104 protein-coding genes, 3 tRNA genes and 5 pseudogenes (2 of these 112 cut by a window edge) are annotated in these 115,343 nt (G+C 52.7%); 61 read left to right on the top strand and 51 right to left on the bottom strand.

Annotated features, from left to right (window positions below):
• From HPY30_18590 to HPY30_18580, 3 genes are all read left to right on the top strand, one after another.
• Positions 1–627 carry the 3' portion of a TonB family protein gene (locus HPY30_18590; GenBank protein QYZ67814.1) on the top strand. Its footprint begins 18 nt before the window's first position, so the window shows 627 of its 645 coding nt (coding positions 19–645); its start codon lies off the left edge, out of view; it ends in the stop codon at positions 625–627.
• Complete coding sequence (locus HPY30_18585; GenBank protein QYZ67813.1) at positions 624–1,829, top strand: transposase; 1,206 nt, start codon at positions 624–626, stop codon at positions 1,827–1,829. The genes HPY30_18590 and HPY30_18585 overlap by 4 nt, the downstream gene beginning before the upstream one ends.
• Before the next feature lie 296 nt (positions 1,830–2,125).
• The gene (locus HPY30_18580; protein QYZ67812.1) at positions 2,126–4,213 is read left to right on the top strand and encodes a TonB-dependent copper receptor; all 2,088 of its coding nucleotides are present in this window, start codon (positions 2,126–2,128) and stop codon (positions 4,211–4,213) included.
• Positions 4,214–4,377: 164 nt separating this feature from the next.
• Here the strand turns inward: HPY30_18580 and HPY30_18575 are convergent, their stop codons facing one another.
• From HPY30_18575 to HPY30_18560, 4 genes are all read right to left on the bottom strand, one after another.
• Positions 4,378–4,695 (bottom strand): DUF2934 domain-containing protein, encoded by a 318-nt coding sequence (locus HPY30_18575; GenBank protein QYZ67811.1) that lies wholly within the window; start codon positions 4,693–4,695, stop codon positions 4,378–4,380.
• A gap of 77 nt (positions 4,696–4,772) precedes the next feature.
• A complete protein-coding gene (locus tag HPY30_18570; GenBank protein QYZ67810.1) occupies positions 4,773–6,341 on the bottom strand; it encodes a hypothetical protein in 1,569 nt (522 codons plus the stop codon).
• Positions 6,338–8,068, bottom strand: a complete 1,731-nt coding sequence (locus tag HPY30_18565) for a GTPase domain-containing protein (GenBank protein QYZ67809.1) — start codon at positions 8,066–8,068, stop codon at positions 6,338–6,340. Before HPY30_18565 ends, HPY30_18570 begins: the two co-directional genes overlap by 4 nt.
• Positions 8,069–8,243: 175 nt before the next feature.
• Entirely contained in the window at positions 8,244–9,878 is a 1,635-nt protein-coding gene (locus HPY30_18560) for an alpha-D-glucose phosphate-specific phosphoglucomutase (GenBank protein QYZ67808.1), read from the bottom strand.
• A 236-nt stretch (positions 9,879–10,114) separates the two neighbouring features.
• Here HPY30_18560 and htpG point away from each other — a divergent pair, with 236 nt between their 5' ends.
• From htpG to HPY30_18480, 16 genes are all read left to right on the top strand, one after another.
• Positions 10,115–12,022 (top strand): molecular chaperone HtpG, encoded by a 1,908-nt coding sequence (htpG, locus tag HPY30_18555; GenBank protein QYZ67807.1) that lies wholly within the window; start codon positions 10,115–10,117, stop codon positions 12,020–12,022.
• A 230-nt stretch (positions 12,023–12,252) separates the two neighbouring features.
• On the top strand, positions 12,253–12,885 hold the full coding sequence (gene adk / locus HPY30_18550) for an adenylate kinase (GenBank protein QYZ67806.1): 633 nt from the start codon (positions 12,253–12,255) through the stop codon (positions 12,883–12,885).
• 159 nt (positions 12,886–13,044) lie between these two features.
• Positions 13,045–13,422: a thioredoxin gene (gene trxA, locus HPY30_18545; GenBank protein QYZ67805.1), complete on the top strand. Its 378-nt coding sequence runs from the start codon at positions 13,045–13,047 to the stop codon at positions 13,420–13,422.
• A 106-nt stretch (positions 13,423–13,528) separates the two neighbouring features.
• On the top strand, positions 13,529–14,017 hold the full coding sequence (locus HPY30_18540; GenBank protein ID QYZ67804.1) for a DUF1249 domain-containing protein: 489 nt from the start codon (positions 13,529–13,531) through the stop codon (positions 14,015–14,017).
• A gap of 108 nt (positions 14,018–14,125) precedes the next feature.
• The gene (locus HPY30_18535) at positions 14,126–14,773 is read left to right on the top strand and encodes a response regulator (GenBank protein ID QYZ67803.1); all 648 of its coding nucleotides are present in this window, start codon (positions 14,126–14,128) and stop codon (positions 14,771–14,773) included.
• A complete protein-coding gene (locus tag HPY30_18530; protein ID QYZ67802.1) occupies positions 14,773–15,396 on the top strand; it encodes a uracil-DNA glycosylase in 624 nt (207 codons plus the stop codon). Before HPY30_18535 ends, HPY30_18530 begins: the two co-directional genes overlap by 1 nt.
• A gap of 18 nt (positions 15,397–15,414) precedes the next feature.
• Positions 15,415–17,247: an excinuclease ABC subunit UvrC gene (uvrC, locus tag HPY30_18525; protein QYZ67801.1), complete on the top strand. Its 1,833-nt coding sequence runs from the start codon at positions 15,415–15,417 to the stop codon at positions 17,245–17,247.
• 1 nt (position 17,248) lies between these two features.
• Entirely contained in the window at positions 17,249–17,833 is a 585-nt protein-coding gene (gene pgsA / locus HPY30_18520) for a CDP-diacylglycerol--glycerol-3-phosphate 3-phosphatidyltransferase (GenBank protein ID QYZ68130.1), read from the top strand.
• A 328-nt stretch (positions 17,834–18,161) separates the two neighbouring features.
• A complete protein-coding gene (locus tag HPY30_18515) occupies positions 18,162–21,800 on the top strand; it encodes a 4Fe-4S binding protein (protein QYZ67800.1) in 3,639 nt (1,212 codons plus the stop codon).
• A gap of 70 nt (positions 21,801–21,870) precedes the next feature.
• Positions 21,871–22,137, top strand: coding sequence for a hypothetical protein (locus tag HPY30_18510; GenBank protein QYZ67799.1), 267 nt, complete (start codon positions 21,871–21,873; stop codon positions 22,135–22,137).
• Entirely contained in the window at positions 22,134–23,111 is a 978-nt protein-coding gene (amrS, locus tag HPY30_18505; GenBank protein ID QYZ67798.1) for an AmmeMemoRadiSam system radical SAM enzyme, read from the top strand. Before HPY30_18510 ends, amrS (HPY30_18505) begins: the two co-directional genes overlap by 4 nt.
• A complete protein-coding gene (locus tag HPY30_18500; protein ID QYZ67797.1) occupies positions 23,111–23,287 on the top strand; it encodes a hypothetical protein in 177 nt (58 codons plus the stop codon). The genes amrS (HPY30_18505) and HPY30_18500 overlap by 1 nt, the downstream gene beginning before the upstream one ends.
• Before the next feature lie 11 nt (positions 23,288–23,298).
• Positions 23,299–24,849, top strand: coding sequence for an AmmeMemoRadiSam system protein B (gene amrB / locus HPY30_18495; GenBank protein ID QYZ67796.1), 1,551 nt, complete (start codon positions 23,299–23,301; stop codon positions 24,847–24,849).
• A gap of 3 nt (positions 24,850–24,852) precedes the next feature.
• Positions 24,853–25,290, top strand: coding sequence for an Hsp20 family protein (locus HPY30_18490; protein QYZ67795.1), 438 nt, complete (start codon positions 24,853–24,855; stop codon positions 25,288–25,290).
• A 113-nt stretch (positions 25,291–25,403) separates the two neighbouring features.
• Positions 25,404–25,479, top strand: a tRNA-Gly gene (locus HPY30_18485).
• 82 nt (positions 25,480–25,561) lie between these two features.
• Positions 25,562–25,635 (top strand) — tRNA-Cys (locus tag HPY30_18480).
• A gap of 285 nt (positions 25,636–25,920) precedes the next feature.
• Here the strand turns inward: HPY30_18480 and HPY30_18475 are convergent.
• The 8 genes and pseudogenes from HPY30_18475 to HPY30_18440 all read right to left on the bottom strand — a co-directional run bounded on the left by HPY30_18475 (position 25,921) and on the right by HPY30_18440 (position 37,009).
• Entirely contained in the window at positions 25,921–28,110 is a 2,190-nt protein-coding gene (locus tag HPY30_18475) for a DEAD/DEAH box helicase family protein (GenBank protein ID QYZ67794.1), read from the bottom strand.
• Positions 28,111–28,418: 308 nt separating this feature from the next.
• Entirely contained in the window at positions 28,419–29,342 is a 924-nt protein-coding gene (locus HPY30_18470; protein QYZ68129.1) for a nucleotidyl transferase AbiEii/AbiGii toxin family protein, read from the bottom strand.
• On the bottom strand, positions 29,342–29,950 hold the full coding sequence (locus tag HPY30_18465) for a transcriptional regulator (protein ID QYZ67793.1): 609 nt from the start codon (positions 29,948–29,950) through the stop codon (positions 29,342–29,344). Before HPY30_18465 ends, HPY30_18470 begins: the two co-directional genes overlap by 1 nt.
• Before the next feature lie 286 nt (positions 29,951–30,236).
• Positions 30,237–30,428, bottom strand: a pseudogene (locus HPY30_18460) (hypothetical protein).
• 43 nt (positions 30,429–30,471) lie between these two features.
• Positions 30,472–33,255, bottom strand: coding sequence for a DEAD/DEAH box helicase (locus tag HPY30_18455; protein ID QYZ67792.1), 2,784 nt, complete (start codon positions 33,253–33,255; stop codon positions 30,472–30,474).
• A 132-nt stretch (positions 33,256–33,387) separates the two neighbouring features.
• Entirely contained in the window at positions 33,388–33,720 is a 333-nt protein-coding gene (locus tag HPY30_18450) for a type II toxin-antitoxin system RelE/ParE family toxin (protein QYZ67791.1), read from the bottom strand.
• A 9-nt stretch (positions 33,721–33,729) separates the two neighbouring features.
• Entirely contained in the window at positions 33,730–33,987 is a 258-nt protein-coding gene (locus HPY30_18445) for a type II toxin-antitoxin system ParD family antitoxin (protein ID QYZ67790.1), read from the bottom strand.
• 1,018 nt (positions 33,988–35,005) lie between these two features.
• Positions 35,006–37,009, bottom strand: a pseudogene (locus HPY30_18440) (DEAD/DEAH box helicase family protein).
• Between the two features lie 376 nt (positions 37,010–37,385).
• On the opposite strand from HPY30_18440, the gene HPY30_18435 reads away from it, so the two are divergent.
• On the top strand, positions 37,386–38,459 hold the full coding sequence (locus HPY30_18435; GenBank protein ID QYZ67789.1) for an IS630 family transposase: 1,074 nt from the start codon (positions 37,386–37,388) through the stop codon (positions 38,457–38,459).
• A gap of 186 nt (positions 38,460–38,645) precedes the next feature.
• Here HPY30_18435 and HPY30_18430 read toward each other — a convergent pair whose 3' ends face one another.
• From HPY30_18430 to HPY30_18420, 3 genes and pseudogenes are all read right to left on the bottom strand, one after another.
• Positions 38,646–39,572 (bottom strand): nucleotidyl transferase AbiEii/AbiGii toxin family protein, encoded by a 927-nt coding sequence (locus tag HPY30_18430; protein QYZ67788.1) that lies wholly within the window; start codon positions 39,570–39,572, stop codon positions 38,646–38,648.
• A complete protein-coding gene (locus tag HPY30_18425) occupies positions 39,569–40,177 on the bottom strand; it encodes a transcriptional regulator (protein ID QYZ67787.1) in 609 nt (202 codons plus the stop codon). The genes HPY30_18430 and HPY30_18425 overlap by 4 nt, the downstream gene beginning before the upstream one ends.
• Before the next feature lie 520 nt (positions 40,178–40,697).
• Positions 40,698–40,902, bottom strand: a pseudogene (locus HPY30_18420) (hypothetical protein).
• A 197-nt stretch (positions 40,903–41,099) separates the two neighbouring features.
• Here HPY30_18420 and HPY30_18415 point away from each other — a divergent pair.
• Positions 41,100–41,453, top strand: coding sequence for a hypothetical protein (locus HPY30_18415; protein QYZ67786.1), 354 nt, complete (start codon positions 41,100–41,102; stop codon positions 41,451–41,453).
• On the opposite strand, the pseudogene HPY30_18410 reads toward HPY30_18415, so the two are convergent.
• Positions 41,422–41,616: pseudogene (locus HPY30_18410) on the bottom strand (carbonic anhydrase). The gene HPY30_18415 and the pseudogene HPY30_18410 sit on opposite strands and share 32 nt — an antisense overlap.
• Positions 41,617–41,681: 65 nt before the next feature.
• Here HPY30_18410 and HPY30_18405 point away from each other — a divergent pair.
• On the top strand, positions 41,682–42,758 hold the full coding sequence (locus HPY30_18405) for an IS630 family transposase (GenBank protein QYZ67785.1): 1,077 nt from the start codon (positions 41,682–41,684) through the stop codon (positions 42,756–42,758).
• 206 nt (positions 42,759–42,964) lie between these two features.
• Here HPY30_18405 and HPY30_18400 read toward each other — a convergent pair whose 3' ends face one another.
• Together HPY30_18400 and HPY30_18395 are read right to left on the bottom strand one after the other, a co-directional pair.
• The gene (locus HPY30_18400) at positions 42,965–44,164 is read right to left on the bottom strand and encodes an MBL fold metallo-hydrolase (protein QYZ67784.1); all 1,200 of its coding nucleotides are present in this window, start codon (positions 44,162–44,164) and stop codon (positions 42,965–42,967) included.
• A gap of 137 nt (positions 44,165–44,301) precedes the next feature.
• Positions 44,302–44,910: a hypothetical protein gene (locus HPY30_18395; GenBank protein ID QYZ67783.1), complete on the bottom strand. Its 609-nt coding sequence runs from the start codon at positions 44,908–44,910 to the stop codon at positions 44,302–44,304.
• Positions 44,911–45,121: 211 nt separating this feature from the next.
• On the opposite strand from HPY30_18395, the gene HPY30_18390 reads away from it, so the two are divergent.
• Positions 45,122–46,666 (top strand): IS21 family transposase, encoded by a 1,545-nt coding sequence (locus HPY30_18390; protein ID QYZ67782.1) that lies wholly within the window; start codon positions 45,122–45,124, stop codon positions 46,664–46,666.
• Between the two features lie 14 nt (positions 46,667–46,680).
• Complete coding sequence (locus HPY30_18385; GenBank protein ID QYZ68128.1) at positions 46,681–47,418, top strand: ATP-binding protein; 738 nt, start codon at positions 46,681–46,683, stop codon at positions 47,416–47,418.
• 75 nt (positions 47,419–47,493) lie between these two features.
• Here HPY30_18385 and HPY30_18380 read toward each other — a convergent pair whose 3' ends face one another.
• A complete protein-coding gene (locus tag HPY30_18380; protein QYZ67781.1) occupies positions 47,494–48,000 on the bottom strand; it encodes a hypothetical protein in 507 nt (168 codons plus the stop codon).
• A 174-nt stretch (positions 48,001–48,174) separates the two neighbouring features.
• Entirely contained in the window at positions 48,175–49,560 is a 1,386-nt protein-coding gene (fumC, locus tag HPY30_18375; GenBank protein QYZ67780.1) for a class II fumarate hydratase, read from the bottom strand.
• 141 nt (positions 49,561–49,701) lie between these two features.
• On the opposite strand from fumC, the gene acnA reads away from it, so the two are divergent.
• Complete coding sequence (acnA, locus tag HPY30_18370; protein QYZ67779.1) at positions 49,702–52,404, top strand: aconitate hydratase AcnA; 2,703 nt, start codon at positions 49,702–49,704, stop codon at positions 52,402–52,404.
• A gap of 9 nt (positions 52,405–52,413) precedes the next feature.
• Here the strand turns inward: acnA and HPY30_18365 are convergent, their stop codons facing one another.
• On the bottom strand, positions 52,414–53,301 hold the full coding sequence (locus tag HPY30_18365; protein ID QYZ67778.1) for an MBL fold metallo-hydrolase: 888 nt from the start codon (positions 53,299–53,301) through the stop codon (positions 52,414–52,416).
• Between the two features lie 505 nt (positions 53,302–53,806).
• On the opposite strand from HPY30_18365, the gene HPY30_18360 reads away from it, so the two are divergent.
• Positions 53,807–54,184: an iron-sulfur cluster assembly accessory protein gene (locus HPY30_18360; GenBank protein QYZ67777.1), complete on the top strand. Its 378-nt coding sequence runs from the start codon at positions 53,807–53,809 to the stop codon at positions 54,182–54,184.
• A 98-nt stretch (positions 54,185–54,282) separates the two neighbouring features.
• A complete protein-coding gene (locus HPY30_18355) occupies positions 54,283–55,437 on the top strand; it encodes an ATP-grasp domain-containing protein (GenBank protein QYZ67776.1) in 1,155 nt (384 codons plus the stop codon).
• A 14-nt stretch (positions 55,438–55,451) separates the two neighbouring features.
• Here the strand turns inward: HPY30_18355 and HPY30_18350 are convergent, their stop codons facing one another.
• From HPY30_18350 to HPY30_18340, 3 genes are all read right to left on the bottom strand, one after another.
• Positions 55,452–55,739 (bottom strand): oxidative damage protection protein, encoded by a 288-nt coding sequence (locus HPY30_18350; GenBank protein QYZ68127.1) that lies wholly within the window; start codon positions 55,737–55,739, stop codon positions 55,452–55,454.
• Between the two features lie 95 nt (positions 55,740–55,834).
• Positions 55,835–56,890, bottom strand: a complete 1,056-nt coding sequence (gene amrS, locus HPY30_18345; GenBank protein ID QYZ67775.1) for an AmmeMemoRadiSam system radical SAM enzyme — start codon at positions 56,888–56,890, stop codon at positions 55,835–55,837.
• Between the two features lie 57 nt (positions 56,891–56,947).
• Entirely contained in the window at positions 56,948–57,889 is a 942-nt protein-coding gene (locus tag HPY30_18340) for a hypothetical protein (GenBank protein ID QYZ67774.1), read from the bottom strand.
• A 201-nt stretch (positions 57,890–58,090) separates the two neighbouring features.
• On the opposite strand from HPY30_18340, the pseudogene HPY30_18335 reads away from it, so the two are divergent.
• From HPY30_18335 to HPY30_18325, 3 genes and pseudogenes are all read left to right on the top strand, one after another.
• A pseudogene (locus HPY30_18335) lies at positions 58,091–58,615 on the top strand (TetR/AcrR family transcriptional regulator).
• 127 nt (positions 58,616–58,742) lie between these two features.
• Positions 58,743–59,783: a metal-dependent hydrolase gene (locus HPY30_18330; protein ID QYZ67773.1), complete on the top strand. Its 1,041-nt coding sequence runs from the start codon at positions 58,743–58,745 to the stop codon at positions 59,781–59,783.
• 318 nt (positions 59,784–60,101) lie between these two features.
• Entirely contained in the window at positions 60,102–60,902 is an 801-nt protein-coding gene (locus HPY30_18325; protein QYZ67772.1) for an ISL3 family transposase, read from the top strand.
• Between the two features lie 141 nt (positions 60,903–61,043).
• Here the strand turns inward: HPY30_18325 and HPY30_18320 are convergent, their stop codons facing one another.
• A complete protein-coding gene (locus tag HPY30_18320) occupies positions 61,044–61,886 on the bottom strand; it encodes a hypothetical protein (GenBank protein ID QYZ67771.1) in 843 nt (280 codons plus the stop codon).
• A gap of 1,285 nt (positions 61,887–63,171) precedes the next feature.
• Here HPY30_18320 and HPY30_18315 point away from each other — a divergent pair.
• Positions 63,172–64,125, top strand: a complete 954-nt coding sequence (locus HPY30_18315) for a hypothetical protein (protein ID QYZ67770.1) — start codon at positions 63,172–63,174, stop codon at positions 64,123–64,125.
• 109 nt (positions 64,126–64,234) lie between these two features.
• Here HPY30_18315 and HPY30_18310 read toward each other — a convergent pair whose 3' ends face one another.
• Both HPY30_18310 and HPY30_18305 read right to left on the bottom strand, forming a co-directional pair.
• Entirely contained in the window at positions 64,235–64,525 is a 291-nt protein-coding gene (locus HPY30_18310; protein QYZ67769.1) for a hypothetical protein, read from the bottom strand.
• A complete protein-coding gene (locus HPY30_18305) occupies positions 64,518–64,817 on the bottom strand; it encodes an SWF/SNF helicase family protein (protein ID QYZ67768.1) in 300 nt (99 codons plus the stop codon). Before HPY30_18305 ends, HPY30_18310 begins: the two co-directional genes overlap by 8 nt.
• Before the next feature lie 406 nt (positions 64,818–65,223).
• Between HPY30_18305 and HPY30_18300 the strand changes: the two genes are divergently transcribed.
• The 9 genes from HPY30_18300 (at position 65,224) to HPY30_18260 (ending at position 70,524) form a co-directional block, all read left to right on the top strand.
• Positions 65,224–65,310, top strand: a tRNA-Leu gene (locus HPY30_18300).
• A 105-nt stretch (positions 65,311–65,415) separates the two neighbouring features.
• Positions 65,416–65,793: a succinate dehydrogenase, cytochrome b556 subunit gene (gene sdhC, locus HPY30_18295; GenBank protein ID QYZ67767.1), complete on the top strand. Its 378-nt coding sequence runs from the start codon at positions 65,416–65,418 to the stop codon at positions 65,791–65,793.
• Entirely contained in the window at positions 65,790–66,134 is a 345-nt protein-coding gene (gene sdhD, locus HPY30_18290) for a succinate dehydrogenase, hydrophobic membrane anchor protein (GenBank protein QYZ67766.1), read from the top strand. The genes sdhC and sdhD overlap by 4 nt, the downstream gene beginning before the upstream one ends.
• On the top strand, positions 66,131–67,894 hold the full coding sequence (gene sdhA, locus HPY30_18285) for a succinate dehydrogenase flavoprotein subunit (protein QYZ67765.1): 1,764 nt from the start codon (positions 66,131–66,133) through the stop codon (positions 67,892–67,894). Before sdhD ends, sdhA begins: the two co-directional genes overlap by 4 nt.
• A 30-nt stretch (positions 67,895–67,924) precedes the next feature.
• The gene (locus HPY30_18280) at positions 67,925–68,620 is read left to right on the top strand and encodes a succinate dehydrogenase iron-sulfur subunit (protein QYZ68126.1); all 696 of its coding nucleotides are present in this window, start codon (positions 67,925–67,927) and stop codon (positions 68,618–68,620) included.
• A gap of 261 nt (positions 68,621–68,881) precedes the next feature.
• On the top strand, positions 68,882–69,292 hold the full coding sequence (locus HPY30_18275) for a hypothetical protein (protein QYZ67764.1): 411 nt from the start codon (positions 68,882–68,884) through the stop codon (positions 69,290–69,292).
• Positions 69,293–69,339: 47 nt separating this feature from the next.
• On the top strand, positions 69,340–69,756 hold the full coding sequence (locus tag HPY30_18270; GenBank protein QYZ67763.1) for a cytochrome c: 417 nt from the start codon (positions 69,340–69,342) through the stop codon (positions 69,754–69,756).
• 16 nt (positions 69,757–69,772) lie between these two features.
• Positions 69,773–70,186, top strand: coding sequence for a hypothetical protein (locus tag HPY30_18265; protein ID QYZ67762.1), 414 nt, complete (start codon positions 69,773–69,775; stop codon positions 70,184–70,186).
• Between the two features lie 71 nt (positions 70,187–70,257).
• Complete coding sequence (locus HPY30_18260; GenBank protein ID QYZ67761.1) at positions 70,258–70,524, top strand: succinate dehydrogenase assembly factor 2; 267 nt, start codon at positions 70,258–70,260, stop codon at positions 70,522–70,524.
• A 57-nt stretch (positions 70,525–70,581) separates the two neighbouring features.
• Here HPY30_18260 and HPY30_18255 read toward each other — a convergent pair whose 3' ends face one another.
• On the bottom strand, positions 70,582–70,842 hold the full coding sequence (locus HPY30_18255; protein ID QYZ67760.1) for a hypothetical protein: 261 nt from the start codon (positions 70,840–70,842) through the stop codon (positions 70,582–70,584).
• 563 nt (positions 70,843–71,405) lie between these two features.
• Between HPY30_18255 and HPY30_18250 the strand changes: the two genes are divergently transcribed.
• The 4 genes from HPY30_18250 (at position 71,406) to HPY30_18235 (ending at position 77,864) form a co-directional block, all read left to right on the top strand.
• A complete protein-coding gene (locus HPY30_18250; protein QYZ67759.1) occupies positions 71,406–72,680 on the top strand; it encodes an aminotransferase class I/II-fold pyridoxal phosphate-dependent enzyme in 1,275 nt (424 codons plus the stop codon).
• An 8-nt stretch (positions 72,681–72,688) separates the two neighbouring features.
• Positions 72,689–73,291 (top strand): NUDIX domain-containing protein, encoded by a 603-nt coding sequence (locus HPY30_18245; GenBank protein ID QYZ68125.1) that lies wholly within the window; start codon positions 72,689–72,691, stop codon positions 73,289–73,291.
• A gap of 89 nt (positions 73,292–73,380) precedes the next feature.
• Entirely contained in the window at positions 73,381–74,739 is a 1,359-nt protein-coding gene (locus HPY30_18240; protein QYZ67758.1) for an HlyD family efflux transporter periplasmic adaptor subunit, read from the top strand.
• A complete protein-coding gene (locus HPY30_18235) occupies positions 74,736–77,864 on the top strand; it encodes an efflux RND transporter permease subunit (GenBank protein QYZ67757.1) in 3,129 nt (1,042 codons plus the stop codon). Before HPY30_18240 ends, HPY30_18235 begins: the two co-directional genes overlap by 4 nt.
• Here the strand turns inward: HPY30_18235 and HPY30_18230 are convergent.
• Genes HPY30_18230 through HPY30_18215 form a run of 4 tightly spaced genes read right to left on the bottom strand, consistent with a single transcriptional unit; the run spans position 77,850 to position 80,820 of the window.
• A complete protein-coding gene (locus tag HPY30_18230; protein QYZ67756.1) occupies positions 77,850–78,647 on the bottom strand; it encodes a hypothetical protein in 798 nt (265 codons plus the stop codon). The genes HPY30_18235 and HPY30_18230 overlap by 15 nt on opposite strands.
• Positions 78,648–78,691: 44 nt before the next feature.
• A complete protein-coding gene (locus tag HPY30_18225) occupies positions 78,692–79,216 on the bottom strand; it encodes an acyltransferase (GenBank protein ID QYZ67755.1) in 525 nt (174 codons plus the stop codon).
• On the bottom strand, positions 79,209–79,655 hold the full coding sequence (locus tag HPY30_18220) for a GNAT family N-acetyltransferase (GenBank protein QYZ67754.1): 447 nt from the start codon (positions 79,653–79,655) through the stop codon (positions 79,209–79,211). Before HPY30_18220 ends, HPY30_18225 begins: the two co-directional genes overlap by 8 nt.
• Positions 79,648–80,820 carry a cupin domain-containing protein gene (locus HPY30_18215; protein QYZ67753.1) on the bottom strand — a complete coding sequence of 391 codons (1,173 nt, stop codon included), beginning with the start codon at positions 80,818–80,820 and terminating at the stop codon, positions 79,648–79,650. The genes HPY30_18220 and HPY30_18215 overlap by 8 nt, the downstream gene beginning before the upstream one ends.
• A gap of 281 nt (positions 80,821–81,101) precedes the next feature.
• On the opposite strand from HPY30_18215, the gene HPY30_18210 reads away from it, so the two are divergent.
• Entirely contained in the window at positions 81,102–81,824 is a 723-nt protein-coding gene (locus HPY30_18210; protein QYZ67752.1) for a hypothetical protein, read from the top strand.
• Positions 81,825–82,054: 230 nt separating this feature from the next.
• Here the strand turns inward: HPY30_18210 and purB are convergent, their stop codons facing one another.
• The 6 genes from purB to cspD all read right to left on the bottom strand — a co-directional run bounded on the left by purB (position 82,055) and on the right by cspD (position 87,002).
• Positions 82,055–83,422, bottom strand: coding sequence for an adenylosuccinate lyase (purB, locus tag HPY30_18205; protein ID QYZ67751.1), 1,368 nt, complete (start codon positions 83,420–83,422; stop codon positions 82,055–82,057).
• 197 nt (positions 83,423–83,619) lie between these two features.
• Entirely contained in the window at positions 83,620–84,072 is a 453-nt protein-coding gene (locus tag HPY30_18200) for a hypothetical protein (GenBank protein QYZ67750.1), read from the bottom strand.
• 98 nt (positions 84,073–84,170) lie between these two features.
• The gene (gene hflD, locus HPY30_18195) at positions 84,171–84,794 is read right to left on the bottom strand and encodes a high frequency lysogenization protein HflD (protein ID QYZ67749.1); all 624 of its coding nucleotides are present in this window, start codon (positions 84,792–84,794) and stop codon (positions 84,171–84,173) included.
• The gene (mnmA, locus tag HPY30_18190; GenBank protein ID QYZ67748.1) at positions 84,791–85,909 is read right to left on the bottom strand and encodes a tRNA 2-thiouridine(34) synthase MnmA; all 1,119 of its coding nucleotides are present in this window, start codon (positions 85,907–85,909) and stop codon (positions 84,791–84,793) included. Before mnmA ends, hflD begins: the two co-directional genes overlap by 4 nt.
• On the bottom strand, positions 85,906–86,472 hold the full coding sequence (locus tag HPY30_18185; GenBank protein QYZ67747.1) for a pseudouridine synthase: 567 nt from the start codon (positions 86,470–86,472) through the stop codon (positions 85,906–85,908). The genes mnmA and HPY30_18185 overlap by 4 nt, the downstream gene beginning before the upstream one ends.
• A gap of 317 nt (positions 86,473–86,789) precedes the next feature.
• Entirely contained in the window at positions 86,790–87,002 is a 213-nt protein-coding gene (cspD, locus tag HPY30_18180) for a cold shock domain-containing protein CspD (protein ID QYZ67746.1), read from the bottom strand.
• A gap of 437 nt (positions 87,003–87,439) precedes the next feature.
• Between cspD and clpS the strand changes: the two genes are divergently transcribed.
• On the top strand, positions 87,440–87,760 hold the full coding sequence (clpS, locus tag HPY30_18175; protein ID QYZ67745.1) for an ATP-dependent Clp protease adapter ClpS: 321 nt from the start codon (positions 87,440–87,442) through the stop codon (positions 87,758–87,760).
• Positions 87,761–87,775: 15 nt separating this feature from the next.
• Entirely contained in the window at positions 87,776–90,031 is a 2,256-nt protein-coding gene (gene clpA, locus HPY30_18170) for an ATP-dependent Clp protease ATP-binding subunit ClpA (protein ID QYZ67744.1), read from the top strand.
• A 39-nt stretch (positions 90,032–90,070) separates the two neighbouring features.
• On the opposite strand, the gene infA is transcribed toward clpA, so the two are convergent.
• The 3 genes from infA to HPY30_18155 form a co-directional block, all read right to left on the bottom strand.
• The gene (infA, locus tag HPY30_18165; protein QYZ67743.1) at positions 90,071–90,289 is read right to left on the bottom strand and encodes a translation initiation factor IF-1; all 219 of its coding nucleotides are present in this window, start codon (positions 90,287–90,289) and stop codon (positions 90,071–90,073) included.
• A 155-nt stretch (positions 90,290–90,444) separates the two neighbouring features.
• Positions 90,445–91,197, bottom strand: a complete 753-nt coding sequence (locus HPY30_18160) for an arginyltransferase (GenBank protein QYZ67742.1) — start codon at positions 91,195–91,197, stop codon at positions 90,445–90,447.
• Complete coding sequence (locus HPY30_18155; GenBank protein QYZ67741.1) at positions 91,190–91,894, bottom strand: leucyl/phenylalanyl-tRNA--protein transferase; 705 nt, start codon at positions 91,892–91,894, stop codon at positions 91,190–91,192. Before HPY30_18155 ends, HPY30_18160 begins: the two co-directional genes overlap by 8 nt.
• Before the next feature lie 197 nt (positions 91,895–92,091).
• Between HPY30_18155 and HPY30_18150 the strand changes: the two genes are divergently transcribed.
• Complete coding sequence (locus HPY30_18150) at positions 92,092–92,763, top strand: flagellar brake protein (protein ID QYZ67740.1); 672 nt, start codon at positions 92,092–92,094, stop codon at positions 92,761–92,763.
• Between the two features lie 73 nt (positions 92,764–92,836).
• Here the strand turns inward: HPY30_18150 and trxB are convergent, their stop codons facing one another.
• Positions 92,837–93,793 (bottom strand): thioredoxin-disulfide reductase, encoded by a 957-nt coding sequence (gene trxB, locus HPY30_18145; protein ID QYZ67739.1) that lies wholly within the window; start codon positions 93,791–93,793, stop codon positions 92,837–92,839.
• A 239-nt stretch (positions 93,794–94,032) separates the two neighbouring features.
• On the opposite strand from trxB, the gene HPY30_18140 reads away from it, so the two are divergent.
• From HPY30_18140 to serS, 7 genes are all read left to right on the top strand, one after another.
• On the top strand, positions 94,033–95,097 hold the full coding sequence (locus HPY30_18140) for an alanine dehydrogenase (GenBank protein QYZ67738.1): 1,065 nt from the start codon (positions 94,033–94,035) through the stop codon (positions 95,095–95,097).
• A 59-nt stretch (positions 95,098–95,156) separates the two neighbouring features.
• Positions 95,157–97,463: a cell division protein FtsK gene (locus HPY30_18135; GenBank protein ID QYZ67737.1), complete on the top strand. Its 2,307-nt coding sequence runs from the start codon at positions 95,157–95,159 to the stop codon at positions 97,461–97,463.
• A 101-nt stretch (positions 97,464–97,564) separates the two neighbouring features.
• Positions 97,565–98,185, top strand: coding sequence for an outer membrane lipoprotein chaperone LolA (gene lolA, locus HPY30_18130; protein ID QYZ67736.1), 621 nt, complete (start codon positions 97,565–97,567; stop codon positions 98,183–98,185).
• Positions 98,182–99,504 carry a replication-associated recombination protein A gene (locus tag HPY30_18125; GenBank protein ID QYZ67735.1) on the top strand — a complete coding sequence of 441 codons (1,323 nt, stop codon included), beginning with the start codon at positions 98,182–98,184 and terminating at the stop codon, positions 99,502–99,504. Before lolA ends, HPY30_18125 begins: the two co-directional genes overlap by 4 nt.
• 141 nt (positions 99,505–99,645) lie before the next feature.
• Positions 99,646–100,020 carry a fluoride efflux transporter CrcB gene (gene crcB, locus HPY30_18120; GenBank protein ID QYZ67734.1) on the top strand — a complete coding sequence of 125 codons (375 nt, stop codon included), beginning with the start codon at positions 99,646–99,648 and terminating at the stop codon, positions 100,018–100,020.
• Positions 100,017–100,319 (top strand): DUF190 domain-containing protein, encoded by a 303-nt coding sequence (locus HPY30_18115; GenBank protein ID QYZ67733.1) that lies wholly within the window; start codon positions 100,017–100,019, stop codon positions 100,317–100,319. Before crcB ends, HPY30_18115 begins: the two co-directional genes overlap by 4 nt.
• 10 nt (positions 100,320–100,329) lie before the next feature.
• On the top strand, positions 100,330–101,601 hold the full coding sequence (serS, locus tag HPY30_18110) for a serine--tRNA ligase (protein QYZ67732.1): 1,272 nt from the start codon (positions 100,330–100,332) through the stop codon (positions 101,599–101,601).
• Positions 101,602–101,811: 210 nt separating this feature from the next.
• On the opposite strand, the gene ccmI is transcribed toward serS, so the two are convergent.
• Genes ccmI through ccmA form a run of 9 tightly spaced genes read right to left on the bottom strand, consistent with a single transcriptional unit; the run spans position 101,812 to position 108,816 of the window.
• Positions 101,812–103,089 carry a c-type cytochrome biogenesis protein CcmI gene (gene ccmI, locus HPY30_18105; protein QYZ67731.1) on the bottom strand — a complete coding sequence of 426 codons (1,278 nt, stop codon included), beginning with the start codon at positions 103,087–103,089 and terminating at the stop codon, positions 101,812–101,814.
• Positions 103,086–103,571, bottom strand: a complete 486-nt coding sequence (locus HPY30_18100; GenBank protein QYZ68124.1) for a cytochrome c-type biogenesis protein CcmH — start codon at positions 103,569–103,571, stop codon at positions 103,086–103,088. Before HPY30_18100 ends, ccmI begins: the two co-directional genes overlap by 4 nt.
• Positions 103,571–104,110, bottom strand: coding sequence for a DsbE family thiol:disulfide interchange protein (locus HPY30_18095; protein QYZ67730.1), 540 nt, complete (start codon positions 104,108–104,110; stop codon positions 103,571–103,573). Before HPY30_18095 ends, HPY30_18100 begins: the two co-directional genes overlap by 1 nt.
• A complete protein-coding gene (locus tag HPY30_18090) occupies positions 104,107–106,116 on the bottom strand; it encodes a heme lyase CcmF/NrfE family subunit (protein ID QYZ67729.1) in 2,010 nt (669 codons plus the stop codon). The genes HPY30_18095 and HPY30_18090 overlap by 4 nt, the downstream gene beginning before the upstream one ends.
• Positions 106,113–106,580 (bottom strand): cytochrome c maturation protein CcmE, encoded by a 468-nt coding sequence (ccmE, locus tag HPY30_18085; GenBank protein ID QYZ67728.1) that lies wholly within the window; start codon positions 106,578–106,580, stop codon positions 106,113–106,115. Before ccmE ends, HPY30_18090 begins: the two co-directional genes overlap by 4 nt.
• Positions 106,577–106,744, bottom strand: a complete 168-nt coding sequence (gene ccmD, locus HPY30_18080) for a heme exporter protein CcmD (protein ID QYZ67727.1) — start codon at positions 106,742–106,744, stop codon at positions 106,577–106,579. The genes ccmE and ccmD overlap by 4 nt, the downstream gene beginning before the upstream one ends.
• Positions 106,741–107,487 (bottom strand): heme ABC transporter permease, encoded by a 747-nt coding sequence (locus HPY30_18075; protein QYZ67726.1) that lies wholly within the window; start codon positions 107,485–107,487, stop codon positions 106,741–106,743. The genes ccmD and HPY30_18075 overlap by 4 nt, the downstream gene beginning before the upstream one ends.
• A 1-nt stretch (position 107,488) precedes the next feature.
• Positions 107,489–108,172 carry a heme exporter protein CcmB gene (ccmB, locus tag HPY30_18070; GenBank protein QYZ67725.1) on the bottom strand — a complete coding sequence of 228 codons (684 nt, stop codon included), beginning with the start codon at positions 108,170–108,172 and terminating at the stop codon, positions 107,489–107,491.
• Positions 108,169–108,816, bottom strand: coding sequence for a cytochrome c biogenesis heme-transporting ATPase CcmA (ccmA, locus tag HPY30_18065; protein QYZ67724.1), 648 nt, complete (start codon positions 108,814–108,816; stop codon positions 108,169–108,171). Before ccmA ends, ccmB begins: the two co-directional genes overlap by 4 nt.
• 485 nt (positions 108,817–109,301) lie before the next feature.
• Between ccmA and HPY30_18060 the strand changes: the two genes are divergently transcribed.
• The 6 genes from HPY30_18060 to napG all read left to right on the top strand — a co-directional run.
• Positions 109,302–110,168 carry a hypothetical protein gene (locus HPY30_18060; protein ID QYZ67723.1) on the top strand — a complete coding sequence of 289 codons (867 nt, stop codon included), beginning with the start codon at positions 109,302–109,304 and terminating at the stop codon, positions 110,166–110,168.
• On the top strand, positions 110,149–110,793 hold the full coding sequence (narL, locus tag HPY30_18055; protein QYZ67722.1) for a two-component system response regulator NarL: 645 nt from the start codon (positions 110,149–110,151) through the stop codon (positions 110,791–110,793). The genes HPY30_18060 and narL overlap by 20 nt, the downstream gene beginning before the upstream one ends.
• 269 nt (positions 110,794–111,062) lie before the next feature.
• Positions 111,063–111,587, top strand: coding sequence for a ferredoxin-type protein NapF (gene napF / locus HPY30_18050; protein QYZ67721.1), 525 nt, complete (start codon positions 111,063–111,065; stop codon positions 111,585–111,587).
• A gap of 30 nt (positions 111,588–111,617) precedes the next feature.
• A complete protein-coding gene (locus tag HPY30_18045) occupies positions 111,618–111,887 on the top strand; it encodes a chaperone NapD (GenBank protein ID QYZ67720.1) in 270 nt (89 codons plus the stop codon).
• The gene (napA, locus tag HPY30_18040; GenBank protein ID QYZ67719.1) at positions 111,874–114,447 is read left to right on the top strand and encodes a nitrate reductase catalytic subunit NapA; all 2,574 of its coding nucleotides are present in this window, start codon (positions 111,874–111,876) and stop codon (positions 114,445–114,447) included. The genes HPY30_18045 and napA overlap by 14 nt, the downstream gene beginning before the upstream one ends.
• Positions 114,448–114,528: 81 nt before the next feature.
• Positions 114,529–115,343 carry the 5' portion of a ferredoxin-type protein NapG gene (gene napG, locus HPY30_18035; protein ID QYZ67718.1) on the top strand. The gene runs 46 nt beyond the window's last position, so 815 of the gene's 861 nt are visible here — the first part of the coding sequence; it begins with the start codon at positions 114,529–114,531; its stop codon lies beyond the right edge, outside the window.

The following is a 115,343-nucleotide window of genomic DNA, read 5'->3' as shown; positions in this document are numbered from 1 at the left end:
CTTCCTGCAGTCCTGCTTGCCCTATTGGTAAATATAGGTCTCTTCTGGGCTATGCAGCGCATGGTGACCGGGGAGAGCGCCACGCTCGACCGTTCGGCGGCCGAACCATTGATGGTGGATTTTATACGCTTGAAAGCGGAGCCTCCACCTCCGCCCCCGGAGTTGCTGGATGAACCGGATCAACCGCCACCAACATCCTCGCCCAGCGCACCGCAGCCTCAACGGCTCACTTTCAAGCAGCCAGGAAACAAACTGCCGAATTGGGATACGCCGAAGATCGATATTCCTCTGAATATTGGCTCTGGTCCCTATCTTGGTGCTTTTCGTCCGCCTGCGATGCCGATTGTACCTCCCTCTGATCCCATACCGCTGGTGCGTTTTGCACCACGTTACCCTCAACGGGCGCTGCTGCGCCATGTGGAGGGCAGCGTCACCTTGAACTTTACTATTACAGTCGACGGCTCTGTGAGTGATCCAGAGGTGTTGAAGGCGGATCCTGTGGGTTATTTCGAGCAGGCAGCGCTGCGGGCGATTCGGCGCTGGAAGTTTCAACCGAAAGTTGAGAATGGGATTGCCGTTTCCCGACCTGCAAGCCAGACCATCCACTTTACGATGAAGAAAAAATGAAGTGGTTGGGTCTGCCTGTTTTGTTGCTCCTGCTGGTGAGTTTCGGCACCCATGCAGAAGAAGAGAGTGGGGATGAGTACATCGCCACACAGCTCACATACGACTATCTGTTTCTGGTCGAGGCACTGATCCGTCACGAGCGATATACAGAGGCTGCCGAAGAGTTGGATGGATTATTGGCTCGTGTGGCCGACAATCGCTACGAAACAGCCCTGGTTCATCAGACCTATGGCTATGTTGCTATCGGCCTGAACGATTATCCTGCTGCCATCGCCCATTTTATGCGGGCGATCAACTCATCAGCTCTGCCGGATCAGGTTACCCATAGCCTGCGCTACACCACGGCTCAGTTACAGTTGCAGGAAGATAATGCCAAAGCGGCACTGCAACTGTTGCAGTTATGGTTTGAGTCGGAACAGCAGCCACCTCCCCGTGCGCGCGTACTCCTGGCGCAGGTCTATCGTTCGTTGGCACGGTGGAAACCGGCAATCAAGGCACTGAAACTCGCGATCAAAGAGTCGGACGAGGTTGAAGAGTCCTGGTATCAGTTGCTTGTCGGACTCTATCTGGAAACTGAGCAGTTGCAGCCGGCTGCTGAACTGCTGCAAAAGATGGTAGGAATGTTTCCCGACAATGCAGGTTATTGGCGTCAACTGGCCGGTGTATTGATGCAGCAGCGGCGGGAAAAGGCGGCCACGGCGGTGATGGCGCTGGCGGCCGAGAAGCGATTGTTGAAAGCGGGGGAGCTTCGTCGTCTTGCCAACCTCTATCTGCACCAGAATATGCCGTTGGATGCAGCTGAGTTGGTGGAAACCCATATAATGTCGGGACTGCTCAAGGCCAATGTCCGAAATCTGAGTCTGCTGGCTGATGCGTGGGTGCTGGCCCGTGAGCCTGAGAAAGCGTTGCCGATTTTTTCACGGCTTTCAAATATCGATCTTAGCGGCAGATCGGACCTGAAGTGGGGATCATTATTGATTGAGCTGGAGCTTTGGGAAGCCGCTGCAACCCGATTGCAGCGGGGTATCGAAAGAAAGAAAAAACCTTCTGCTCGTGACTGGTTGTTATTGGGTACGTCATATGCCCGATCGGAACGCCGTATACAGGCTATCGAAGCTTTTACCAAGGCGCGGGACGCTTCGGTAAAAAAACAGGAGCGCCATCAGGCCGAACAGTGGCTTGAATATCTGGCTGCAGAATAGCTCCGATTGTTACAGCTTCAAGGCCGTAGGCCCGATCAAGCTTGCGGATCGGGCAAACCGAGGCTGAGGTGGAAGCTCTTGCATAGCTTTGTCTTGTTTAACTCCAACGCCATACTGGACTGCGTGCCTATTCACTGCGCGAAATGACACACAAAGTGAGTGAAATGCCACACGCTATCCGGCTGGCATTCAATTGGTATCAAAGAAAGTTTTGAAAAACAAATAGATACAAAGTTGGCACCCTCTTTGCTCAATTGGATGGAATATTCAATATAACAATAGAAGAGGTAGGATCCATGAAGTTGAAGACCCTTGCAGTAGCCATCAGCAGTTTGTTGGCAGCCCAACCGCTCTTGGCGGCCGACCAACCTGAAGCGCTTTCCGATGTTGTGGTCGAAGGTGAGGCGCAAACCTCTCCCGCGCTAACTGTCATGCCGTTGGACGAACCATCTCAGGGTATACCGGCAGATGCTGCTGATCTGCTCCGCAGTGTCCCAGGTGTATCCGGCGCGCGCATGGGTGGTCATGGAATCGAGCCGATCATTCGCGGTCAGAGCCAGAATCGACTGAATATCCTGCTGGATGGTGCCTATATCCACGGCGGCTGCCCCAGCCGCATGGATCCTCCCACTGCCTATTCTGCGATGGAGAGTTACGACAGTGTGACCGTAATCAAAGGTTCCCAGACGGTACTCTACGGTGGCGGCGGTAGTGGTGGCACGGTATTGTTTGAGCGCGGTGTACCCGAGTTCGATGAGGGTGATCACTTTATGGGCAAGGTGGATGCCGGTTATAAAAGTAACTCAGGTACCAAAGAGATATCCGCTGATCTGGCGGCCGGTGCCGAGACCGGTTATGTCCGCGGTGTGGTTGGCTACAAGGATGCAGACAACTATGAGGACGGCGATGGACATGAGGTTCGTTCCGCATTCACCACCTATTCAGGGAATCTGACAGCGGGATATACACCAGACAAGGATACCCGGCTTGAGCTTAATCTCGAAGCGAATCGGGAGAGTGATGTACTCTTTTCAGGTGCCATGATGGACTCTCCGGAGAGCGACTCTGACAATATTCGCTTAAAGTTTGACCGACAGGCGTCGGTAGGGCCATTTACCGCGTTGGAGGCCAACATCTACAAGACTGATGTCACTCACCTCATGGATAATTACTCTCTGCGTGAACGTACAGCGATGTCAAATGCGAAGACGCCGACCACCTCGGACACGCTTGGTGGGCGTGCCAGTGGTGACCTGATGTTCGGTAACAAGGTGCTGACCCTGGGTGTCGACTACCAGAAAAATGACCGCGATGCAGAGCGTCTGATGGCAGCAGATATGATGTTGACCACTGATCCGACAATAGTGCAGTCGATCATGTGGCCAGGAGCTGAATTGGAGCAGACAGGTTTTTTCGCAGAATTGTCGCTGCCGATGAATCAGGATGACAGCCTCAAGGCAGGTATTCGCTACGATAAGGTCAATGCCTCCATTTCAAGGGGTGACGAAAAGCCAGGGGTCATGATGAGCCCGACGCCAAATGATCTTTATGATCTCTATTATGCTCAGACCTCGGAGAGCAGTGACGAGAATAATATCGGCGGTTTCCTGCGCTATGAACATGCCATCGAGAACGGCAATCTTTTTGCTGGTGTCAGCCGCAGCGTGCGCACGGCGGATGCCAGTGAACGATATATTGCCAGCTTCATGAGGATGGGTACCATGGTTCTGGACTGGGTGGGTAATCCGGAACTCGAGCCTGAACAACATCACCAGATTGAAGCAGGTTTTGAACTCGACGGAGATGCTTGGACGAGCGGTTTTACTGCCTATTACAATGATGTCAGCGATTATATTCTGAGGGATTTGGCGCGTGGTCAGGATGGTATTCTGCTCGCAAATGGAGCCACCATCTATCGTAACATTGAAGCCAGATTCTATGGGCTGGAGTGGGAAGGGTCCTATTCCATATCGAACTCACTCTCCGGCCGGGCAAGTCTCGCCTATGTGAATGCGGAAAATACCACCGACAGTCGTCCCATCGCCCAGATCGCGCCGCTTGAGATGACCCTGGGTGCGGATTACACCATAAGTTCTTGGGATCTTGGCGGTACCGTCAGAGCGAATGCCGAGCAGACACGGGCCGATATCATTGACGGAAGCGGCCAGGATGTCGGGGAGACCGCTGGATGGGTAGTGCTCGATCTTTACGGCAGCTATGCGGTAACCGATAGTGCCAATGTGCGCTTTGGTGTCAACAACCTGTTCGACAAGACCTACGCTTATCATGTGAACCGGGCAAACCTTGATCCCTTCAGCCCCGAAGCGATCCAGGTCAACGAGCCTGGCCGTGAGCTTTGGGTGAAAGGTTCAGTGAAGTTCTAAAAGACAATAATGCAGGCACGGGCTTAACCGTGCCTGCGCTTCAAGCTATCTGTTATTGCATTTCCATCGTCGGCCGTTTCAAGCGTAGCGGAACCGGCAGGCGCTGAATAGTTACCGATTTTTTCCTGATCCGCTGTGCTTGATCAGGCCTACAGCGCCACGGTTTATCTGTTGCCCAGCATCTCATCCACGATCTGTTCACACTCAAACCAGTCGTTCTGCTCACTTCCATGCTCGAAGTTGCGCTGCTCCGCCCGGTAATAGGCCATAGTGGCGATCATCTCGTAGCGTTCGCGGGGACTGATTACGGGCTTAGCGGGTTTGGCGGCAACAACCCTTTTCTTGGCCGGCATAGCTTTTTTCTTAGCTGCCACCTTCTTTTTGGCAACAACTTTTTTCTTGGCGGCCACCTTCTTTTTGGCCACTCTCTTTTTGCTGACTTTAGGTGATTGGGTCTCGTCGTTCTTTGCTTTCTTACTCAAGTTTACTTCTCCTGATTGTGGTCGTGATAACCACACATTTTATACAAAAAATATGAACAAGCCATTCCTAATAGGGATTATTGGGGAGATGGTCTGTTTTTCAATGCCTCAAGATGGCTGAGACGGCTTCCTTCCTGTTCCAGCCAAAGTGACTCAAATTCTGATTTCCAGGCGTCGACGGCTGCATGAATGCCTTCAGTGAGTCCTTTTGATAGGGTGCCTGCGATCGAAGGGTGCATTTTTCTTTGCACCAGCCAGGGAATGAACCAGGCAAGCAGAATCAGCAGGCCTGAGTGGACGGCAAAGTCGATGCCCAGAAAATTTCCCTCTCCCTGAGTACCGGCATGAAAACGGCTAATGATGTGATAGATCGCCCATCCTGCTGCCGACAGCGGCAATAACCAACCCAGCCACCCCGTTATTTTGAAGAAAAAACGTTGAACTGCTGTGCCTGGTTTGGCCAGTGCCTTGATCACGGAACTTTCCAATTGTGCCTCAAAGGTCGATTGCAGCTTCTCCGGAATGCCAGAGAGTGGTCCGGCGTAAGGTGTTACCGGAATGTCATGCTGGCCGAGCAGGTTTTCGAGTTCTGTGGTCAAGTCACTGATACGGTCGTTGAAGCGTTCACTCCAGGTCTGTTCAATTACTTGCTTTGTGGTCGGAAGCGAGGTGGGTAGGGTTGTTTGACGCTTAAAGAGGGATTGCGATAGCTGCTCTTGCGCCAAGAGTGTCTGGTTGAGGGCCGTTCGATTAAGCAGAAGAGCATCTTCGATCTCATTAAGCCACTCTGCTGTGGTCTTCTGCCAGGCATCGGCCACTTCAGTGCGCCCAAACCCTTCGAGGCGTTGCCTGAGCGCCTGTTCAACCGTGTGCAGTTCATTGAGCCGCGCCTGTATGCCGAGCTGTTGCAGCAGCGCAAGCCCGTGTGCTTCGATTGCGTGCTTGATGGTCTGTTCCAACTGAGGGAAATCGTCGTCACCTCCATTTTTTCGGCAACTGGTGCGCAGAATTTTGGGTGTGTCGAATGCCTCATTTTGTAATCGCTGTCGAAAGTCTTCCAATTGTGGATCTGAGCCCCGATCCCAATGGTTCATGACAAACAGCCAGTGGTGTTTTGCGTTACGTTGTTGCAGTAGACGCCAGCCGACATCGTCATGGTAGCGCTCGGGACTGACCACATAGACCAGCCAGTCGATATAGGGTAGCCAGGCCTCTACCTGCTCCCTGTGTGACTGTTCCACGCTGTCGAAGTCAGGCATGTCGAGCCATGCAATCAGACGGCGCTTCTCATCCTGATGGTAGGCTATCCGGGTATGTTCAACAGGTAGTTTGTCAGGCAGTTTTCCCAGCTGATAATCTTCGTGAAGGTAGAGGGTTACCTCCTGTGAGGTGGGACGCTGCAGGCCGGTGCGGGCAATATCCTCTCGAGCAAGACGGTTGAGCAGACTGCTTTTGCCGACGCCGGTGCCACCGAAGAAGGCGACGATCAAAGGGCGCTGTCCCTGCTGGGCAAAGAGCGTTTCGGCCTGCTGCTGTTCGATCTGCTGAAATCGATTGAGATCGCTGTTGCTGAGCCAGCCATCCTGCAGCGCGGCCTCGACCCATTGTTTGAGGTCCTGATACTGCTGTTTGAACTGTTCGATCATTGCGTAAGGGCCTCCAGCTCAGACTCTGCCGCAAACAGTTGTTGCTGGTTGATACGGCAGAGTCCAGGGGCGGAGAGTTTATCCGGCAACCCCAAAAGTGCCTGCTTCAGCACATCGGCAAATAGCTGTTCCCGGACGGCTTTCAATTGAATTGCCTTCAAGTCCTGTTCCACAGTAAACATGTAGCGTCCCAGTGCCCCCTCGGTGAGCAGGGTGGAAAATGAGAGCATCGCCGGGGCAAGGATCAGGTCGTTCAATCCGATGCCGCCGGTCTTCAGTGCAAACGCCAGTGCTGCTGCATCTGCGGTGACACGGGCGGCCCTCAGGCTGTTGAGGGTGGTTGGGTGTTTCTGCAGATGGCTGAAGAGCCTCTGGCTTGCGTTTTCGATTTCACTCTCGAAAAGTTGCTGGTGGTGTTTCGCCGTTTCCAGCGCCTGTGTTTCGATTGTTTTGCGCTCGGAGGAGAATTGGTTCAGCAGGCCCTGCCACCAGCGTGGCACACTCTGACCAGATACTGTCTGCTCTCCGATCTCCCGCTGCAATCTCAGCAACAGGTGGTTTACCGCATCGGTCAACACGCTGATCTCGTGGTCCGGACTGGTCGACGCGGACTTGCCGCTCTTGTAGCGATATATGGCCTGTAGCTTTCTTGCGGGCCAGGAAAGGAGTTCACGGGCTTTGACCAGTCCCCCGGCAATGCCTGGAATCTCTATCAGCTCAAGCAGCCGGGTGAGGGTGCGTTGCAGGGTGTCACTGTAGTGCGGATTTTCAAGGTAGTCCCGTTCATAGAGCGTGATGGATTCGTCGATAGTGGATTCAACCAGTGACTGCCAACTTTCCCTGGCGGCAATCTCCTGGCGTACTGTTTCCGTCCAGCCTGGCCAGTGCTGTTTCAGCATCTGCTGCAGGTGATTTGCCGGAAAGGGTTGTGGCTGTAGTCCGAGCTGTTCGCTGGTGACCTGTCGCAGCTTGGCTGCGCCCTGGGTAGCTTGCAGCTGTTCGTCTCCCATTACGAAAGGGAGAGGTATGACGTTGAGGGCTTCGATTTGCTCTTTTTTCAATCGCTGCCGAATCTCACGCTCCAATATTTCAGCTTCTTCCAGAGTTGTCTTGTTCAGGCAAATCAGCAACGGCGTATGCAGTGGGGCGATGAGTCGTAATAACTGCCATACAGACTGGTCGGCGTATTTTTCCCGGCTGACCACCAGGAGGATAAGGTCGGCCATGGCACACAATACAGGCACACGTTGTCGGTAGCTGCGTGAGCTGACCGAATCGAAGTCGGGACTGTCCCAGACAATGGCGGGTACGGAAAAGCCTGTGCTGGCACTGCTGATGGTTCGAAGCGTGTAACCCAGAGGGTCTTCAGCATCGAGCGTCTGTTTTAGTTGCCAGTCGGGAAACTGTTTTGCAATTGCAAGCTGTTGCGTTTCGCTGAGCGCGACTGTGGCAAATCCCTGGGGGTGTTGGGTAAAACCGGCAAGGGGACTCGCTTCCGCCAGCGGTTCCTCCAGCAGCAGGTTGACCAGGCTGCTTTTACCCGATTGGGTGGGGCCGACTACCATCAGCTGCCGCGGGGCAGAGGTTTCTTCAGATAGACGATATCGTCTCAGCAGTGCGTCAGCATAGATGAGTGCATCCGATTCGAAATCGGGGCTCTCCGACCTTGTCTCCAGGCAGGAGATCAGACGGGTGGCGAGTTGCTGTAGATGTTCCAGTTTAGTCACGCACTATGGAATTAATAAGATTCAATCCGTGCTTCCCTAATAATAACTGTTAGGGTGCGCTGCGCGCACCAGCAATAAGCAGTAACAGCAATCATGGTGCGCACAGCGCACCCTACCCGATGAACAAAACACCGCCTTTCTTCTTTTCAGGATGGCTTGAACGCCGAAGCTTGAGTTAAGTAATAACCGTCGGTTCGCTGCGGCCGGTTCGGCCCTCTATCTCCGCCAATGATTTAGCAATCGCCACCAGGGGTTGCATCACTGCCTGGGTCTCTTTACCGTGGTTTGCCGGATTTGGCTCATAAGCTTCCAGGTAGACTCTCAGGGTAGCGCCTTCGGTGCCGGTGCCGGATAGTCGATAGACGATACGGGAGCCGTCAGTAAAGCCGATGCGGATGCCCTGGTTCTTGGAAACACTGCCATCAACCGGATCGGTGTAGGTGAAGTCGTCCGCATAGTCGACGCTGTAATCGTCCAGTGGATTGCCGGGCAGATCGGTGAGGTGATCCCGCAAGTGCTGCATCAGCGCTTCTGCGGCTGTTTTGTCGATGCCTTCGTAATCGTAGCGGGTGTAGAAGTTGCGGCCAAACTGACGCCAGTGGTCTTTGACGATCTTGTCCACCGGTTCCTGGCGCACTGCCAGCAGGTTAAGCCAGAAAAGTACCGCCCAGAGCCCGTCTTTCTCCCTGATGTGGTCAGAACCGCTGCCGAAACTCTCTTCGCCACAAAGGGTGATGCGCTTTGCATCCAGCAGATTACCGAAGAACTTCCAGCCGGTGGGGGTTTCATAACACTCCAGCCCCAGACTTTCGGCGACTCTGTCCGCAGCCTGACTGGTGGGCATGGAACGGGCAACTCCGCAGATACCATCGGAATAGCCTTTGATAAGGTGTGCATTGGCGGCCATGACCGCCAGGCTGTCGCTGGGGGTAACGAAAAAATCCCGTCCCAGGACCATGTTGCGATCACCGTCGCCATCCGATGCGGCGGCAAAATCCACGGCATCCAAGCCGCTGGAGAGCACGACGATCTCATTGGCGTGAGCCAGGTTGGGATCGGGGTGGCCGCCACCGAAGTCCTCTTTGGGTTTTCCATTGATGACGGTGCCGGGAGCCGCACCCAAGATTTCTTCCAGAATGCGTTTGGCGTAAGGGCCGGTTATTGCATGCATTGCATCGAAGCGCATCACAAACATGCCGGAGTTAAAAAGCTGGTGGATGCGTTTGAAGTCAAAAATCTCCTGCATCAGCTCCGCATAGTCGGTGACAGGGTCGATCACCTCAATGCTCATCTCGCCCAGGGTCTGGGTGCCTATGGTATCTAGGTCGATCTCCTCTCCATTGACGGTACGGTATTCACTGATTGCCTTGGTCGCCGCATAGATGGCTTCTGTTACTCCTTCCGGTGCAGGGCCACCGTTGGGCGTATTGAACTTGATGCCGAAATCCTCGTCCGGACCACCGGGGTTATGGCTGGCGGAAAGGATGATGCCACCATCAGTTTTGTATTTGCGGATCACGCAGGAGGCAGCGGGTGTGGAAAGCAGTCCACCCTGGCCGACAATGACCTTGCTGATTCCGTGGGCGGCGGCCATGCGTATGATAATCTGGCTTGCCTCCCGGTTGTAGTAGCGTCCGTCGCCCCCAAGGGCCAGGATGCCGCCTTTCAGATCCTGCTGGGTGTCGAAGATCGATTGGACGAAATTTTCCAGGTAGTGAGGTTGCTGGAATACCTTTACCTTTTTGCGGAGTCCGGAGGTGCCGGGGCGTTGATCGGAAAAAGGCTGGGTGTTGACGGTAGACATTTCCATCGTGATCTTCCCGTTGAATGACTGCTGAGGATCCCTATTCAACCACAGTCGAAGCCCTAATTAGAACCCCATCATATGGTTAAATGCATGTGCTGCTTGAAATCGGAACGGCCTGTCCCCACTTGTTATGCTGGATTTGTTAGAATTCGGCCGATTTTACTTAATTAACTGTGATATTCCTGCCGGAAGTTGGTGGGACACTTGAATATTGACTGCGATGGAGGTCGCTTTCACCCATGTCTGTTGAAGCACAAAAAGAGACCCTGGAATTCCAGGCGGAAGTCAGTCAGGTTTTAAACCTGGTTATACGATCTCTCTACAGCAACAAAGAGATCTTTCTGCGCGAATTGATCTCAAATGCCTCGGACGCGGCAGAGAAGCTGCGTTTCGAGTCGTTAACCGATGATGCACTCTTCGAAAACGATCCGGATCTGAAGATCCGCGTCACCTTCGATGAGGAGGCGGGAACACTTACCATCTCAGATAACGGTATCGGTATGAACCGGCATGAGGTGTCCGAGACCATTGGCACCATCGCCAGTTCCGGCACCAAGAAATTCTTCGAATCGATGACGGGCGATCAGAGTAAGGACAGCGAGATGATCGGCCAGTTTGGTGTCGGTTTCTACTCCGCCTTTATCGTTGCCGACAAGGTGACACTGGTTACCCGCCGCGCCGGTCTGGGTGAGGAGCACGGCGTGCGCTGGGAATCGGACGGACAGGGCGCCTACAGCATTGAAAACGTCGACAAACCAAGCCGGGGTACCGATGTGATCCTCCATCTGAATGAGGATGAGAAGGAGTTCCTGGCTGGCTACCGTCTGCGCGGCATCATCTCCAAATTCTCCGACCACATCTCCATGCCGGTGGAGATGGAAAAGGAGTTCAACGGTGAGGAGGAAGAGAAACCTGAGGCTCCTGAATTTGAACGGGTCAATACCGGTACTGCTTTGTGGATGCGCGCCAAATCCGAGATCACCGATGAGGAGTACAACGATTTCTACAAGCACGTCTCCCACGATTTCGAAGCGCCGCTGGCCCATGCCCATAACCGGGTGGAAGGAAATAACGAGTATTCCGCACTGCTATACATCCCGAGTCGCGCACCTTTCGATATGTGGGATCGGGATCAGAAACACGGGGTAAAACTCTTCGTGCGCCGTGTCTTCATCATGGACGAGGCGGAAAAACTGATGCCGCGCTATCTGCGCTTCGTCAAGGGAGTGGTCGATTCCGACGATCTGCCACTCAACGTCTCCCGCGAGATCCTGCAGCACAACCGCAAGATCGATACTATTCGCCAGGCCAACACCAAACGCGTGCTGGGTGTGCTGGAGAAGATGGCGAAAAACGATGCGGAAAAGTATCAGACTTTCTGGGATCAGTTCGGCAAGGTTATGAAAGAGGGACCCGCAGAGGACTTCGGCAGCAAAGATAAGATAGCTGCGCTGCTGCGTTTTGCCTCCACTCATAATGAAGGCGACGAGCAGAATGTCTCGCTGGATGATTACATCTCTCGCATGTCTGAGGAACAGGAGAAGATCTACTATATTACCGCTGAAAGCGCTGCTGCCGCACGTTTCAGTCCTCATCTGGAGGTCTTCAAGAAGAAGGGCATTGAAGTCCTGCTGCTCTCTGACCGGGTGGATGAGTGGTTGGTGTCCGGCCTTACCGAGTATGAAGGTAAGTCGTTACAGTCTGTGGCAAAGGGCGAACTCGACTTGGGTGACATGGATGACGAGGAAGAGAAGGCTTCTCAGGAGAAGCAGGCGGAGGAGCACAAAGGCCTGCTGGAAAAAATGAAGGATGTGCTCGGCGATGGTGTCAAAGAGGTGCGCATCAGCCACCGGCTTACCGACTCCCCTGCCTGTTTGGTAGTGGAAGACCACGACATGAGCGCCAACCTTGCCCGGGTACTCAAGTCCGTGGGTCAGGATGCGCCCGCCACCGCTCCAATCATAGAGATTAACCTGGAGCATCCGCTGGTGGAACGTCTGGAAAATGAAGATAATGAGGCCCGTTTCGGGGATCTGACCCAGGTTCTGTTCGATCAGGCGCAACTGGCAGAGGGGGGGCAGCTGGACGACCCGGCCGCTTTCGTACGGCGTCTGAATGGCCTGATGCTCAACCTGTCGGGTAAATAGCGTTCGTTAACACACAGTGGTAGTTCTGTAGGTCGGGTTAGATGCGCCGCGATTCAAGCTGGGATTTACCACTTGGCTTGGCGCGCATCGTAACCCGACCTATGTTCCGATATTTTTCATCAATCACCATAAGACCCGTATATCCACCCATTGATAGCCTCGAATAGTCGGCTGGGTGGTGCTGTGTCAGACTCCGTCCACCATAAACAAACACCAGATGGAGCTTCATCATGCGCGTGATTCTGTTAGGCGGCCCCGGCGCCGGCAAAGGTACCCAGGCTAACTACATCAAGGAGAAGTACGGTATTCCCCAGATCTCCACTGGCGATATGCTTCGTGCTCATGTCAAAGCGGGCTCCGAGCTGGGCGTGGCTGCCAAGAAGATCATGGATGAAGGCGGTCTCGTCTCCGATGACATCATCATGGGCATGGTAAAAGAACGCATCACCGAAGATGACTGCAAGGCAGGCTATCTGTTTGATGGTTTTCCCCGCACCATTCCTCAGGCGGAAGCTTTAAAGGCGGCAGGCGTGCCTATCGATGCCGTGGTGGAAATCGACGTGCCCGACGAAGAGATTGTCAAACGTATGGCCGGTCGTCGTGTGCATCTCGCATCCGGTCGTACCTACCATCTCGTCTACAATCCGCCGAAAGTTGAGGGCAAAGACGACGAAACCGGCGAAGATCTGATTCAGCGTGACGACGATCAGGAAGAGACCGTCAAAGCTCGTCTCAAGATCTATCATGATCAGACTGAACCGCTGATCGCCTTTTATGAAAAGGAAGATTGCAACTATGTGAAAATCAACGGCGTCGGTGGTGTCGATGATATTCGCGACCAGATTTTCACCGGTCTGGGCTGAAGAGACAGGCCGGGAAATAGAGAGCCGGGATCTCCCCGGCTTTTTTGTGGAAAAACCCAATCGAAGAACTAAAGTGATACCAGTCTGACAGACGGATGACTTTATTAGAACATCCTGATATTATTCTGGCGGATTTCACTGGATTTAAGAGGCTGCAACGTGGCTGTCGTAGAGCTGACCAAAGAAAATTTTGAAGAGACTATTTCCAATAACGATTTCGTGATTATCGATTTCTGGGCACCTTGGTGTGGTCCCTGCCGTTCCTTCGCACCGACCTATGAGGCGGTATCAGAGGATCATTCCGAGATCGTTTTTGCCAAGGTCAATACAGAGGATGAGCAGGAGCTGGCGATGCAGTTCCAGGTTCGTTCCATACCGACCCTGATGATTTTTCGCGATCAGATCATCATCTTTTCCCAGCCCGGTGCGCTGCCTGAGTCAGCTTTCAAGGAGCTGATTGGCCAAGCCGGTGGACTGGACATGGACGAGGTCCGTGCCCAGATCGAGGCGGAACAGAAGGGCGGGCAGAACGCCTGATCAATCCACTTAATAAAGAGAAAACCCCGGTAGTCCCGACTGCCGGGTTTTTTTTTATGGGGCATGCAGCTAAAATTCATATGCATTGATCACCAGTTTCAGGATCATGAGAGCACCTTACTACCCCTGGAGTATAAGAAGTCTGCTGAGTGGGCGGCCAACGGTGGGTGTGGTGATCGACCTCAGCGAGGAGAACTATCGTCTGCTGATGCGTATGGCCCCGGAACTGCACCTGATCAAAGGCGAGCTGCTCTCATGCCTTGACCACGGCATGGATCTGCATCTGGAGATCAAGGAGCAGACGCCATACACAACACTTCTCCATTTGACCTACTATTTTCCTCATGCCACCGGGCACTATCCCGACCCTGACGCAATGTTGCGTGTCTATCACGATTCAAGACAGGTGGATGTGATCGATATTCGCCAGTCAGCACTGCCTCTCAAACGCTGGGGTGACAACCCAACGCTCGAACAGCGTTGGAAAATCAATCTCTTTCTCTCTAAATGGCTGGCTTATTGTGTGCTGCAGGGACACAGTTTCAACCCGGGAGGGGCCGAGTTTTCCGGTATCCATGCCTTCGAAGCACTGTAGGCAATAACATTGTTTCTCAACGGTTAACAACACTGTAGAATTCCCGGGTGCTTCGGCAAGGGTGAATGCAAATGCGGGACGCAGCTTTTCAGTGTTTATGGGGAATCTATGATTCGGGTATTGCTGGTTGACGATCATGAGTTGGTGCGAACCGGTGTCAAGGGTATTCTCGAACGTGCCTCTGATATTGAAGTCGTGGCAGAGGCAGCCAACGGTGAAGATGCGTTGCAGATGGTCCAACAGGCCTCTCCCAATGTCGTTTTGATGGATGTGAACATGCCGGGCATCGGTGGAATCGAGGCGACCCGGCGTATCCTGCGTATCAATCCTGCCCTGAAAGTCATAGCATTGACCGTACTCGATGACGATCCATTTCCTGCCCGGCTAAACGAGGTTGGGGCCGCAGGATACCTTACAAAAGGTTGTCCGGCGGACGAGATGATCAAAGCAATCCGCACCGTCCACCGGGGCGAACCCTATGTATCGTCGGAGATGGCGAGAAAACATATTCTCACCGATTGGAAGCGTCAGTCCGCAACGCCTTTCCAGGAACTCTCGTCACGGGAGATGCAGGTCATGCTGCTGATCCTGGAGGGTCAACGCAATCAGGAGATCTCAGACGGGCTTTGCCTGAGTCCGAAAACCGTCAGTACCTACCGTCAGCGCATCTACGAGAAACTCGGTGTGCGTAACGATGTGGAACTGACCCGTCTCGCCTATCGTTACGGTATCCTCAACGACAACGGTCAGAGCTGATGCCGTTCAATCTGGAGTGCCGCCTCTGCCCGAGGCTGGCGACCTTTCTCGATCAAGTCAAAGCCGACTACCCAGCCTATCATGCACGTCCGGTAGCCCCGTTTGGCGCCTCTGACGCCCAGCTGCTCATCGTTGGACTTGCGCCAGGTATGCACGGGGCGAATGCAACCGGCCGTCCATTTACCGGTGACCATGCCGGCATCCTGCTCTATGAAACGCTGCACAGGTTCGGTTTCGCCAGCGCCCCGGAATCCCGCGCTGCGGATGATGGACTGACGCTGCACAACTGCCGCATCACCAACGCGGTGAAGTGCCTGCCGCCGCAGAACAAACCCGTGGGTGCGGAGATCAACGCCTGCAACGACTTTCTTCGGGAGGAGTTGCAGATGCTTGTCGGGAACAGTGTGATCCTTGCGCTCGGTTCCATTGCCCATAAGGCGGTAGTGAAGGCCTGCGATGGCAGGCAGAAGGACTATCTTTTTGGGCATGCCGCCGAGCATCAACTACCCAACGGGTTGCGGCTGCTCGATTCCTACCACTGCAGCCGTTACAACACCCAGACCAAACGCCTTACCACCAAGATGTTTCAAGACGTCTTCGCCCGCGCAAGAGGCCTGCTCTAACCCGGTATACTACGCCGCATGAGTGAGACACCGTCTAACCCCGGCTTTGATGCCAAGACTTTTCTCTCGACACTGACCACCCGTCCCGGTGTCTACCGGATGTTGGGCCAGGATGACAAGCTCCTTTATGTCGGCAAAGCGAAGAACCTGAAAAAGCGGGTCAGCAGCTACTTCAGCCGCTCTCTGAACCGGCGTATCCAGCTGATGGTCTCCCAGATCGAGGGCATCGAGGTGGTGGTGACCCATACTGAAGCGGAAGCGTTGATCCTGGAAAACAACCTGATCAAGTCGCTGAAGCCCAAATACAACATTCTGCTGCGGGACGACAAGAGCTATCCCTACATCCATCTCTCCACTGATCAGAAGTTTCCCCGTCTGAGCTTTCGGCGTGGTGCCCGCGTGGGTAAGGGGCGCTATTTTGGTCCCTATCCCAGCGCCGGTTCGACCCGCGAAACACTGCAGATTCTGCAAAAACTCTTCTCCGTGCGTCAGTGCGAAGAGAGTTTCTTCCGCAATCGCTCCCGGCCCTGCCTGCAGTATCAGATCAAACGGTGTGATGCCCCCTGCGTCGATCTGGTCGATGAAGAGACCTACGCCAGAGATGTGCGACATGCGGTGCTTTTTCTGGAAGGCAAGGCCAACCGTGTGATCGACGAATTGGTGGAGCGCATGGAGTCAGCTTCACAGTCACAGGCGTTTGAAAAAGCGGCGATCTACCGGGATCAGATCAAACGGCTGCGGCGTATTCAGGAGCGCCAGTATGTCAGCGGGGAGGGCGGTGATCTAGATATCGTGGCGGTCTCCCTGGCAGGAAGCAGTGCCTGTGTGCAGGTCTTTTTTATCCGCTCGGGACGCAATCTGGGCAATAAGAGTTTCTATCCCGGGATACCATCCGGGGCCAATGAGGCCAGTGTGCTGTCGGCGTTTGTTTCTCAATACTATCTCGACAAGCCGGTGCCTTCCGAGATTATCCTCAATAAAGAACCAACGGACAGGATCCTGCTGCAAGAGGTGTTAAGTAATCAGTCGGGACACAAAGTGCGTATCAGTAGCCGGGTCAGAGGAGAGCGGGTTCGCTGGCTCAGGATGGCCGAAGGCAATGCGGCGCTGGCGCTCAAGGCCCGGTTAGCCAGCCGTATCGATATGGAGGGACGGCTGGAAGCACTGCAACAGGCACTGGATCTGCCGGAAGTGCCTGCTCGCATGGAGTGTTTCGACATCAGCCATACCCGAGGTGAACTGACTGTGGCCTCCTGCGTGGTGTTCAACGAGCAGGGGCCGCTGAAGTCCGACTATCGTCGTTTCAATATTGAGGGGGTCACACCGGGAGACGACTATGCTGCCATGCAGCAGGCGCTGGAACGCCGTTACACCCGTATCAAAAAAGGTGAGGTGCCGCTACCGGATATCCTCTTCATTGACGGCGGCAGGGGGCAGATCAGCGTAGTGGAGGAGAGTCTGCGGGAGTTGGGGGTTTCCGGATTGACTCTGGTGGGCGTGGCCAAGGGACCGGATCGAAAAGCAGGAATGGAGCAGCTCTTCTTGTTAGGCAGCAGTACGCCGATTATACTGCCTGCGGACTCCCCCGCGCTGCATCTGGTTCAGCAGATTCGGGACGAGGCCCACCGCTTCGCCATCACCGCTCATCGACAGCGTCGAGAGCGTAAACGCAGAACCTCGGTGTTGGAGGAGATCCCCGGCATCGGCCCCAAGCGGCGCCAAAGGCTACTGAGACAGTTCGGTGGTCTGCAGGAGCTTGCCCGGGCCGGCATTGAGGATATATCGCGGGTGGAAGGCGTCAGCCAGAAGCTTGCAGAACAGATTTACCAGACCTTTCATGGAGAAGATTAATATGTGGAACATCCCCAATCTTCTCACTTTGCTGCGGATCGTACTGATACCGGTCTTTGTGCTGATTTTCTATCTGCCGGTTGAGTGGGCGCGGATAGGCTGCGCTGCTGTTTTTGCTCTGGCAGCAGTTACAGACTGGCTGGATGGATTTCTGGCCCGTCGCTGGGGACAGGTGTCACCCTTTGGAGCATTTCTTGATCCGGTCGCCGACAAGCTGATGGTAGCCGTTGCCCTGTTATTGCTGGTGCAGTCGGAACCAACCCCATGGCTGGCGCTTCCCGCCGCCATCATTATCGGACGAGAGATCACCATATCGGCCCTGCGGGAGTGGATGGCCGCACTGGGGGCTCGAGCTCAGGTGGCGGTGTCAGCCATCGGAAAATTCAAAACTGCGGCTCAGATGCTGGCTATTCTGCTGCTGATTATTCAGCAAGACTTATGGGGATTGCCGATCCATACAGTCGGTTTTGTTCTGCTCTATATCTCGGCGATTCTGACGCTCTGGTCGATGGTCATCTACCTGCGTGCAGCCTGGCCAAGTCTGATGGGCAAGATTGTGGTTGAGGGTGAATTGGAAAAAGAGTGAGCAACCAGCTTATTCCACCCCATCCTGAAATGTAGGCTGGATCAAGCGTAATGGTTCCGGCATACGCTGTTTGTTCGTAGCGTGTTTTGCCTGATCCGCTGTGCTTGATCAGGCTTACGCGTAGTTGGTATTTCCTGGTGGATAATTTCACCTGGGAGGCTGTCGGGTTTTTCCGTTTGATGCGAAAATCTCTGGGGGCGAATCAAATCAGTTTATCGAACGAGGCGAATAGTGGACCTATTTAACGAGTTCGATAAGCTGAGTTGATCGTCATCCAGGGATTTGCAGCCAAACAGTGTTAAACCCGACAGTCTCCTAAACTAAGGGTATGCCAACCAGCCGCAGGGTCTTTTTCGCCATCCTGATTCTGGGCGCCTATTCCCAGATCGTGCAGGCTCTTCTGATCAGGGAGGGGCTGGTGGTCTTCTACGGCAACGAAGTCAGTCTGGGCGCCTTCTTTGGCAGCTGGCTCTTCTGGTTGGCGCTGGGTTCCCTGCTGGTGGTGCGTTGGCGGGAACGGCCTATGGTGCAGGATCCTCTACCCTGGATCAGCCGTCTGTTGCTACTGCTACCTTTGGTACTGATCCTGCAGGTGTTGATGCTGCGTACTGTGCGTCTGCTGTTGGATGTCTCCGCCAGCGAATTCGTACCACTGGGGGAGCTCTTTCTCTCCCTCTTTCTGATCGTTGCCCCCGGCGGCCTGCTGTTGGGTTTCGCCTTTCCGCTGGCCTGCAAGGCCTTGCGGGATTTTGCCGGTGGTGGGGAGAATCAGGAAAACGTCAGGGATATATCCCGGCTCTACATTGCAGATGCACTGGGGGCTCTGCTGGGTGGGGTGCTCTTCACCTTTGTCTTTATACAGTGGTTGGGAATCACCGGTACGCTCGGGGTGACTACCCTGTTGCTGGCGGTTACAGCGTTAAAATTAAAACGCTGCAACGCCGGATCACGTCGGCCAGCTATCCTGCTGGCAGTTCTTGGTGTAATCATTGCTTTACCTGTCGTCAGTCCCTGGCTCGACCGGCATATGGAGACCCTGCGTTTTTCCACCTTGCAGCCGGGCCTGGAGTTGTTCGATACGACGGAGACTCGCTATGGGCATTTGGCTATAGCGGGCTTTGGCGAACAGACGACGCTGGTGAATAACGGCCAAGTAACAGAGAGTTTTCCCTTGCCGCTAGAGATTCGTCAGCAGGCTGCCTATCTTATGTCCCAGGCGGCAGGTGCAAAACGGATACTACTGCTCGGCGGATTTGCCAGTGGCCTAGCGGTGGAGCTGTTGCACTATCCGGTCACCCGAATCGACGTGGTGGAGGAGGATGAGCAGGCCTTCCGGAAAGTCATGCCCTTTCTGCCGGAGCAGAGCCGCAAGGCACTGGCCGATCCCCGTGTCCAACTTCACTTCATGGATGGTCGACGCTATATCAACAGCCTGTCGGCGGCCGAAAACTACAATCTGGTGCTGGTGCTTAATGCGACGCCTTCCAGCGCCTACAGCAACCGCTATTTCACCTCGGAGTTCTATCAGGGTGTGCGGCATCAACTCGGGCCGGACGGGGTGTTTTGCACCCGCGTGAGCGGTGCATCCAACTATCTCGGGCGCACAGTTCGCAGTTTCAGTGGATCGGTCTTTCGCACGCTGCGGGAGGTGCTGCCAAATATCGCGGTCGCACCCGGTGACAACTATCTCTTCTGTGCTTCCACCACTGCCGGACGGGTGACCGAATCGGCATCGGAGCTGGAATCGCGTTACCTTGATATTCCGCTCGAAGATCATCGGTTTCCGGCGAAAGTCTTCTACACGATCCTGCCGGATGATGAGGTGCGTTTTGTGCGGGATCAGCTGGAGCAGCCCGGTAGCGAGCGCAACAGCGATGCACAGCCTGTTACCTACTACCTGAACATGCTGTTATGGGGCCAGTTCAGTGCCTCTGGCTTTGCCGACTGGATGGAGCAACTGCGCGGCGTGGGAATCTGGGCTTATCTGCTGCCGATGTTGCTGTTTCTTCTGCTATGGCTGCTCCGCGCCTCACTTGAGGCTGGTCAACGCAGCAGTCGTCTGCGCAAGGTATCCATGCAAATCCTTTTCGTACTCGGACTGGTCGCGATGGCCGCCCAGCTTGCCGTGCTGTTCAGTTACCAGTCCCATGTCGGCTTTATGTTTGAGCGGGTGGCCCTGCTCAATGGGCTTTTTATGACAGGTCTTGCGTTAGGGGCAGGGGCGGGCAGTCTGTTGGCTCGTATCGATCGTCCTGCCCTCCGCCTGGGGATCGTGCTGATACTGGTGACCGCCGTTCTGGTTGTGCTACCTCATCTGTTGAATTGGCTTGGTCAGTTGGCGATTGGCTGGCAGGAGTGGGGCTACCCCCTGATCTCGCTGCTGTTGGGCCTGCTGGTGGGTACAGGATTTCCGCTGGGAGTGAAGATCACCGAGTTGGAGCAGGCGGTGGTGGTGCGTAGTAGTGGCATTAACCAGGCGGCGGATAATCTGGGTGGTGCTGTTGGCGGATTGGTGACAGGGGCTTTGATGGTGCCACTGCTTGGTATTGAATGGAGCAGCTATCTGCTGGCGATATTCACCCTATTGATGCTTCTACCTTTGCTGTTTACAGCATTAGTGCCACAAGGAATGTCGCCACTACACCTCAGGGGCAGACACGCCTTTCCCTGGCCCAATCTGGGATGGGGGCTGGTTTTTCTCGTGTTGCTGAGTCTTGCCTGGGCACAGTATCAGCAGGTCATAAAACCTGCGCCTCAACTCCACTTCAGCGATCAATTGCTGGCAGCAGTCAGTGAATCAAGTGTATTTGAACTGAAGGAAATGCCATTCATTCACTATATTGGCTCGGCTCCAGATGGTCAGGCAGATACTGTCTCTCTGGCTTCAATGGCAGCAGCGCCGGATGTGTTGGGATTTGCAGGACCGCTCAATCTGTTGCTCTCCGTGGATGCAATGGGGCGATTACGGGGTGTGCGTTATATCGATTCCAATGAGACCCCCTCCTATATTTCCGGCATCGATGGTTGGCTTACCAGTCTTGCAGGGACAGATCTCTCGGCTGAATCATTATCACTTTCCCGTGTTGATGCCCTCACCGGAGCAACCGTCAGCAGTGAGGCGGCATTGGCATCGATCAACCAGGCGGCTCATGTGGCAGGGCAAACCGCGTTCGGCAAAAGTTTTGCTCAAGTCGTATCACAAGAGGAGGCACAATCTGCTTGGTACTCTCCTGCGATTATGGTGACTGTGGGACTATTGCTGCTGTTTTTTCCCGTTTATCTTTCAGGCAGTGAAAACGGCAGATTAATCTATCAGTTCGCTGCCTTGATGGTTCTTGGGTTTTGGCTCAACAGTCAGGTGACTGAGGTGGATCTGGTCAACTTGGGCCTGGGTTTTTTCGCCTCTGTTGCCGATAATCCGCAACACTGGCTGTTGATAGGATTTGCGCTTGTTACGACAGTGATGTTTGGTCCTGTTTGGTGCGGCTATCTCTGTCCGTTCGGGGCATTGCAGGAGTTTGTCTCCCGAATCGGGCATCGGCTGGGCTTGCGCAGCTATGCCAGCCGCCCGTTGGATTCCCGGCTGCGGTTTTTGAAGTACCTGCTGCTCGGCTTGCTGTTGATTGTGGTATGGGGTAGCGGTGATTCATCCTGGGCGCTATTCGATCCGATGCAGTATGTATTCGGTGAGCACTGGCCAGAATGGATGCTTGGAATACTGCTGTTGGTCATGCTGGGGGCGCTTTTTCACTACCGCTTTTGGTGTCGTTATCTCTGCCCGCTGGGGGCGTTTTTGGCCTTCGGTAATAAATTTGCCCTGTTGCAGCGACTGGCGCCGGAGCGCCGTTTCAACCATTGTGACCTCGGGGTGCGGGAAACCTTCGACATCGACTGTATCCGTTGTAACCGCTGTCTTACCGGTAGGGATACCCATCTCAAGCCCCGTGGATTTGGGAAGGAGAGATAGCGGTAACCGGGTAAAACACAGGCCACTGGTTTCTGTCTAAACTGTTAGAAGAAAGCGGGAAATTTAGGCCATGATTTCCATGTTACAAGCGATCCGGCATTGGCATAGCAGTGATTACAGACTCATCGGGCTGTTGAGCCTGACGTTGGTCGTGATCGCGTTGTTTTTGGTCGGGCAGCAAGAGGGGGAGATGACTGGCTCAAGCTGGCGGCGTATCGATATGGAAATCTTCCAAGAAAGACTGGATAGCGGCAAGTTGAGTGCTCATGAAGCTGAGTGGTTCCATGTCGCCAAACCAGCGGAGTTGCAGCTACCCAAGCACGGAGGAACGCCATGAGAGAGGTGGTTTGCGAACTCTGTCCGCGCAAGTGTGTGATCCCCGAAGGAGGGGCTGGTGACTGCCGGGTGCGGGTCAATGTTGGTGGCAAACTGCTGGCTTCCACCTACGGACGGCCCTCCGCGATGCATATCGACCCGATGGAGAAGAAACCGCTCTACCATTTTCATCCCGGTTCACCCGTGTTTTCCATTGCGACGGCAGGCTGCAACCTGCACTGCCTTAACTGCCAGAACTGGCAACTTTCCCAAAGCGGTGGGGAGGAGATAGAGGAGATCTTCAACGCTGACCCCGTGGATCTCATCGACCTGGCCAGAGATCAGGGCTGCGAAAGCATCGCCTATACTTACTCCGATCCGGTGGTCTTCTACGAATATGTCTATGACAGCAGTATCCTGGCTCATGAGGCCGGGATGAAGAATGTGTTCATCACTGCCGGCTATATCAACACTGAGCCTCTACGCCGTCTCTGTAAAGTGATCGACGCCACTAACACCGATCTGAAGGCCTTCGACGACGGCTTCTACCGCAAAACAACCGGGGCAACGCTGCAGCCGGTATTGGATGCCCTGGTGACGTTTCGGGAGGAGGAGGTCTGGCTGGAGGTGACCAACCTGCTTATCCCGACGCTGAACGATGATCTCTCCATGATCCGGCGCATGGCGAAGTGGATCAGGCGTGAGCTGGGAGAAGGCACTCCCCTCCATTTCAGCCGCTTTCATCCCATGTACCGGATGCGCAACCTGCCGCCGACGCCGGGAGAGACCCTGGATCGTGCGCGTCAGGAGGCGATGGATGCGGGATTGGAATATGTTTATATCGGCAATATCTCAGGGCATAAAGGTAATTCAACCTACTGTCCGGTCGATGGCACTCTATTGATCAAGAGAGAGGGTTTCATGATCAGTGAATACAAACTGACCAGCGACGGTCGTTGTCCGACCTGCAATGAGCCGGTTCCGGGAGTCTGGTAATGAGGATGAGGGAGGTGTGGAGACGCAACGGGCACTCTCGCAGGCGTTTTCTGGGAGTACTGGGCGGTATGATTGCAGGAGTGATGGCCCTCCCTTGGGCGGTAGGAAGCACGCGGGAGGAGAAAATGGCCATGCGTGAAGCGGACTACTATCGGCCCAGGGGAGAGGACGAATAGAGGAGAGAAGAATGAGACTCGGTCGATTTCAGCGATGGGTAATTTCCGCGCTTTTGCTGGCGGGGCTGTTGCTGATATCCCAGTCCCTTGCGGGTGAAAAGATCAGGGAGAGTGTGCTTGCAGGCTCCTGGTATCCGGTGAATCCGCTACAGCTGTCCAAGGTTGTGGACGGCTTTCTGGATGATCCTTCCGATGCCCAGTCCAAGGCGAAAAATCCTCTCCGGGCGCTGATCGTTCCCCATGCCGGTTATATGTACAGCGGGCCAACCGCAGCCAAAGCCTTCAAGTTGGTGCGAGGCATGGATTACAAACGGGTTCTGTTGCTGGCGCCCAGCCACTACAGCGCCTTCAAAGGACTCTCTATTGCAGATGTAGCTGCCTACCAGACTCCGCTAGGCTCAGTGCCGCTTGACCATGTTGCAGTACAGCAGTTGCGCAAATCGCCTCTTGTCAGTGCAGATGCAAAGGCACACAAACGGGAACACAGCATCGAAATTGAACTGCCGTTACTGCAGCGTGTACTGGAGCCGGGTTGGAAACTGGTGCCGGTACTTGTGGGGCAGATGGACGATGAGGCCTACCCGCAGGCAGCAAAACTGCTGCGTGAACTGGCGGATGAGCAGACTCTGGTGGTGGTTTCCAGCGACTTCGCCCACTATGGCAAACGGTTTGGCTATACGCCGTTTCCGTTGAATGATGAGACGCCTGCAAATATCCAGCAACTTGATGGGGGGGCGATTGAGCGGATAGTGGCGAGGGATGCAAAGGGGTTTCTTGACTATCAACAGCGCACCGGAATCACCATCTGTGGGTTTCGTCCCATTGCACTGCTGTTGCACATGTTGCCAGTCTCGGCGGAACTGGAGCCACTGGCCTATAAGACCAGTGGCCAACTGACAGGCAACTATGAAAATTCGGTCAGCTACGTGGTGATTGCAGTGAATGTTCCGACAGCAATCGCTGGCAGCCAGGGTTCAGTCAGGCGTCTGGGCAGTGAGCAGCTCAAGAGATTGCACCAGATTGCAGTGGCCGGAATCAGGCGTGCGGTACTGGATGACAAGCATGAAGGTGAGCAGTTGCTGCGCAATCTGCCACCGGAGCTTGAGCGACCTTCAGGGGCGTTTGTGACCCTTAAAAAGGACGGTATGTTGCGTGGTTGTATTGGCTATATTCGACCACGCGACCCACTCTTCCAGGCAGTGTTGAATAATGGCGGCAATGCAGCGGTACGGGATCGCCGCTTTCCGCCGGTAACCCCGGAAGAGTTGGAGGGGCTTGAGATCGAGGTGAGTGTATTGACACCTCCGCGTCCCATTGCCCACTTCGAAGCTTTCAAAGTGGGCCAACAGGGTATTATTTTTAAAAAACAGGGGCGCAGTGCAGTTTTTCTTCCGGAGGTTGCGGTGGAGCAGGGCTGGAATCGGGAGCAGACGTTGACCTATCTGGCGAGAAAGGCGGGATTGTCCGCTGATGCCTGGAAAGATGGGGCAGAGTTTGAAGTGTTCTACAGTGAGAAGTATGCAGCACCTTTTGGCTCTAGCCATGAGGCTGCAAAGGAGTAAGAGATGAAACGGTTACTGACAATGTTGAGTTTGGCTGTGTTGCTGAGTCTTGCCTTCCTGGCGAATGCCCAGCCGCTCTATGGATATCCGGGATACATGGGATCACCTTACCAAACGTCCAGTTTTCGCCATTTTCAACGGTTGAGAGTCGAGAAAAGCAGGAGTGAAGCGGGGTATGTGGTAAGGATCCATACCGAAAACATCGATCCCCAAGCGGTTCAGGTGAATGTGAAGGGAAGATTCCTGGTGATCAGTAATGATACCAGCCAGGAGGCAGAACGGAGCAATGAGCGGGGTAGCTACAGTTACAGTCGCAGTTCGAGCAGTTTCAGTCAACGTATTTCGATTCCCAGGGATGCAGATGTGGAGAATATGAAACGGGTTGAAAGTGAGAGCCTGGTTACTATTACCCTGCCGGTGCGTGAGGGTTTTCGTTACTGATTTCGCCATATGGAGAGGGAGTGGACCTTAAATCCTTGTTTTCTATTGTGTAGAGGGATAAAGGGTTGACAGTAGCACCTGTGTCGTTAAAATACGCCTCGTTCTTAAGTGACGCGGGAATAGCTCAGCTGGTAGAGCACAACCTTGCCAAGGTTGGGGTCGCGAGTTCGAATCTCGTTTCCCGCTCCAATTTTAAAGAGCCTCGGCTAAACCGAGGCTTTTTTGTTTCAAGATCTACGCCTCAATGGTGGTAGAATCTGAGCCTCTCATAGGCTGAGTGGCAGAGTGGTTATGCAGCGGCCTGCAAAGCCGTGGACCTCGGTTCGATTCCGGGCTCAGCCTCCATTTTATTGTTCTATTAATCAATAGAATATAGTCATTATCTCCATATCACTTTAAGCGAAAATCGGCATTTTTTGTCACAAAAACCACTCCTGCCACTCGAAAAACCAAAAGAAGACACTCGTGTAACGGACAGAAAAGCCGTGGACGGCAGTTTTTCACTCCATTTTCTTGTATTTCTCTGCTGGAAATTCAACGTCAAGTTCTGGCACTGAAACTCGTCAATCCATACTACTGATACAAGAGCCTCTGCGGGGTGGGGGCGGCCTGTGTCGTTGACTTATACGGCTAATCGAGGAAAGTCCTGCTATCCTCTTCTCGGTATCCCATTAAGCGATAGCCGACACGTCGTTTTTCATACATTCTTGCGAGCATTGGCACCTTGCCATCAACGTAGTCGACAATACGCACTTCGCGCTTACCAGGATGCAACCTGTGCAGTCGCCCAGCATATTGCACGAGTGTGCCTTTCCACGAAACCGGTAGCGAAAGAAACAGGGTATCCAGGCGTGCATCGTCGAATCCTTCTCCGATGTACCTTCCGGTTGCCAGCAGGAGGCGCTCCTCTTCCATTGGAATAGAAGCGAGTTGTTCCTGGACTTTGCGCCGTTCTTTTGCTGATTGTCCTCCCTGCAGAACGACGATATGCCGGACAAAGCCCTTTAACCGTTGATGGAGATCCTCAAGGTGGTTTTTGCGTTCCGTCAGCAGAATCGGTGATCGACCTTCTTCCATAGCCAGCAGCACATCATCAATGATCCGCTCGTTGCGCTTTTCATCGGCTATCAACAGGCTGTAGAGTTCCTGAATGGTTATATCGGATGCCTGCATGGGTGGCCCAAAGCCGGTTTCCCTAACTACAAGTCGATGTTCGAAGGGGCGTTGCGCTAACTGACTACGTGGATCGACCCTGAATCGAATCGGTCCGATCTGCATATGGGTGATGGGCTGGTGTCCGTCGCGGCGCTGCGGTGTAGCGGTCAGCCCGACAACGTATTGTGCCTTTATCTCGGAGAGGACTCGTTCGAACGAAACAGCTGGCAGATGGTGGCATTCATCGATGATAACCTGCCCATACTTGGCCACGATGTCGTCCATGGTGTCTTTTCGGGACAGGCTCTGAATCATGGCCACGTCGACTTGCCCTGTCAGCTTGCGTTTCCCGCCACCAATCTGACCGATTGATTTTGCATCACGGTCAAGAAAGATGCCGATCTGTGATCTCCATTGTTCCAACAGCGGCTGTCTATGCACCAGGATCAAGGTGCTGCACATTCGCGCAGCGATCAGGTAGGTTCCAAGGACGGTTTTCCCAAAACCAGGTGGCGCCACGATCACGCCGTTGTCGTGCTCGAGTATGGCTTTCGCTGCATGGTGCTGGGCATCGGTCAATTCACCGAAGAAGCTAACATCCACGGGATCGCCGAGGATTCTCAGATCTTCCACCTCAAGGTGGCTTTTGTATTCCTGGAGCAATGCCCGTACGTCGTCGAGACACCCTCGCGGCAGACTGATGTGCTTTCCATGATCTTCAGCGCAGGAGATTACGCGGGGAGTCAGTGCCGTGGAAAGTCGAAGATTTTGTTTCTTGTAGAATTCTGGATTCTGGAATGCGGCAAACCGTTGAATCTGATTGATCAAAGGCGACGGTAGGCCGGCTTTCTCGATGTAAAAACGTTGGGATAAAATACCTCGCACCTGATGTGGAACGGGGTCGGTGATCGGAATGTGCTTTGGTTTTCGGGAGGGCGGCCTCAACCACGGGCTGGCATCAACATCATCTTCCTCGGTAATGGAAATCTGGAGACCAGTCACCTGGCCACAGGTTGTGGCTTCCATGGCGATCTTTTCAACCTTCTCTACCTGAATCGGAACCAGCGATGCGAGGAATTCCCACTGATCTGGAAATGGCTCCAGCTCGTCATTCAGAAAGAGGGTATTGTCTTTCTGTCGCGGGTGATATTGAAGCGGGAGAGCGATGAGATTGCCGAAGCCACCATTGGGTAAGGTATCCTGGTTTGGGAAAAGCCGGTCATAGGATGCCATGCTGAGTTGATGTCGTCTGGCCATGGTTTCCGTAATAAAATAGCTGCCCATCTTCCTTGCTGTCGCTGCGGAAACCAGATTGCTGAAAAAGAACCAGACGTGTGCACCATTCCCAGAACGGGAACGCTCAATGGCATAAGGAACGTCTGCTCGCCGACAGGTTTCCGTAAAAGCCATAACGTCTTCACGCCAAGCTGCTTTGTCAAAATCGGCTGCGATAAACCGGCAGGTATCGTCCTTCAGCATAGGGTATACACCAATGATGTGACGTCCCTGGAGATGGTCCAGAATCACCTCGGTTGTTACCGGCAGGAAGGCCTGATTGGAGCACTCACCGCATTTTACCCGGGGCTTCTCACATACTCCGCGAATCCACTCATTCGAACAGGCAGGCGAATAGCCCTTCTTGCCCGTTTTTTGGTTCTGCCACAATTTTGGATACACATCCTCTCGGCCTTGAAAGAGGCGGAGAAAAAGGGTGACCTTCTCGTCTGGTGTTAGGCTTGTCGTTGTAAAAACGGGAACTTCTGCTGGATGTTTTGGTTTGTGCGTTGTTTCGTCGTCACCTAGTGCCAGGCATTCCCTCAGTGATTTGAGTGTTGTCTCAGATTCTTCTTGCTGCTTTCGGAGAAGGGTAATTTGCTGTTCGACTTCGGCGATTTTTCGAAGAATGACTTCGCGATCAGAAATCTCCATAGTCAGGTCCAATTCAGATGTTCAGTCGGTCGCTCCAACACAACTTAGATTTTCCACGGGCCACCGGGCTGCCACTGCCCGGTGAAGGTTTGGTTATCTTCCAGAGCCTGTGTTGGCTGCATAAGAAATTTTTCAAGCAGATAGCAGACCTCCTCAATTGATGGGGGAGTGGAGGTGGAAAGCAGTATTCCTTTACTTAGAAACGCATTCCACTGCTGGTTTTTCTGCTTGTCACCGTAGAATGTTGAACTAAGGCCGGATGGTGTTTGTTTCGGTAAGGGCGTTTGGCGACGTGCAAAGGTGTTACGGACGGCTTCGGATAACGTGAGCCCGTCAAACTCAAACTGATGAGCAATTATCCAAAGGTCATAGAAGTCCTTCATCCGGCTGTTTGCCATACCCAGGTTGACCAGAACTTGGTATTTTTCGGCCACCACAGTTTCCCGCGGGTAGACCCTCAAGCGAGGCGTCGGATATTCCAGTAGTGTGGGATACTCAACCTCTTCCGGTTCAGGCGTTACGGCGTCGCCGAACCCAATATCAGCCTGGATTGGGATGCGGGCACCGGCCAGCTCACCGAGCAGTACCACGCGTGTGCCACCGTATTCAGTCGCATCGCGGATCGATTCAACACTAACGCTGTCAGCAAGGAATACCAAACCGTCATCCTCAACAGGTATGTCGCATAAATTGCGAAAGATTTCTCGTAGTGCCGCTTCTCCGCTGTCGCCGAATCCGAGGAAGTCTACATCGCGGGTTGGGCGATGCATCTGGTCGTCCCACAGGGTGAAAAGCATTGCGCCCTTCAGTATGAAGCGATTGCGGTACTCCGATTGGCTCAGCCGGTACAAAAATCGTTCCAGCCCATAGCGGGTCAGGATCAACTGGAACTCCTCACCTCGCTGCCTTGCCAGTTCGAGCAACCGGTCCCGCACCGAGGCCGCGGTGTTTCTCCCCCGTTTACCCATCATGTTGCAAGCGATTCCAGATAGGGCCGCATGACGTTCTGAACACGGCAAACCTTAGCGTATTGCCAGAGGTCATCCATGGTGCAGCGCCGCGATCGCCAGCATTCCCTGAGTGCCTCAATGGAAACATCCAGCCCAATTTTATTTCGATACTTGAAGCAATCGGCCACAGTCTTTGCTGGTGTGAATACAGGCACGATTACACCCTCGATCCGGTGCTCCTCCACGCCAGCATTGAGCGCTGCCGAAGAGAAATGGACAATACGTAGAGGAGGGTACTCCACACGCGGCCGCCAAGCCTTCTCGCCAATGGCCAGCCAGACTTCGAAGGGCGACTGTGTAGTGAGCTCGTGAAAACGCAGAGCGGACAGGAGGCAGATCACTCCTTTCGGTACTCGTTTGCAGGCCTCGGCCAGAGAGCGGTGTTCGCTCACGTTGGTACCGGGAAGCACGTAGAGCCCCCGACCGATTCGTTGCAGCTTACCAGCTGCGTGGAGTCTACTGAGATAGATCCGTGGGATGCCGTAAGGTTCGAGGTCCCGGGGACGCAGAACCCCTTCCTTCTGTACCAGTTCCAGCACCTTGTCTGTCTGTGTCGTTTGAGTCATTAAGTATGAATGTTACATTACATAGGAAAAAATATACAAAGCCCGAGGAATTGTAATACAAGCTGGTAAAAAGAACGGATGTGGTCATCGGTGTAGTTTTTAGGAGTTAAAGTTCAACTACTCTTTCCATGCCTTGCTTTGAATATCATACGAGGGGGATACTTCTCTCCGGTGTTAACGCAGAGGCGTTCAGTGGAACAGGGTTTTTTGCATTATGCTTGATGCGTTTGAAAGACTGGGTTCCATGGCATTTTATTACAGGGGTTTTTCCGATCTTCTCTTCATAGAGTTCGTGGATCCACTGTTTAACCGGTAACTTCCACTGTTGAGTCGGGGAAGGGATGTTTTTGATCAGGGAGCGGGGGTTGAGGCCCAGTTCCCTGGCCATACGGATATCCTCCCGGCTGAGGCGGAAGCGTCGTTTGGCCTAGACCCACTGCCGATCCTTGTTAGAACTCTGTCGTTTCGATTTTGCCACGGGTGTTTTTTCCGGAAAATACTGAGTGTCAGTCTTGTTTAGTCTACGCCAAGGCAGAAGCCGCCTGCGAAAGAAGCTCGTCGCTTTGTCTGATAAGTTTATCCGCTTGAGCTTCATCCATCTCTGGTTGATCCTTCCGCAGATTGGCGACTAGGGACAAAGTTTCGGCTGGCAGCAGGTTCGCCTGTACCAGCGTTGACTCGATCAGTTTCTGGGCTGGCGTTTTTTCAGTGTCGTGACCCCGCCAAAAGAGTAGGGCGTGCAAGGCCGTCTCAACGGCATCACGCATCGGGACGAGTGCCTCTGTTGAAAAACCGCCTTCGGTGAGCACTTTCGCCATTCGCCGTTTATGTTCACTCTGGGTCAGGCGGTTGCGGGCCTCGGTCAGTCGTTTTGATTGTTCGTCATCTTTTGGTTTATCCGCGGCTGGGGCGCGGTAGACCGTTCTGGCAGTATCCCGGTTGGTGTTCAAGATGCCGGCTTCGATCAGTTGCTGGATGGTCGCGAAGGCATCTCGGTCCAGCAGTTTTAATAGCGGCGTCTGCTCGGGGAATCGTTCTTGCAGTTGCCGGGTAAGGGCACTCTGCAGAGCGTCATTCAGCCGGTCTGCCACCACCAGCAGAGTCTGCTGTGCTCCTTTACCATGCAGTTCCATCAGTTCCAGTTGATGGCTCCACTGCGAAAGAATATCGTCCCGCAGACGATCGAGCGGATCGGCGGGTGGCGTTTGTGGTTCTTTTGACTCACCCGCAATCAGGGTATCGATCCGCTCCAAAAAAGCGGCACGGCCGGAGGGGAGGTCCATTTCATTTTTGCCTTTACCATCCACCACGCCTTCGGCCAGGGAACGTTTCTGCTCTAGCAGAGAGAGCATGCGGTGTTCGATGGAGCCTTCAGATACAAGATTGATTACCTGCACCGGGCGTTTCTGGTGCTTTCGCCAGGCACGGGCGATGCGCTGTTCCAGTTTGGCCGGATTCCAGGGCATATCCAGGTTGATTACTACATCGGCCACCTGCAGGTTGAGTCCTACGGAGCCTGAGTCGGTGGAGAGGAATAGTCGACACTCGGGATCGTCCTTGAAACGTCGGATCTCTTCACGGCGTTTTGGCTGCGGAATCTTGCCGGTATGTAAGGCGTAGCCCAGCCCCATCTCCTCGGCCTGCTCCCGAACCAGCTGCAACATACGCTCCCACTCGGAAAAGATAATGATCTTGTGGTCGCCATCCGCCATGATTTCCTGGAGGATGTTGCCAAGCTCCTTCAGCTTGGGTGAAATGCGGCAATCCTGGTCCAGAATATAGGGTGTGTCACAGAGCATACGCATACAGGCCAGATAAAGTTGGAGCTGTTCCATCTCATCTTTTTTCAGTGGCCGCTTTTTGGCCGTAGCGGCAAGACGCGCCACTCGCGACTCGTACTCCCCGTAGCGCAGCACCTGCTCTTTGTGCATGGGGACGAAATAGGTGTTTATCGTGCGACCCGGTAGCTGCCCCTCTACTTCCTCTTTCCGTCGGCGCAGCATGATGGGCTGCAGTCTCTTATGCAATTGGTCGAGGTTCCTGTAGCCAACGGCGCGCCCTTTCTCATCCAGTTTGTAGAAGTCGCGGTTGAATCGGAATAGGGGGCCGAAGATATGTGGGTCGAGGAACTGAATGATCGAATAGATTTCGTCAATGCGGTTCTCTATCGGTGTGCCGGTAAGTACAAAAGCGTAGGGGCTTTTCAGGCGCTTGATTGAGATAGCCGTCTTGGTCTGCCAGTTCTTGATGCGCTGGGCTTCATCCAGAATGATGACATCCGGGGCCAGGGTGGTGTTTATTTCCTCTACGTCCGATCGCATCTGCTCATAGCTGGCAAGTGAGAAGAATGCAGGGTCTTCGTATTGGCGCAGACGCTTGGCGCGCGTCCCCTGGATAATACTTGAATGCAGGCTGGTGAATTTGTCGATCTGCTCCTCCCATTCGCCCTTGAGCGAAGCGGGGGAGATCACCAATATTCGCCGGATGCCCGAGGTACGGCGCAGCAGCTCACAGGCGGCGATTGCCTGCACTGTTTTGCCCAGCCCCATCTCATCCGCCAGCAGGGCTCGGCCGGTGAATGCCAGGTGCAGCATGCCCTCCTGCTGGTAAGGATAGAGAGGGTGCTTGACAAGTTCGAGGCTCGCATTTCCTGCTGCTAACTCGGTCTCGAAGTGTTGGCGGCTGCGGATCTGTTGCGCGTGCTGATCCAGTGTTTCGAGCCAGGTATTCAACTCATGTGACCACCGGATGCTGCGCCTGACAGCTGGATGAGAGGCGTTAATTGCCCGTTGCATGGCAGGCAGTGTGTCGAGGGGATTACCCGCCAGAATGTTGTCGTTGGAAAAGAAGGGGGTGATGAGGCCCCGAGCCTTGGAACGGCGATGTCCGACTTCTGGCCAGCGTACCCTGACTTGGTGGTCCCGCCGGTCCAGAAAGATTTCGATGTATGGACTGCCTTTGGCAGCAGCATTCTGGAAAGCGCGCTTGCGCCTGTACTGGAGCCGGTACAGTGTTGCCTCGATATGCTTGCAGGTGCCCAGGCCGTTGATGCGGTGGTCGGGGCAGTCGCAGCTGTTGATCGGTTTTGCAAGAGAGCGAATCTCTACACGGTAAGTTTGCTCGTTGTTGGAGTCGACCTGATAGATACCGAAAAAATTATCGTCCGGTGCTTGGGATTCAATCCGTGATGGTTCATTCAGACCGCGCAAACGACGGCGTTCGATCTCATCGGCGTCACTGGTTGACCAGCCTGATGGCCGGGCCGGTCTTTGGGAGTCTTTATTACGTTTCTTTGTTTTCGACATGATGGAAAGGTATCGTATGGGTTGTTTACGAGTTTATATAGCAACTATATTCATCAAGTTTCCACTCATGGTATTTTCGGTGCTGATACTCGATGTTGGTGGCTGAGTGCCGACCACCGAATCTGCCTGCATTTACGGTGGTGTCAAAACAGATCCAGGAATCACATATTTAATGTGGCGTTGGGGGTCCTGGCGACAGTGAAGAACGCGAACAACCTCTACTTGAGACTGTTGAAGTCGGTAGAACACGATGTGACTGCCAACAGGAAAACTACGCATGCCGGGCATTAACTTTCCGCGCTCAATACCTATTTTTGGCTGTTTAGTCAGTCCCCAGAAATGCTCTTTGAGTTTTTCCAGGTAGCTTGATGCCTGTGTGGCGCCCCAGTTGCTAACACCGTAATCATAAATACATTTTAGGTCGTCCCGAGCAATAGGCGCGATGAGCAAAGTATGTGGTTCCATTCGCGGTGCTTATCCCTTGATATTTTTAAACAAGCTATCCAGAGCTTCTTTAGATTCAATGGTGATACCTTCGTTACGATCCAGTTGCTCGATACCCACTTTCAGTTGCTCGCGAAGGCGTGCGACTTTGACTTCGTGAATCCAGTCCTCGTGAGTATCCATAAAGCGCAATGCTTCGCGGACGACTTCGCTGGCATTGTTGTATAGACCGCTTTCAACTTTGGCTTTAATGCGGGTTTCCAGTTCTGGGGTAAGGGAGACGTGCATGGCTTTCTCCAGAGTTAATGAGCCTAAGGCTGAATATGGTGGAAGCTACAATGATTGTCAATGTTTGTATTATGTGCTGCGCGGCGAATTCATATAGGGCGAATTGCGCTTGAGACTGCGTTCACTCAAAAGTCATGGAAAAATCGGGGTTAAAATAGTAAATAGAGTGGTGTAGCGAGAGGCGCAGCCCGCCCATCTTTCGACATGGAGGTGCAGGCCTGTCTTCTGTGCTACTGCTTGGATTGCATGCTCGAGAATTTCCCGGTCAGCGCCTCTTTTTGGGTCAAAATGTCCAAAATACTGCCGCATTCATAATTAGTGATCGGTATCAGGGTAATGCAGTGATCGCTTGTGTATGGAGAATTGATAGTTAAGCCGGTACGGGAAGATGGTAGTGCTCTCGGCTGTAAACCTGCTAACGGCAGCTTTCCACTTTGGTTTGCAGTTTGGGAGTGCTCTTGTGTATTCCAGTCGGCGTATCACCGACAGCTTGAGTATTACCCGGTGAATAGGGTATTAAGACTGATCCTGAAGAATCACATTAGTATTTATTGATGGTGAAGAATGGCGTTATTGGATTTTCGATGGTATTTTGTGGCCAGTTTCCAAACGCCAAATCACTAAGCGGAGTGGTAATGCGGGTGGTAAACTTCGTAACCTATTGAATTATAAGAAAGTGATACGGCCTGCAAAGCCGTGGACCTCGGTTCGATTCCGGGCTCAGCCTCCATTTTATTGTTCTATTAATCAATAGAATACAGTCATTATCTCCATATTACTTTAAGAGAAAATCGGCGTTTTTTGCCCAGAAAACCACTCCTGGCACTCGAAAAACCTGGAAAAAGATGCTGATGTAACGGCTAGAAAAGCCGTGGATGTCAGCTTTCTACTCCGTTATCTTGTATTTTTCTGTTAGAAATTTTTCGTCAAGTTCTGCTACTGAAACTCGTCAATCCATACTACTATCGATACAAGAGCCCTTGTCGGGTAGGGCGGCCAGCGCTGTTGGCCTATACGGCTAATCGAGGAAAGTCCCGCTACCCTCTTCTCGGTATCCCATAGAGCGATAACCGACACGTCGTTTTTCATACATTCTCGCGAGCATGGGCACCTTGCCATCAACGTAGTCGACAATACGCACTTCGCGTTTGCCAGGATGTAGCCGGTGCAGTCGTCCAGCATATTGTACGAGGGTACCTTTCCACGAAACCGGTAGCGAAAGAAACAGGGTATCCAGGCGTGCATCATCAAATCCTTCCCCGATGTATCTTCCGGTTGCCAGCAAGAGGCGCTCTTCTTCCATTGGAATAGAGGCGAGTTGTTCCTGGACTTTGCGCCGTTCTTTTGCCGATTGTCCTCCCTGCAGAGCGACGATATGCCGGACAAAGCCTTTTAACCGTTGATGGAGATCCTCAAGGTGGTTTTTTCGTTCCGTCAGCACGATCGGTGATCGACTTTCTTACATAGCCAGAAGTACATCATTGATGATTTGCTCATTGCGCTTTTCATCGGCTATCAACAGACTGTATAGAACTTGAATGGTTATATCGGATGCCTGCATGGGAGGCTCAAAGCCGGTTTCCTTAACTACAAGTCGATGTTCGAAGGGGCATTGTGCTAACTGACTACGTGGATCGACCCTGAATCGAATCGGTCCGATCTGCATATGGATGATGGGCTGGTGGCCGTCGCGGCGCTGCGGTGTGGCGGTCAATCCGACAACATACTTTGCCTTTATCTCAGAAAGGACGCGCTCGAATGAAACAGCTGGGAGATGGTGGCATTCATCGATGATAACCTGCCCATACTTGGCCACGATGTCGTCCATGGTCTCTTTTCGGGACAGGCTCTGGATCATGGCCACGTCGATTTGCCCTGTCAGCTTGCGTTTCCCACCACCAATCTGGCCGATTGATTTCGCATCTCGGTCAAGAAAGATGCCGATCTGCGATCTCCATTGTTCCAACAGCGGCTGTCTATGCACCAGGATCAAGGTGCTGCACATTCGCGCAGCGATCAGGTAGGTTCCAAGGACGGTTTTCCCGAAACCAGGTGGCGCCACGATCACGCCGTTGTCGTCCTCGAGTATGGCTTTCGCTGCTTGGTGCTGGGCATCGGTCAATTCACCGAAGAAGCTAACATCCACGGGATCGCCGAGGCTTCTCAGATCTTCCACCTCAAGGTGGCTTTTGTATTCCTGGAGCAATGTCTGTACATCGTCGAGACACCCTCGCGGCAGACTGATGTGCTTTCCATGATCTTCTGCGCAGGAGATTACGCGGGGAGTCAGTGCCGTGAAAAGTCGAAGATTTTGTTTCTTGTAGAACTCTGGGTTCTGGAATGCGGCAAACCGTTGGATCTGATTGATCAAGGGTGACGGTAGGCCGGCTTTCTCGATGTAAAAACGTTGGGATAAAATACCTCGCACCTGATGTGGAACGGGGTTGGTGATCGGAATGTGCTTTGGTTTTCGGGAGGGCGGCCTCAACCACGGGCTGGCATCAACAACATCCTCCTCGGTAATGGAAATCTGGAGACCAGTCACCTGGCCACAGGTTGTGGCTTCCATGGCGATCTTTTCAACCTTCTCTACCTGAATCGGAACCAGCGATGCGAGGAATTCCCACTGATCTGGAAATGGCTCCAGCTCGTCATTCAGAAAGAGGGTATTGTCTTTCTGTCGCGGGTGATATTGAAGCGGGAGAGCGATGAGATTGCCGAAGCCACCATTGGGTAAGGTATCCTGGTTTGGGAAAAGCCGGTCATAGGATGCCATGCTGAGTTGATGTCGTCTGGCCATGGTTTCCGTAATAAAATAACTGCCCATCTTCCTTGCTGTCGCTGCGGAAACAAAATTGTTGAAAAAAAACCAGACGTGTGCGCCATTCCCAGAACGGGAACGCTCAATGGCATAAGGAACGTCTGCTCGCCGACAGGTTTCCGTAAAAGCCATAACGTCTTCATGCCAAGCTGCTTTGTCAAAATCGGCTGCGATAAATCGGCAGGTATCGTCCTTCAGCATAGGGTATACACCAATGATGTGACGTCCCTGGAGATGGTCCAGAATCACCTCGGTTGTTACTGGCAGGAAGGCCTGATTGGAGCACTCACCGCATTTTACCCGGGGCTTCTCACATACTCCGCGAATCCACTCATTCGAACATGCAGGCGAATAACCCTTCTTGCCCGTTTTTTGGTTCTGCCACAATTTCGGATACACATCCTCTCGGCCTTGAAAGAGGCGGAGAAAAAGTGCGACCTTCTCGTCTGGTGCTAGGCTTGTCGTTGTAGAAACGGGAACTTCTGCTGGATGTTTTGGTTTGTGCGCTGCTTCGTTGTCACCTAGTGGGCCATGCGTAAAATAATGTAACTAAAACGTTAACGGTGTAAAATATGGAATGCGTTTACCTAAGACATTTCAGATTACTGATAAAGCCGCTGGGATTTTAAAAGAGTGGTGCCGATCAACAACCCTTCCTCATGGCCAGATCATGAGAGCCAAGATTATTTTACAACTCAGTGAAGGGATGACACCGATGGAAGTTGCAACTGCCCAAAGGACATCAGCGAAGACAGTGCACCGCTGGCGAAATCGATTTGAGGCCGAAGGCGTTGATGGACTACTTGAAAGAGTCCGTTGCGGACGTCCTACGGTCATAGACAAGGCGACTGTCGACAAAGTTCTATTTCTGACCACAAAAAGAATTCCACAGGAATCTACACATTGGAGCATCGAGTTAATGTCTCGATACGCAGAAGTGACACCTTGGCAGGTTCGTCAGATCTGGAAGGCTGCAGATCTGCGTCCACACCGGCTGAAAACGTTTAAGATCAGTAATGATCCTGAGTTCGCTGATAAAGTCATTGATATTGTCGGTCTGTATATGAATCCTCCTGAGAATGCAGTTATTCTCAGCGTGGATGAGAAGACGCAGATTCAGGCATTGGATCGTACCCAACCTGGACTACCATTGAATCCGAGCCGGATCGGCAGTCGCACTCATGATTACAAAAGACACGGCACCACCAGTCTTTATGCTGCATTTAACACACTGACTGGAAAAGTGATTGGCAAAGTTTCGGATCGAACGAACAGCAAAAAATTTCTATCTTTTCTGAAACTACTTGATAGACGCACGCGTGCAGACCGAGAATTGCACATCATTATGGATAATCTGAGTGCTCACAAGACAGAGGCTGTTCGAGAATGGGTGGCCTCCCGACCGCGCATCCACCTTCATTTTACGCCAACCAGTTCATCATGGCTCAATGCCGTGGAAGGCTGGTTCTCGCAACTTGAGCGACGTGCGTTATACCGAGGGGTGTTCACCAGCGTTCCAGAACTAAAGACTGAGTTGGAGCGGTTCATCAAGGTTCATAACAGGGAGAGCGCAAAACCCTTTAAATGGACTAAACCTGCCAGCCACATTCTGGCGGCTGTTGGGCGTGCAAAGAAATCATTACAGAATTAACCGCATGTCCCACTAGTGCCAGGCATTCCCTCAGTGATGTGAGTGTTGTCTCAGATTCTTCTTGCTGCTTTCGGAGAAGGGCAATTTGCTGTTCGACTTCGGCGATTTTACGAAGAATGATTTCGCGAGCAGAAATCTCCATAGTCTGGTCCAATTCAGATATTCAGCCGGTTGCTCCAACACCACTCAGATTCTCCACGGGCCACCGGGTGGCCACTGGCCAGTGAATGCTTGGTCATCTTTCAGAGCCTGTGTTGGCTGCATAAGAAATGTCTCGAGGAGATGGCAAACCTCCTCAATCGATGGGGGAGTGGAGGTGGAAAGCAGCATTCCCTTACTTAGAAATGCATTCCACTGCAGGTTTTTCTGCTTGTCATCGTAGAATGTTGAATTAAGGCCGGATGGTGTTTGTTTCGGTAAGGGCGTTTGGCGACGTACAAAGGTGTTACAAATGGCTTCGGATAATATGAGCCCGTCGAACTCAAACTGATGAGCCATTATCCAAAGGTCATAGAAGTCCTTCATCCGGCTGTTTGCCATACCCAGGTTGACCAGAGCTTGGTATTTTTCGGCCACCACAGTTTCCCGCGGGTAGACCCACAAGCGGGGCATCGGATAGCCCAGTAGTGTGGGATACTCAACCTCTTCCGGTTCAGGCGTTACGGCGTCGCCGAACCCAATATCAGCCTGGATTGGGATGCGGGCACCGGCCAGCTCACCGAGCAGTACCACGCGTGTGCCACCGTATTCAGCCGCATCGAGGATCGATTCAACTCCAACGCTGTCAGCAAGGAATACCAAACCGTCATCCTCAACAGGTAGGTTGCACAAGTTGCGAAAGATTTCTCGTAGTGCCGCTTCTCCGCTGTCGCCGAATCCGAGGAAGTCTACATCGCGGGTTGGGCGATGCATCTGGTCGTCCCACAGGGTGAAAAGCATTGCGCCCTTCAGTATGAAGCGATTGCGGTACTCCGATTGGCTCAGCCGGTACAAAAGTCGTTCCAGTCCATAGCGGGTCAGGATCAACTGGAACTCCTCACCTCGCTGCCTTGCCAGTTCGAGTAACCGGTCCCGCACCGAGGCCGCAGTGTTTCTCCCCCGTTTACCTATCATGTCGCAAGCGATTCCAGATAGGGTCGCATGACGTTCTGAACACGGCAAACCTTAGCGTATTGCCAGAGGTCATCCATGGTGCAGCGCCGCGACCGCCAGCATTCCCTGAGTGCCTCAATGGAAACATCCAGCCCAATTTTATTTCGATACTTGAAGCAATCGGCCACAGTCTTTGCTGGTGTGAAGACGGGTACGATTACCCCCTCAATCCGGTGCTCCTCCACGCCAGCATAGAGCGCTGTCGAAGAGAAGCGGACAATAAGTAGAGGAGGGTACTCCATACGTGGCCGCCAGGCCTTCTCAGCAATGGCCAGCCAGACTTCGAAGGGCGACTGTGTAGTGAGTTCGTGAAAACGCAGGGCGGATAGGAGGCAGATTACTCCTTTCGGTACGCGTTTACAGGCCTCGGCCAGAGAGCGGTGCTCGCTTACGTTGGTACCGGGAAGTACATAGAGTCCCCGGCCGATTCGTTGCAGCTTACCGGCTGCGTGGAGTCTACTGAGATAGATCCGTGGGATGCCGTAAGGATCGAGGTCACGGGGACGCAGAACTCCCTCCTTTTGTACCAGTTCAAGAACCTTGTCTGTCTGTGTCGTTTGAGTCATTAGGTATGAATGTTACATTACATAGGGAAAAACATACAAAGCCCGAGGAATTGTAACACGATCTGGTAGAAAGACGAGTGTAGTCATCAGTGTGGTTTTTTGGAGTTAAAGTCCAAATGCTCCCTCCATCCCTTGCTTTGCATATTCATACGAGGTGGATACTCCTCTCCGGTGCCAGCGTAGAGGCGATCAGCTCGAAATCTTCATGCTACTGAAATAGCGGTGTAGAACCACAGCCGGGCACACGGCACTCCTATTTGCCCTTGGGAGTGCAGAGTCGACCCAAGTAGCGATCACTGCCCGGTTCCATGATAAAGACGCCAACCTGATGGTGGGCTATCCGTTCCACAACCCATCAACGTACTCTTGCCAGTCCGTCATAGTCTCCTGCAGAGAGTTGTCTCTGTTTTTCATCGACGCAGACTCGTCCGCAATGGCGTGCAGTGGAGCAGGGCTAGTTGCAGTATGTGCGCTGCATTTGAAACGCTGGGTTCCACGGCGTTTTTTACAGGGATTTTTCCTATTTCTCTTCATAGAGTTCGTGGATCCACTGTTTAACCGGTAACTTCCACTGTTGGGTCGGGGAAGGGGGGGGTGGTCAGGGAGCGGGGGTTAAGGTCAAGTTCCCTGGCCATACGGATATCCTCCTTGCTGAGGCGGCAGCTTCGTTTAGCCTCGGCCCACTGCCGATCCTTGTTAGAACCCTGTCGTTTCGATTTGGCCACGGGTGTTTCCCCGGTAAGTACTGAGTGTCAGTTTCGTTTAGTCTGCTCCAGGAGAGAAGTAGCCTGGGAAAGAAAGTCGTCGCTTTGTTTGATTAGTTTACCCGCTTGGGCTTCATTCACCTCGGCTTGTCCAGTTTGCCTCGGTTGATCGGAAGCAGACATTCGCTATAGTTCTTGGAGGATATTCCAGTCAGACATTGGCCGCAGGTGACGCGCCAAGCGATTACTATGAGATCGTCCTGTTTAACCCGAGAGAGGCAGCTCTTCTTGCCGAAGCAAATGGTCGCGTAAGCATTTATGACGGTCTGGAGCACAGCGTCATTGAGCAGACGCTGGACAGCCAGTTTGCGCGTATCGATAACATGATGTTTGTCCTCACACGCGAGATCCAGGCAGATGGTTCAATCTCTGGGGGTTTTATTCCCCGCTGCTTGCAGCGATTAAAAAGCATTGCGATGAAATCTGTGATTTCGGGCAATTCATCTCAATACCCCGTCAGCTTGCTGCGGGGTAGTTTATTGTCTCCATTCCACGGTCGGTGTGGTGGATGACAAAGCATTCTCTTGTGCCCAGTAATTTGTATGAAATTACCAGGGAGCGGATGGCATCATCACTTGCACGTCCGCCAGCATTGCGGATCACATGGGCATCCCCTTCTGCGAGACCGCTATATTTTGCAGGGTCGAGACGGGCATCCATGCAGATGAGGATGGAAATTGCCGCCTAGTGGATCATGCGGAAAATAAGGTAAGTATTTGGTGAGCTTGTTATAATGGGGCATGTCAAAGAAAGCCCCCCATGTTCAACTCTCATCTGCTGATCGAGAAGAGCTATCCAGCTGGTTGAGAAGTACAAGTGTCACTCACGGTCTGGTACTGAGAGCACAAATAGTTCTGAAGTTAGATGCTGGTAACCGACCCGTTGATATCGTTAGATCCTTGGGTGTATCGGAGAAAACAGTCTACAAGTGGCGTAACCGGTTCAACGATGAAGGAATAGATGGATTACAGGATGCAGTCCGCTCAGGACGGCCAACGGTAATCGATGAAAAAACGGTACAAACAGTTCTGAAAATGACCTGCGAACAAGTCCCGCATGAAGCCACGCACTGGAGCATTGCATTGATGGCGGAATATGCTCAAATCAGTACATGGCAAGTTCGTCAGATTTGGGATGCAGCAGACCTTAAGCCACATCGCCTGAGAACCTTCAAGATTAGCAGCGACCCTCAGTTTGCGGAGAAGGTTATTGACGTTGTTGGCCTGTATATGGATCCACCAAATAACGCCATGGTGCTGTTGGTCGATGAGAAAACCCAAATTCAGGCATTAGACAGAACTCAGCCGGGCTTACCTCTTAGCGAGAACAGGATAGCCAGCCGTACGCATGACTATAAACGAAATGGTACGGCCAGTTTATACGCAGCATTCAACATACTTAGCGGCGAGGTGATTGCTAAGGTAACCGATAGGCATCGTGCCAAGGAGTTTATCGAATTCCTAAAGCAGATAGACAAGAGCACACCGGAGGACTTGGACTTGCATATCATCTTAGATAATCTCAGCGCTCATAAGACCACAGAAGTTAAACTCTGGCTGGAGAAGCACCCAAGGGTGCATTTCCATTTCACACCGACAAGTGCTTCCTGGCTTAACGCAGTGGAAGGCTGGTTTTCACAACTTGAACGACGGGCACTCTATCGTGGTGTGTTTACCAGCGTGAAAGACCTTGAGGATGAGATAAAGCGCTACGTAAAGGTTCACAACAAGTACAGTGCCAAACCATTCCGATGGACAAAGACTGCTGAGAAGATTATTGCCTCAGTAAATAGGGCAAAGAAATCCTTACCTAATTAACCGCATGGCCCACTAGGTGGCATAGGCAGATTACCTTTATCACCAAAATCGGCTGCATAAGCTTCGTTTGTAGACAAGACTTCATCTACTGTTTTGCTCATGATTGTTCCTCCAATGGATCAAGTTGTTTGCATTTCACGTAACGAAAAAGTGAAAAACGCTGGTATACTCCTTATTACGCATACTATCCATGGTTACCTTTATAGTCAGAACATTTCCTGTTCCATCTCTCGATAAATGAAGTTGGCATTAGACCGATGATTAAGTTCGTACAATCGTGTCTTTTTCCACTCTTCAGATTCAGCTTGCTCAACGGCGTCCTGTAAGTCCATTCCGTCCTCTACGGCTTGTGCCATGATGTTGCGCAACCCTTCTATATAGGAACGTGTCTTCTCGATCATTGGAAAAGGGGTGGTTTGCGCGCTGCCATGACCCGGTACCATGAGCCATGCATCCTGGAATGTTTTGCTCAACCAGTCGATTGATTCCAGGGCCTGTACGCTGTTGCCGTCGCCGATGAAGGTTGTGCGCCCGTTGAACGCCAGGTCTGACACCCAGACGATATTATCTTCGACCTGATGTATCACCAAATCACCAAACGAGTGGTGGGTTCCGACGTTGTAGATGTTAAACGTTACTCCACCGTTGTATATCGACCGTCTGGAGAATATCTCTCCAGCAATCGCAATGTCCGGCAATATGATCTCGAATCCTTCCATGTCCGGTGCAATGAAAGCTCGACGAAATTCCACAGAGGATTCCCAACAACCAGAGTTGAGATACTGTTCTGCGCCTTCATGGGCCAGGATTGTCACGCCACCCAGTTGTTTAAAGGCCACCGCTCCATAGGCATGATCGGGGTGGTTGTGGGTTACGATTAGATATCGAATTGGTTTGTCGGTGATCGATTGTATGGTGGCGATTAAGCGCTTACCTAGTTTTGGGGTGCCGAGGGAATCGATGACAACGACCGCGTCATTGGTAACTACAAAACCGGCATTACCGTTCCAGCCACGGTTGTATTCATCCGTCTCGGCAATGTTTCCGAACAGAAACCATGTACGATCATTCAATTGATAGGTATGTAACGGTGCATCAGGCTCATCCGACTCTTTGATGACAATGTTAGGGACATCGTAGGTATTGATGGCGCTTTCCGGATACCAGATCCGGTTAGGGTCTGTACCGTACTCGTGTTCTACCTCCGCGCGGCTGATGCGATTCATTTCGCTCTGTTTTACTGTTTCTTGTTGTTGAGGCAATCTGCTTTTCAGCGAGTTGGTGACTTCTGGTTTGAGGAGTGGGTTAGCACTATCATCTGCCTGAGTAGAGTGCGTTCTAAGGAGGTCAGTCGTTATCACGACGAGGGCTATTACGATGATCAAGACAGTCTGACGTCCCGACATGACGCTTTGACCTACTGTTCTTATGGTACTGAAAAGTATAGTTCCTATCTCGGAATTAGTTGCTGCAACTGATTCGCGTTATCTGAGGCTGATTGAGATCAACGGACAGTTGCAGCCAGGAGGGAGCACAGTCCGCCTCATCGCTGCCATTGACGCGTTTCATCGATCAACTGTTTCAGCCAGATCATATAGGGGGTGCCTCCCGTACCTATGGGGTCAGGAGTTCGGCGCGCGATATATTCCTGTGCCCAGCCGTAATGGACATCCCGGAAGTTGGCCATCGCCTCTAATACCTGATTAAAGGCCGATTTATCAGCGACTTGTTTCAGCGATGGCATGGCCTCCACAGATCGAATCAAAGCTTGATGAGAGGCTGGCATGTATTGGCGTATGGCGACCAGGTGTTCCGTCAACAGTGAACTGCGATGGGGGATTTTCATCAGACCCACCAGTACCGGCATGATACTGCTCTGAGCCCCGGTTTCGCCGCGATACTGCATGGGTTGCCGATCCACGCCCTCGTACAGTACATTTTCGAAATAACGGATATAGGGCCGGAAGGCTTTGAAATAGAGCCCCGGGTCCATCTTTTCCGGGATTCGGCGCAGCACTGTTATCTGCTCATCGATGGCAGCGGCTATCTTTTCCAGTGATTCGTCAATCAATGAGAATTCAGATGTAGGCAATGCCTGCTGAATCTCCGCAATGGCATCGAGAATTCTTGCCGCGATGGCCTCTATCTCCACATGTGCCAGGATGAACCTGCATATTCTGGCCCATCATGAACACTGATTCTGATCCATCGTGAACACCTATTCTGGACGAACGTGAACACTCATTCTGATTGATCGTGAACGCTTTTGGCATTTCACCAGAATCACCGTTCACGATGCCAGAAACCCTTTCCACACATTGATAAAGCCTTGCTAACCTTGCCCGTTTTGACCGGGGAAGGCGATGCCAACAAAGAGACTATCAATGCGTAAATTAAGAGAGATATTAAGACTCCGGTTGTCTGCCCAGCTCAGCATGCGGCAAATCCGGGACAGTCTGCGCCTCAGCCTGGGTGCAGTGCAAAAAATCACCTGCAAAGCTCATGAACTGGGATTGGACTGGGAGGCTATCGAAAAACTGGATGATCGCCAGTTAGCCAATGCCATTTATCCTGAATCAGACACACGAACCTCTGGATCGTTACAGTTGCCAGACTGGAAAGATGTTTATAAGGAACTGCATTTTAAACATGTCACCAAGCACCTGCTCTGGGAAGAATATGCCCAGCAATACCCCAACCGCAGTTACAGCTATCCGCAGTATTGCCACTTATACAGTGAGTGGCTAAAAAAACAAAAACGCTCCATGCGCCAGACCCATAAGGCCGGTGACAAACTGTTCGTGGATTATGCAGGCCAGACCGTACCAATTGTTCAAGGTGATACCGGTGAAGTGCGCTTTGCCCAGATCTTTGTCGCGGTACTAGGCGCCTCCAATTACACCTTTGCAGAAGCTACCTGGACACAGGGCTTGCCAGACTGGCTGGCCAGTCATGCAAGAGCATTCGCTTTTATCGGTGGTGTTCCAAAATTAGTGGTTCCGGATAACTTAAAAAGCGGCGTTACCAAAGCCTGCCGTCACGATCCGGACCTCAACCCCAGTTACGAACAACTGGGTGCACATTACGGTACCGCCATTATGCCGGCTCGCCCCAGAAAGCCACAGGATAAAGCCAAGGCAGAAGTGGGTGTGCAAATCATCGAACGCTGGATACTGGCTCGCTTACGCCACCATACCTTCTTCTCCCTGGCCGAGTTGAACCAATGTATCGTTGCCTTGTTGGCTGACGTTAACAAAAAACCTTTTAAACAACTGGAAGGTTCACGTCAGGAATGGTTCCAGTCAATCGACAAGACTGCTCTGTCTCCATTGCCGAAGCACACCTATGAATATACCTATATTAAAAAGGTGAAGGTCAACGTGGATTACCATGTGCAGTATGAAAAGCATCTGTACTCTGTGCCCCATCAGCTGGTTGGTGAGCAGTTGGAAATCCATACCAAAGACAAACTGGTAGAGATCTTCTTCCACAACAAGCGGGTGACCAGCCATGTACGAAAATACTGCCATGGCATGACCACCGTTCCTGACCACATGCCCAAAAAACATGAGAAACATCATCAATGGTCTGCTGGACGGTTGATGAACTGGGCCAAGGATCTGGGTGATGAGGTTCTCATCTGGGTAAAAAGCATACTGGCTCAAAAGCAACATGAGCAGCAGGCATACCGTGTCTGCCTGGGTCTGCTGAATCTATCCAGAAAATACGAACCTGACCGGCTGAATAAAGCATGTGCGATTGCCAATCATCACCAGCTTTATCGCTTAAAGCAGATCAAATCCATCCTGCAAAGCAATCAGGATCAACTGCTGCCGGCATCAAAAGAGCAGCTCTCTTTATTACCCCAGTCACATGAAAACATCCGTGGCCCGAAGAGCTTCCACTAAACCCAAAGGAAACCATAATGTTAGATCAAACCATTACACAGTTACGACAACTCAAGCTCAGTGGCATGGCCAACGCACTGGTAACTCAGCAGGAGCAGCCTGGCACTTACGAGGGCCTGTCCTTCGAGGAGCGCCTGCAAATACTGGCAGATAATGAACTCAATGACCGGGAGCATCGCAAGCAACAGCGTTTATTAAAAGCGGCCAAGCTCAAAATAGCAGCCAACCCTCAAGACGTTGATTACCAGCATCCCAGAGGGCTGAAGAAATCCCTGGTGGCCAGTCTACTGCAATGTGACTGGATCAATAAAAACCAAAATCTGCTGCTGACCGGTCCTTGTGGCAGCGGAAAGACTTACATTGCCTGTGCGCTGGCTTATGCTGCCTGCATGAAAGGTTACCGGGTCAAATACTATCGACTATCCCGGTTGCTGCTGGAACTCGCACAAACAAAAGCCGATGGCAGTTACAGCAAAGCACTGCAAACACTGGCCAGGCTCGACTTGCTCATCCTTGATGACTGGGGACTGGAGCCGCTCAACGCTGCACAGCGAAATGATCTCATGGAAATAATGGATGACCGAAATGGCAGCACATCAACGGCCATCCTCAGCCAGTTGCCAACGAATCAATGGTATCAGTCCATCGGTGATAATACGTTGGCTGATGCCATTCTGGATCGGCTCATGCATAACGCCCACCGGATCACGCTGAAAGGCGAATCTTTACGGAAGCGGCAAGCCATAACTTGACTGATCGTGAACACTTGAAGTAAAAATACACCGAGCCCTATGTGTGGTTAGGTTGGGTGTTCACGATCACCAGAATCAGCGTTCACGTTCGCCAGAATATGCAATGAACCAGTGTTCGTCATAAAGAGGGACGAAGTTTTGAATAGTGTCGATATTGCCCAGTTCGATTGGCGCCTGTATATCCAACCTTTTCCAGTTATAGAGGGCATATCCGTCGTAGCTGAGAATTGGGGGACGCCCCAGTAATGCACAGGCATGACAGAGGGGCCGGGCTATATTACCAGCCAGTATGGTTGCAGGGGGCTGACCGATCTGATTGATATAGGCGGAGGCGAGGAAACCCAGCCGGAGATAATAGAGTCGCAGTGCCGGCTGGTCCAGGACACTCGTCTTTTGCTCATCCCAAAAGGGGATATTGAAGCGACGTGCGGAGTCACGGAAATCAGGGCTCTGCAACAGGCTGGGAAGGTTCTTGCCGAGCTCATCCAGCATCGCCCATTGACTGCCTGGTGGAAAGGCTGTCAAGGGATCAGATACGGGGAGAAAGCCTCGTTTACGAAAGACACTCTCCATTGACACCATCCCATCTACAGAGTCCAGATAAGTTAGGTATTCAAGCTTTTGGACAGCTTGCTCTGCGACTCGTTCTTGCAATCATTGAAGAGTGCAATTTTTTACGTTAACCAGCCAGGCCGCCCAAGCAACGCCATACGCAGATGTGTGCAAACAAGTCTCCGTATAAAAACAGCACAGGCACTAAACCATTCTTTCAGGCTGTACCCATTCGTCGAACTGCGCTTCGGTAACGTAACCGAGCGCCAGCGCCGCCTCGCGCAAAGAGATATCGTTCGCATAGGCGTGATTGGCAATTGCCGCTGCATGTTCGTAACCGATATGCGGGCTCAGTGCTGTCACCAGCATTAATGAGTGTGCAAGCAGCTGGGCAATACGCGTGTGATTGGGCTCGATGCCTCGCCCGCAGTACGTTTCGAAACTTGTCATTGCGTCCGCCAGCAGGCGCACACTCTGCAAGAAATTGTAGGCGATCAGCGGCTTGAAAACGTTGAGCTCGAAATTCCCCGATGCGCCGCCTACTGATAGCGCGACATCGTTACCCAGCACCTGGCAGCACACCATGGTGAGCGCCTCGCATTGCGTCGGGTTTACCTTGCCCGGCATGATTGAACTGCCCGGCTCATTTTCCGGCAGGCGTAGCTCGCCGAATCCGCAGCGTGGTCCGGAGGCGAGCCAGCGGATGTCGTTAGCGATCTTCATCAACGCCACCGCAAGCGTCTTGAGTGTCCCGTGTGCATTCACCAGCGGATCATGCGCCGCCTGTGCGGCAAAGCGGTTAGCAGCGCAGCGGAAGGGGAACCCTGTTTCCTGTCCAAGCCTGTCGGCGACACGCTCGCCGAACTGCGGATGCGTATTGAGGCCGGTGCCTACCGCAGTACCGCCAACAGCCAGTTCATATAATGCGCTGAGGCTTGCAACGATCGCCTGATCGGCATGTTCAAGCTGTGCCACCCAGCCCGATATTTCCTGCCCCAACGTCAACGGCGTGGCATCCTGCAGATGGGTACGGCCAATCTTGACGATGTCGGCGAATGCGGTAGATTTCCCGGCGAGTGTTGTCTGTAGTGTGCGCAGCGCGGGTCGTAGGTTCTGGGTAAGGCTGTACACGGCTGCAACATGCATGGCAGTCGGGAAGATGTCATTGGAGGACTGGCCGAGATTGACGTGGTCGTTCGGATGCACGCAGCGTGCAACACCACGTCCGCTACCCAGGAGTTCAGAAGCCCGGTTAGCCAGCACCTCGTTCATGTTCATGTTGGTCTGGGTCCCGGAGCCGGTCTGCCATACTACGAGCGGAAACGCATCTGAATGGGCGCCGACCAACACCTCATCGGCTGCCTGCGCAATTGCAGCAGCCACCTTCTCGTCAAGTTGGCCAAGCTCGCCATTGACCAATGAGCAGATGCGCTTGATCCGCGCCAGCGCCATTAGCAGTGCTACCGGCATGCGTTCGGTCGAGATGCGGAATTGAACGAGTGAGCGCTGGGTCTGCGCCCCCCAAAGCGCTTCGGCCGATACTTCAACATCGCCGAACGAATCGTGTTCTATCCTGATGGCAGCAGTCATGGCAACTCTCTCGCCGTGTGGCTGAACTTCGGCGCCGTCCCGAGGTCTAGTTTCAGTGTAGTCTTTCTTCGGCGATGCGGATTCGAACGCAATCGAACAAAGCGACTGAACACTCTCGTCGTCAGCACAGAAGGGGCAGTTATGCCACTCGGTCAACAAGAGACGCTTCGTGAGTTTGGCTTCGCCTCCGGGCGGAGCGGCCATTTTTACTCGTTGCCCGCTCTGGAGGCTACCGGCGTCGGTAAGGTGTCGCGCCTGCCAGTATCATTACGTATCGTGCTCGAATCATTGCTGCGTAATTTCGATGGGAAGCGGATCACCGAGGATCATGTGCATCAGCTGGCTAATTGGCAGCCGCAAGCGGCACGTACGGAGGAGATTCCCTTTGTAGTGGCGCGCATCGTGTTACAAGACTTCACCGGCGTGCCTCTGCTCTGCGATCTTGCCGCGATGCGCGACGTGGCGGTGCGCTTCGGCAAGAACCCGCGCATTATCGAACCGCTGGTGCCGGTAGATCTGGTGGTGGATCACTCAGTGCAGGTCGACCACTTTCGCGAGTCCAATGCACTGGACCTGAACATGCGGTTAGAGTTTCGCCGCAATGCCGAACGCTACCGTTTTATCAAGTGGGGCATGCAGGCATTCGACACTTTTCGCGTCGTACCTCCCGGTGTCGGTATTGTGCACCAGGTCAATCTGGAATATCTCACAAAGGGTGTCAATCATCGCGACGGTGTGTATTTTCCAGACATGCTCGTCGGCACCGATTCGCACACCACAATGATCAACGCGCTGGGCGTCGTGGGTTGGGGCGTGGGCGGAATCGAGGCCGAGGCCGGCATGCTAGGCCAGCCAGTTTACATCCTCACGCCCGATGTGGTTGGTGTTCACCTCTCGGGCCGTTTGGGCGAGGGCGTGACAGCAACCGACCTGGTGCTGGTCGTTACCGAGGCACTGCGCAAGGCTAAGGTGGTGGGTAAATTCGTTGAATTCTTCGGCGAGGGTGCGGCCTCGCTCACGCTGCCAGACCGGGCGACGATCGCCAACATGACGCCTGAGTACGGTGCAACAATCGGTTTTTTTCCACCCGATGAAGAGACTGTTAACTATCTCTCAGCTACCGGTCGTAGCGATGAGGAGGTGGATGCCTTTTGCAGCTACTTTCAGGCGCAGCAGCTCTTTGGCATGCCCCGTGCGGGCGAGATCAACTACAGTAACGTGCTGGAGTTGGATCTCGCCAGCGTAGTACCCTGCGTGGCCGGTCCGAAGCGGCCGCAGGACCGGATCGTCATGCCGGAACTGAAGCGACACTTTGCGGAATTACTAAGCAAACCGACGGCCGACGGAGGATACGGAAAGGCGAATCAATCCCACGCGGCACGTTATGCGCTATCCAGCGGCGGCGACGTTGGCCATGGAGACATTCTGATTGCAGCGATCACATCCTGCACCAACACCTCAAATCCTGGTGTAATGCTGGCGGCTGGCCTGCTCGCGCAGAAGGCAGTGGCTCGTGGCTTGCGTGTGCCGTCGCAAGTAAAGACTTCGCTCGCACCTGGATCGCGCGTGGTGAGCGAGTACCTCGGCCAAGCCGGGTTGCTTGCACCACTAGAACAACTGGGTTTCCGCGTAGTGGCCTACGGTTGTACCACCTGCATTGGAAACGCAGGCCCGCTTGATCCGGAGATCGAGCGTTTGGTATCGGAGCAGGATCTGATCTGCGCCTCGGTATTGTCCGGTAACCGCAACTTCGAGGCTCGCATTCACGCCGGCATCAAGGCGAACTTCCTGATGAGCCCGCCGCTGGTCGTAGCGTTTGCGCTGGCAGGCAGAATAGGTATAGATCTCTCCAATGATCCTCTCGCCTTCGACAACAATGGGGTACCCGTCTATCTGCATGAGATCTGGCCCAGCCAGGAGGAAGTCGGGATTGCGCTGAGACAGGCGACCGATCCAGAAACCTATCGCCGTCTGTACAAGGACTTCGCGCGGGACAATCCGCTTTGGGAGGATATCGCTGCAGTGACCGGTGAGATTTACGTTTGGGACCCTTCCACCTACATTGCACGCCCTCCATTCTTCGACGATTTCGCGCTGGAACCACCCCCCCTTGTGAGCATTCGTGGCGCGCGCGCGTTAGCCATCTTTGGAGATTCTGTGACAACCGATCATATCAGTCCGGCAGGTTCGATTAAGGGTGATTCGCCGGCGGGCATCTACCTGCGCGGGTTGGGTGTGACGCCCGATGACTTTAACAGCTACGGTTCGCGCCGGGGCAACCACGAAGTGATGATGCGCGGCACCTTTGCCAATGTACGAATCCGCAACTTAATGCTGCCGCCGGGGATGGATGGACGGCCGGTTGAAGGTGGACTCACCTTGACTCAGCCCGATGGTGTAGAGCGCTTCATCTACGATGCGGCGATGGATTATCAGCTTGCCGGTACGCCGACCCTGATCTTTTCGGGAGAGGAATACGGTACCGGGTCGAGTCGAGACTGGGCGGCCAAGGGGACACGTTTGCTCGGGGTTAAGGCCGTGGTGGCGAAAGGTTTCGAACGCATTCACCGATCCAATCTGGTCGGTATGGGTGTACTGCCACTGCAGTTCAAGGGTCAGGATAGTGCCGCTTCACTCGGACTGCGTGGCGACGAAATATTCGACGTTGTCGGCACCGAAGATGGCATTGCACCAGGAAAGAACGTCACACTCCACATCCGGCACGCCGACGGTCACACCAGCCAATGTAGCTTGTTGATGCGGATCGATACGCCAATCGAGGTCGACTACTATTGCAACGGCGGCATTCTCCCTTACGTATTGCGCGGACTGTTCTCGAGCTGAGACATCAGGTTATACAACACGCTGCATTTTTCTTCTCTTCATCCAGTCAATACATTGCTGTAGTGCATCCTTCATCTTCTTCTCCGATAACTGAATGCGTTGTCCGTGGCCTGGCAACACCCAGGAAAATCGGTATTTTGCCAGTAACTCCATGGATGCGATCTGGTGTTCCCAGCTGTACCAGCAATAATACGGTGAAGCGCTCAGGCAGTGGCTACCAGGATTCCACCACAAGTGATCGCCGGTGAAAAGATATCTCTCTTGGTATAGCAGGCAGCACGACCCCTTGGTGTGGCCGGGAGTGGGAATCAGCAGCAGGTCATTATCGAGGGCTAACGGTGTCTCTCCCTGAGGTTGGATCTCAACTTCATCTGTTTCGATATTGACATCGTCCTGGTGAAGAATGCGATCACAGCCGAAATGCCGGGCAAACATCGAATGATCGGCCACGTCATCAATATGGCTGAGAAAAAAATAGCGGATACCACCTAATGCTTCGAGTTGCGATATGAGTGAAGGGATAAAGCGTGGTGAATCAACCAGTAGATTTCCCTCCTTACGCTGAATCAAGTAACTGGTAGCACCATAGCTCTTTCTTGAATGGTAGCCGCAATGAAACACGTTGGCCTCGATTAGATCGGGGAATGCTGTTTGCGCCGCTTTAAAATTGTGTGTTTTATGACTGCCAATGGCACCGACAGGGCAAGCCAGAAGTGCCATGCAGGCTCGGTGATTCTGTGCATCATTTTCCGGCTGGTAATAGACACGGGATTTACTGCCGCTGACATCAAAGCTTTCGGGAGCTACCCAGCGGCATGTGCCGCAGTCGATACAGCTGGTGTCTACATAGAAGTCACCGACTACATTTGATGCACGGCGTTTTGCCTGCATGGCCATTGCTAATCTCCTCATCGAGTGATGCATGCGCCTTATCAATGTTTGGACATCCGCATTATGCCTAATGTTCGGTGCGCTGGGCACTAACAAAGGCAGTTAGTGTCAAAATTCCAGAGAGAGGCAAGAATTGCTTTTACTAACGAAGGGTCAGGAGGGATGAATTATGGAACAGATATTTGCAGGCATCCTGATGCTATTCCCTGCGTTATTTGTGCTTTTCCTGATTGTCGGCGGTCTCGTCATGCTCAGCTTGATGCTATATCACTATTGGCATGCCTTTTCCGTAACACAATCCCCAGCAGTTGTAAGGTCACCGGGAACTAACCGCAGGACGGGTAGGGATCGCCGTCGCCCTATTGATAGTCAGAGTGGGCGCCAAGCGGCATAATTGTGATTTCAGCCACACCTTTTCGAAAATTGCTTTATTACTAACAACATATGAGTGAGTTTGGCGACTTTAACCTCACAGTTTCCACAGGAATATGTAAAATGCTGGGAACATGCAATGCAGAACGAACAGTTTAATCACACAATAACTGACGCGGTAAGAATTTCACAGATTGCAGAGATGAAGCTGCTTCAACTGATAAATGCTGAATCGGATATCAGTGGCATCCGTATCTTTGTCGCAGGTGGAGATTGTGATGGTATGACTTATGGCATGACGTTTGTTGAAACGCCAACAGAGTTTGATTGTGTTTTGGAATGCAATGGAATGAATGTTTATGTGGATGCGGTTGCACTTAATTATCTGGAAGGTGTGGAAATTGACTACAAACATGAGGGTTTAAATAAGAGTTTTGTATTTAACAATGTCTTTTCGCAGACAGGTGGTTCCGGTGTCTGCGGCGCTTGCGGTGCTGCTGGAGGAGGTTGTGCCTGATTGTTATTAGTCGTGCCCCGCGACCGCGGATTTTGCTGATTGCACCTTCTCAGAGTTATCGTATTAGTGCCTACCTTAACGCTGCCAGGGAAATGGGAGTGGCTATTGATATAGCCTCACCTGGTAAACATTCCTTGGTACGTGAGTTGGCAGAAGGGTTACATATCGACTTGAATGATCCTGGAGAGGCACTTGATGTAATCTGCAGTGCAGCAAGGTCTGTCTCTTATAATGGAGTTATTGCGACCGATGACGCAGCCGTGGAGTTGGCAGCGCTGACTGCAAGCAAATTGGGTTTAAGCTTTAATTCTGTCCACTCATCCCGGCTTGCACGACGCAAAGACCTGGCCAGGAATTGTCTGAGGCAAGCGGGTATTCCGGTTCCCCAGCACCAACTGATCTCTTTGGCTGATGATCTGGTAACCCAGATCGAAGGTTTCCCCTTCCCCTGTGTGATCAAACCCCTCAATCTATCAGCCAGTCGGGGTGTTATTCGCGCGAACAACCTGCCGGAGTTTCTTACCGCCTGTGAACGCATCCGCCCGCTCATCGCAAACCAAGCAGATCTTTTCGAACGTTCCCATCTGCTGGTCGAGGCCTACATCGACGGCTTCGAAGTGGCTCTGGAGGGCTTTCTTTGCCAGGGCAAACTCAGTGTGCTGGCGCTGTTCGATAAACCTGATCCTATGGTGGGACCATTTTTTGAAGAGACCTATTACACCACCCCCTCACGCCTTAGCTCTGATGTGCAGCATCGTATTCTTGAACGTGTTACCTCAGCTTGTGAAGCCTATGAACTGGTTGAGGGGCCTGTACATGCAGAGCTGCGAGTCAGCGAAGATGAGGCTTGGATTCTGGAAGTGGCGGTCCGCACGATTGGTGGCGAATGTGGGCATCTCTTCACTATAGCTTCCGGCCAGGCTCTGGAGAGCTTGGTGATTGCCAATGCAGTGGGTCTTCCATTGCCTGATGTCCATATTAAAGGGGCGGCGGGCGTATTGATGATCCCAATTCCAGGGTCCGGTATGTTAAGAGAGTTTAACGGGGTGGATGTGGCTCAGGCGGTTCGATATGTGGAGGAGGTCAGAATTATCGCTCCAGTCGGGCATGAGCTGGTGGCGCTGCCTGAAGGTTCCAGCTATCTGGGATTTATCTTTTCCAAGGCCGATACACCTGAACAGGCTGAAGCTGCACTGCTTCAGGCACATGAGATACTCAGTTTCAAGATCGATCCTGTTTGGCGTATCAGCTGAGGTTCCACTGTTTACTATTTTTTACCACCACCACCGGCCCGAAATCCCGCGGGCAGTTGACCCATATCACCTTCTCCAAACAGAAAACCCACCATGTGCCTTTCGATCAAGCGTATATCCTTTGGATCGGCAGTGCTCAAGCCGTTTTCATTAATGATCGTGGTGAGACGCTCCAGCCATTTCTTCCAACCTTCTTTGGAGACGTGCTGATAAACACGCTGCCCCAGTTCTCCCGGGTGCGGTGGCTTGTCGAGGCTCTCTGAAGGTCGCTTCAGGACAACACAGTCGACCATTTTTGGCATATTGTCAGTTCTCGTAAAGAAATTCTGAATCCTTGAAAAATTAAATAACAGTGACAGTTTCAAAATGCTCTCTCAATTATGAATTGTGTGTGGCTTCACTCATATTTTCTCAACAATACACCTTCACTACCGCAGCAGTTTGCGCTGCATTTTTTCACAGTCTGGAGATCGCCCACATCTCCCTCCAGATAGTCGTCTAGAGGACGATTCTCTGTTGCGCAGTCGCAGCCCTTGTCAGGGTAGACATAGACATTTTTCAGCCCGGCACGCTGGGCCTGTTCATAGGCTGACCACAGGGTTTTATTCGGGGTTTCCGGCAGATGGCTGAGCTTGTAGGCAGGAAAGAATTTGGTGATATGCCAGGGGCTGGTCTCGCCCAGGTGTTCCCGCACCCAGCAGGCGATTCGATACAACTCATCAGGGTCATCGTTTCTGCCAGGGATCAGGTTGGAGCGGGTCTCGACGTGGATACCCAGTTCCTGCGCCCTCTCGATCGTGGCGAGGATCTCGCTGACCTTGGCGGTAGGGCAGATGGCATGGTAAAAGTCATCGTGCAGGCTCTTGACGTCGGAACAGAGCACGTCGAGATGGGGTGCAACCAGCTCCAGCGCCTCTTCTGTGACGAAACTGTTCGAGACGTAGACGGTGTAGAGACCAGCCTGATGGGCTTGCTCACATACGTCGATTACATATTCCAGCCAGACTGCCGGTTCGGAATAGGTGAAGGCGATGCCCTGAACCCCCTGTCGAAGGGCGATACCGACCAGCTCTTCGGGCCGAACATAGGCGGCTGTTGATTCGCCCCGGGCCAGGTCTTCCAGCGCGGTCACGCCCCAGGAGATATCCAGGTTATGGCAGCCGCCACAACGAAAACTGCAGCCGTAGCTGCCGACTGACAGGACCTGGGTGCCCGGCCGGTAATGTCGTACCGGTTTCTCTTCTATCGGATTGACATGGATGGCGGAGAGGATGCCGTAGGAGAGATTGTAGAGGGTGCCGTTTCGATTGACATGGGCTTGACAAAAGCCGCGCTGGCCATGGCTGATCTTGCAACGCCAGGGGCAGAGGTGGCAGCGGGTTGTGCCATTGTCCAGTCTCTCCTGTAGAACTGTCTCTATCAGTCGGTAGAGTTCAGGTGCATTGCTGTGCATTATTCACTGTCCATTACTGCTGATGGTGGTGAATCATTGGATTTCTGAGTTGATCAATCAGCAAATTCGTGCCGTTACACAACCATCATAGCAGTTGAACTTTAGCCAAATGCCGTCCACTTTGTAGTCTTTATCCGGCAGGGTGTGCCGGGAGAACCCTTCCGTTGAGACAATTGAGAAACGATGTCTGCCGAGTTGCAGGATATATGGATTCCCCCAATGCCGGGTACCACAGATGAAATTGTGGACCCGCCTTGCCGACCACTCCGTTGTGATATGGAAATCCTCTTCCCCAGGCCAGCTGTGACAGCTTGCCTGTTGCTCATCCTGGGTGGTCAGGCATAAGCTCCCCGACTCCAACTGTTGTAACAGCGTTTGAATCAATGCGTTGCCAACGGTTGCGCACAATCGTTTCAGATCTGTTTCGGAGATGCCGTCAATCACCGGCACCTGCTCCCAGGCAACAATAGGGCCGGCATCAATTAGCTGAACCATTCTGTGCAAAGTTATCCCTATTTTCGATTCGCCATTTCTGAATTGCCAGAAAAGGGGTGATGGGCCACGGTATTGCGGCAGCAGGGAAGGGTGCAGGTTATAGCAACCCAATCTTGGAATTTGTAGTAGGCTGTTTTGCAACTGGTGTGGAAAGCAGGAGACGATTCCTACATCCAAAGCATAGGGTTGTAAACGTTCTCCGGTATCTTGGCGATCCAGGAGTATCACAGGGATGCCGTGTATTGTGGCCACACTCAGGATGGAGTCATTCGCATGTTTCAATAAAACCGGAATATAGGGCCGGGTAGATAGAGATGCTTTTTTCAATCCCACAGCGGAATCTGCTATGGCGATTACTCCTACACTGTGGCCGGAGTTGAGTAGCGCCTTCAGAGTAACCAGTGACTGGATACTTAATGAACCGATAAAAAGTATCGTTAACATAATGGTTAGCTTAGAGAATCTTTGTTTAATCCGCCATGGACATGGCAGATACCCCGTCATTTGTAGGTAATTAGCTGTTCAACATAGGGTTTTAGGGACCTTGGAGGTTTTTTTCTTGAACTATACTTTCGTTATCAATAGATACATTTCATCCGCATAGACGATGGGAGGAGATGAAGTGTTTGATATTATGAGCTTAAAAGAGATTTAGTGGTTGTTTTTCCGACTCAGGTAACCCGATGCATGAATAACCATGCAGACATTTCCCAGTTAATTCTTGATAAAGCCCTGGAGCTTGCAGGCTACAAGTCGTGGGAGACGCTACGGCTGTATGAGATTGCCGAAGCACTGGAGATCTCTCTAGACGATATTCGGCAATACTACCCACAGAAAGATGATCTGGTGGATGCCTGGTTTGATCGAGCTGATCAAGCCATGCTTCTTTTCGCATCCAGCGGGCAATTGCAACAATACCCGATCCGTGAACGTATAAAGCAGGTCTACATGGCTTGGTTGAGCAGCTTGGCGCCGTATAGAAAAGTAACCGGCGACATGCTGCTCTATAAATTGGAGCCTGCACATATCCATTTGCAGGTTTTGGGCTTGTTGCGAATCAGCCGAACGGTTCAATGGATGCGTGAGGCTATCATGAGTAACACAACCCACTTCTGCAGGATCTCTGAGGAGGTAGGATTAACCTCTCTTTATGTTGCTACTTTCATCTACTGGTTAGGTGATGATTCTTTTGAGTCGAAAAGAACCCAAGTCTTTCTTGAACGACAGCTGCTTCGTGCAGAAAGCCTGATCAACAGACTCAAATGGTTCACTCCCAAAGAGCATCCGCCGACTCCCGAACTCTCCAAGAGTGTGGGCTAGAAGGTGGTGTGGCTGCCAGTATACTTTCAACTGATAGATGGACACCATCACCCACACCCTTGTCGGTGTACTCGCAATCCAAACGGGGCTACTTAAGCCGCTGGCGCTATCCCTGCCCAGCCGGGCGCGTCTCTTGACAGTTACCTGTCTGGCAGCAGCCTTTCCAGACATTGATTACGTTGGAATATTGTTCGATCCACTTTCGTTTATAACAGATTGGCACCGGGGGCCAACCCACTCATTTTTAATGCTGCCAGTGTGGGCGCTCCTGTTGGGCTGGTTGTTTGCTGCTTTTGGCGGCCAATTACAGCATCGGGGGCTCTACACTGCGATCGCCGCTATTGCTCTGACTTCTCATATCCTTACTGACATTATCACTCCCTGGGGGACACAGATTTTTTGGCCCCTGTCCGATTACCGGGCAGTGCTCGCGACGACGTTTGTGATTGATCCCCTGTTTACCGGTATTGTGGTTATGGGGCTGGCATCTAAGGTCTACTGTAGATCGGAAAGGTTTGCACGATTAGGAGTAGCCGTCATGATCCTTTATCTTGGGCTGCAGGGCCTGCTGCAGCATCAGGCATACCAGATTGCCAAAACATACAGCACACAGGAGGGTTTCAGAGAGGCCAAAATAACGGTTCTTCCGCAGCCGTTCTCACCTGCCCACTGGAAACTTATTGTGAATGAAAGCGATAGGTACCACATCGCATATGCAGATCTTTTCTCTTTCGATCTCATGGTGGATGTAAATGAACGTGCAGGGGTACTGTCCAGACTCGTTGCAGCCTACCGTCCTTTAACGCAGTTAGTGTGGCAACAGGAGACCCGTTATGGGGATGAGCCCAATATACAAGCACTGGTACGTCAGGCATGGGCGCAGGAAGAATTTTCCCGCTATCGCCGGTTTGCACAGATCCCTCTCCTCTACGGTGTCAGTCAGGAAGAAGAGCGGTTTTGTGCCTGGTTTGCCGATTCCCGTTATATGCTGCCGCTGATACCGCCGCCGTTTCGTTATGGAATGTGCCGAATGGCGGGAGGGGAGTGGCAGGTTGTCAGGCAGGTTCCTGATGTATGAACGGTACCTGATGTTCTTTTCGATATTACTCTGATTTCTACCTTTCCATGCCTCTGTGTGATTGATATTTACTGCTATACTTTTCGGCTCTTCCCCTGATCAGGTGGGCAGGTTAGCGTAATCCACTATGAGAGAGAAAGATCTATACGCCCAGATTTTGGGTATCAAGAGTCCCTGCAGGTTAGCAGAGTAGAGCTGGCTGTGTCAGAAGGTGAGGTAACGGTCCACGTAGAGCAGGAGGAAGGAGCCAAGCTGTGTTGCCCAACCTGCTGACAGATCTCACCAGGCTATGATTCATGCAAACGCCGCTGGAGACACTTGGATAGCTGTCAGTACAAGATCATTCTGGTGGCGGATGTTCCCAGAGTGAAGTGCGAAGAGCATGGTGTGGTCACAATGTCAGTTCCCTGGGCCGAACCTGGCTCTGGCTTTACGGCAATGTTTGAGGCGCTGGTGATTGATTGGTTGAAAGAGGCATCCATCTCTGCGGTTTCCCGATTGATGGGGCTGAGCTGGAATGCCATAGATGGGATCATGCAGCGATCGGTTGAGCGAGGACTGGCTCGCAGAGAAGAGATCTACCCGACGCATATTGGCGTTGATGAAACGGCTTTCAAGAAGCGCCATGATTACGTGACAGTTGTATCAGACCAAGAGGTAGGAACATTGCTACACGTTGGTAGTGACCGCAAGAAGGCGACACTCAAGGCGTGGTATGACAGTCTGACAGAAGAACTGCGAGAGGCGATAGAGAGTGTTTCCATGGATATGTGGCCAGCCTTTATCAATGCCACACTGGAAAGCCTACCTGAAGCTGAGGAGAAAATCGCCTTTGATAAATTCCATGTTGCCAAATATCTCGGTGAAGCCGTAGACAAAGTTCGCCGCGAAGAACACAAGGCATTGATCGCAGAAGGCTATCAAGACCTCAAAGGAAGCAAGTATGACTGGCTCTACAACCCTGAGAACATTACGCGCAAACAAGAAGGGTCGGTTCAAGGTATTGCGCGACAGCACACTGAAAACAGCTCGTGCTTGGGCCATTCAAGCGCACATCGAGGAAACAGCGCTAGCGGCATGGCGCGCTATCTGATGCTCTACCGGTCAATCTCTCAATGACCTCCTGTACAGGTGACTGTGACATTTCGGACAGGGATTGACCCCTCTTTCTGTGCCAGTCCAGGTCTCTTCACAGAGCACGCATTCATACCGGACAGGTTCCCCGAGGTTAACTTCCGGCTTGGGTGGCTTCCTTGGTATTTATATTGAATCGGATGGGTGTGCTTCAGTCAATGTGCCGCCATCAAATACAGATTCCGTATGCATCTTTATCTGTGTCTTTGCTTTATTTGCTTTGATTTTGGCCTCATCTTTATCAATCTGTGCCGATAGTTCCTGTTGCATCACTACAATGCGGATCTCCTGGCGTGGGTAGTAAATCCACTGCTTATTGTCTATTCGGTCAAATAGAAAATGTCTGAGCGCCTGTTGAAAACCACCCACTTTCCGACTTAGCGTTATGTTTCGGAAAATACGCAGTGTCTCCAACAGATCAACCTGGACAACCCCGACCCGTTTACCCTCAAAATTTGCTGCATTGATCAGGACCTTTTTATCTGGACGTTTCAGAATGATTCCGAGTTTTACCCCTGCAATTTGGCACACTGCGTCCACTGTTATCCCATTGAGTCTATGATCTGCCAGCCAGTACTCTGGCGAAATTCTGCGCCCTTTGGTAAGTTTTATGGAGCGTTTGTACACTTGATGGGAGTAACGGCTGTACACGGAATGGGCATGGATGTAATCTGGTAACCTGATGGAATCACATTTTTGGAACAGCTGTTTGGCCATTAGTGCAACCGAGAGGTAGAAAGAGTACTCGCATTGCTCAACCTTATTCCCTTCAAATCCCCGTAATGCATGGGCAAAGTGCCATTGATTGATCTCCCCCTTCCGTGCGATCAATGGTGCATGGCACGATGGGCACACACAGCCGCATTCTTTCCCTTTTTGAACTTTGGAGACGTCAACCAGCTGTTCATCGGTCTTTCGAAGAGTGAATGGGATCAAGGTCAGATGTTTGCCGTGCTTTTTGTATCCCATACCGTAGTGTCAAAGTTTGCTGCCAATTTCGTCTGGGAAAATACCGGAGGTAAGCTCAATCTTCGCCAACGGACTATGCAGGCATTCACCCAAGCAGCCAACCTTGCAACCGATCAGACAGAAAAAAGTTAAAGCGCAAATAATGAGCTCAAGAAGATGACATGGGACAGTGCAATCCAGAATGGGCGGTATAATTCGCTTCGCTCTGCTCAATCATAACTCACTGATTCAGATTGCAAGTTATACGGAATGAATCAGTATTCTCCGTATAACTTGTTCCTGGCGAATTACTATTCACGCGGCAACAGTCGAAAGGGAGTTGGATAAGTAGAGAGTAGGAATTTTATGCTTGGCTGCGTGCAATGGAGAGTGAAGCAAAGGTGCGCAGTCTCTGTTAGGCGCATGGTTAGAGTGGCGATGGACGAAGCTTTATCGCCAGCATCAAGCTTGAAATGATGTGGCGAAGTGGTACCGGGGGCAGGGCTTCACGCCAGACTTTCAGCGCCAATATTTGATACAGCAGGGCCATTACCTGTTTGTGGGCTGAAGTAGAGCGCCCCTTATCAACATAATGTAGATAGGCAGGGCGGTGTGGCCACATTGCCTAAAACACGGCTTTTCAGACAATTCCTACAGATAGGAAGGATATTGCTGATGCGTTTTCTCGATGCGGGATAGTATATTAATTCCCAGCAAGGACAGCCGATAAAGATCGGATGGGCGCAAGGATGCACCCCCTTGTATTAAGGTCAGGCTCATGGATGACGGCTGGCCAGGCACCAGGGAAGGTGCCGACCTCTCGAAGGCCCGCTCCAAGGATTGGAGTGGGCTTTCTTCTTTGCTTGGTCGTTGTGGCTACACGGTAGCTGGTATCGAGGGGGCCAACAGTTGTTTGGCACTAATGTTGAAGAATAACAGTGCTCCGCCGTCGTTACGCCTTGGCGCTTTCGATCAAACTATCTTAAAGATTGGCCGAAGTCGTCACATGATAACCATAGGTGTAGACCTTTTCAGTAATATGTCGTCTAATTTGTAGTAATTTGGGCTGGCATCTTCAGACGATGTTGCAATTGTAAGTTACCAGGGTAAGTCTAAGATGTGCACCAGTGCTCGATGCGGCCAAAGTTGCTCTCTCCTATATTTGGTGGATTGTTGTTGAGTTCACCTTATGTCACACCCTTACCGCAAATCCGATATAGTAGCCGCAGCTCGTAGAGCCTTAATCGCTGCAGATCCCACCTTTTATTCCTGGTCTCATGAGCAACAGGAGATATTTCGAGCCACGATGGGCGATGATGTGATATATCGCATTCGGCACTTACTTCTGGCCAGCTTGCGCGGGATCGAGTGCCATTCGGAACAGGAGGCCAACGATGCCTGGGAGGCTGTTTCCATCTCTGACCTTTATTCGCTCAACTGGGCCATGCTACTCACTAGTGGTATAGGGGAAGACCACATCTACCTGAACGAATCCATGGAAGACGGCACCAGCATCCTGGATGTCTCCACGCTCTATGAATATGACTATGCTGACTATCTGTTCCAGGAGCACGCCAGATTTCGGGACTTTTCAGAGTACGCAGGCTCGCGCTACTACGGTATATCTCATGGCTGGTGGATCCGCCTTCTGATCGACGGTCAGTTATATTACGCTACGGTAACCTCGCTGACGACGCACCTGATGGGAGAGATCGAAGAAGCCGCTAATGGCCATATCGATAACCTGATCCCCAGTGAATTGATCGAAGGGGAGAGCAACGGCAAACGGCAAGGTGGTGGTTTTTTGTGGGACATGCGCACCGATGCCAATGGTCTCGAAGGCCAACTTGATGAACTGAAGCGCCGCTGGTGGGCTTACCAGGATGAGCGGCGCGATATTTTGGGAGAGGAGCTTGCTTCTTGGGAGCCGGCCGTCTATATGAAGGAAGAGAATTGGGACGATGACCCCAGCCGATCCTATATTTTTACTAACGCCGAGTCCCTCCAGCGTGTCCGTTGGAGACATTATCTATCTGATTGTGCCTCACTCCTGACGCCACTTGCCGAAACCGATACTCTACTTAAACGTGAAGCTGGCCTGACTATTGCGTTTCTGGATGAAGCGCACGCGGACATCATGGAGAACTTTGATCCCAAGGTAATAAAGTTAAGGAAAAAGAAAAAAATTATCATGGCGTCCGGTGTTTTCGATGAGCTTGGACAGATCTCCAGTAAATTAAGTGATGATGACGAATCTTGAGCGGTGACCTGTTATTCAATTTTTGAAGGCGGTCATGAAGGCCGCCAGTAGTAGTCAGTTCCTTTCATACTGAATGTTGATATGTTCGCACATCTCTTCAGTAAGGCGATCAAGATTCAACGGACTCAATTCCCCATTGGTCAGCCTGGTGATCTCCTGCTGTGTGTTGACTCAAAAGGAAAGCGCAGGCTTGGGTGATGTCCCAACCGTGGGTCTCCATGATTTCCGTATTCTTGCTATCATACAGCGCGTTACTGACCTCTGGGATCAGTTCGTAGGTCGAAAGAAGACAGGCGATATCTATCGCGTCCTTTCTGCGCATATCTCTGGTACGGTCCGTCCATGCAATGATTTTCAAGAGGACCATCCCGGCTGGCTTGGCCACCGGCACGTCAGGCACGGGCGATGCGTTGTTCCAGTTTTGCCGGATTCCAGGGCATATCCAGGTTGATCACTACATCGGCCACCTGAAGATTGAGTCCTACGGAGCCTGAGTCGGTGGTGAGGAATAGCCGGCAATCGGGATCGTCCTTGAAACGTCGGATCTCTTCATGGTGTTTTGGTATGCCAGGCGTGTCCCAGCCCCATCTCCCAGCCTGCTCTCGGACCAGCTGCAGCATGCGCGCCCATTCGGAAAATATAATGATCTTGTGGTCGCCATTGACTCTTTGGTCTTTTACCAGGCATTTCATAGCATGAGGACACTTGGCCTTAAAGTGCTTTGCGCAGCTCTCATACGTCGAAACTGGTGGAGGATGAGCATAAGATCAAGGAGTTGCATGCCAGTGTCTAGCAGTTGACGATGCAATGTGGTTTCTTAGAACAAGGCCTGGTAAGGGTTCACGATCCGAAAGCAACAAATGATTGATAGGCATTCACTACATGCCAGTGTCAGTTGCTGTGGCGTTTTTGGGTTTTCGATGGTACTTTGTCGCCAGTTTCCAAACGCCAAATCACTATGCGGAGTGGCAAGGCGGGCGGTAATCGACTTAACCTATTGAAATATACAAAAATAAGGCAGCCTACAAAGCCATGGATCTTGGTCAGATTTCGACCTAAGCCTCCATTGTCTTTTGTAATTTGCTGCCTCACTCATCCGCCCGGATGGCGAAATTGGTAGACGCAAGAGACTTAAAATCTCTCGACCTTTGGGTCGTGCCGGTTCGATTCCGGCTCCGGGCACCATTCCTCTACCCGCTATTTGGGTAGTATCAATTCCTCATTCCAACCTGCCCACACTTGTCTATACTGCGGGAAACGCTCTTATATGTTTCCTCACGGAAGTAGGCAATGGCACGGCAAACTAAACGTCCCGTATTTCTCAATCTGCTTCAGATCAAACTGCCTGCTGCAGCTCTCTTGTCCGTTGCCCATCGGGCTACTGGCATTGTGATGTTTCTGTTGATTCCTTTTTGCATCTATCTGCTTGAGATGTCCGTATCCGATGAAGCGGGTTTTCATCAGGTTTTGGCCATGATCGACAGTTTGCCTTTTCAACTACTGCTGTTTCTGATGCTTTGGATTTTGCTGCATCATCTGCTGGCAGGCATTCGTTATCTCATGATTGATATGGACCTTGGTGTGGATAGAGTTGTCGCCCGTAGGAGTGCCTGGCTGGTGATTTTTAGTGGTTTTGCTTCGGCCTCCCTCTTGGGAGTGCTTTTGTGAGCCGAAGTATCTCGGGGCTTCGAGCCTGGATATTCCAACGCATTACTGCTATCTATCTGGCGGTCTTTGTGCCGATTGCATTGGGGTATTTGTTCTTTTCCCCAGTAACGAACTATCAGCAGTGGGTTGAGCTGCTTAGTTCTCCCTGGGTAAATACTTCTCTCTTACTGTTCGTTTTCGCAATCCTGCTGCATGGGTGGATCGGTATCAGGGACGTGGTGATTGACTACGTTCAACCGTTCCCTGCCCGGATAGGGCTGCTGGTTCTGGTTGGGCTGGGATTGGTTGCCTGCGGAGCCTGGGCTGCACGTATCCTGTTTAACGTAATAGGTGTGGTATGAAACTCCCCCGCAGAAGATTCGATACCTTGATTCTGGGTGCCGGGGGCGCTGGTCTGCGGGCTTCACTTCAACTCGCGGAGGCTGAGGCGAGAGTTGCCGTCGTGACGAAGGTTTTTCCCACGCGCTCCCACACCGTCGCTGCGCAGGGGGGTGTCAATGCCGCCTTGGCCAATGTCTCTCCAGACAACTGGCATTGGCATATGTATGACACGGTCAAAGGCAGTGATTACCTGGGTGATCAGGATGCTATCGAGTATATGTGCCGATCTGCCTCCAGGGTTGTTTATGAGCTGGAACACTTCGGTGTCCCATTCTCCCGTCTTGAAAATGGCCGTATCTATCAGCGGGCCTTCGGCGGACAGAGTCAGAATTTCGGTGAGGGACAGGCTTCCAGAACCTGTGCGGCGGCTGACCGGACGGGACACGCCATACTTCACTCACTCTATCAACAGAACATTCGGGCCAAGACCCATTTCTTTGACGAGTTCTTCGCGATTGACCTGATAAAGGATGATGAAGGGGTCATTCTTGGTGCCCTGGTGCTGGAGATCGCAACTGGAGAGCCGCTGCTCATCGAGGCCAAGACCACACTGATTGCCACGGGTGGCTGTGGGCAATTGTTTCGCACCAACACCAATGCACATATCAATACCGGCGACGGCATGGCGATGGCACTGCGTGCCGGTATCCCATTGCAGGATATGGAGTTTTTTCAGTTTCATCCAACAGGCATTGCCGGTAAGGGAATGTTGATCACAGAGGCTGCGCGGGGCGAGGGAGGCTATCTGATCAATGGCGAGGGTGAGCGGTTTATGGAACGCTATGCACCTAATGCCAAGGATCTTGCCAGCCGTGATGTGGTCAGCCGTGCCATCTCCACCGAGATACGAGAAGGGCTGGGATGTGGGCCTGACAAGGATCATGTGCTGCTCAAGGTGGATCACTTGGGAAAGGAGGTTGTTCACAAGCGGCTACCGGGTATTCGGGATCTGAGCCGGACATTTCTCCATATCGACCCGGCCAAGGCACCGATTCCGGTCTTTCCTACTGCGCACTACGTCATGGGAGGGATTCCCTCCGACCGATATGGACAGGTGGTGGTACCGGTGCGAAATGGACCAGAGGAGGTTATTCCCGGACTTTATGCTGCCGGTGAATGTGCCTGCGTTTCCATCCATGGGGCTAACCGGCTAGGTGGCAACTCACTTTTGGATATTCTGGTCTTTGGACGCTCTGCCGGTAACCGCATTATCGAGTATTTGCAGGAGAACCGCTATCATCGCCTGATGAACGATGCAGGCGTGGAGAAAGCGATGGCACGACTGCAGCGCTGGAATTTGCGCGGCGAAGGTGAAACTGTCGACAATCTGCGTAAGGACCTGAAGCGGGTGATGGAGGAACACTGCGGTGTCTTCAGAAATGAGGATGTGATGCAACAAGGGGTTACTGAATTAAAGCGTCTGCGCGAACGTCTTCCCGATGTGCGGCTGCGTGATACCAGCAGGATATTCAATACCGCCAGGATCGAAGCGCTGGAACTGGAAAATCTGATGGACATCGCAATGGCCACCATGATGTCTGCAGCAGCTCGAAAAGAGAGTCGTGGAGCACATTCACGTGTTGACTACCCTGATCGCGATGACATCAATTGGATGAAGCACAGTCTCTACTATCTTGAAGAGGACCGCCTGGATTTCAAACCCGTCCGGACCCGCCCGTTATCAGTTGATAGTTTTCCGCCAAAGGAGCGCGTCTATTGATCATTTTGTTTGCAGCGTTCGGGTAAGCGTATGCGTTTCCGCATCTACCGCTACAATCCGGATCAAGACAGGGAACCCTACATGCAGGATTTCGAACTTGCTGAGGTCCCTTCGGGCATGATGTTGCGTGATGCCCTGCTAGCGCTAAAAGCACAGGATGAAACGCTCAGTTTCCGACACTCCTGCGGAGAAGGGGTTTGTGGTTCGGATGGGATGAATATCAACGGCCGAAATGGACTTGCCTGCATTACACCACTGGCTGAGTTGAAAGAACCGATTGAAGTCAGGCCATTCCCAGGGGTACCGGTTATTCGGGATCTTATAGTGGACATGCAGGGGTTTTATAAACAGTATCGTTCCGTAAAACCCTATCTGATCCGCCAAGATCCAGAGCCAGAGGTTGAAAATCTGCAAATGCCGGAAGAGCGGGACAGGCTTGACGGGCTATATGAGTGTATTTTGTGTGGTTGCTGCACAACATCCTGTCCCTCCTTCTGGTGGAATCCCGATAAATTTCTTGGCCCGGCTGCCTTATTGCAGGCTTGGCGTTTCCTGGCTGACTCCAGAGATCAGGCAGAGAGTGATCGACTCGATGCACTGGATGGCCCATACCGGCTGTTTCGCTGTCATACCGTTATGAATTGTGTCGATGTCTGTCCCAAGGGATTGAATCCCACCCGCGCCATTGGGCATATTCGTGACCTGATGTTGAAAAAATCGATTTAGGCACTATTAGCCATTCTATATTTTTCGATGCAACCCCGGATCGTTTTCAACGAGCAGGACCCGCGATGCTGAGTTGTTCTGACCTGCCCTCATTTGGCGCCTGTATTTTATGACTGTAACAATCTGAAACAGTTTTCCTGTGCGTCGAAATAATTGCGAAACAGCTAGCTCTCATACTGCACAGCGTGGATTGAGTGTGTAGCGAATTGCGTCTATACACAGTATCAAGCCATCATGCGAACCCATATGAGGAGAATTTAGATGAAAAAAAGTTTGAATACCGTGGCAGGGATTGTGGCTTTGACGATAGGATCCATCAGTGCCGAAGCGGCAGATTATGCAGACATGAGCAATGAAGAATTGGTACAGATGCGATCACAGGTTCGGGAACAGTCCTATGAAGATCGTGAAGGTTATCGTACAGAGATGCAGAACAGAATGCAGTCAATGGACAGTGAAGAGCGCTCTCTGTTTCGTCAGATGAATGAAACGGGCGAACAGGGAGAGGGTAGTGGAAAGATGAATCGCTATGGTCAGGGTGGCGGCAACGGTTCCGGTAATAAATATCGCTATGGTCAAGGCTCCAGCCAAGGTTCCAGCCAGGCGTATGGGAGTGGTTATGGCTCACGCAGCGGTGGTGGCTCCGGTGGCGGCAGGGGACGTGGTCATTAATGCGGTCGCTACGCGCACCATATATGCTGTTACTTCCAGTAGTGGCCGTGGCCACTACTGGTTGCCAGAGTCTTGGTGTAAATGAGTCAAATTCCTTCTTTGTTGGCCGCTATACCCAATATGTGCTGGGGGAGATACCAAATCAGTATGCTGATTTAAGCAATCCTTTGCCCGTTTCTTCAGAAAATATCTCTGATGGAAAAAAACTCTATCAAGCACAATGCCCGGTGTGCCATGGTGTTTCTGGTGAAGGGGATGGCCCGGCAGGAAAGCTGTTGGTTCCCAGTCCGGCCAACCTTGCGATTACCCGTAGATTACCAGTCGCTACAGATGCCTTTATTTTCTGGACCTTATCGGAAGGTGGTGAGCCGTTTGGAACAGCTATGCCTGCATTTGGCAATCAGCTCACTGATAAGGAGATATGGCAGATTGCCCTCTACATAAACACTGGTTTTTCCCTTTGATATAAGGAATATCCTAATGATGACTAAACGGCCCGCATGGGTCTGGATTGCTGCCATCGTCGCAGTGGTCTTTGGCATATTGACCATTAAATCAGGTGGCAGCGTACTTTTCATAGATGGTGAAGCCAGGCGTGCTGCTGGAAACACTGTGGATTTTGTACTTTGGTTCAACTTTTCTGCGGGGTTTGTCTATATCGCAACCGGAATTGGTATCTGGTTGGAAAAAGCCTGGGCTCCAGCAGCTGCGATTACCATCGCAACATTGACATTATCGGTCTTCGTCGCCTTTGGGATTCATATCGTTTTTGGTGGTGAGTATGAACTGCGCACTGTTGCCGCCATGACTTTGCGGTCTGTGGTTTGGATCGTAATCGGAATTACGGGCTATCGGGCCATGTATCCACACCAGCTGCAGGATAGGACTCAATAACTGACCGCATTGCACCACATGGCAGTGTTGAGACATACTGAGTCATACCCGTTGAGGTTCAGTGAATGCCTATGAGTGGAACTGCGGAAATCAACCGCTTACGCTGGCAGTGCCGCCGGGGTATGCTGGAACTCGATTTGCTGTTGTTTGCCTTTCTTGAAAATGAGTATCCCTCTCTCGACAGGGAGGCGCGAAAGGATTTTGCAACTTTACTGGAATATCAGGACCAAACTCTACAGTCCTGGCTTATCTCAGGCAGCAAGATTTCTGATAAGCAAATGGTCAAGATTGTGAAGATTATCCGGCAGGGAGGCCGTGATCATGAGGCGGAATGCTGAACCGATAATTCTTCAGCCCGGCAGATCCCCAGTGCAGCAGGTGGTATTGTCCGCTATTTATGGTGCAGGTTTGTTGGCGCTCTTATCAGCTGAGTTGTCTTCCGGATCCAAAGCCGTGTTGACTTTGTGCGTGTTCGCACATTTCATCTGGACGATTGCCCTGATAAGGGGAAGTATTAAAAGCGCATCGATCAGTCGCTTGGTGTGGGAACCGGAAGGTAGCTGGAAACTGACATTTTCAGATGGACGGCAGCTATACGCACAACTCAAGCCGTCAAGTTTTTGCAGGCCCTGGCTGATCATCCTCAATTTTTCCATTGGGAGATTTCAACCACAGCATTCCGTTATTTTGACGAGAGGGAGTTTGGACAAAAGGACTGCGCGTACCTTGCGCAAGCGACTTCTCAGGGAGAGAATGCTTGCTGGCCGTTCAAAGCAAAGCGGAAGGGTGAACCTATGAGGTTCATCCTTCATTAAAACAATTGTCTATGCATTGGAGACTCGGCGAGCTATCTGCAGATGTCAACATCCGCCTCAATCATCATCTCGACGATGACTTCAATCTCATCCGGATTAGTCTCTGCGAGTTCACGTAATTCTGCACAACTGACTATAAGTGTGTCTTTCATGGTAGTCACCACAACGTTAAATAATTAAATACTAATATAGTCGTTGCTTTATGGGAAGTCAACTCTTTTTCTGCGAAGGAAGTCAAAGTTTATGTCGATAGATCAATGAGATATGACGTACTGAGGATCCGGGAAAGATAATTACGAAGTAAATTCACTGAATTCGTCCCATTATTACTAAACCGGGTTGGCTCCTCCGGTTCATCCCGTGGAGTCATTGATAAAGAGAATAATTGTTTGGAGGAGAGGAGAATGAAACTGGAGACACTGGCAATTCATGCCGGCTACGAGCCTGACCCCACGACCAAGGCCGTCGCCGTTCCCATCTATCAGACCACATCCTACGCGTTCGACAGTACGCAGCATGGCGCTGATCTGTTTGACCTCAAGGTGCAGGGCAACATCTACACCCGCATCATGAACCCAACCTCGGATGTGCTGGAAAAGCGGGTGGCTGCACTGGAAGGGGGTGTTGGCTCCCTGGCGTTGGCCTCAGGCATGTCAGCGATTACCTATGCGATCTTCACGATTGCTGAATCAGGTGACAATATCGTCACGACATCCACTCTGTATGGCGGAACCTTCAACCTGTTTGCTCATACACTGCCGCAGTTGGGTATAGAGGTCCGTTTTGCCGCACCGAACGAAATCGATGGAATGGCGGCATTGATCGACGACCGTACTAAAGCCGTCTTCTGTGAGTCGATCGGCAACCCCGCCGGTAACGTGGCGGATCTGGCGGCAATAGCGGATATGGCGCACGCACACGGTGTGCCGGTTATTGTCGATAATACAGTTCCAACACCCTATCTTTGTCGCCCCTTTGAACACGGTTGCGACATTGTCGTCCATGCCTTGACGAAATACATGGGTGGTCACGGTACCACGATTGGTGGTGCACTGGTCGATTCCGGCAAGTTTCCCTGGGCAGAACACAAGACGCGCTTCAATCGCCTCAACGAACCTGATATCTCCTACCATGGCGTGGTCTATACCGAAGCGTTGGGAGAGGCGGCCTATATCGGTCGGGCCCGGGTCGTCCCATTGCGCAACATGGGCGCAGCCATCTCTCCTTTCAACAGTTTCCAGATCCTCCAGGGGATCGAAACCCTGCCGGTGAGAATGGACAGGCACTGTGAGAATGCGTTGGCGGTGGCAAAACACCTACAGTCGCATGAACAGATCCAATGGGTCAGATATGCGGGGTTGGATGAGAGTCCGGACAAGGCGTTGGTGGATAAATATATGAATGGACATGCCTCCAGCATACTCAGTTTCGGCATCAAGGGGGGAATTGAAGCCGGTACAAAATTCATCGATGCCTTGCAACTGGCAGTGCGTCTGGTGAATATCGGTGATGCCAAGACGCTTGCCTGTCACCCAGCCACAACCACCCATCGGCAGCTTAATCAGGAGGAGATGGAAAGAGCGGGTGTTTCAGAGGATCTGGTACGCCTCTCTGTTGGTCTGGAGCATATCGACGATATTCTCACCGATATCGATCAGGCGCTGGCGGCGGCTAAGTAGTGTTCGATATGAAATTTCGTTATGAAATAATCGATTCAGAAAGGGTTTACGATGGCTTTCTGAAATTGAACCGCTACCGGCTCAAGCATGATCTCTACGAGGGTGGCAGCAGCCGGGAACTGATCCGCGAGCGGCTGGAAGGGTTGCAGGCCGCTTCGGTTTTACTCTATGACCCAAATCTGGATCAGGTCGTTCTGGTGGAACAGTTTCGTATCGGTGCATTGGAACATCAGAATCCTCCCTGGGTACTGGAGACGGTGGGCGGTTACATTGGTGAAAATGAATCCCCGGAGGCCGTGGCACGCAGGGAGGCGGAGGAGGAGGCCAACTGCAAAATCACCGAGTTGGAATCGATATGTACCGTGATGGTGAGTCCTGGCCACTCCGTGGATCAGATTTTTCTCTTTTGTGGCCGGGTGGATGCCTCGCAGGCAGGTGGCGTCTTTGGCCTGGATCATGAGGGAGAGGATATCCGGGTGGTTGTCATGGATGCGGAGCAAATCATTTCAGAGCTCTATGATGGCCGCGCCAATTCCACCAGCATCATTATTGCCGTACAGTGGTTGGAAAAAGAGCGTGAAACCCTGCGTGCCCGATGGTTATCTCTTTGATCTTGGTGAAACCCATCGCTCTATTTCCTGTCTACACTACGCCAGTTCTGCTCAGCCTTAATCCCCCAAGTTTTTTCAGGAGTAAATGAATGTCGACCATATCGAGAAAATGGGTGATCCTGTTGCCGATCCTTTTGGGTGTCGCGATATTCATATTCCTGAAGCAGGGCAAGGTACCGCCAGTGCAACAGGAACCCGCAGAGATTCCCAAGCTCGTCAGGAGTATCTCGATTCCCAGTCTCAATGTAGTCCCCAAGGCCGTCGGTCACGGGACAGTGCGTCCGGTTTTTACCTGGGACGCTGTGGCACAGGTTAGCGGCAAGATCCTTGAGAAACATCCGAAGCTGAAAAAAGGGGCCATCATCCCGGCTGGACAACCGTTGCTTCGAATCGATCCCACGGATTTCGAGTTGGCAATCACTCAGATCAAAGCCGATATTCAGGCCAGTCAGGCACAACTTCAGGAACTCGATGCCAAAGCAACCAATACTCGTGCTGCCCTGGCCATTGAAGAGCGAGCCCTGCGTCTGAATGAATCAGAACTGCAGCGTAAGAAAAAACTGATTGGAAAGGGGGGCGTCAGCCGCTCAGATCTGGAGAGTCAGGAACAAGCCCTGTTGGCGCAGAAACAGAAACTGCAGTCGCAGGAGAACACACTCAATCTGCTCCCCAGTCAAAAAGCACTGGTGGAGGCTCAGTTGGCACGCCATCAGGCGAAGCTGGCTACCGCTGAGCGGGATCTTCAGCACACTAAAGTGCAAATGCCATTTACAGGGCGCATTGCCGAAGTCAATTTTGAAAAGGAGCAATATGTCAGGGTGGGTGAGATTCTGGTCGAGGCAGACGATCTGCAGCGTGCCGAAATAGAGGTGCAGATCCCGATTGAGCAGATAGCACCACTAATGCGTTCTGAAAAAAACGTGAATATTTTGAATGCAGTGCAATCCGATTCTCATCATTCGTTCGGCATTGCAGCCGAGGTGAAATTGAATCAGGGGCCGCTAAAGGCTGTTTGGCAGGGGCGGGTTGCCCGCATGAGTGACACCCTGGATCCCAAGACAAGAACGGTTGGTGTGATAGTGGAAGTGGACGAACCTTATGCCAACGTGCGGCCTGGTGTGCGTCCACCTCTGCTTAAGGGGCTTTTCGTTGAGGTCACGCTGATGGGAGGCGTACGCACCAACAGTCTTGTGATACCTCGTCTGGCCATACATGACGGTGCGGTCTATCTGGTTAACGCGCAAGACCGTTTGGAGATCCGCAGAGTGGAGATTGAACTGCTGCAGCCGGAATATGCAGTGATTGGCAGTGGAGTGGGGTCTGATGAGCGGCTAGTCATCTCAGACCTGGTCCCCGCCATTGAAGGCATGTTGCTGTCGCCGCAGGCAGATGAGGCAGCTCAAACCATACTGGGCCAACAGGCTGCTGTAGAGGGCGTCCGACCATGATCGAGTTCTTTGCCCGACACCCCACCGCCGGAAATCTGCTGATGCTGTTTCTGGCCATCCTGGGATTAACTGCGCTGCCGGGTTTGCAGCGGGAGACTTTTCCTGACTTTGCCAGTGATGAGATTGAGATACGGGTCGTCTACCCCGGCGCCAGTGCTGAGGACGTGGAAGAGGCGCTATGTCAGCGAATCGAGGATGCAGTCGACGGTATCAGTGACGTAGCTGAGATGCGTTGTGATGCTAAAGAGGGTTTCAGCGTTGCTGTGGTGGAGATGGAAGAGGGGGGAGATCTGCTGCGTTTCAAGGATGACATCAAGACTGAGATCGATGCCATCGACAACTTTCCTGAACAGGTGGAACCACCGGTTATCCGGGAACTGGGTCGTACCGACAGAGTTGTCTCCATTGCGGTTACCGGTCCTATGTCGGTGAGTCATCTGAAAGCCTATGCTGAACAGGTAAAGGATCGATTTCAGGTGCTTCCCGAAGTTTCGCAAGTCGATATCAATGGTTTTTCAGATCACCAACTGCGTATCGAGGTTCCTGCTTCTGCACTGCGTCAATATGGCGTAAGCATGTCTGATATTGCCAATGTCATTGCCCGTCAGGGCGTGGATCTGCCAGCCGGGTCCCTGGAAACAAGAGAACGGGACATTCTTCTCCGCTTCACCGATCTGCGAAGGACACCGGAGGAGTTGGCCAATTTGGTTGTGGTCAGCGCCAGTTCCGGCTCTGAGATACGTCTGGGGGATATCGCGCATATCAGTGACCGCTTTGAACTGGACGAGGACAAAATCCTCTTCAATGGCAAGCGTGCGGCAATTCTCCAGATCAACAAGACCAAGCAGCAGGACACGCTGGTGGTCATAGATGCGGTCTCCAGCTATCTGGATGAATTGCGCTTGACTGCACCCTCAGGTGTGACGTTTGCGCTCACCGAGGATCGCTCATCGGTGGTGCGGGATCGCCTCACTCTGCTGCTGAAGAATGGCGCTCAGGGTCTATTGTTGGTGTTCCTGACCATGTGGCTCTTCTTTCAGGGACGCTTTGCCTTCTGGGTGGCGATGGGGCTGCCGATCTCATTTCTGGGTGCGCTCTTCTTTATGAGCGTACTGGGACTGACTATCAACATGATCACCATGGTGGCGCTGTTGATTGCGATTGGCCTGCTGATGGATGATGCGATCGTTATCGCAGAAAACATCGCTACGCACCTGAAGCGGGGAAAAAACGCCATGCAGGCGGCAATCGATGGAACCCGGCAGGTAGCACCCGGTGTGCGTTCATCATTTCTGACCACAATCGCCGTCTTTGGACCCCTGGCGTTTCTCTCAGGACATCTGGGCAAGGTATTGCAGTTCATACCGATGGTGCTGATCCTGGTGATTGCAGTCAGCCTGATCGAGGCCTTTCTGATCCTGCCGCACCATCTGGCGCACTCATTGAAACACCATGAGCAGGAAACCGGGCGTTTCCGGAAAGCCTTTGACGATCATTTGCTACGTTTCAGGGATGTCACTCTGGGGCGTATCGTAGATAGTGCTATTCATCAACGCTACTGGTTTGTCGGTGGTGTAATCGCCTTGTTCGTGGCCAGTATCGGTATGATGGCGGGAGGCAAACTCAAATTCCAGGCCTTTCCCGATATCGAGGGTGACACCATCGAGGCGCGTATCCTGCTGCCTCAGGGCACTCCCCTATGGCGTACGGAAGCCGTGGTTGAGCGGGTGACTGACGGGCTGAAAAAAGTGGATGAGACGTTCACGCCGTTACAGCCGGGTGGCCAACGTCTGTTGAAGAATGTCCAGATCCGTTACAACTCCAACATGGATGCCAACGAGGCCGGTCCTCATGTTGCCACGGTCACTGTCGATCTGTTGACGGCTGAAGAGCGTAGCGGCTCATTGGACGATGTAATCAATCAGTGGCGTAATGAGGTGGGCGATATCCCTGATCTCGATGCCTTGAGCTTCAAGGAACCGGTAATCGGTCCGGGCGGAATTCCAATGGAGATCCGTCTGGTTGGCGATGACCTGGTTCAGCTCAAGCAGGCATCACGAGAGCTTCAATCCTGGCTGTCACGCTATCGAGGGGTATTCGATGTTACCGACAACCTGCGTCCCGGCAAACCGGAGTTGCGCCTGAGCCTGAAAGAGGGTGCACTCTCTCTGGGCCTGGATGCCTTTACCATTGCCAATCAGTTGCGGGCCGCCTTTTATGGAACCACCGCAACAGAGATCCAGGTCGGGCCTGAGTCCTATGAAATCGATGTCCGGCTCATTGATCAGGATCGTTCCGATCTGACCGATATCGAGATGTTCAGAATCACCACTGCGGCGGGTGACCAGGTTCCCCTTAGTGCGGTTGCACACATTGAACAAGATCGTGGTTACGCCCGTATCCAGCGTGTAAACGGGAGGCGTACCATAACGGTTCAGGGCGACATCGACAGCCGAATCGCCAATGCCGCCGAGATTGTCGGCGATACCAATAAACACTATCTGCCACAGTTGCTGGAACGTTATCCCGGTATCAGTGCCGGTATCGAGGGCGAGTCAAAAAGGACCGCCAAGACAGCAGCCTCCATGCTGCGGGCATTCGGTATCGGTCTTGTCGGTATTTTTATCCTGCTCAGCTTTCAGTTTCGCAGTTATGTCGAGCCGGTTGTCGTCATGACAGTGATACCACTGGCTTTGATTGGTGTTGTTTGGGGCCATCTGTTGATGGGACTCAACCTCACCATGCCGGGTGTCATCGGCTTCGCATCTCTCTCGGGAATTGTGGTGAACGACTCTATTCTGCTGGTTGAATTTTTAAAGCTGCGGGTACGGGAAGGACATGCAATTGTTGAGGCGGCAAAGATGGCGAGTCGGGAGCGGTTCCGCGCGGTGCTGTTGACCTCCATTACAACCATTGCCGGGCTTATCCCACTACTGCTTGAAAAGAGCATGCAGGCGCAAATTCTGATACCCCTGGCTACCAGTATCGTTTTTGGCCTGTTGGCGACCACTATGCTTGTGTTACTGGTGGTACCGGCGTTGTTCAGCATACTGAACGACTTTGGTCTGCTGTCTGAACAGGATGAGGAGGAGACACCGGGAACGCCTGAGTTACCTGTGGAGTAGTTCCACCTTGATCCAGGTTGAGTGTTCGTTGCTGGCGCGGGTTTCCGCCTGCATGCCAGTATTGGATATTCTATTCGAACCGGCTCGGCCGGTGCTGCTGAGGGGAATCCATTCTCCAGGTTTGACACTCACCACCGTTGTGCTTTCGGTGTGCTCGACTGTTTCCTGACGGCGTCCGGGTTGTGCGTGGCGGTTGGTGATCTTCAATCTGATGTGATCACCGATGATCTGCGGCGTTACATGGAAACCGGAGCTGATATCCTGATACTCCGTAGTGCTCTGATATCCAACAACGGGACCAGTGATTACCCCGGTTCCAGTTTCAACAGGCCGGCTGATACCCGTTTTTATGAAGGCGGATTGACCCTCCAGGGTCTGTATCGTCCGGCTGGCATCTGTGTGGCTTTGGGTTGTGTAGCGTTTGATACTGCCTCGTTCTGATTGAGTGCCGATTCTGATGCTGTCGTTCCCGGTGTGAAGTTCAACCTGCTGTCTCTGCTGCTGTGAGGGTGCATGTTCACGAACATGGATCAACATCCGCCTTGGCGCATGGTCGAACCTGTTGATGATCTTTTTTATCTCAGCCAATCGTTCTGGCGAGGTGCGAATAATCAGCTTGTTGTGCATCCCCTCGATCGTGCCCTCAGGACCCATGAAGGGTTTGAGCAGAGGGATCATCTCCTGGGGTGTCCTGCCCTTGAGTTCGAAGATTTCCAAACTCTCTGCCTGCGCCTGGAGTGGAAGAAACATGAGGATGATAATCAGGCAGATGGATTGGGCCATGGAGTTTTCCAATGATAGATTGCGGCAGCAGGCTATGAGTTCCACTACAAGTGAAGCCGCCAGAGTTCTGCATCCGGCTCCCCAGTCTCCCAGGCTTCATCGAATATCTCTGTCAGTTGATGAACCCTTGGTCGGGCATTGAAGGCAGCTACGGCATCGTAGCGGGTCGGCAGTGACCGGTGCAGATAACCGCAACCATCCACCAGCATGAAATTCTCTGGAAATTGTTGGTAGGTCTCGCCGGTTTTTCTGATTTCAACGGTGGTGGTCAAACGTTGCGCCAGTGTGACCAGGCGATGCCCCGTTTTTTGTATCGCACTATTGTCCTGCAGCACTATCCGTATTCTGGCAAAACGTGAGTTGAGCGCTAATCGCTTAAAAGGTTCAAGGAACGCTGTTTTGTCAAATACCGGTGGATCGAGATCGCGGGTGAATATCTGCAACTCGCGATTTGCCTGTTCGACAAGCCGTGATGCAACGGCAAGGTTTTCGGCGGGATCCTGCAGGTAAAAAGTGTCGCTGGTAACACCAAGGGTTGCATTCTGAAAAGTGGGCGCTTGATCAGGCATTGTTCAGAGACTCCTTTGTCATCCGGCGGTGCGGGATGCCGGCATCCATGAACTCATCACCCTCTGCAATGAAACCACGCTGTGCATAGAAGGAGAGCGCTGTTGATTGAGCATTCAGGAACAGGCTGGGGTAACCGTTCTGATTCGCAATGAATAGCAATTTTTGTAAAAGGGCTTTGCCGACGCCTTGTCCGCGCCATGAGCGAATGACTGCCATACGCCCAATCTGGCCACTTTGCAGCAGGCGTGAGGTACCGACCGGCTCTCCTGTCTTTCGTTCTATGGCGAGCAGGTGCAGCGCGCCTTCATCCAGGCCATCCCACTCGAGCGTCTGCGGCACATGCTGCTCATGAACAAAGACGATTTCCCTGACCTGCTTCAACAAAACCTGGTCTTCAGACCAGTGGGCAATACGTATCTGAAAGGCTGGCTTAATCATCTGGAAACTCAAAATGGCCGTCGTTATAGAGGTCACAGACCAGCTGTAGATAATCAGGCTGTTCCAGCCATGCCTCAAGATAGCCGTAGTGCAGTGCCTGGTAGTGGGTGATGACCGGGAGGAAATCCCCCTCATCTGAGGGGAGGGGATACTCTTTGCCGTTGGCAAAGAGTGAGTCGTTGCCCTGGTCGCCGCGGCTGAATGCCAAACGCGTGTAGGGATTGCGGTGGATGACCGCCACCTCCCTGAATCGATTGTGGAAGATGTCGGGATCGAGCGGCTGATCCTGTTCCTCTACCTGAAGATTCAGTTTGCCCTCAGTGATAAAACGTCCGAACCAGCGGCGCTGGTGATCGCTATCCTGTGCGAGCAGTTTATCCAGCTGTTCTCTTATCTGTTCAAGCGCCTGAGGTTTTATTTCGGCGCTGGCAGACTGGGGTTTGAGCGGCTTGTCGCGTATACGACCTGTTGCGATACGCTTTTGTACCAGCTCCTCGCACCAGGCGGCGGCCATCTCTCTGAAAGCAGGAGCCTGAAAGCCTATCGAACAACTCAAACATTCACCCTCAGCGACGCCCCAGTGGGCAATATTGGGAGGCAGATAGAGCATATCTCCGGGTTCCAGCAGCCACTCCTCTTCAGCTTTGAATTCCGGTAGGATGCGCAGGTCGAGACCGGGGATGTAATCATCCTCGGTGACTCTCTGATAGTGGATCTTCCAGCGGCGCCGGCCCTTGGCCTGGAACAGAAAGACATCGTAATCGTCGATGTGGGGGCCTACCGAACCCTGGTCAGCAGCATAACTGACCATGACATCATCGAATCGCCAATCGGGCAGGAAACGAAAATATTCCGTCAGTCTGGCGACTTCAGGCAGATGTTTGTCCACATCCTGTACCAGGAGCGTCCAGTGGCTCTCAGGCAGTTTGGAAAATGTCTCGTCATCGAAGGGACCGTGGCGGGCTTCCCAGGGTGTTGACCCGTGTTTTTCCAATACCAGGCGGGATTCGACATCGTCTTCACAGGCAAGTCCTGCCAGTTCGTCAGGTTCAAGATGGCATCTGAAATCAGGCAGTGCCTGACGAAAGAGCAGGGGTTTCTGCTGCCAGTAATCGGTGAGGAACTGCTCGGCAGTCAATCCGTCGGGAAATTTCAGTCTCTGCATAGTCTGATCTGTGTGGTCACTGCGATTCGGGGGGATTACCCCTCATTGTCATCTCGACGAAAGGAGAGATCTCCTGCCGATTTGTCATTGCTCAAAAAGACAATTGGTTAATGATTCTTCAAAGTATAAACCAACCCTCTCGACAGGGCGGGGGCTGATAAATGGTTTTTTCTACTGAAAGTTAGTGAATTGTGACAATTTCGGGATGGTAGCGAGATTACCAGGACTCAGACTTGGTTGTGCAGGAGATCCTGTAACAATACTGTTTTGAGGAGATTATTATGAAAAGGCACATAGCTACCCTTTTACTGGCAGGTGGCATCCTGGCTTCATCACCATTACTGGCAAGGGATATCACTGTAGAGATCACCAATCTTACTGCTGGTGTCTACTTCACCCCATTGCTGGTTGCTGCGCATGATCGGGACACTCATCTTTTTGAAGTCGGCACGGAAGCATCAGTGAATTTGCAGGCTGCAGCTGAAGGCGGGAACATCTCTGGCCTGATTGGCGATGTTGAGGCGGCCGGTGGTGAGTATGTGGCTAACCCGGCCGCCGGGCTACTGGGACCCGGTGAGACTACGGATGCTGAACTGGATATTCATGGCCACTCCACCTCACGTCTGTCAATTATCGGCATGCTGCTGCCCACCAATGACGGTTTTGTTGGATTGGATGCCATCAAAATCCCCAAACGAAAAGGTATCCATACCTATTTACTCAACGGTTACGATGCTGGAACCGAGGCCAATGATGAGATTGTCAATGGCGGCGGTGCTCCAGGTGTGCCCGGTGTTCCCGCTGATCCAGGTGGATACAACGGTAGTGGTGCCACCGGAGTTTTTGACGCCGAGCAAAATGCCAACGTTCATGTCCACAAGGGTGTGGTGGGAGACGAGGATCTGAACGGTGGAAACAGCGATCTCGACAGCCGTGTCCATCGCTGGCTGAATCCTGTTGCCCGGGTCATTATCCGTGTCGGCAAACATCGTGATGATGATTGAGCGATTCGGATTAACGAGAAGCGCGTAAAACAGGCAAAAGAAAACCCGGCACACCAAGTTGGGGGAGGTATGCCGGGTTCTAAATCGCACGCACAGCTGAAGACCCTGTGTTTGCGGACACGAACGGGAGGACAAGCCAATCAGGTCGTGCGTGCAGAATTAGTATGAACTAAATTCCTCATGCAAAACTGTGCTGGAGATCACAGTTTTGAGCAGATATGAGATCTAAATCATATTTTTTCTGCCTGCTGAACCGCATTGCCGATGTAGCTCATCGGGGTCATGTTTTTCAGTGAGACCTTGGCCTCCTCGGGAATCTCAAGCCCCTCAATAAAGCGCTGTAGATCCTCTGGCGTAATACGCTGTCCACGGGTCAATTCCTTGAGTTTTTCATAGGGCTTTTCGATACCGTAGCGGCGCATCACAGTCTGTATCGGCTCCGCAAGCACCTCCCAGTTGCCGTCCAGATCCTGCAGCATAGCTTCGCCATTGGCCTCGAGCTTGCTGATACCGCGCATGATGGACTGCAGGGCGATGCTGGTATGGGCGATGCCGACACCCAGATTGCGCAGCACGGTGGAGTCCGTAAGGTCGCGCTGCCAGCGGGAGATCGGCAGTTTGGTGGCCAAGTGGCCGAAAAGCGCATTGGCGATGCCCAGGTTACCCTCGCCGTTTTCGAAATCGATGGGATTGACCTTGTGCGGCATGGTGGATGAACCGACTTCACCGGCGATGGTTTTCTGCTTGAAATAACCCAGCGAGATATAACTCCAGGCATCCCGGCAGAAATCGATCAGGATAGTGTTGAACCGGGCGGTGGCATCGAACAGTTCCGCGATATAGTCGTGGGGCTCGATCTGGATGGTATAGGGGTTCCAGTCCAATCCCAGGGATTCAATGAAGTTTTTGGCAAAACCGGGCCAGTCGACCTCCGGATAGGCAGAGAGGTGGGCGTTGTAGTTGCCCACGGCCCCATTGATCTTGCCCAGCATCTGCAGGTTGGCGATCTGTTCACGCTGGCGATGTAGGCGGTAGACCACGTTGGCCATCTCTTTGCCCATGGTGGACGGTGAGGCTGGCTGACCGTGGGTGCGGCAGAGCATCGGCTGGTCCGCCAGTTCATGAGCCAGGGAGCGGATGGCATTGATTACCTCATCCATCTGGGGCAGCAGGACCTGTCCACGACCCTCACGCAACATCAGGGCGTGAGAGAGGTTGTTGATGTCCTCGGAAGTGCAGGCGAAATGGATAAACTCGCTGATCGCTTCCAGCTCATTGTTGCCGGCAATCTTCTCCTTCAGGAAATACTCCACCGCCTTGACGTCGTGGTTGGTGGTGCGCTCGATATTCTTGACCCGCTGGGCATCCTCTTCGCTGAATCTTTCGACGATCCCATCGAGAATATTGTTTGCGTGTTCGCTGAGCAGGGGGACTTCGGCAATGCTGTCGTGGTCTGCCAACGCCTGCAGCCAGCGAACCTCCACCAGCACCCGATGCCTGATCAGGCCGAATTCGCTGAAGATTGGGCGCAAATCGGCGCTCTTGCTGCCATAACGCCCGTCCACCGGGGAGACTGCGGTAAGTGTGGAGAGATCCATGATTATCAACTCATCTTGGTAAATCGAAGACGAGGATTATAACCGCATGTTCACTCTGATGGTGAGAGTCCTCTGCGCTATTTCATGCAGTCCCAAGAAAGGCAGGAGGCGGAGTCGATGAGGCCCACAGCTGTTTTTTTGCTGTCGCCAGATCGACTCCTCTTTATGCATTGCGTGATAAGGTGGATAGCGCAGATTTACTCCGCTTTCTCTTCCGTGCCGCCCATCATCTCCATGCCTTTTGCCTTGGCGGCATCGTAGTACTCGCTCGATTTCTCGCCGATTGAGCTACCGATATCCCCGGCAGTCTCTTTGGCAGCGTCATAGTATTCGCCCGATTTTTCTTTAATGGTGCCACCGACTTCGCCGGCAGTGTCTTTTGTCGATTCGTAGATTTCCTTGCTTTTCTCTGCAACGGCATCATAGGTGTCAGCGGAGACTTCCTTGGTTTTGTCCCAAGTCTCTTTCCCCACGGTTTTGGCTTGATCGGTCAGTGACGGATCAGTCGCGGTTGTCGCGGCTTCGGCAACTTCCATCTGTGGTGCCTGGACCGGTGCAGTTGAGGTCACAGGTGCGGGGGTATTGGACTCGCCGCATGCGGTAAGGGCCAAAGTGAAAGCGAGGGGCAAAGCTGAATGGAGCAGTTTCATAATAATATCCTGATCGTTTGAAATTTCGATTTTCAGGGTACTACAGGCCCTGATTGCGAGACCCGCGACACTGTCGCATTTAACAATTGTTCAAATACTCATGTGGACTTATCCAACAATTTTTTTGCGGTGGTCAGATAATTTTTCCTTCCGAACGCGATTTGCATCCTGCGTCCACCGGTTTGATGCCACAACATGGCGGAGCGGATGCCCGCGAGCAACAGGGAGCGGATACGATTCACATTATCAGGGTTCTGTAGATACACTGCTTCCCCCTGAACCATGATTCTTGGTTGCAGAGTGCTGACGTTCTCGGCATATATCTCCGCCAGAGAGGCGAGAATATTGGAGTGCATCTCGGGGAAATGTGCCAGGCGGGTTGTGGTCAAATCGATACCCTGGCGGATTTTCGTCAACCGTTCCGGCAGCTTTGAGAGCTTGCGTTCGAGTTGAATCAGGGCGAGCAGATACCCGGTGACTTCTGCATCCCTTTTGGCTTCACCACTCAGTTGACGGTAAACCTCGCGCAGGCCGAAGGCAACGCCATTGATGCCGCCGAAAACATCGGAAACAGTCCCTGCATCTGTCTCGAACAGACTGTGGATACTGCGGTTCATAATCTCCGAATCCGCCATTCCCCGCTGCCCAATCTGCTGTACCAGTGTGGCTGCCTGGAAGATGCCGGCAAGTGCCAGGGTACGGTCCTCTATGTTGTATGTCACGGTGGGTAAGCCTCTCCAGAGGGGTATGAGGATTCGATAATGCCCCCGCCGAGGCAGTCGCCATCCCGATAGAATACGATTGATTGGCCGGGTGTCGCGGCCCGCTGGGGTTCGTCGAATACGACTTCACAGGTGTTCCCCGGTCGAAAAAGGACTTCACAATCCTGCAGGGACTGACGGTGCCGCAGTCGAGCTTTACAAAACAAGGGAAATTGGGGTGCCTTGCCGGAGACCCAGTGCAGCTGGGTTGCGAGGGCTCCTCCACTCATCAGCATGGGATGGTTGTGGCCCTGTGCTGCTATCAATACGTTTCGTTGCAGATCCTTTGCCACAACGAACCAGGGAGCCTCAGCACTATTCTTCCGGCCGCCGATACCCAGACCTTGCCTTTGTCCCAGGGTGTAGTACATCAATCCCTGATGATTTCCGAGGGTCACACCTTCAGGATCTTCGATACGACCCGGATTAGCCGGCAGATATCGACTGAGAAACTCACGAAATTTTCGCTCCCCGATGAAACAGATGCCGGTGCTGTCCTTTTTTTTATGATTGGGAAAACCGGCTTTCCCGGCAACTCTTCTCACTTCCTCCTTCTGCAGATCACCCAGCGGGAAGAGGGTGCGGGAGAGTTGTGTCTGACTCAGCATATAGAGAAAGTAGGTCTGATCCTTGCCTTCGTCTGCCGCTCGCTGAAGCTGATATTCTCCCATGTGCTGTCCCAGTCGTGCATAGTGCCCCGTAGCGATGCGTTCCGCGCCCAGAGACTCCAGTGCATAGTCGAGAAAGGCCTTGAACTTTATCTCCCGGTTGCAGAGCACGTCGGGGTTGGGTGTTCGTCCTGTGCGGTACTCATCGAGAAAATAGGCGAATACCCGATCCCAATATTCAGCAGAGAAATTTACGCTGTGCAGCGGAATGTCGAGTATGGCTGCCACATCCCGGGCATCCTTGAGGTCTTCTGCCGCGGAGCAGTACTCAGCGTCGTCATCCTCCTCCCAGTTCTTCATGAACAGGCCTTCGACCCGGTAACCCTGTTCTTTCAGAAGCAGGGCCGCGACGGATGAATCGACGCCACCGGACAGGCCGACAACGACCAGGCCCCGGTCACCACTCATGTTTGATCCCCTTTTTGCACACTGCTGTGCCGATCACCAAATTGACGCCATTTTCCAGGTTGCAGATCGCCCAGATGCCAACGCCCGACAGTCGTACGTACGAGCCGTAGGGTGGGGTGTCCAACCGCGGCAGTCATACGTCGGACTTGCCGGTTGCGGCCCTCGCGAATTTTGACCTCCAGCCATTGGGTGGGAATCTTCGCCCGATATCGTACAGGTGGGTCTCGTGGCCAGAGGTCCGGTTCTTCCAGCAGCGTTGCCTGCGCCGGAAGAGTGGGGCCATCCTTGAGCTGGACCCCCTGTCGTAACTGCTCGATAGCCTCGGCATTGGGTATTCCATCCACCTGTACCCAGTAGGTTTTCCAGGTTTTCTTTCGCGGATTGGTCAGTTGATGTTGAAGTTTTCCATCATCGGTCAATAGCACCAGACCCTCGCTGTCACGGTCGAGTCTCCCGGCAGCGTAGACCTGATTTACGGGGATGAAATCGGCCAGCGTGGCGCGACCCTCATTGTCGGTAAACTGGGTCAGGACGCCGTAGGGTTTGTTGAACAGGATCAGCATGAAAGGATTAATTGTGGAACGAGGGGGGATTATATCGTTCTATGTCTATCGATAGCGCATTTTTTCTATATGCTGGGTTTTAATCAATCCGCAAATAACGTTAACAACGTCAAATTAGTTGCTGAAGCGATTTCGTAATCAAGCACAGAATTTAAACTATTGTGTGCTTAGTGTTATTTGCGGATTCAATGCGTTGATAATGCAGACGAAGGAAATTCCTGGAACAAGAAAACATGTGCAGATCTACAGAGCAGCAAAAGGGCCGGTGAATTGAACTCATCGGCCCTTCAGGAAGGTCATTAGGATTGGAAACTCAACTATTCGTTGGCAACCCGCTGTATGTTGACTGCGTGAAGGCCTTTTGGACCTTGATTGATCTCAAATTGCACTTGTTGCCCCTCTTTGAGGGTCTTGTAACCGTCCATCTCAATGGATGAGAAATGGACGAACACATCCTGCTCTCCTGAATCCGGGGTCACGAAACCGTAACCCTTCGCATTGTTAAACCATTTTACAACTCCAGTGGCCATAACTTGATACTCCTCGCGTTCAATGCCCCGAATTGGTGAAAAATTTATAGATTTGATTATTTGGAACAGTCCGGATGTACCGGAACCCGCTCAGTTGTTGTCAGGGTTTTTCGATGGTCTTTGCCCCGTAAAAACCCGTGCCGGCAATTCACCGGCTAAGCCGGCGGCTTTGATTTCGGCAGCATGAAACAAAACCGCTGATGGCTAAGTATAGTGAATCATTCGACTTGGTCAACTATTGCCCAAGTAAAATAGTAGGATATACTTATCAACTGAACTGAACCGATTGGAATGACTCAAACAAGTCGAGGCGTTCCTGTTTACGGATTTCATCACCCTGTTAGGTCCCGTATACCGCAAAACCGGAGAGAAATAGTGAATTATGTTCTCTTCGATTCGGTCGTGCTAACAGTAACAGCCTGCTAATATTCCTTACTATGACAGAGAGAAAAGAAAATTCGCACGATGGTAGCCTTGCGGTTCAGGAGAAACCGCCGAAGCTGAAAAAGCCACCAATGTATAAAGTGATTCTTCTGAATGATGACTACACGCCGATGGAGTTTGTTATCCAAATTCTGGAGACCTTTTTCCAAATGGACAGGGAGAAGGCGACGAGGATCATGCTGCATGTCCACACCCGTGGGGTTGGGGTTTGTGGTGTCTTCAGTCGGGACATTGCAGAAACCAAGGTTTCACAGGTCAATGATTACTCGAGAAACAATCAACACCCGCTGTTATGCGATATGGAAGAGGCTTGAGGAAAGAGTAGACAGATGTTGAGCAAAGAGCTGGAATTTACCCTGAATCAAGCTTTTAAACGCGCTACAGAGAAACGTCATGAGTTTATGACAGTGGATCACTTGCTGATGGCGCTGCTGGATAACAGTGTGGCGGCTGAGGTTTTGACCGTCTGTGGCGCTGACATACAACAGCTCCGGCAAGAGATTACCCGTTTTGTCGATGAGACCACGCCGACAATTTCGGATGATGATGAACGTGAGATACAGCCGACTCTGGGTTTTCAACGCGTGCTTCAGCGTGCGGTTTTTCATGTCCAGTCATCTGGACGAAAAGAGGTGACCGGTGCCAACGTGCTGGTGGCAATTTTCAATGAACAGGATTCCCAGGCTGTCTACTTTTTGGATCAGCAGGAAGTGGCCAGGCTGGACGTTGTCAACTACATCTCCCATGGCATTTCCAAGTTTGATGCGGATCAGGAAGAGGGTGATGATGCTGTTGATTTCACCGGTGAACCCAAGCCGGAGAGCCAACCCAGCCCACTTGAGAGTTATGCCAGTAACCTGAATGAACAGGCGGTAGCCGGAAAGATAGATCCGCTGATCGGCAGACGGTCCGAGATCGAGCGAACGATTCAGATCCTCTGTCGCAGGCGCAAAAACAACCCTCTGCTTGTCGGTGAGGCAGGTGTCGGCAAAACAGCGATTGCCGAGGGACTTGCGAAGATGATCGTCGATGGTGAAGTGCCGGAGGTCCTGGCTGGTGCCACGATCTATTCATTGGACCTTGGCAGCCTGGTGGCGGGAACAAAGTATCGCGGGGACTTCGAAAAACGTCTGAAAGCGGTTCTTGCCCAGCTGAATAAAACCCCTGACGCGGTGTTGTTTATCGACGAAATTCACACCATCATTGGCGCCGGAGCGGCTTCCGGCGGGGTGATGGATGCCTCTAACCTGATCAAGCCCGTTCTTGCTTCAGGTGAGTTGCGCTGTATCGGATCAACCACCTATCAGGAGTTTCGCGGCATCTTTGAAAAGGACCGCGCACTGGCCCGGCGCTTTCAGAAGATCGATGTGGAAGAACCAACAGTGGAAGAGACTGTGGATATTCTGAAGGGACTTAAAACCCGTTTCGAAGAGCACCACGAGATTGAGTACACCCTGGATGCCTTGCTGAGCGCAGCGGAACTTTCCGATAAATATATCAACGATCGGCATCTGCCGGATAAGGCTATCGATGTGATCGATGAGGCGGGTGCCAATGTGCAGCTGCAACCGAAAGATACGCGCAATAAACTGATCGGTGTGGAGGAGATCGAAGCGATTGTTGCAAAGATTGCGCGAATCCCTCCGCGGAAGGTCTCCTCGTCGGATACTGAATCATTGCGCAACCTCTCCCGCGATCTGAAGATGGTGGTTTATGGGCAGGATCAAGCGATCGAAGCGCTGACCAGCGCCATCCGCATGAACCGATCCGGTCTGGTAAGTGAAGGACGCCCGGTGGGTTCATTTCTGTTTGCAGGTCCCACGGGGGTCGGCAAGACGGAGGTGACGCGTCAGCTGGCCAGAATCATGGATATGGAATTGATTCGATTCGATATGTCGGAGTACATGGAGCGGCATACGGTATCGCGTCTGATCGGCGCCCCACCAGGTTATGTGGGTTTCGATCAGGGAGGCCTGCTCACTGAAGAGATCAACAAACACCCACACGCTGTGCTGCTACTCGACGAAATCGAAAAAGCCCATCCGGATGTCTTCAATCTGCTATTGCAGGTGATGGATCACGGCACACTGACCGACAACAATGGCCGCAAAGCCGATTTTCGGAATGTAGTCATTGTGATGACCACGAATGCCGGTGCTCAGGAAATGAGTCGGGCATCCATTGGTTTTACTTTGCAGGACCATGCCTCTGACGGCATGGAGGCGATCAAGAAACTCTTTACCCCCGAATTTCGAAATCGTTTGGATACGGTGATCCAGTTTTCCGCACTCACCACTGAGCATATTGCCAAAGTGGTGGATAAGTTCATTTTTGAACTGGAAGGGCAATTGCAGGAAAAGGGCGTAACGCTGCAGATAGATGCTGAGGCGAGGGTCTGGCTGGCTGAGAAGGGTTATGATCCGAAGATGGGTGCCCGTCCGATGGCGCGGTTGATCCAGGAAGAGATCAAAAAGCCATTGGCAGAGGAACTATTGTTCGGTCGGCTGGCTGGGGGAGGATCGGTTGCAGTGGATGTGGTGGACGGCAAACTGCAGTTTGGGATCCAGGGAGAACCCGTACACTGATCCGCCCACTCTCCCTTGAAGCTGGGAGATCGCCGAAGATCAGCGTGCGCGATAGGTAATACGCCCCTTCGACAGATCGTAGGGGGTAAGCTGAACGGTAACCTTGTCACCGGTGAGAATGCGGATATAGTGCTTGCGCATCTTACCTGATATGTGGGCTGTTACTACGTGACCATTCTCCAGTTCCACACGGAACATGGTGTTCGGCAACGTTTCGGTAACGGTGCCTTCCATTTCGATAAAGTCTTCTTTCGCCATGCTGTTACCTGAACAATTATGGAAGTTCGGGGCGCGAGCTTGCCGGACCCCTGAAAATCAAGAACGCCATTATCAGCATAATTCAGCGTAAAGCAAGCCTGACATCCACTATTTCCCTGTTCGCTCCGAGAAATAACGGGAATGAAGGGTGTGTTTTATGGCAAGAGCAGTGTCTCGCCACTCCCAAAGCGTAGCCACTCCTGACCATTCCAGGCCTCCAGTGGACGATAGTGGGATTTATAATTCATTTTGCTGCAGTTGCGGATCCAGTATCCGGGATAGAGCCAGCGCCGCCCAAGCTTTTCAGCATGTTGAATCTGCCAAAGCAGCGCAAACACACCAATGCCCTCGGTCTGAATGCTGGGGTCAAAGAATGTGTAGACGGAGGAGATCCCTTCCGGGAGGAGGTCGGTTGCTGCAACGGCCGCCAGTCTGCCTTTATACCGAAATTCATAAAACACTGTCTCTGCCCATGGCGTGGTGAGGAAACTCAGATATTGCTGGGGATCAGTGTTGCTCATGGATCCGTCGGGGTGACGCTGTTGCAGGTATTCTACATAGAGTGCGTAATGCTCCTCATCGAATTCAGCAGGACATGGCGTGATGGAGAAATGGCCAAAATTTCGCTTCCAGCAGCGTCGTTGACTGCGGTTTGGTCTGAATTCGGCAACGGGCAGGCGAAGTGAAGTACAGGCGTTGCATGAATTGCAGGCAGGCCGGTAGAGATGGGCACCACTGCGACGAAATCCCTGGTCGATCAGAAATTGGTAGAGCAGCGCGTCGACTGAAGTGGAGGGATCCAGAAAAAGCGTCCTGGCTTGTTGGCCAGGTAGATAGGAACAGTCGTGTTCCTGGCTTAGATAGAGCGCGAGTGTTGGATTATTTGTGAAAACCTGGTCGTTATTCATGCGTTGGTTGAGTATTATTCCAGGAATCGGGGTCTGTCGCGAGGTTACACCAGACATCCAGGGAATGACAGAAATCGCTGCGGGGGATCTCCTCTGCGCCGAGGCTCGCCAAATGCTCTGTATAGACCTGGCAGTCGATTAAACGGTAACCCCACCGGTGCAGATGTCGACAGAGAAAAACAAATGCCACCTTGGAACTGTCCGATACGCGGCTGAACATCGATTCACCAAAAAAGACGCCGCCGATGGCGACACCATATAGTCCACCGACCAGTTGCTCCTCTTGCCATACTTCTACGGAGTGTGCGACTCCCTGCTCGTGCAGTTCGGCGTAAGCCGCTTTCATCTCGGGCATCAGCCAAGTACCGGGTGACTTCGGCCGGGGCTCGGCACATGCTTGGATAACCTCGCTGAATGCCGTGTCCAGGGTAATATGAAACTTCTCTTTGCGCAGCGTCTTTCCTAATGAGCGGGAGATCTTGACTCTTTCGGGATAGAGAACGGTTCGAGGATCCGGCGACCACCAGAGGATCGGTTCATTATCGCTGTACCAGGGAAAAACACCGTGTCTGTATGCGTTAACCAGCCGTTCAGGGGAGAGGTCTCCGCCCACTGCTAGCAATCCGTTGGGTTCCTGCTCAGCAAATTTGACTGCGGGAAAAGGGGCGCGGGGATCATTTTTCAGCAAGAAGATCATAGTCCAAGATTAAATCTGAATAGAAATCAGCGCCATGCGACAGTTGTTGTGTAGCGAATTTGCCCTTATCTACAGAGAAAATAATTCGCATTTTTCGTGGCAGGAATTATAGTTCCAGGGAGAACTGCCGATAGCGGAACTTGTCAGCATTGCGGCAACGTTGTGTCCTCAACTATGGGGCAATCCAGGAAAATCCCTTGTCAGACATTGTAACGAACTTGCAGATAGGAGAGGTATTGCAGCTGCAGTATGCCCCTCCCAGTGAAAATCAGGACCGGTATGCGGTCAAATTGATCGGATATCTTCCCAACGAGAGCCTGGTTATCACCACGCCCAGAAAGCAAGGCAAGGCAATCCTGGCCAGGGAGGGGCAGATGTTCACTGTTCGCGTGCTTCAAGGCAGCAATATTTTTGGGTTCGTGGCAAAAGTGTTGCAGACCTCATCAAAACCCTACCCTCATCTGCACCTGGCATACCCGGAAGAGGTTGAAAGTGCGGTGGTCAGGAATGCGCCACGGGTACATACCTCACTTCAGTCGGTTGTTCGCAACACAAAGAACCCGGATGATTCAAAACATGTCAACCGTGCCAAAGTTCTCGACCTGAGCCGGACCGGTACCCGTCTTTCCAGTGAAAGGTCGATGGGAGACGTGGGCGAGACGCTACAGCTGCAGTTATCGATAAAAAGTTGCGATGGTGATGATGTACTCCAGCTACTGGGTATCATACGCAATGTCCGCGAAATTGAGACGCCTGAAGGTGGGACTCACTATATCCACGGTCTGGAGTTCAGTGGGCTGAATCGTTTTCAGCAGGTTTTGCTCTGCGCCTTTGTGTTGGGCCAGATGGTGCACGAGCATGAGATGTAGAAGAGTCGATCAAGGCCATACCGCGCCAATCGCTGTGCGGCCTTGATCGGAGTTCTTCTGGCCCTGCTTACTCTCAGGACTCAAGTGCATCCAGAAAACGTTCCGCGTCCAGTGCGGCCTGGCAGCCTGTTCCGGCTGAAGTAATTGCCTGACGATAGACATAGTCCTGTACGTCACCGGCTGCAAAGATGCCTGGGGTGCTGGTCTGGGTCGCATTTCCTTCCAGCCCGCCCTGTACATCGAGATATCCATTGGTCATTTTCAGTTGCCCATCGAACAGTCCCGTATTGGGGCTGTGGCCGATAGCGATGAAGACACCCTGCAGGTCAATATCCCTGGTGGAGCCGTCTTCCACATTTTTAATGCGCATGCCGGTAACGCCGGTCTGATCGCCAAGCACCTCCTCGAGCACCTGACCCAGTTCCAGGGTGATATTGCCATCCGCCGCTTTCTTTCTGAGTTGGTCCGAGAGGATCTTTTCCGAGCGGAACTCATCACGCCGATGAACGACCACCACTTCGGAAGCGATATGAGAGAGATAGAGCGCCTCTTCTACGGCCGTGTTGCCGCCGCCAATGACGGCAACTTTTTGATTCTTATAGAAGAACCCATCACAGGTGGCACAAGCTGAGACGCCGCGTCCGCGGAAAGTCTGTTCTGATTCCAGGCCGAGATAGCGTGCAGAGGCGCCGGTGCAGATGATAAGGGCATCACAGGTGTAGGTTGCCTGATCGCCGGTCAGTTTGAAGGGACGTTCGCCCAGCTCCGCCTTGTTGATGTGATCGAAGATAATTTCAGTATTGAAACGCTCGGCGTGCAGACGCATCCGCTCCATCAGGTCGGGGCCCTGTACACCTGCGTTGTCGCCAGGCCAATTATCGACCTCAGTCGTGGTCATCAATTGGCCGCCCTGTTCCATGCCGGTGACCAGAACAGGATTGAGGTTGGCGCGCGCAGCGTAAACCGCAGCGGTATAGCCAGCAGGGCCGGAACCCAGGATTAACAGGCGGCAATGCTTGGTTTCGCTCATGTATACTTACTCCAGATCTGATGGGATTCCAGCGCACTGGAACTTTCCAAAACGGGTTAACAGTCTTTAAGCTTGATAACAGTGAAATGTGGGGATGGAAACAGAGGTTTCAAGTTCCGCACTCAACCGCCAAATTTTACGAAATGATCTGCCCCGGGTAAAGGTGACTCACCCTTTTTTGAATGGGTAAATGGGTCTCTTACTGCTTCAGAAGATTTCTCAGAGGGTAAAATGAGAATATGCGGATAGGCATACCGAAAGAGATCAAGCCACTGGAGGCCCGTGTCGGGCTGGTTCCGGAAGCTTGTGCCGAACTGGCTCGTGCGGGCCATGAGCTCTTTCTTGAGGCAGGTGCTGGTGTAGCAAGCGGCTATCCTGATGAGTCATATACCCAGCTGGGTGTCACGCTTCTGCCGGATGCCGAAGCGCTTTATGGTCAGACTGAAATAATCGTCAAGGTGAAGGAACCTTTTGCCGGGGAACCGGAGATGCTGCGGCGGGATCACCTGCTATTCTGCTTTCTGCATCTTGCAGCCAATTCCCAACTGACTCATCAACTGTTGGAATCCGGCGTCACCGCAGTGGCTTTTGAGACACTCGCGGATCGAGGCGGGTTACCGGTGTTGGCGCCGATGAGCGATATTGCTGGCCGCCTGGCCGTGCAGATAGGTACAGGGCTGCTGCATCAACCGGCAGGCGGAAAGGGTATCCTGCTGGGCGGGCTTCCAGCTGCTGAGCGGGGCAGGGTGGTTGTGCTCGGCGCGGGACAGGCCGGAGGCAACGCTGTGCGCATGGCTGCTGCCATGGGTGCAGAGGTGACAGTGTTTGACCGCCTACGGGAACGCATGGCCGCAATGCGCGCCGTCGGTGACAATGTCACTGCGCTCTATCCCTATTCGACAAGTATCTCCGCTGCGGTTGCGGGAGCCGATCTTCTCATCGGTGCGGTGTTGATTCCCGGTGCCAAATCGCCGCACCTGGTTTCCAAAGCCCAAGTGGCAAGCATGCAGGTGGGTAGTGTGGTCATCGATATCTCGGTGGATCAGGGAGGATGTATTGAGACAACCCGCCCGACGACCTACGAGTCACCCACTTTTCTGGTGGACGGCATCATCCATTTCGGGGTAACGAATATGCCGGGCGCCGTGCCCCGCAGTGCTTCGCAAACCCTCTCCGCTGCACTGCTTCCCTATCTGCAACGTCTGGCTGCCGGAAGGCTGGCAGAGGACGAAGTGCTGTCGTCTGCAGTTAATGTTTCGGGTGGAAAAATTGTGCATCCAGTCTTGCGCGATCAATACTTGTGAAATTAGAATAAGAACGTAAGCTAACTTAATAATTATTTTGCATAATCCAGGATAGTCAATTGCAGGCAAAATCAAAGGATTCGGTTGATCAGACACCCTTTGCGGCGCATGTCAGTCATGCATTGCGGGAGGGTGCCATGTGGAGTCTGTTCTGTCTCAGTGGTTATCTCCTGCTTACACTCATTACCTATTCGGTTGATGACCCGGGCTGGTCCTACACGGTACCCTCATCTCAAGTGATTAATTCAGGTGGTCCAGCGGGTGCCTGGTTTGCCGATGTTTTTTTCTACCTGTTTGGTATTTTTGCCTACCTCTTTCCCATCATGTTGAGTTGGAGTGCCGTACTGGTTTTCAGGCGCCGTAATCCGGACGATACCGTCAACGTCAATCTGGTCGCCGTTCGCTGGATCGGTTTCTTCATTACCCTGGCTGCCGGCAGTGCGCTGGCGGCGCTGCATACTGCACATTTGAAGATCGGATTACCCACCGGTACGGGTGGCGTACTCGGTGCATCTCTGGGCGGCTATTTTGAGGCGATATTCAGCCGCTCAGGCAGCAGCCTTCTGCTGCTGGCGCTTTTTCTCAGTGGATTTACCCTGTTTACCGGTGTCTCCTGGTTCACCGTGATGGACGGAATTGGTGGAACTGTGCTGAACACGCAGAGGTGGATGCTACTCAAGATCAGCGTTCTGCGAGAAAGACGTGCTGCCAATCAGGCACGTAAAAGCCGGGCTGAGACGGTACAGAGAGAGAAAAAGCGGGTCAGCAAACGTAAACCGCCGAAGATTGAACCGGTCATCAAAGCCCCCAAGCCGAGTATGCGGGAGGAGCGGGAACGCCAAGTGCCGCTCTTCGAGGCTGATCCCAACAGCGAACTGCCTCCGCTGATGCTGCTGGAACCTGCGAAACATTCAGGCCCACAATTCTCTGAAGAGTCTCTGCAGGCCATGTCACGCCTGGTGGAGTTGAAATTCAGTGACTTCGATATCGAGCTGGAGGTCGTGGCAGTGCATCCCGGGCCTGTGGTCACTCTCTACGAGTTGCAACTGGCTCCCGGCACCAAGGTGAGCAAGATAAGCAGCCTGTCCAAAGATCTGGCCAGGGCACTCTCCACGGTGGCGGTACGCGTGGTAGAGGTGATTCCGGGCAAGTCTGTGATTGGTCTAGAGATACCCAACGAAAACCGCGAGATGGTCTATCTCAGCGAGGTGCTCAAGTCCGAAGTCTACGATTTGGAGAAATCACCGCTCACTCTGGCGCTGGGTAAAGATATTGCCGGCAATCCCATGGTGGCGGATCTGGGACGCATGCCCCATGCGCTGATTGCCGGTACCACCGGTTCCGGTAAATCGGTGGCGATCAACGCCATGATTCTAAGCCTGCTCTACAAGGCCAAGCCCACTGATGTCCGCATGATCATGGTCGATCCGAAGATGCTGGAGTTGTCGGTCTACGAGGGCATTCCCCATCTGCTGACACCGGTAGTGACCGATATGCAGGAGGCCGGCAATGCCTTGCGCTGGTGCGTCGGTGAGATGGAGCGGCGTTACAGACTGATGGCAAACCTCGGCGTACGTAATATCGCCGGTTTCAATCGTAAGGTAAAAGACGCAATAAAAGCGGGTGAACCGATCAAGGATCCGCTGTTTCAGCCCGAACCGACTGAAATCATAGAGGCAATGGCATACCCGACGCTGGAACCTCTGCCCTATATCGTGGTCATTATCGATGAGCTTGCGGATTTGATGATGGTGGCCCGCAAGAAGGTGGAGGAGTTGATCGCAAGGTTGGCGCAGAAGGCCCGCGCTTCCGGTATCCATCTGATTCTTGCCACACAGAGACCCTCCGTGGATGTGATCACCGGTCTGATCAAGGCCAATATACCAACCCGGATCGCCTTTCAGGTCTCATCCCGCATCGACTCCAGAACCATTTTGGATCAGATGGGCGCCGAGCATCTGCTGGGACATGGCGACATGCTCTATCTCGGGCCTGGAGGGAATATTCCCCAACGCATGCACGGTGCCTTTGTGGATGACAATGAGGTCCACAGGGTGGTGAGTCATCTGAAAGCGAATGCCGGTCCTGATTATCTGGAAGAGATTGTGCAGGAGGCAACCGAGTCGCTACCCGGTTTTCCGGCGGAATCCGGTGACGTGGAGGATGTTGATCCGCTCTATGACGAAGCGGTACAGATTGTGACCCAGACGCGTCGCGCTTCAATTTCCGGCGTACAGCGCAGATTGAAGATTGGCTACAACCGGGCGGCCAGAATGATCGAAGAGATGGAACGTACCGGCATTGTCACGCCGGTGGAATCGAACGGTAGCCGCGAGGTATTGGCCCCGCCGCCGCCAGAGGATTAAATTGTAGGGGCGACGCCTCGCAGCGAAAACTTCGTGGATTAAGCTAAGTCGCGGCGGAGGCGCCGTTCCTAACTACAGCGATTAGATAATTGGCATATACGATGACTCCCAGATTTTTACTGTTGATGGCACTACTTTTTATACCCTTTGCCGTTCATGCGGATGAGGGTACCAAACAGTTGCAGCTCTTCCTGAAGAATCTGACAACCTTACAGGCGGATTTTCAGCAGACCCTGACAACCCCGGAGCTTGAAGGCGCCTTTATTACCAACGGCACCTTCTATCTCGACCGGCCCGGGCGTTTTCGTTGGGAATATGCGCCACCGAATGAACAGATCATTGTCGCCGACGGCAACCGTGTCTGGCTCCAGGACGTCGAGTTGGAACAGGTTTCCCACCGCAGCCAGCATGAGGCGTTAAAGGGAACGCCTGCACTGCTGCTGAGCGATACCAGTCCGGTTGACCGTCATTTCGACATACGGGAGCTGGGGGAAAAAGAGGGGTTGGTTTGGGTGGAGCTCCTCCCCAAGCAGAAGGATGTGCAGTTCAACAGTCTTCGCCTTGGATTGGCTGATCGTGAACTGCGGCGCATGGATATGTCCGACAGTTTTGGACAGGTAACCCGTTTCGTCTTTTCCAACATAACACGCAACACAGAACTGCAAGACGAACTGTTTATCTTCGATCCCCCATCCGGTCTTGATCTGATCGGCGATCTATGACTGAAGCCGATCTGTTCAGCCGTGAGCCTGATAGTGGAATGCGCCCGCTGGCTGATCGCATTCGCCCCCGCACGATGGATGAGTTTGTCGGGCAGTCACACATTGTCGGCCAGGGTAAGCCACTGAGGCGTGCAATCGAGGAGGACCGGTTGCACTCGATGATCTTCTGGGGGCCACCGGGAACCGGCAAGACCACCCTCGCCCGTCTTATTGCCGGGCACTCCGGTGCCAACTTTCTCAGCCTCTCGGCAGTGTTGTCCGGTGTAAAGGATATCCGAGCTGCAGTTGAGCACGCGCGCCTCTCCCGACAACAGGAGAATCGGGCAACCGTGCTGTTCATTGATGAGGTGCATCGTTTCAACAAGTCCCAGCAGGATGCGTTTCTTCCCCACGTGGAGGATGGCACTGTCGTTTTCATCGGCGCCACTACGGAGAACCCCTCGTTTGAACTCAACAATGCGCTCCTCTCCCGCGCGCGAACCTATGTGCTCAAGTCCCTGACCGAGGAAGATGTAAAACGCATCATTCGACAGGCATTGAGCGAAAAGGAGCGGGGGTTGGGAGAGCGTGAACTTCAGATGGACGATGAGGTTTGCGGGATGCTCGCGGAAGCGGCGGATGGCGATGCCCGCCGGGCCTTGAATCTGCTGGAGATTGCCTCCGACCTGAGTGAAAACAGCGTGATTGGTAAACAGGTTATCGAAGAGGTTGCGACCGGCACGTTGCGGCGTTTCGATAAAGGAGGAGAAGCCTTTTACGATCAGATATCCGCTCTGCATAAATCGGTACGGGGTTCGGCCCCGCAAGCGGCGCTCTACTGGCTTGCTCGTATGGTCGATGGGGGTTGCGATCCCCTCTATATTGCACGCCGCGTGGTGCGTATGGCATCCGAGGATATCGGCAATGCCGACCCACGGGCGCTGGAGATAACGCTCAATGCCTGGGATACCCAGGAGCGTCTCGGTAGCCCGGAAGGGGAGTTGGCCATTGCACAGGCGGTGACCTACCTGGCCTGTGCGCCAAAAAGCAACGCAGTCTATAGCGCCTGGAAAAGTGCACTTACCGAGGCAAAGCAGTCTGGTTCCCTTGATGTGCCTTTGCATCTTCGCAACGCGCCGACCAAGCTGATGAAGGAACTCGATTACGGCAAGGCCTACCGTTATGCTCATGATGAACCCCAAGGTTATGCCGCCGGGGAAAACTATTTACCAGAACAGCTTGCCGGCCGTGAATTCTATTTTCCCGTGGACAGGGGGCTGGAGATCAAGATTGCCGAGAAGCTGGCCTACCTGAAAAAACTGGATGCTGAGTCTTCGTAGTTAGCGTCATGGTGCGCACGGCGCACCCTACTCCACGCAGAACGCAGAACGTAGGGTGCGCCGTGCGCACCATCATTGCTATCCATCCCATAACAGCATAGGTAGAATGCTCCGTTTCAGCATGCTCAGAGGATAGTAGGTTTGACGCAGCTATTTGCCATCGCTGCAGGAGGCGCCGCAGGTGCGGTATTTCGCTTTTGGGTTTCCAACGGCATCTACGCTCTGTTTGGCCGCGGCTTCCCGTTTGGTACCCTTGTGGTCAATGTTGCGGGTTCACTACTGATGGGTTTTCTCTACATTCTGCTGCTGGAGAGAATGACCGTTGCGCCGGAGATGCGTGCCGCACTGCTGGTGGGTTTTCTGGGGGCGTTTACCACTTTCTCAACATTCTCCATTGAAACTTTGAACCTGATCGAGCAGGCGGATTTTTTGAAAGCGGGCCTGAACATTGCTTTCAGTGTCACCGCTTGTCTGCTGGCCTGCTGGTTTGGCGTCTTACTTGGGAGACAGCTATGAATCAGACCGAAGTTACCATGGTTCGGATCTACTTGACCGAAGGGGATCATCAGTTAAGACAGCTGCTGGACTTCCTGCACCAGCAGGAACAGGTGCGTGGCGTGACAGCCTTTCGCGGGATTGCCGGTTTCGGCAAGTCAGGCAAGGCCCATGAGTCATCTCTGTTGGATATTTCGCTGGACCTGCCGTTGGTGATTGAGTTCTTTGACCTGCCTGAAAAGGTAGAACAGGTGCTACAGGATCTGAACAAATTGATTGAACCGGGCCATATCGTAAGTTGGTCCACCAGACTGAATTAGGAAAAAAGAGATGCTTGACCCCCGACTGCTGAGAAATGATCTGGACAACATCGCGGCGTTACTTGAACGCCGGGGTTTTAAGCTGGATAAAGCGCGGATTTTGTCTCTCGAGACACGCCGCAAGGAACTGCAGGTTCAGGCACAGGAGCTGCAGAGCGAGCGTAACAGCCGTTCCAAGTCGATCGGCAAGGCCAAGGCCGCTGGTGAGGATATCCAGCCTCTTTTGGCAAAAGTGGCGGATCTCGGCGACAAGCTGAAGCTGCAACAGGAGGCCTTGAACGAGGTTCAAGCCGAGTTGCGCGATATCACCCTAGTCATTCCAAATATTCCCCATGATTCGGTGCCGGACGGCAAGAGTGAAGACGACAATCGGGAAGAGCGCCGCTGGGGAGAGCCGCAGGCATTCGATTTTGAACCCAAGGATCATGTCGATCTAGGGGAAGCCAAGGGGCTGATGGATTTCGATGCTGCATCCAAACTGACCGGTTCCCGTTTCGTCACGTTGCATGGACCACTGGCCAGACTCCAGCGTGCGTTGGCCCAGTTCATGCTGGATACCCACACAGATGAACACGGTTATACTGAAACCTATGTGCCGTTCCTGGTGAACCGTGACAGTCTGCGGGGAACCGGACAACTGCCGAAATTCGAGGAGGATCTGTTCGCCCTCAAGGGGGAACATCAATACTACCTGATTCCCACCGCCGAAGTGCCTGTTACCAACCTTGTGCGGGACGTGATCATCGACGACCAGGAGATGCCGCGCCGCTGGGTTGCGCAAACTCCCTGTTTCCGTAGTGAGGCTGGATCCTATGGGCGGGATACCCGGGGTATTATCCGTCAACACCAGTTTGAAAAGATCGAGATGGTGCAAATTGTACGGGCATCAGACTCCTACGATGCACTGGAAGCGCTCACTGGGCATGCAGAGACGATCCTGCAAAAACTGGGGTTGCCCTATCGTCTCGTAACCCTCTGTACCGGTGACATTGGCTTCTCATCTGCCAAAACCTACGATCTTGAGGTATGGCTGCCGGGGCAGGGCAAGTTTCGTGAAATCTCCTCCTGCTCCAATTTCGAGGATTTTCAGGCTCGTCGCTTGCAGGCGCGCTGGCGCAACCCGGAAACAGGCAAACCTGAACTGGCCCATACCGTCAACGGTTCAGGTTTGGCTGTGGGACGGACGTTGGTTGCGGTGATGGAGAACTATCAGGATAGTGACGGCAACATAACAGTGCCGGAGGTTTTGCGTCCCTATATGGGAGGGCTGGAAGTTATCTAGGCAGGGATCTGTCGGATTACGCAATGCCAATACGGCCTACTGACACGGAGTATTTGTCGTCTCGACCATAGGGAGAGATCTCCGTCCGGTTAGCACCCACATGCTACGTAGCACGAGATTTCTCCCTACGGTCGAAATGACAGGTAAAAAGATTATCCGACAAGTACAGGGATTTGTCGGGTTACGCTGCGCTAACCCATCCTAAATGTGTCAGGGATGCAGCCCATTGATGACAACTTTCACTGTGCCCGTCTGGCCAGGAGTGACGGGTTTGACCTCGCCCTCCGGATCTCCGCTCTTGGCTATGGGATTGCCTGAGAGCGAAATGCGCGCACCTACCACAACCTCAGGAAAGTTGGATAGCTTGAACTGAGGCATCATAGCCATGCCGTCATCCAACTCTATCGTCAGGGGCAGATCCCGCACCTGCTTGCGTGCGGCCGCCAGTGGCATCTGCGGTCCTTCCAACGCCTTGGCGTAGATAAATACCAGATCACCAGGTTTAGCCTTCGCACGCATCTCATCGGATAGCACGACTTCCAAGGTTATTTTCGACTTGCCTGCTGCATTGGCCGTCGGTACTGATTTGGCTGCGGCCTGCTGTACGATGCTGGGTAGTTTGGGTGTCTTGCCCATCTCTCTGCGCGCATCCTCAAGTGCGTTCGTGATGGTGGACGCATCCTTGTTATTCGGGCCGAGCAGAGTCTGCGCTCTCTCCCAATGCTCCACGGCAGCGAGGTAGTTTCCTCGCTGGTAGGAGACTATTCCCATCATCCAACGTGCATTGGGGTTATCCGCATCCAGCTTGACGGCCTTCTCGACGAGGGATGCAGCCTTGCCGGTGAAGTTGTTGCTGTCTGTTTTAGCCAGGCCCTCTGCGTAGGCCAGCAAAACGGCGGTGTTTTCCGGGGCGAGTCTCATGGCCTGTCCATAGGCCTCAAGCCCTTCCTCAACCCTACTCATGGACATGTAGCTGCGGGCCAGCATTAACCAGCCATCTATGTTCTCAGGCTGCTCCACCAGTTTATCAGCCAGTTTTTGCACCAGCTCTTCCATTGGAGGCAGGTTTTTGGCTTGTTCCTGGGCGCTGTTCACAGTAGTGTCAGGTACTTGGCCCGTCAGACGTGGAATGATTTCAGGGGTACCCAATATCTGGTAGAGGATCACAGCGCTGACAGGGATAAGCACGGCTGTGCCCATTGCCCACCTTCCGCTGCTGCGGTTCATTGCTGCAGGCGCCACTTTGTCGCCCGATACATCGATCAAGAGTTCTTTTTCAAGATCCTTGCGTGCAGCATCATAACGGGCCTGATCGAGAATGCCGCTGTCGAGGTCGTTATCCAGTTCTTCCAGCTGTTGCTGGAAAACCTCAAGATTGAGTTCATCGGAACTGATGCCTGTATTCTTAAAACCTCTTAGTAAAGGCAGAATAACAAAGGCCATGGCCAGGAGGGTCAACCCGGCCGCAATAATCCAGAAAAGGGTCATTTTTGTGCGTCCTTGGAATCAGACGGTTGCTTAAGAAGGGTGTCGAGCCGCTGTTGCTCATCGTTCGAGAGTTTGGTCTCTTGGGTCACGCTTTTTTTCCGTAGCGCACGGATAAGTACCAAAGCGCCAATGATCAGCAGTATCAACGGGCCGAACCAGAGTGGGTAGGTCGAGGGTTTCATCGGCGGATCGTAGAGGACAAAATCACCATATCGGGCAACCATGAAACGGATAATGTCATCTTTATCCTGTCCCGCCGTCATCATATCGAAAATCTCGTTGCGCAAATCCACCGCCAGCTCGGCATTGGAACCGGCGAGGGACTCATTCTGGCAGACGAGACAGCGCATCTCATCGATGACCTCGCGAAAGTCAGCCGCCTTTTGCGGATCTTCGAATGTGTACTCTGCCAGGGTGGCGGCATGGAGTGGGGTGGCGATTACGAGAAAAAACAGGCTCAGTAGAAAGCTACGCACGAACATCATCCTTTCTTTTTGAGTTCCGCCACCATCGGCAGAATCTTGTCGCGAATCAGATCCGGATTGACCGGTCCGGCATGCTTGTAGTGGATGATGCCCTTGGCATCGACAACAAAGGTCTCAGGTGCACCGTAGACGCCCAAATCAATGGCTGTGCGGCCCTTCTTGTCGAAGATATTGGCGGCATAGGGATTACCCAGTTGCCTGAGCCAGGCCTGTGCTGCGTCGCGTTCATCCTTCCAGTTGAGGCCGTAGATGTCGACCTTGTTCATGCGGCCGAGCTGTACCAGGGTTTCATGTTCAGCCCGGCAGGAGACACACCAGGTCGCCCAGACGTTGAGCAGATAGACCTTGCCCAGCAAATCCTTATTGGTGATCTGAGTATCGGGTTGTTCCAACAGGGGCAGAGAGAACTCGGGCACCTGCTTGCCGATCAGCGGGGAGGGTATCTCCCGCGGGTTCATGTCGAGTCCCTTGAACAGGAACGCGGCAATCACTGCAAAGATTGCCAAAGGCACAAGGAAACGCAGATAACGACTCATGAATGACTCTCCGCAGCGGCTGGGGTCGAACTCCCTGCCGTCAGGGTGGATGTGGAACTGGCTCGCTTGCGGGCCGTGCGATAGCGCCTGTCCGTGATGGCGAGCAACCCACCGATGCCCATGAAGATTGAGGCTATCCAAATCCAGCGAATATAGGGTTTGTAGTAGAGGCGCAGGCTCCAGTCCCCATTGCCAAGCGACTCACCAAGAGAGACATAGAGATCACGGGTCAGTCCCCAGTCGATCCCCGCTTCAGTCATGGGGCGTGTCTGCACAAAATAGGTACGTTTCTCAGGCTGCAGGATGGCGATCTGTTCGCCATCCTTGGAAATCAGAAAACGTCCACGATGGGCATTGTAGTTCGGTCCGGGAAACTCACTGACGCCCTCGAACCTGAAATCATAGCCGGCAATGTTTGCAGTATCACCGGGAGACATGCGGACGTCCTGCTCGATACCGTAGTTGGAAACCATGGTAACGCCGACGATAAACATGGCCACACCCATATGGGCGAGAATCATGCCGTAGTAGCTGCGGCCACCACCCGAGAGATCACGCATGAAGCCGCTGAAGCCGGATTTATGCTTGAGACGTTCTTTGACGTTGACCACATGGGAGAGTACCACCCACATCGCCAACCCCATACCGAGGCCCACCATCAGGTTACCGTCTGAAAACAGGGGCAGAAGCGTGAGCAGGCCGAAGGCCAGGCTGACGACAAACGCGACTCTCAACTGCTTGACCAGGAAGGCGGCGTCGGTGTGTTTCCAGCGGGAGATCGATCCCACGCCGATCAACAGCGCCAGAAAGGGCGTCAGCAGAACGAACATCTTGTTGAACCAGGGAAAACCGACTGAAATCTTGCCCCACTCCATGGCGTCGTAGATCAGCGGCGCCAAGGTGCCAAGCAGGATCAGACCGGCCAGTACCGATAGCAGTAAATTATTGCCCAGCAAAAAGGTCTCGCGTGAGATCAGGTCGAAGCGGCCGCCGCCGGAGATATAGGGGGCGCGCCATGCATAGAGCATGAGAGAGCCACCGATCGCGACCAGCAGAAAGATCAGGATGAAGACGCCGCGTTCCGGATCTGACGCGAAGGAGTGGACGGAGGTCAATACGCCGGACCGGACGAGGAAGGTGCCAAGCAGACTCAGGGAGAAGGCAAACAACGCCAACAGCACGGTCCAGCTCTTGAAGGCACCCCGTTTCTCGGTCACCGCCAGTGAGTGCATCAGGGCAGTGCCTACGAGCCATGGCATCAAAGAGGCATTTTCCACCGGATCCCAGAACCACCAGCCACCCCAGCCCAGCTCATAGTAGGCCCACCAACTGCCCAAGGCGATACCCACAGTCAGAAAAACCCAGGCCACCGTGGTCCAGGGACGTGACCAGCGTGCCCAGGACGCATCAAGCTTGCCGCCAAGGAGGGCGGCAATGGAGAAGGCAAATGCGACTGAGAAGCCGACATAACCCATGTAGAGCAGTGGGGGGTGAATGGCCAACCCCGGATCCTGCAACATGGGGTTGAGTTCGCGGCCCTCAAAGGGTACCGGAAAAGTGCGGTCGAAAGGGTTGGAGGTCATCAGCAGGAACAGCAGAAAACCAATGCTGATCATGCCCATAACCGACAGCACCCGGGCGACCACAGGCAGCGGCAGGTTACGGCTGAAAAGGGCGATGGCTGCGCTCCAGGCGGCAAGCAGAAAGGCCCACAACAGCAGTGATCCTTCGTGAGCGCCCCATACAGCGGAGATCTTGTAGAGATCTGGCAGTTTGGTGTTGCCGTGTTGAGCGACATAGATGACCGAGAAGTCGTTGGCCATAAAGGCATTTGCCAAAACTACGGTCGAGAGGGTCAGAAAAAGCAGCTGGCCCCAGACCAATGGCCGGGAAAGGGCCATCCAGCTGTGGGTGTTCGTATAGGAACCCGCGAGTGGGATGACAGCCTGGATGATGGCAAGGCTGAGTGCCAGGATGAGCGCATAATGTCCAATTTCAGGGATCATTGGACACTCACCTGCTGCTGCATCTCTTTGACGCCTTCATCGTGGGCCGTTTTCAGAGAGTCAGCCACTTCCGGCGGCATATAGTTCTCATCATGTTTAGCCAGTACTTCACTGGCGACGAAAATACCGCTTTCGTTCAACTGCCCCAGGGCGACGATACCTTGGCCCTCGCGGAACAGATCGGGAAGAATGCCGGTGTACTCCACGGTAACGGTCTCGGCATTGTCTGTGACGTCAAAGGCCGTGGTAAGTCCATCAGACCTGCGTTTAACACTGTTATTACTCACCAATCCGCCGACGCGGAAGGGGTGGCCGGTGGGGGCTTTTCCTTCAGCTATTTCGGAGGGCGAGAAGAAAAACATCAGATTTTCATCAAAGGCGTTCAGAGCGAGCCAGGCAGCGACACCGATACCGGCAACCATCATACCAATCAGATAAAGGCGTTTTTTTCGAATAGGATTCATTTTTGCTCTCTCTTCTCGCGACGCAGTTTGCGGGCGATGTCAGTTAGGACCCGGCGGCGCTGTAAAAGCGGGCTGACCCAGTTGGCAACGAGGATGACGAAAGCCAGTCCGTAAGACGGCCAAACATACATGGCATAACCGCCCATATCCAGAAATTCGCTCATTTCATCTCCCCTTCAACCAGCTCGCGCACCCATCGGGTATTGCGGTCACGTTCCAGTACTTCAGCTCGTGCCCGCATTAAGACCACGGCACCGTAATAAAGTTTAAAAGAGATGGCCATCAACAAAAGCGGGATTAGCATGCTGGTCGACATGGCCTGTTTTCCAGTCATGGTCACGGATGAGGTCTGATGCAGCGTGTTCCACCACTCCACCGAGTAGTGGATGATCGGAATATTGACCACGCCCACCAGCGCCAGAATAGAGATGGCTCGTGCAGCCACGCGTTTGTCCTCTATAGCGCTGTAGAGCGCGATGATGCCTAGGTAGAGAAACAGCAACAATAGCTCAGATGTGAGACGTGCATCCCAGACCCACCAGGTCCCCCACATGGGTTTGCCCCACAATGAGCCGGTCACCAGTGCCAGAAAAGTAAAGGATGCCCCAACCGAGGCACTGCTGATAATCGTGATCTCCGTGATTTTGATGCGCCAGACCAAGCTGATCAGGCCGGCGGCCGCCATCACCATATAGATGAACATCGACATCCAGGCCGCAGGCACATGAATGTACATGATGCGGTAGCTTTCTCCCTGTTGATAGTCGGGTGGGGCGACGAACAGCCCGTAATAGATACCGGCGATCAGGGTGAGCAGAAAAGAGATCGCGAACCAGGGAATCATCTTGCCCGCGACGTTGTAAAAGTAACGGGGCGAACCCATCTGATGGAAAAATCGAACTATCATATCAACTTAAACTGATTCTCAGAGAAGCGGCGGTGGCCAAAGGCGCCAGAACAAGGGAACCTACCAGCATGGCTGCAAGGATGGAAATCTGCGCGCTGGTGGGAATCCCCACAATGGAGGTCTTTACTGCATCGGTGGCAAAGATCAATACCGGGACATAGAGCGGCAGCACCAGCAGTGAAAGAATGACGCCGCCACGGCGCAGACCGACGGTCAATGCCACGCCGACCGAACCGATCAGGCTTAATACCGGAGTTCCGAGTACAAGCGTCAGCATCAGGGTCGGAATGGCATCAGTGGGAACATTCAGCATCATCGCCAGCAAGGGGGCGGCGATGAAAAGCGGCAGTCCGGTGATCATCCAGTGCGCCAGAATCTTTGCCAGGACCAGCACCGAAATCGGATGGGCACTGAGCATAAACTGCTCCAGGGTCCCATCATCAAAGTCGGAACGGAACATGGTGTCCAGGGAGAGCAGGGCGGCGAGTAGGGCCGCGACCCAGATGACGCCGGGACCTACCGCCTGAATCAGCTTGGGATCGTTGCCGATGCCCAGGGGAAACATGGCGGTGACCAGCACAAAAAACAGTAGCGGGTTGACCAGTTCGGCGCGACGCCGGTAGGCCAGGAGCAAGTCCCTTTTGAGGAGCAGGGTGAATGCGCTGGTAAGAGAGAGCGTGCTCATCGATCCGACAGGTTGACCCGTACCAGTTTGACATCTTCCTTGAAGCCAATACGGTGATGAGTCGTCATGGCCGCCATGCCACCAGATTGCAGGTGCGCTTCAAAGAGCCGTTCCATGTGTTCTATGCCTTTTCTGTCCAGTGAGGTAAAGGGTTCATCCAGAATCCAGAACTTTGCATCGGTGACCAAAAGCCGGGCAATTGCCAGACGCCGCTGCTGTCCTGCTGACATATTGCGGGTTGGCACGTCCTCGAAGCCGTAGAGCCCTACCTGATCCAGCGCCTCTTCCAGGGTGATCCCCTCTTTAGCCTTACCGAATCCGCGGGCCACGCGCAGGTTTTCCAAGGGGGTCAGATCGAGTTTGCTGCCGTCCTTGTGTCCAAGGTAGGCGGTGTGCTCGTGATATTCAGGACCCAACCTGAAGATATCTTCACCCTTCCAGAGCAGTTGTCCCGATTCCGGCAGCCGGATACCGCACAAGATACGCAACAGGGATGTCTTACCACTGCCGTTGCGTCCTTCGAGCACAAGCGCTTCGCCGGGGTTCACGGTGAAACACAGGCTTGAAAAGAGCACCCGGTCGTCACGGATGCACTCAAGGTCCCTGGCTTCAAATGTTGCAGTATCAGAAAGAGGTGAAGTCACGTTTTATATTTATGGGTGTGGTCCTGGAGATGATCACACTATCTGTATCAGCAGTTCGGAGTGCTGCAAGCCGTTAATTTCAATAAGGCGCAACCATACCTGATATGAGGGGTGAATCACAAGAATTGTGAGGCGAGGTTACCCGATTTTTTCGATCTTATCACGTTGTTTACAAAGCACTTGTTTTATCCCTTGAAAATTGAGGGTAAGGAGAATTGCTGCAGTTTCTCATTATCAGCAAATAATACCGAAACTTAGGTAGCTTTGCATACCAATAAATTGGCAACTAATTGATTGCTTTAACAAAATATTCTAATAAACTTATTCGTCATTGATAATTATCATTCAAAATCAATGCCGGTATCAGGGAAAATATTCACGTACATTTTTATTGGCTGAACGAATACAGATCGCTTTATTGCCAGGCGGTCAAAAGGTGATCTTGGTTTCGACAATCGACCATTGTTTGCTTATAAGGTGACAAGATGGATGTAGCGGTACGTGAATTTCAGCTCCGTGATCAAGCGGAGCAGTTTGGCGTGCTTTTGGTTGAATTTTCTGAGAAAAAGGCGCTTGAAGAGTGGCAGCAGCGTCTGTTGGAAACCGTGGCCAGCCACATTGCCTTGTCGATCAATGTGGCTCAGCGGGCATCACAAGGCCGGATGTTGTCGCTTATGGAAGAGCGCAGTGTGATTGCCCGGGAGTTACACGATTCGATTGCCCAATCTCTCTCCTACCTCAAAATACAGGTTAGCCGTCTGGAAAAGAGTGTCTCCGAAGAGCATGACCAAGAGAGTATTCTCTCCATCACTCAAGTCCTGCGCTTGGCACTCAACGGTGCCTACCGGCAGCTGCGGGAATTACTGACTTCATTTAGGTTGCGGGTCAACGAGGCAGGACTCGTCGCCACGCTGGAAAATACCGTCCGTGAATATGCCGACAGAAGCGGCATCCGGATTGAGTTTGTCGACCGGATCGCAAATTGCAGATTCAGCCCCAATGCGGAGATTCATGTCATCCAAATTGTACGCGAAGCACTCTCAAACGTAATCAGACATGCCAGCGCAACAACCGCTCAAGTACTGCTTGAGTGCCAGCCCGATGGCGTTGTCAGGGTTCGGGTTGAAGATGATGGCATTGGCATCGCCAGTAAAAACGGCGATATGATGCAGCATTACGGCTTGCCGATAATGACAGAACGCGCCGCATGGCTGGGTGGCGAACTTTCGATCACAGAGACGGACAATGGCGGGACTAGAATCGAGTTGACATTCAGCATCTCTGGTAGTGACCATACCTTATCCCATGAAAACCTCTTTCAGAAGATGAATAATGCCCGAAACAAAGCTTAGCACTGTACTTGCTATTGACGATCACCCCCTGTTCAGGAAAGGCGTGGCAGACCTGATAGATATGGAGGAATCTCTGGTGCTAGCAGGTGAAGCCGCAAATGGTTTCGATGGTCTGGCGCTCGCAAAGCGTATCAAACCGGACTTGATCCTGTTGGACATCAATATGAAGGGGATGAACGGAATTGAAACCCTGCGCGCGATCAAAAAAGAAAATCCCGATGCACGAATTTTAATGCTTACTGTTTCTGATAATGAAGAGGATGTCATAGCCGCACTACGCCAGGGTGCGGACGGTTATCTGTTAAAAGATATGGAGCCTGAAGATATCCTCAGATCGCTCCGCAAAGCGATCGAAGGGGAAATCGTCATCAGTGAGCGACTGACCCGGTTACTTGCCCAGGCCCTTCGTGAAGAGGAAAAATCGCCGCAATCAGTGACTTTGGCAGGGTTGACTACCCGTGAACGGGAGATTCTGGGTCAGATTGCTTGTGGCAGGAGTAACAAATTAATCGCCCAGGCACTGGATATTTCTGAGGGTACGGTTAAGGTCCACGTTAAACATCTGCTGAAAAAACTCAATCTGCATTCTCGGGTCGAGGCGGCAGTATGGGCGTTAAAAAAGTAGACAACTGCGTTGCTTGCCCATTGTTATTTCAAAGATCTCGGCACCCCTTCACTGTACGCTTACATAACTAAGGTTAACCTCTCCATTCTGTTAGGGTAAACATTAATCTACCCCAGAGAGGTTATATACCAATTATTAGGTATGCGTGAATAACTATTAAATGGTAATTGGTTGAATAATTTGAAGAAAGTTGACGCGCTGTTTCCCAATCCCTTGACCAGCGTCAATGATGTTGTTCGGTGCCAGTGACAGAATCTCGCAAGGTTCTAATGAAACACCATTTGATAGTGTCAATTAACAGAACACAATTTCTTCGTGGCGACCTGTGTGGGGCACAGTCCTCTATCAGACCGCCATGGTCAAAACCTGAAGCGGAATTCGTCGAAAAGTGCGAACGATGCGACGACTGCATCTCAGAATGTCCGCAACAAATCATCCAGCGGGGCCCCGGTGGATTTCCCAGAATAGATTTCTCACAGGGTGGCTGCACATTCTGTGGGGATTGCGTAAAGGCCTGCACCCATAAGGTGCTGGCCTTTTTTAATGACCTGAATCAGCCGCCCTGGCCGCTGAAAGCCGAGATCGCAGACAACTGCCTTTCGATGCAGGGTGTTGTCTGCCGTAGCTGCGGCGAAGTCTGCGATGAATCAGCTATACGCTTCAAACTGGAGGTCGGCGGTAAGGCCCGGCCCCTACTTGACCCAGATGACTGTACGGGCTGTGGCGAATGCTTTGCCGTCTGCCCCTCTCAGTCTGTAATTCTCAAGCCGCAGCAACAAGACAAAGCGGCATAGTAATTCGATACCCGGAGGAATCCCAATCTTATGAATATTTGTAGTCTTGTTGTGCATACAAAGCCGGAGAAGGGGCCTGTCGTCTCCAGGCGGCTGGAAAAAATAACAGGTGTTGAAGTCCATGGCGGTGAGGATGCCGACAAATTGATCGTCACTGTTGAAGATGAAGGGGAAACAGTTTCCCCAGTGTCCGATACGATGAATGCGATGAATGGAGTTAAAGGGGTAGTGAGTACAATTCTGATTTATCACTATGGTGGTGAGGAATCGATGGAGGATATGAAACGTGAAATTAACTAGACGCGACTTTATTAAGAGCAATGCAGTTGCTGCTGCGGCTTCGGTGGCGGGTGTAACCCTGCCGGCGATTAAAACCGCTACAGCAGCTGACGGCGACGATGGTATCCGTTGGGATAAGGCAGCCTGCCGCTACTGTGGTACCGGCTGTAGTGTTCTCATGGGTGTCAAAGACGGCAAGGTTGTGGCCAGCCAGGGTGATCCTGATGCGCCGGTCAACAAGGGCCTGAACTGCATCAAAGGTTACTTCCTGCCGAAGATTCTCTACGGACAGGATCGTGTGACCCAGCCGATGCTGCGCAAGACCAACGGCAAGTACGACAAGAACGGCAAGTTCGAGGCAGTTTCCTGGGAAGAAGCGTTCAAGACTATGGCCGAGAAATGGGTCGCAGCCCGCAAGGCCAAGGGTGCCAAGGGTGTCGGCATGTTCGGCTCCGGACAGTGGACCGTCTGGGAAGGATATGCTGCTGCCAAACTCATGAAAGCGGGTTTCCGTTCCAATAGTATTGACCCCAATGCCCGTCACTGCATGGCCTCAGCTGTAGGTGCCTTCATGCGCGCCTTCCGCATTGATGAGCCCATGGGTTGTTACGATGATCTTGAACACGCTGATGTTTTCGTCCTCTGGGGCGCGAATATGGCAGAGATGCATCCCATCCTCTGGTCACGTCTTACCGATACCCGTCTGACCAAAACAGGCTGTGAAGTACACGTGCTCTCCACCTATGAGCATCGTTGTTATGAGCTGTCGGACAACTCGATTATCTTCGAGCCTCAGAGTGATCTGGCGATCGCCAACTTTATCGCCAATTACATCATTCAGAAGAAGGCCTACAACAAGGACTTCATCGGCAAGCACGTTAACTTCAACAAGACCACCACCGATATCGGTTATGGCTTACGTCCGAGTCATCCTCTGCAGAAGGCTGCGAAGAACCCCAACAAGGGCAAGTTCAACAAGATCGCCTTTGATGAGTATGCGAAGCTGGTCTCTGAGTACACTGTTGAAAAAGCCAGCAAGCTTTCCGGTGTGCCAAAGAAGAAGCTGATCAAACTGGCCGAGGCCTATGCTGATCCCAATAAGAAGGTCTCCTCCTTCTGGACCATGGGCATGAACCAGCACACCCGCGGTGTCTGGATGAACGGTCTGGTCTATAACATCCATCTGCTGATGGGCAAGATCTCAGAGCCTGGTAACAGCCCCTTCTCACTGACCGGTCAGCCATCTGCTTGCGGCACCGCACGTGAAGTAGGTACCTTTACCCATCGTCTGCCTGCCGATCTCGTCGTCAAGAAGGATGCACATTGCAAATTTGCTGAGAAAGTCTGGAAGCTGCCAGCAGGCACCATTCCAAGACATAACGGTATGTCAGATAAGGCTGCTCAATCGGACATCAGCGGGAAGCCAATGGGCAAGACCCTGATCCACGCGGTCGCCATGCATCGTGCGCTCAAAGACCGCAAGATGAACTGCTTCTGGGTCATGTGTAACAACAATATGCAGGCCGCTGCCAACATGAACGAGGAATCTCTCCCCGGTTGGCGTGACCCAGCCAACTTCATCACCGTTACCGACCCCTATCCCACGGTATCTGCGCAGGCGGCCGATCTGGTCCTGCCGACTTCCATGTGGATCGAGAAAGAGGGTGCCTATGGTAATGCAGAGCGACGCACCCAGTTCTGGCGTCAGCAGGTTCAAGGGCCGGGTGAGTCCCGTTCCGATCTGTGGCAGCTCATGGAGTTCTCCAAGTATGTAAAAGTGGAGGATGTCTGGCCGGAGGATCTTATCGCCAAACAACCTGAATATGCGGGCAAAACCCTTTATGAGGTTCTCTACACCAACGGTCAGATAGATAAGTTCCCGAAACAGCAGATCACTGATGATCGTGGCAACGAGTACGGCAACGATGAGATGGACCACTTCGGCTACTACGTGCAGAAGGGGCTTTTCGAAGAGTACCGGTTGTTCAACTCCGTGCCTGGTATCCCCAAGAAGGGCCACGAGATGGCGGACTTCGATACCTATCACAAGGCACGCGGGCTGCGCTGGCCTGTGATCGATGGTAAGGAGACCCTGTGGCGCTTCCGTGAAGGTTACGATCCGCATGTAGAGAAGGGCAGTGAAGTCCAGTTCTACGGTGCCAAGGACAAGAAGGCCAACATCATCTTTGGTCCTTACGAACCAGCAGCGGAAATGCCGGACAAGGAGTACAACCTGTGGCTTTGCACCGGTCGTGTTCTTGAGCATTGGCACTCGGGTTCCATGACCCGCCGTGTGCCTGAGCTCTATCGCGCCGTACCGGATGCCGTGGTGTTCATGCACAAGAAGGATGCCAAGAAGCGCAAACTGCGTAATGGTCAAATGGCCAAGATTGTCTCTCGTCGTGGTGAGATCGTCTGCCGTGTTGACACCAAGGGACGAAACAAGACGCCTGAAGGTCTGGTGTTCGTTCCCTGGTTCGATGCTGGTCGTCTGGTCAATAAACTGACCCTCGACGCCACTGATCCACTCTCGAAAGAGACGGATTACAAAAAGTGTGCGGTGAAGATCAGTAAGGCCTAAGAAGACGGAATCCGGTCTGGTTCGCCAGACCGGAGACCGTCATAACTAAAAACATTTGCAATCGATAACAACCGGTTAGTAATGTCAGATACAGACAAAAAACATGGGATGAACAGACGGCAGTTTCTGGGCAACATGCTCAAGACAGCCTGTGGGGTCGGATTGGTTGGCATGGGATTGGGCATCTACTCAAACAGAGCCTCTTCCCTCCCTGCCCACTATCTTCGTCCACCGGGCGCCCTGCCGGAAGAAGATTTTCTTGGTGCCTGTATCCGTTGTGGGTTGTGCGTACGGGACTGTCCGTACGACATGCTGTTCCTTGGTGAAGTCGGTGACGACGTTGCAACGGGAACTCCCTATTTCGTGGCCCGCACCGGGCCTTGCGAAATGTGTGAGGACATCCCCTGTATCGCTGCCTGTCCGACTAACGCCCTGGATCATGGTCTTACCGATATCGAGGAGTCCCGCATGGGACTGGCGGTAGTGGTGGATCAGGAGACCTGCATTGCCTTTCACGGTCTTCGCTGTGAGGTCTGTTTCAACGTCTGTCCGATCCGGGGCAGGGCCATAACGCTGGATTTGCAGCATAACGTCAGGTCCGGAAAGCACGCACTGTTTATTCCAGTGGTGCACTCCGACGCCTGTACCGGCTGCGGTCTCTGCGAGCGGGCATGCATCCTGGATGAAGCAGCGATCAAGGTGTTTCCGACAGATCTTGCGAAGGGCGAACTGGGTAAACATTATCGACTTGGCTGGAAGGAGAAAGAGAAAGCGGGTAAGGCCTTGGTCACGCCGGACATAGAGCACAAATACAACCTCCCAGAGGGTGTGCGTTATGACTTGCAGGGCGAAGGTCTGATCATTGAAGAGAAGCCGGAGGAGACACCGTTCTCTTC

The organism is Gammaproteobacteria bacterium (ex Lamellibrachia satsuma), from assembly GCA_019623805.1.
GTDB lineage: Bacteria > Pseudomonadota > Gammaproteobacteria > Chromatiales > Chromatiaceae > QGON01.
This window is presented reverse-complemented; position numbering and strand designations above follow the sequence as displayed.

What these genes read in the sequence shown, in the direction of transcription:
- HPY30_18265 (QYZ67762.1), top strand. Translation starts at nt 69,773, where the DNA reads ATGATGACTAAACGGCCCGCATGGGTCTGGATTGCTGCCATCGTCGCA.
- HPY30_18445 (QYZ67790.1), bottom strand. Translation starts at nt 33,987, where the DNA reads ATGCACGTCTCCCTTACCCCAGAACTGGAAACCCGCATTAAAGCCAAA.
- HPY30_18215 (QYZ67753.1), bottom strand. Translation starts at nt 80,820, where the DNA reads ATGCAGAGACTGAAATTTCCCGACGGATTGACTGCCGAGCAGTTCCTC.
- HPY30_18185 (QYZ67747.1), bottom strand. Translation starts at nt 86,472, where the DNA reads ATGCTGATCCTGTTCAACAAACCCTACGGCGTCCTGACCCAGTTTACC.
- HPY30_18240 (QYZ67758.1), top strand. Translation starts at nt 73,381, where the DNA reads ATGTCGACCATATCGAGAAAATGGGTGATCCTGTTGCCGATCCTTTTG.
- HPY30_18450 (QYZ67791.1), bottom strand. Translation starts at nt 33,720, where the DNA reads ATGGAACCACATACTTTGCTCATCGCGCCTATTGCTCGGGACGACCTA.
- HPY30_18585 (QYZ67813.1), top strand. Translation starts at nt 624, where the DNA reads ATGAAGTGGTTGGGTCTGCCTGTTTTGTTGCTCCTGCTGGTGAGTTTC.
- HPY30_18230 (QYZ67756.1), bottom strand. Translation starts at nt 78,647, where the DNA reads ATGGCCCAATCCATCTGCCTGATTATCATCCTCATGTTTCTTCCACTC.
- ccmB (QYZ67725.1), bottom strand. Translation starts at nt 108,172, where the DNA reads ATGAGCACGCTCTCTCTTACCAGCGCATTCACCCTGCTCCTCAAAAGG.
- HPY30_18430 (QYZ67788.1), bottom strand. Translation starts at nt 39,572, where the DNA reads ATGATAGGTAAACGGGGGAGAAACACTGCGGCCTCGGTGCGGGACCGG.
- HPY30_18455 (QYZ67792.1), bottom strand. Translation starts at nt 33,255, where the DNA reads ATGTCGAAAACAAAGAAACGTAATAAAGACTCCCAAAGACCGGCCCGG.
- HPY30_18500 (QYZ67797.1), top strand. Translation starts at nt 23,111, where the DNA reads ATGAGGATGAGGGAGGTGTGGAGACGCAACGGGCACTCTCGCAGGCGT.
- amrS (QYZ67775.1), bottom strand. Translation starts at nt 56,890, where the DNA reads ATGCACAGCAATGCACCTGAACTCTACCGACTGATAGAGACAGTTCTA.
- htpG (QYZ67807.1), top strand. Translation starts at nt 10,115, where the DNA reads ATGTCTGTTGAAGCACAAAAAGAGACCCTGGAATTCCAGGCGGAAGTC.
- HPY30_18095 (QYZ67730.1), bottom strand. Translation starts at nt 104,110, where the DNA reads ATGAGTCGTTATCTGCGTTTCCTTGTGCCTTTGGCAATCTTTGCAGTG.
- infA (QYZ67743.1), bottom strand. Translation starts at nt 90,289, where the DNA reads ATGGCGAAAGAAGACTTTATCGAAATGGAAGGCACCGTTACCGAAACG.
- HPY30_18490 (QYZ67795.1), top strand. Translation starts at nt 24,853, where the DNA reads ATGAAACGGTTACTGACAATGTTGAGTTTGGCTGTGTTGCTGAGTCTT.
- cspD (QYZ67746.1), bottom strand. Translation starts at nt 87,002, where the DNA reads ATGGCCACTGGAGTTGTAAAATGGTTTAACAATGCGAAGGGTTACGGT.
- HPY30_18210 (QYZ67752.1), top strand. Translation starts at nt 81,102, where the DNA reads ATGAAAAGGCACATAGCTACCCTTTTACTGGCAGGTGGCATCCTGGCT.
- serS (QYZ67732.1), top strand. Translation starts at nt 100,330, where the DNA reads ATGCTTGACCCCCGACTGCTGAGAAATGATCTGGACAACATCGCGGCG.
- HPY30_18255 (QYZ67760.1), bottom strand. Translation starts at nt 70,842, where the DNA reads ATGGAAAAATTGAGGATGATCAGCCAGGGCCTGCAAAAACTTGACGGC.
- HPY30_18465 (QYZ67793.1), bottom strand. Translation starts at nt 29,950, where the DNA reads ATGACTCAAACGACACAGACAGACAAGGTGCTGGAACTGGTACAGAAG.
- HPY30_18340 (QYZ67774.1), bottom strand. Translation starts at nt 57,889, where the DNA reads ATGACGGGGTATCTGCCATGTCCATGGCGGATTAAACAAAGATTCTCT.
- HPY30_18115 (QYZ67733.1), top strand. Translation starts at nt 100,017, where the DNA reads ATGAATCAGACCGAAGTTACCATGGTTCGGATCTACTTGACCGAAGGG.
- narL (QYZ67722.1), top strand. Translation starts at nt 110,149, where the DNA reads ATGCCCGAAACAAAGCTTAGCACTGTACTTGCTATTGACGATCACCCC.
- ccmD (QYZ67727.1), bottom strand. Translation starts at nt 106,744, where the DNA reads ATGAGCGAATTTCTGGATATGGGCGGTTATGCCATGTATGTTTGGCCG.
- purB (QYZ67751.1), bottom strand. Translation starts at nt 83,422, where the DNA reads ATGGATCTCTCCACACTTACCGCAGTCTCCCCGGTGGACGGGCGTTAT.
- HPY30_18250 (QYZ67759.1), top strand. Translation starts at nt 71,406, where the DNA reads ATGAAACTGGAGACACTGGCAATTCATGCCGGCTACGAGCCTGACCCC.
- HPY30_18275 (QYZ67764.1), top strand. Translation starts at nt 68,882, where the DNA reads ATGAAAAAAAGTTTGAATACCGTGGCAGGGATTGTGGCTTTGACGATA.
- HPY30_18510 (QYZ67799.1), top strand. Translation starts at nt 21,871, where the DNA reads ATGATTTCCATGTTACAAGCGATCCGGCATTGGCATAGCAGTGATTAC.
- acnA (QYZ67779.1), top strand. Translation starts at nt 49,702, where the DNA reads ATGCCACTCGGTCAACAAGAGACGCTTCGTGAGTTTGGCTTCGCCTCC.
- HPY30_18540 (QYZ67804.1), top strand. Translation starts at nt 13,529, where the DNA reads ATGAGAGCACCTTACTACCCCTGGAGTATAAGAAGTCTGCTGAGTGGG.
- HPY30_18360 (QYZ67777.1), top strand. Translation starts at nt 53,807, where the DNA reads ATGCAGAACGAACAGTTTAATCACACAATAACTGACGCGGTAAGAATT.
- trxB (QYZ67739.1), bottom strand. Translation starts at nt 93,793, where the DNA reads ATGAGCGAAACCAAGCATTGCCGCCTGTTAATCCTGGGTTCCGGCCCT.
- amrB (QYZ67796.1), top strand. Translation starts at nt 23,299, where the DNA reads ATGAGACTCGGTCGATTTCAGCGATGGGTAATTTCCGCGCTTTTGCTG.
- sdhC (QYZ67767.1), top strand. Translation starts at nt 65,416, where the DNA reads ATGGCACGGCAAACTAAACGTCCCGTATTTCTCAATCTGCTTCAGATC.
- napF (QYZ67721.1), top strand. Translation starts at nt 111,063, where the DNA reads ATGAAACACCATTTGATAGTGTCAATTAACAGAACACAATTTCTTCGT.
- lolA (QYZ67736.1), top strand. Translation starts at nt 97,565, where the DNA reads ATGACTCCCAGATTTTTACTGTTGATGGCACTACTTTTTATACCCTTT.
- HPY30_18315 (QYZ67770.1), top strand. Translation starts at nt 63,172, where the DNA reads ATGGGCGATGATGTGATATATCGCATTCGGCACTTACTTCTGGCCAGC.
- HPY30_18045 (QYZ67720.1), top strand. Translation starts at nt 111,618, where the DNA reads ATGAATATTTGTAGTCTTGTTGTGCATACAAAGCCGGAGAAGGGGCCT.
- HPY30_18305 (QYZ67768.1), bottom strand. Translation starts at nt 64,817, where the DNA reads ATGAAATGCCTGGTAAAAGACCAAAGAGTCAATGGCGACCACAAGATC.
- ccmI (QYZ67731.1), bottom strand. Translation starts at nt 103,089, where the DNA reads ATGACCCTTTTCTGGATTATTGCGGCCGGGTTGACCCTCCTGGCCATG.
- clpA (QYZ67744.1), top strand. Translation starts at nt 87,776, where the DNA reads ATGTTGAGCAAAGAGCTGGAATTTACCCTGAATCAAGCTTTTAAACGC.
- amrS (QYZ67798.1), top strand. Translation starts at nt 22,134, where the DNA reads ATGAGAGAGGTGGTTTGCGAACTCTGTCCGCGCAAGTGTGTGATCCCC.
- adk (QYZ67806.1), top strand. Translation starts at nt 12,253, where the DNA reads ATGCGCGTGATTCTGTTAGGCGGCCCCGGCGCCGGCAAAGGTACCCAG.
- pgsA (QYZ68130.1), top strand. Translation starts at nt 17,249, where the DNA reads ATGTGGAACATCCCCAATCTTCTCACTTTGCTGCGGATCGTACTGATA.
- HPY30_18200 (QYZ67750.1), bottom strand. Translation starts at nt 84,072, where the DNA reads ATGAAACTGCTCCATTCAGCTTTGCCCCTCGCTTTCACTTTGGCCCTT.
- HPY30_18570 (QYZ67810.1), bottom strand. Translation starts at nt 6,341, where the DNA reads ATGATCGAACAGTTCAAACAGCAGTATCAGGACCTCAAACAATGGGTC.
- HPY30_18560 (QYZ67808.1), bottom strand. Translation starts at nt 9,878, where the DNA reads ATGGAAATGTCTACCGTCAACACCCAGCCTTTTTCCGATCAACGCCCC.
- HPY30_18365 (QYZ67778.1), bottom strand. Translation starts at nt 53,301, where the DNA reads ATGGCCATGCAGGCAAAACGCCGTGCATCAAATGTAGTCGGTGACTTC.
- HPY30_18435 (QYZ67789.1), top strand. Translation starts at nt 37,386, where the DNA reads ATGCGTTTACCTAAGACATTTCAGATTACTGATAAAGCCGCTGGGATT.
- HPY30_18380 (QYZ67781.1), bottom strand. Translation starts at nt 48,000, where the DNA reads ATGGTGTCAATGGAGAGTGTCTTTCGTAAACGAGGCTTTCTCCCCGTA.
- HPY30_18535 (QYZ67803.1), top strand. Translation starts at nt 14,126, where the DNA reads ATGATTCGGGTATTGCTGGTTGACGATCATGAGTTGGTGCGAACCGGT.
- HPY30_18260 (QYZ67761.1), top strand. Translation starts at nt 70,258, where the DNA reads ATGAGTGGAACTGCGGAAATCAACCGCTTACGCTGGCAGTGCCGCCGG.
- HPY30_18060 (QYZ67723.1), top strand. Translation starts at nt 109,302, where the DNA reads ATGGATGTAGCGGTACGTGAATTTCAGCTCCGTGATCAAGCGGAGCAG.
- ccmE (QYZ67728.1), bottom strand. Translation starts at nt 106,580, where the DNA reads ATGAATCCTATTCGAAAAAAACGCCTTTATCTGATTGGTATGATGGTT.
- clpS (QYZ67745.1), top strand. Translation starts at nt 87,440, where the DNA reads ATGACAGAGAGAAAAGAAAATTCGCACGATGGTAGCCTTGCGGTTCAG.
- sdhA (QYZ67765.1), top strand. Translation starts at nt 66,131, where the DNA reads ATGAAACTCCCCCGCAGAAGATTCGATACCTTGATTCTGGGTGCCGGG.
- fumC (QYZ67780.1), bottom strand. Translation starts at nt 49,560, where the DNA reads ATGACTGCTGCCATCAGGATAGAACACGATTCGTTCGGCGATGTTGAA.
- HPY30_18160 (QYZ67742.1), bottom strand. Translation starts at nt 91,197, where the DNA reads ATGAATAACGACCAGGTTTTCACAAATAATCCAACACTCGCGCTCTAT.
- HPY30_18470 (QYZ68129.1), bottom strand. Translation starts at nt 29,342, where the DNA reads ATGGGTAAACGGGGGAGAAACACCGCGGCCTCGGTGCGGGACCGGTTG.
- HPY30_18425 (QYZ67787.1), bottom strand. Translation starts at nt 40,177, where the DNA reads ATGACTCAAACGACACAGACAGACAAGGTTCTTGAACTGGTACAAAAG.
- HPY30_18125 (QYZ67735.1), top strand. Translation starts at nt 98,182, where the DNA reads ATGACTGAAGCCGATCTGTTCAGCCGTGAGCCTGATAGTGGAATGCGC.
- HPY30_18350 (QYZ68127.1), bottom strand. Translation starts at nt 55,739, where the DNA reads ATGCCAAAAATGGTCGACTGTGTTGTCCTGAAGCGACCTTCAGAGAGC.
- HPY30_18235 (QYZ67757.1), top strand. Translation starts at nt 74,736, where the DNA reads ATGATCGAGTTCTTTGCCCGACACCCCACCGCCGGAAATCTGCTGATG.
- HPY30_18220 (QYZ67754.1), bottom strand. Translation starts at nt 79,655, where the DNA reads ATGATTAAGCCAGCCTTTCAGATACGTATTGCCCACTGGTCTGAAGAC.
- HPY30_18390 (QYZ67782.1), top strand. Translation starts at nt 45,122, where the DNA reads ATGCCAACAAAGAGACTATCAATGCGTAAATTAAGAGAGATATTAAGA.
- HPY30_18225 (QYZ67755.1), bottom strand. Translation starts at nt 79,216, where the DNA reads ATGCCTGATCAAGCGCCCACTTTTCAGAATGCAACCCTTGGTGTTACC.
- mnmA (QYZ67748.1), bottom strand. Translation starts at nt 85,909, where the DNA reads ATGAGTGGTGACCGGGGCCTGGTCGTTGTCGGCCTGTCCGGTGGCGTC.
- HPY30_18530 (QYZ67802.1), top strand. Translation starts at nt 14,773, where the DNA reads ATGCCGTTCAATCTGGAGTGCCGCCTCTGCCCGAGGCTGGCGACCTTT.
- uvrC (QYZ67801.1), top strand. Translation starts at nt 15,415, where the DNA reads ATGAGTGAGACACCGTCTAACCCCGGCTTTGATGCCAAGACTTTTCTC.
- HPY30_18155 (QYZ67741.1), bottom strand. Translation starts at nt 91,894, where the DNA reads ATGATCTTCTTGCTGAAAAATGATCCCCGCGCCCCTTTTCCCGCAGTC.
- HPY30_18245 (QYZ68125.1), top strand. Translation starts at nt 72,689, where the DNA reads ATGAAATTTCGTTATGAAATAATCGATTCAGAAAGGGTTTACGATGGC.
- HPY30_18090 (QYZ67729.1), bottom strand. Translation starts at nt 106,116, where the DNA reads ATGATCCCTGAAATTGGACATTATGCGCTCATCCTGGCACTCAGCCTT.
- HPY30_18100 (QYZ68124.1), bottom strand. Translation starts at nt 103,571, where the DNA reads ATGTTCGTGCGTAGCTTTCTACTGAGCCTGTTTTTTCTCGTAATCGCC.
- HPY30_18405 (QYZ67785.1), top strand. Translation starts at nt 41,682, where the DNA reads ATGTCAAAGAAAGCCCCCCATGTTCAACTCTCATCTGCTGATCGAGAA.
- HPY30_18400 (QYZ67784.1), bottom strand. Translation starts at nt 44,164, where the DNA reads ATGTCGGGACGTCAGACTGTCTTGATCATCGTAATAGCCCTCGTCGTG.
- HPY30_18580 (QYZ67812.1), top strand. Translation starts at nt 2,126, where the DNA reads ATGAAGTTGAAGACCCTTGCAGTAGCCATCAGCAGTTTGTTGGCAGCC.
- HPY30_18075 (QYZ67726.1), bottom strand. Translation starts at nt 107,487, where the DNA reads ATGATAGTTCGATTTTTCCATCAGATGGGTTCGCCCCGTTACTTTTAC.
- HPY30_18515 (QYZ67800.1), top strand. Translation starts at nt 18,162, where the DNA reads ATGCCAACCAGCCGCAGGGTCTTTTTCGCCATCCTGATTCTGGGCGCC.
- HPY30_18330 (QYZ67773.1), top strand. Translation starts at nt 58,743, where the DNA reads ATGGACACCATCACCCACACCCTTGTCGGTGTACTCGCAATCCAAACG.
- HPY30_18280 (QYZ68126.1), top strand. Translation starts at nt 67,925, where the DNA reads ATGCGTTTCCGCATCTACCGCTACAATCCGGATCAAGACAGGGAACCC.
- HPY30_18140 (QYZ67738.1), top strand. Translation starts at nt 94,033, where the DNA reads ATGCGGATAGGCATACCGAAAGAGATCAAGCCACTGGAGGCCCGTGTC.
- HPY30_18320 (QYZ67771.1), bottom strand. Translation starts at nt 61,886, where the DNA reads ATGGGATACAAAAAGCACGGCAAACATCTGACCTTGATCCCATTCACT.